At 57.1% G+C, this 115,343-nt stretch carries 72 protein-coding genes and 1 tRNA gene (2 of these 73 only partly in view); 31 read left to right on the top strand and 42 right to left on the bottom strand.

Annotation, left to right across the window (positions count from 1 at the left end):
- From E9954_RS04630 to E9954_RS04615, 4 genes are all read right to left on the bottom strand, one after another.
- Positions 1 to 1,108, bottom strand: the 5' portion of a protein-coding gene (locus E9954_RS04630) for an alpha-L-fucosidase (protein ID WP_222847057.1). The gene continues 527 nt to the left of window position 1, outside the view; the window shows 1,108 of its 1,635 coding nt (coding positions 1-1,108); it begins with the start codon at positions 1,106 to 1,108; its stop codon lies off the left edge, out of view.
- Between the two features lie 27 nt (positions 1,109 to 1,135).
- Entirely contained in the window at positions 1,136 to 2,149 is a 1,014-nt protein-coding gene (locus E9954_RS04625; protein ID WP_136078050.1) for a glycoside hydrolase family protein, read from the bottom strand.
- Positions 2,150 to 2,337: 188 nt separating this feature from the next.
- Positions 2,338 to 4,740: a glycoside hydrolase family 2 protein gene (locus E9954_RS04620; RefSeq protein ID WP_136078049.1), complete on the bottom strand. Its 2,403-nt coding sequence runs from the start codon at positions 4,738 to 4,740 to the stop codon at positions 2,338 to 2,340.
- 11 nt (positions 4,741 to 4,751) lie between these two features.
- The gene (locus E9954_RS04615; protein WP_168441968.1) at positions 4,752 to 8,351 is read right to left on the bottom strand and encodes a glycoside hydrolase family 2 TIM barrel-domain containing protein; all 3,600 of its coding nucleotides are present in this window, start codon (positions 8,349 to 8,351) and stop codon (positions 4,752 to 4,754) included.
- 209 nt (positions 8,352 to 8,560) lie between these two features.
- On the opposite strand from E9954_RS04615, the gene E9954_RS04610 reads away from it, so the two are divergent.
- Both E9954_RS04610 and E9954_RS04605 read left to right on the top strand, forming a co-directional pair.
- Positions 8,561 to 8,821 carry a helix-turn-helix transcriptional regulator gene (locus tag E9954_RS04610; RefSeq protein ID WP_136078047.1) on the top strand — a complete coding sequence of 87 codons (261 nt, stop codon included), beginning with the start codon at positions 8,561 to 8,563 and terminating at the stop codon, positions 8,819 to 8,821.
- A gap of 136 nt (positions 8,822 to 8,957) precedes the next feature.
- Complete coding sequence (locus E9954_RS04605) at positions 8,958 to 10,544, top strand: sulfatase-like hydrolase/transferase (protein ID WP_136078046.1); 1,587 nt, start codon at positions 8,958 to 8,960, stop codon at positions 10,542 to 10,544.
- Between the two features lie 34 nt (positions 10,545 to 10,578).
- Here E9954_RS04605 and E9954_RS04600 read toward each other — a convergent pair whose 3' ends face one another.
- On the bottom strand, positions 10,579 to 12,375 hold the full coding sequence (locus tag E9954_RS04600; protein ID WP_246046719.1) for an alpha-L-fucosidase: 1,797 nt from the start codon (positions 12,373 to 12,375) through the stop codon (positions 10,579 to 10,581).
- Between the two features lie 211 nt (positions 12,376 to 12,586).
- Between E9954_RS04600 and E9954_RS04595 the strand changes: the two genes are divergently transcribed.
- The 7 genes from E9954_RS04595 to E9954_RS04565 all read left to right on the top strand — a co-directional run bounded on the left by E9954_RS04595 (position 12,587) and on the right by E9954_RS04565 (position 22,860).
- Positions 12,587 to 13,972, top strand: a complete 1,386-nt coding sequence (locus E9954_RS04595; protein ID WP_168441967.1) for a Gfo/Idh/MocA family protein — start codon at positions 12,587 to 12,589, stop codon at positions 13,970 to 13,972.
- A gap of 36 nt (positions 13,973 to 14,008) precedes the next feature.
- Positions 14,009 to 15,244 (top strand): DUF6786 family protein, encoded by a 1,236-nt coding sequence (locus E9954_RS04590; RefSeq protein ID WP_222847055.1) that lies wholly within the window; start codon positions 14,009 to 14,011, stop codon positions 15,242 to 15,244.
- Positions 15,241 to 16,203 carry a family 43 glycosylhydrolase gene (locus tag E9954_RS04585; protein WP_222847054.1) on the top strand — a complete coding sequence of 321 codons (963 nt, stop codon included), beginning with the start codon at positions 15,241 to 15,243 and terminating at the stop codon, positions 16,201 to 16,203. Before E9954_RS04590 ends, E9954_RS04585 begins: the two co-directional genes overlap by 4 nt.
- Positions 16,204 to 16,265: 62 nt before the next feature.
- Positions 16,266 to 18,620, top strand: a complete 2,355-nt coding sequence (locus tag E9954_RS32950) for a sulfatase-like hydrolase/transferase (RefSeq protein ID WP_222847053.1) — start codon at positions 16,266 to 16,268, stop codon at positions 18,618 to 18,620.
- Complete coding sequence (locus E9954_RS04575; protein ID WP_136078044.1) at positions 18,617 to 20,203, top strand: sulfatase family protein; 1,587 nt, start codon at positions 18,617 to 18,619, stop codon at positions 20,201 to 20,203. Before E9954_RS32950 ends, E9954_RS04575 begins: the two co-directional genes overlap by 4 nt.
- Positions 20,200 to 21,435, top strand: a complete 1,236-nt coding sequence (locus E9954_RS04570) for a glycoside hydrolase family 27 protein (protein WP_136078043.1) — start codon at positions 20,200 to 20,202, stop codon at positions 21,433 to 21,435. The genes E9954_RS04575 and E9954_RS04570 overlap by 4 nt, the downstream gene beginning before the upstream one ends.
- 18 nt (positions 21,436 to 21,453) lie before the next feature.
- Positions 21,454 to 22,860 carry a sulfatase family protein gene (locus E9954_RS04565; RefSeq protein ID WP_136078042.1) on the top strand — a complete coding sequence of 469 codons (1,407 nt, stop codon included), beginning with the start codon at positions 21,454 to 21,456 and terminating at the stop codon, positions 22,858 to 22,860.
- Between the two features lie 216 nt (positions 22,861 to 23,076).
- On the opposite strand, the gene E9954_RS33820 is transcribed toward E9954_RS04565, so the two are convergent.
- The gene (locus E9954_RS33820) at positions 23,077 to 23,361 is read right to left on the bottom strand and encodes a sulfatase-like hydrolase/transferase (protein ID WP_136078041.1); all 285 of its coding nucleotides are present in this window, start codon (positions 23,359 to 23,361) and stop codon (positions 23,077 to 23,079) included.
- A 296-nt stretch (positions 23,362 to 23,657) separates the two neighbouring features.
- Here E9954_RS33820 and E9954_RS04555 point away from each other — a divergent pair, with 296 nt between their 5' ends.
- The 5 genes from E9954_RS04555 to E9954_RS04535 all read left to right on the top strand — a co-directional run bounded on the left by E9954_RS04555 (position 23,658) and on the right by E9954_RS04535 (position 30,554).
- Positions 23,658 to 24,578, top strand: a complete 921-nt coding sequence (locus E9954_RS04555; protein ID WP_136078040.1) for a GNAT family N-acetyltransferase — start codon at positions 23,658 to 23,660, stop codon at positions 24,576 to 24,578.
- Between the two features lie 24 nt (positions 24,579 to 24,602).
- Positions 24,603 to 26,075, top strand: a complete 1,473-nt coding sequence (locus tag E9954_RS04550; RefSeq protein ID WP_136078039.1) for a sulfatase family protein — start codon at positions 24,603 to 24,605, stop codon at positions 26,073 to 26,075.
- 3 nt (positions 26,076 to 26,078) lie between these two features.
- The gene (locus E9954_RS04545; protein WP_136078038.1) at positions 26,079 to 27,482 is read left to right on the top strand and encodes a sulfatase family protein; all 1,404 of its coding nucleotides are present in this window, start codon (positions 26,079 to 26,081) and stop codon (positions 27,480 to 27,482) included.
- 3 nt (positions 27,483 to 27,485) lie between these two features.
- Positions 27,486 to 29,066 (top strand): sulfatase family protein, encoded by a 1,581-nt coding sequence (locus E9954_RS04540; protein ID WP_136078037.1) that lies wholly within the window; start codon positions 27,486 to 27,488, stop codon positions 29,064 to 29,066.
- Between the two features lie 126 nt (positions 29,067 to 29,192).
- Positions 29,193 to 30,554 carry a Gfo/Idh/MocA family protein gene (locus E9954_RS04535; RefSeq protein WP_136078036.1) on the top strand — a complete coding sequence of 454 codons (1,362 nt, stop codon included), beginning with the start codon at positions 29,193 to 29,195 and terminating at the stop codon, positions 30,552 to 30,554.
- A 103-nt stretch (positions 30,555 to 30,657) separates the two neighbouring features.
- Here E9954_RS04535 and E9954_RS04530 read toward each other — a convergent pair whose 3' ends face one another.
- From E9954_RS04530 to E9954_RS04485, 10 genes are read right to left on the bottom strand one after another with little or no spacing between them, the layout of a single operon-like run.
- Entirely contained in the window at positions 30,658 to 31,713 is a 1,056-nt protein-coding gene (locus E9954_RS04530; protein ID WP_168441966.1) for a glycoside hydrolase family protein, read from the bottom strand.
- Positions 31,714 to 31,754: 41 nt separating this feature from the next.
- Positions 31,755 to 34,727, bottom strand: coding sequence for a sulfatase-like hydrolase/transferase (locus E9954_RS04525; RefSeq protein WP_168441965.1), 2,973 nt, complete (start codon positions 34,725 to 34,727; stop codon positions 31,755 to 31,757).
- 57 nt (positions 34,728 to 34,784) lie between these two features.
- Entirely contained in the window at positions 34,785 to 36,536 is a 1,752-nt protein-coding gene (locus tag E9954_RS04520) for a DUF3604 domain-containing protein (RefSeq protein WP_136078033.1), read from the bottom strand.
- 2 nt (positions 36,537 to 36,538) lie between these two features.
- Positions 36,539 to 38,935, bottom strand: coding sequence for a right-handed parallel beta-helix repeat-containing protein (locus E9954_RS04515; RefSeq protein ID WP_168441964.1), 2,397 nt, complete (start codon positions 38,933 to 38,935; stop codon positions 36,539 to 36,541).
- 53 nt (positions 38,936 to 38,988) lie between these two features.
- Positions 38,989 to 39,999 carry a uroporphyrinogen decarboxylase family protein gene (locus E9954_RS04510; protein WP_168441963.1) on the bottom strand — a complete coding sequence of 337 codons (1,011 nt, stop codon included), beginning with the start codon at positions 39,997 to 39,999 and terminating at the stop codon, positions 38,989 to 38,991.
- A gap of 2 nt (positions 40,000 to 40,001) precedes the next feature.
- Positions 40,002 to 41,357 carry a Gfo/Idh/MocA family protein gene (locus E9954_RS04505; RefSeq protein WP_136078030.1) on the bottom strand — a complete coding sequence of 452 codons (1,356 nt, stop codon included), beginning with the start codon at positions 41,355 to 41,357 and terminating at the stop codon, positions 40,002 to 40,004.
- Positions 41,358 to 41,388: 31 nt separating this feature from the next.
- On the bottom strand, positions 41,389 to 43,272 hold the full coding sequence (locus E9954_RS04500) for a metallophosphoesterase family protein (protein WP_136078029.1): 1,884 nt from the start codon (positions 43,270 to 43,272) through the stop codon (positions 41,389 to 41,391).
- Positions 43,273 to 43,292: 20 nt separating this feature from the next.
- The gene (locus E9954_RS04495; protein ID WP_136078028.1) at positions 43,293 to 44,744 is read right to left on the bottom strand and encodes an arylsulfatase; all 1,452 of its coding nucleotides are present in this window, start codon (positions 44,742 to 44,744) and stop codon (positions 43,293 to 43,295) included.
- A gap of 9 nt (positions 44,745 to 44,753) precedes the next feature.
- Positions 44,754 to 46,136, bottom strand: coding sequence for a Gfo/Idh/MocA family protein (locus E9954_RS04490; protein ID WP_136078027.1), 1,383 nt, complete (start codon positions 46,134 to 46,136; stop codon positions 44,754 to 44,756).
- Positions 46,137 to 46,167: 31 nt separating this feature from the next.
- Positions 46,168 to 47,667, bottom strand: a complete 1,500-nt coding sequence (locus E9954_RS04485) for a sulfatase (protein WP_136078026.1) — start codon at positions 47,665 to 47,667, stop codon at positions 46,168 to 46,170.
- Between the two features lie 179 nt (positions 47,668 to 47,846).
- On the opposite strand from E9954_RS04485, the gene E9954_RS04480 reads away from it, so the two are divergent.
- Genes E9954_RS04480 through E9954_RS04470 form a run of 3 tightly spaced genes read left to right on the top strand, consistent with a single transcriptional unit; the run spans position 47,847 to position 51,616 of the window.
- Positions 47,847 to 48,557 carry a 3-keto-disaccharide hydrolase gene (locus E9954_RS04480; protein WP_136078025.1) on the top strand — a complete coding sequence of 237 codons (711 nt, stop codon included), beginning with the start codon at positions 47,847 to 47,849 and terminating at the stop codon, positions 48,555 to 48,557.
- 10 nt (positions 48,558 to 48,567) lie between these two features.
- Positions 48,568 to 50,103, top strand: a complete 1,536-nt coding sequence (locus E9954_RS04475) for a sulfatase family protein (protein ID WP_136078024.1) — start codon at positions 48,568 to 48,570, stop codon at positions 50,101 to 50,103.
- Between the two features lies 1 nt (position 50,104).
- Positions 50,105 to 51,616, top strand: coding sequence for a sulfatase family protein (locus E9954_RS04470; RefSeq protein ID WP_222847052.1), 1,512 nt, complete (start codon positions 50,105 to 50,107; stop codon positions 51,614 to 51,616).
- Between the two features lie 212 nt (positions 51,617 to 51,828).
- Here E9954_RS04470 and E9954_RS04465 read toward each other — a convergent pair whose 3' ends face one another.
- From E9954_RS04465 to E9954_RS04440, 6 genes are all read right to left on the bottom strand, one after another.
- Complete coding sequence (locus tag E9954_RS04465) at positions 51,829 to 53,283, bottom strand: arylsulfatase (RefSeq protein ID WP_136078023.1); 1,455 nt, start codon at positions 53,281 to 53,283, stop codon at positions 51,829 to 51,831.
- Between the two features lie 155 nt (positions 53,284 to 53,438).
- Entirely contained in the window at positions 53,439 to 54,917 is a 1,479-nt protein-coding gene (locus tag E9954_RS04460; RefSeq protein WP_136078022.1) for a sulfatase, read from the bottom strand.
- A 116-nt stretch (positions 54,918 to 55,033) separates the two neighbouring features.
- Positions 55,034 to 56,365, bottom strand: coding sequence for a sulfatase (locus E9954_RS04455; RefSeq protein ID WP_136078021.1), 1,332 nt, complete (start codon positions 56,363 to 56,365; stop codon positions 55,034 to 55,036).
- A gap of 29 nt (positions 56,366 to 56,394) precedes the next feature.
- On the bottom strand, positions 56,395 to 57,828 hold the full coding sequence (locus E9954_RS04450; protein WP_136078020.1) for a glycosyl hydrolase family 95 catalytic domain-containing protein: 1,434 nt from the start codon (positions 57,826 to 57,828) through the stop codon (positions 56,395 to 56,397).
- Complete coding sequence (locus E9954_RS04445; RefSeq protein WP_136078019.1) at positions 57,726 to 58,448, bottom strand: hypothetical protein; 723 nt, start codon at positions 58,446 to 58,448, stop codon at positions 57,726 to 57,728. Before E9954_RS04445 ends, E9954_RS04450 begins: the two co-directional genes overlap by 103 nt.
- A 116-nt stretch (positions 58,449 to 58,564) precedes the next feature.
- On the bottom strand, positions 58,565 to 60,055 hold the full coding sequence (locus E9954_RS04440) for an arylsulfatase (RefSeq protein WP_222847051.1): 1,491 nt from the start codon (positions 60,053 to 60,055) through the stop codon (positions 58,565 to 58,567).
- A gap of 514 nt (positions 60,056 to 60,569) precedes the next feature.
- Between E9954_RS04440 and ltrA the strand changes: the two genes are divergently transcribed.
- A complete protein-coding gene (ltrA, locus tag E9954_RS04435; protein ID WP_136078018.1) occupies positions 60,570 to 61,895 on the top strand; it encodes a group II intron reverse transcriptase/maturase in 1,326 nt (441 codons plus the stop codon).
- Between the two features lie 304 nt (positions 61,896 to 62,199).
- Here the strand turns inward: ltrA and E9954_RS04430 are convergent, their stop codons facing one another.
- From E9954_RS04430 to E9954_RS04410, 5 genes are all read right to left on the bottom strand, one after another.
- A complete protein-coding gene (locus E9954_RS04430) occupies positions 62,200 to 63,861 on the bottom strand; it encodes an alpha-L-fucosidase (RefSeq protein WP_168441962.1) in 1,662 nt (553 codons plus the stop codon).
- A 35-nt stretch (positions 63,862 to 63,896) separates the two neighbouring features.
- On the bottom strand, positions 63,897 to 65,375 hold the full coding sequence (locus E9954_RS04425; protein ID WP_136078016.1) for a sulfatase family protein: 1,479 nt from the start codon (positions 65,373 to 65,375) through the stop codon (positions 63,897 to 63,899).
- 163 nt (positions 65,376 to 65,538) lie between these two features.
- Positions 65,539 to 66,927: a sulfatase-like hydrolase/transferase gene (locus tag E9954_RS04420; protein ID WP_222847050.1), complete on the bottom strand. Its 1,389-nt coding sequence runs from the start codon at positions 66,925 to 66,927 to the stop codon at positions 65,539 to 65,541.
- A complete protein-coding gene (locus E9954_RS04415) occupies positions 66,924 to 68,384 on the bottom strand; it encodes a sulfatase (RefSeq protein ID WP_136078015.1) in 1,461 nt (486 codons plus the stop codon). Before E9954_RS04415 ends, E9954_RS04420 begins: the two co-directional genes overlap by 4 nt.
- Positions 68,384 to 69,433 (bottom strand): hypothetical protein, encoded by a 1,050-nt coding sequence (locus tag E9954_RS04410; protein WP_136078014.1) that lies wholly within the window; start codon positions 69,431 to 69,433, stop codon positions 68,384 to 68,386. The genes E9954_RS04415 and E9954_RS04410 overlap by 1 nt, the downstream gene beginning before the upstream one ends.
- 484 nt (positions 69,434 to 69,917) lie before the next feature.
- On the opposite strand from E9954_RS04410, the gene E9954_RS33440 reads away from it, so the two are divergent.
- The 3 genes from E9954_RS33440 to E9954_RS04395 all read left to right on the top strand — a co-directional run bounded on the left by E9954_RS33440 (position 69,918) and on the right by E9954_RS04395 (position 79,732).
- Complete coding sequence (locus E9954_RS33440; RefSeq protein WP_136078013.1) at positions 69,918 to 77,525, top strand: DUF2341 domain-containing protein; 7,608 nt, start codon at positions 69,918 to 69,920, stop codon at positions 77,523 to 77,525.
- Between the two features lie 176 nt (positions 77,526 to 77,701).
- Positions 77,702 to 79,297 (top strand): leucine-rich repeat domain-containing protein, encoded by a 1,596-nt coding sequence (locus E9954_RS04400; RefSeq protein ID WP_136078012.1) that lies wholly within the window; start codon positions 77,702 to 77,704, stop codon positions 79,295 to 79,297.
- Positions 79,298 to 79,345: 48 nt separating this feature from the next.
- Positions 79,346 to 79,732, top strand: coding sequence for a hypothetical protein (locus E9954_RS04395; RefSeq protein WP_136078011.1), 387 nt, complete (start codon positions 79,346 to 79,348; stop codon positions 79,730 to 79,732).
- Positions 79,733 to 79,846: 114 nt separating this feature from the next.
- Here the strand turns inward: E9954_RS04395 and E9954_RS04390 are convergent, their stop codons facing one another.
- From E9954_RS04390 to E9954_RS04370, 5 genes are all read right to left on the bottom strand, one after another.
- The gene (locus E9954_RS04390) at positions 79,847 to 82,789 is read right to left on the bottom strand and encodes an Ig-like domain-containing protein (protein ID WP_136078010.1); all 2,943 of its coding nucleotides are present in this window, start codon (positions 82,787 to 82,789) and stop codon (positions 79,847 to 79,849) included.
- Between the two features lie 36 nt (positions 82,790 to 82,825).
- Complete coding sequence (locus E9954_RS04385; protein ID WP_136078009.1) at positions 82,826 to 83,572, bottom strand: choice-of-anchor R domain-containing protein; 747 nt, start codon at positions 83,570 to 83,572, stop codon at positions 82,826 to 82,828.
- A gap of 22 nt (positions 83,573 to 83,594) precedes the next feature.
- Positions 83,595 to 86,381, bottom strand: a complete 2,787-nt coding sequence (locus E9954_RS04380) for a hypothetical protein (RefSeq protein WP_136078008.1) — start codon at positions 86,379 to 86,381, stop codon at positions 83,595 to 83,597.
- Positions 86,382 to 86,517: 136 nt separating this feature from the next.
- The gene (locus E9954_RS04375; RefSeq protein WP_136078007.1) at positions 86,518 to 87,789 is read right to left on the bottom strand and encodes a hypothetical protein; all 1,272 of its coding nucleotides are present in this window, start codon (positions 87,787 to 87,789) and stop codon (positions 86,518 to 86,520) included.
- 184 nt (positions 87,790 to 87,973) lie between these two features.
- On the bottom strand, positions 87,974 to 90,115 hold the full coding sequence (locus E9954_RS04370; RefSeq protein ID WP_136078006.1) for an autotransporter-associated beta strand repeat-containing protein: 2,142 nt from the start codon (positions 90,113 to 90,115) through the stop codon (positions 87,974 to 87,976).
- A 395-nt stretch (positions 90,116 to 90,510) separates the two neighbouring features.
- Between E9954_RS04370 and E9954_RS04365 the strand changes: the two genes are divergently transcribed.
- Positions 90,511 to 90,810, top strand: coding sequence for a hypothetical protein (locus E9954_RS04365; protein ID WP_136078005.1), 300 nt, complete (start codon positions 90,511 to 90,513; stop codon positions 90,808 to 90,810).
- Between the two features lie 117 nt (positions 90,811 to 90,927).
- Here the strand turns inward: E9954_RS04365 and E9954_RS32290 are convergent, their stop codons facing one another.
- A complete protein-coding gene (locus tag E9954_RS32290; protein ID WP_168441959.1) occupies positions 90,928 to 91,080 on the bottom strand; it encodes a hypothetical protein in 153 nt (50 codons plus the stop codon).
- 179 nt (positions 91,081 to 91,259) lie between these two features.
- Between E9954_RS32290 and E9954_RS04360 the strand changes: the two genes are divergently transcribed.
- The 5 genes from E9954_RS04360 (at position 91,260) to E9954_RS04340 (ending at position 104,650) form a co-directional block, all read left to right on the top strand.
- Positions 91,260 to 92,324 carry a hypothetical protein gene (locus E9954_RS04360; protein ID WP_136078004.1) on the top strand — a complete coding sequence of 355 codons (1,065 nt, stop codon included), beginning with the start codon at positions 91,260 to 91,262 and terminating at the stop codon, positions 92,322 to 92,324.
- 178 nt (positions 92,325 to 92,502) lie between these two features.
- Positions 92,503 to 97,137, top strand: coding sequence for an autotransporter-associated beta strand repeat-containing protein (locus E9954_RS04355; RefSeq protein ID WP_168441958.1), 4,635 nt, complete (start codon positions 92,503 to 92,505; stop codon positions 97,135 to 97,137).
- Between the two features lie 18 nt (positions 97,138 to 97,155).
- Positions 97,156 to 101,697 (top strand): autotransporter-associated beta strand repeat-containing protein, encoded by a 4,542-nt coding sequence (locus E9954_RS04350; protein ID WP_168441957.1) that lies wholly within the window; start codon positions 97,156 to 97,158, stop codon positions 101,695 to 101,697.
- A 13-nt stretch (positions 101,698 to 101,710) separates the two neighbouring features.
- The gene (locus E9954_RS04345) at positions 101,711 to 103,147 is read left to right on the top strand and encodes an alpha-L-fucosidase (RefSeq protein WP_168441956.1); all 1,437 of its coding nucleotides are present in this window, start codon (positions 101,711 to 101,713) and stop codon (positions 103,145 to 103,147) included.
- Positions 103,148 to 103,156: 9 nt separating this feature from the next.
- Positions 103,157 to 104,650, top strand: coding sequence for a sulfatase family protein (locus E9954_RS04340; protein WP_136078000.1), 1,494 nt, complete (start codon positions 103,157 to 103,159; stop codon positions 104,648 to 104,650).
- A gap of 35 nt (positions 104,651 to 104,685) precedes the next feature.
- Here E9954_RS04340 and E9954_RS04335 read toward each other — a convergent pair whose 3' ends face one another.
- From E9954_RS04335 to E9954_RS04305, 7 genes are all read right to left on the bottom strand, one after another.
- Positions 104,686 to 105,960, bottom strand: coding sequence for an ISL3 family transposase (locus tag E9954_RS04335; RefSeq protein WP_136077999.1), 1,275 nt, complete (start codon positions 105,958 to 105,960; stop codon positions 104,686 to 104,688).
- 498 nt (positions 105,961 to 106,458) lie between these two features.
- A tRNA-Leu gene (locus E9954_RS04330) sits at positions 106,459 to 106,543 on the bottom strand.
- Positions 106,544 to 106,669: 126 nt separating this feature from the next.
- The gene (locus tag E9954_RS04325) at positions 106,670 to 107,752 is read right to left on the bottom strand and encodes a mannose-1-phosphate guanylyltransferase (protein ID WP_136077998.1); all 1,083 of its coding nucleotides are present in this window, start codon (positions 107,750 to 107,752) and stop codon (positions 106,670 to 106,672) included.
- 61 nt (positions 107,753 to 107,813) lie between these two features.
- A complete protein-coding gene (trpA, locus tag E9954_RS04320; RefSeq protein ID WP_136077997.1) occupies positions 107,814 to 108,620 on the bottom strand; it encodes a tryptophan synthase subunit alpha in 807 nt (268 codons plus the stop codon).
- 161 nt (positions 108,621 to 108,781) lie between these two features.
- A complete protein-coding gene (locus E9954_RS04315) occupies positions 108,782 to 109,885 on the bottom strand; it encodes a sodium ion-translocating decarboxylase subunit beta (RefSeq protein WP_342793748.1) in 1,104 nt (367 codons plus the stop codon).
- 399 nt (positions 109,886 to 110,284) lie between these two features.
- Positions 110,285 to 112,075 carry a biotin/lipoyl-containing protein gene (locus E9954_RS04310; RefSeq protein WP_136080141.1) on the bottom strand — a complete coding sequence of 597 codons (1,791 nt, stop codon included), beginning with the start codon at positions 112,073 to 112,075 and terminating at the stop codon, positions 110,285 to 110,287.
- 54 nt (positions 112,076 to 112,129) lie between these two features.
- A complete protein-coding gene (locus tag E9954_RS04305) occupies positions 112,130 to 112,357 on the bottom strand; it encodes an OadG family protein (RefSeq protein WP_168441955.1) in 228 nt (75 codons plus the stop codon).
- A 133-nt stretch (positions 112,358 to 112,490) separates the two neighbouring features.
- Here E9954_RS04305 and E9954_RS04300 point away from each other — a divergent pair, with 133 nt between their 5' ends.
- Positions 112,491 to 113,216 (top strand): biotin--[acetyl-CoA-carboxylase] ligase, encoded by a 726-nt coding sequence (locus E9954_RS04300; RefSeq protein WP_136077995.1) that lies wholly within the window; start codon positions 112,491 to 112,493, stop codon positions 113,214 to 113,216.
- A gap of 110 nt (positions 113,217 to 113,326) precedes the next feature.
- The gene (locus tag E9954_RS04295) at positions 113,327 to 113,758 is read left to right on the top strand and encodes a 3D domain-containing protein (protein WP_246046718.1); all 432 of its coding nucleotides are present in this window, start codon (positions 113,327 to 113,329) and stop codon (positions 113,756 to 113,758) included.
- Here the strand turns inward: E9954_RS04295 and E9954_RS32285 are convergent.
- Both E9954_RS32285 and E9954_RS04290 read right to left on the bottom strand, forming a co-directional pair.
- Positions 113,755 to 113,931, bottom strand: coding sequence for a hypothetical protein (locus E9954_RS32285; RefSeq protein WP_168441954.1), 177 nt, complete (start codon positions 113,929 to 113,931; stop codon positions 113,755 to 113,757). The two genes, E9954_RS04295 and E9954_RS32285, sit on opposite strands and share 4 nt — an antisense overlap.
- Positions 113,924 to 114,403 (bottom strand): type II toxin-antitoxin system VapC family toxin, encoded by a 480-nt coding sequence (locus tag E9954_RS04290; RefSeq protein WP_136077994.1) that lies wholly within the window; start codon positions 114,401 to 114,403, stop codon positions 113,924 to 113,926. The genes E9954_RS32285 and E9954_RS04290 overlap by 8 nt, the downstream gene beginning before the upstream one ends.
- Before the next feature lie 149 nt (positions 114,404 to 114,552).
- Between E9954_RS04290 and rbfA the strand changes: the two genes are divergently transcribed.
- Together rbfA and truB are read left to right on the top strand one after the other, a co-directional pair.
- Entirely contained in the window at positions 114,553 to 114,924 is a 372-nt protein-coding gene (gene rbfA / locus E9954_RS04285; RefSeq protein WP_168441953.1) for a 30S ribosome-binding factor RbfA, read from the top strand.
- A protein-coding gene (gene truB, locus E9954_RS04280) for a tRNA pseudouridine(55) synthase TruB (protein WP_136077992.1) crosses the window boundary here: on the top strand, positions 114,911 to 115,343 show its 5' portion. Its footprint extends 299 nt past the window's final position; the window shows 433 of its 732 coding nt (coding positions 1-433); it begins with the start codon at positions 114,911 to 114,913; its stop codon lies beyond the right edge, outside the window. Before rbfA ends, truB begins: the two co-directional genes overlap by 14 nt.

Below are 115,343 nucleotides of genomic sequence, written 5' to 3'. Positions count from 1 at the left end.
TATGAACAACTTCCTTCACGGTTTTATTTTTTTTGTGGCCGGGCTCTTCCTCGGCGGCCAGATAGCCGTACGAAGATCCGAAGGTGGTGCAGCTTTCCCACTTGGGACCGATCACCGCCAGCTTTAGATTATCTTTTTCCAAACAGCCCACGCCGTCCGGCCAGTTGCAATTCGCCCCTTTGTTGTTCAGATAAACATCCTGGCCCCGCGCCGCGGCGTCGTTCATGTAGTCGGTGATCATCAGGCGCAGCTGGTCATAAAAATATTGAATCTCCGGCCTCAGCTCTCCCGCGGCCAGGTTGTTTCCGTCGCGGGTAAGAATCGGGACATCATCCGTCCACAACATATCCGGTTGATATTTAGTCTGAATCTCTTTCCAACGCGCCACGTAATCATCGACGAATGCTTTGTTGTAGGAAAACTCCGGACCATACAGCATCAATGCCTCGGGAACGCGGCGAATCTCTTCCGCGATATCCGGGCGGGGTTCGCTATGAACGGCGAATTTGGCTTTCGCGAAAAAGCCCGTGTGCCGCTCGCGGTGGTACGACGGCGCGTATCGCAACCCCTTCGCGCGAACCGCTTCGCCCAGGTCGCCGACCAAGTCGCGCTTCGGCCCTTTATCCACGGCGTTCCATGGCGTCAGGTCCGAATCCCAGTTGGCCCAGCCGTCGTGATGCTCGGCCGTCAGCACGACATATTTCGCCCCCACTTCCGCGAACAGTTCCGCCCAGTCCTCCGGATTCCAATTCTCCGCCTTGAATTCGGGAATGATGTCCTTGTAGCCAAAATCCGGCGGATGCGCCCCCCAGCGTTTTTCCATGTAGGGATAGTAATGCTTCGGATCCTCGTAGATTATTTTCGGCACATGCTCCGAGTAGCCGCGCGCGGCCTTGCGATAGCCCACCACGCTGTAGGGTCCCCAGTGGATGAAGATGCCGATCTTTCCTTCCTCGAACCAATCCGGAATCGGCATGGTCTGCAACGATTCCCAACTGCCGTCATAGTGCCTTGCTTCCGCACGCTTGGTTCCCGTGCTCTTGCAACTGCTGGCGGCAACAAGAACCAACCCCAGCACAACAACAGCTCCCACGTTTTTAATCTTCACAATCCAATCTCCTCATTAAACCATGATTTATTTTTCCGAAGATACCGCCTGGAGCGGAATATGCACGTTGAAATATTCATTGCCCTCTCGCGCAATCGCGGCAAAGAGCATGGCCGGCTTTCCGTCTTTCAGCCAGATCTGCGGGCGTTCGAGATGATGTGTTTTTTCGAGCGGCCCGCCTTCCCAGTCGATCTGGCACCGGCTGAGCACGAACGGATCGGATTTCCGCCAATCCAGGCCGTCCTCCGACTCAAACAGGATCAGCCCCTTTTCTCCGGAAAAGTCGCCGTGCTGGTCGTCTACCACAATACGGTATCGGCCATCCTCCCACCAGACGAAGGGATCCTCCACGGCAAATGCACTATCCGGATGCGAAAGAATCTTCGTTCCGGTCTTTTTGAACGGGCCGGTCGGGTGGTCGGAAAAAGCGACGGTCAGATAGATGCCGCCCCCGGTCTTCGGCGACCCATCCGAACACTTATAGACCATCAAAAAGCGGCCGTCCGAACCTTGGGTCACGCTGGGGTTGCAAACCATCTGGGAATCGAAGCCATCATCCGAAAGATCCACCAACGGTTCGTCCATCCGTTTCCATGGCCCAGCCGGATGGTCGGCCACCGCCACGCCGACGCGTTGCGCCAATGCGGTGCCGTTCGGGGAGGACTTGAACGATCCGTCTTCCCGGCGAATGCGGCGGTTCGCCCCGTTGCAGCCGGTGTAGTAGAGGTAGTATTTGTCGCCGAAACGCACAACGGTCGGATTGTAGGAGGAAAGGCCGTCCCACGCATCGGCGCCCTCCGGCCTCTTGGTCAGCACCACGCCCTGGGGCGTGTAGGGTCCTCCGGGCGATGGCGCCGTGGCATGCACGATCTCCGAGCGCATGTACCAATCCCTCACCAACCGCCCCTTCCATCGACAGTAGAAAAGGTGGCAGACGCCATCATCGTCCTGCACCATGCTCGCGCCCCAGACAATAAGTCCGGGTTCCGAGAGCACCGATGTGCGCGGCACGGGAAGCAGCTGGATTTCCGAAGAGGCCATGCTTGTACCGCAAACCGTGCAAAGCATGGCCAGTAGAATGCAACTCCATATACACCGGCTAGGCCAGCACTTCGAATTCCCCATTGCCATCCTCCAAACCTGACTTGCAGTCGGACGGACTGCACATGCTCTAGGGATACCAAATGGGAAACACGGCGTCTTGTAGAAAAAAAGCATATTGGTGTAGATCACATCCCAAGCCGGACATCGACGATCGATGACCATACCCCGCCGCCATGTCCGTTGCAGATGATCCGGACATGGCTCAGCTCGTAGGCGACGTCGAACGAATAGGTTTCGTATCCGTCCTGCTTGCCGCTCTTGCCGGCAAAGGCTGGGCGCCAAGTGTTTCCGTCGGTCGAGGTTTCAACCTTGAAGGAATAGTTTCGCTCGCCGCCCTTGTACCAACGGATGGAGATGGATCGGGTTTCAACCGGATTCTCGAATTCGCGCGCCAACCATGCGCCCTTTTTCGAGGTTGCCCAGCGCGTGGCGGCATTTCCATCGAACGCACCTTTGGGAGAATGCCCTTTTTCAGCATCAGAGGCGCTGAACAGCCCTTGGACAATCGATTCGGCGGCGGGACCGGGCGTAGGAGCGGTCGGATCGAAAATCCATACGGCTTCGTCGCGAAGATCTCCGGCGGCGACTACGATTTTATTTTTCCCTTCAACGAGCTCGATGTTTTCCCAGCGGGCGGCCTTGAGGCGGTCGGGCTTGGACGCGCCGATTTTCTTTCCGTTCACCGACAGCATCACTTCCGGTTGGTTGCTGTAGACCTTGACCGGAACGCGGCGGGTGTTGCGAATCCGGTAGCGCTTCGACGTCAGGTGCAGCACGGATTCCTTTGACCAATGCGCCTTGTAGAAATAGAACGCATCCTTGCGTATCGCGCGGTCGTGGGTCATGAGGCCTTTGTCGTTCACGCCGTCGCGATCCCCTTCCGAGCGGCCGTCGCTGGAAAAGTCGAACATGGCCCAGACGAAGCTGCCCCAGCAGGCTGGGGTGTTCATGATGGCGTTGTACTGCCGCTCGTGCAGATGGGCCTGCCACTGTTCCGGATGCCAATTGCCTTTGGGCGCGACGCGCTTAAGGGAAAGATCCTGATGGCGGATGGAGCCGCCCGCGCCATATTCGCTGACCCCGACGCCGCGGAGACCGCCTGCTTGGTTGTAGGCATCGAGCACGCCCTGCATGCCTTCGGGATTCGAGCCATACCAGCCCGGATAGTTGTTGAAGGCAACCAGGTCGGTGAGGTTGCACAGTTCCTTGCGCCGGTTGTTCGTGGCCAGCGACGTCGGACGGGCGGGATCCTCCGCCTTGCATATGGCCTGCAATTCCCGGAGCAGCTCCATCGGCTCCTCGGTTTTGCGGTGGAACATTTCGTTGGAGAGGCTCCAGGTAAAGATCGAGCAATGGTTGTTGTGCTGCCGAACCATTTCGAGCAATTGCTGCCTGGCGTTCGGCGCAAAGCCCGGATCGTGCGTGACCTGGTTGACCAGCGGGATTTCCGCCCAGGCCAGCAGGCCGGTCTCGTCGCATATTTCGTAGGACAGCGACGAATGCGGATAGTGCGCCAGGCGCAGGCAGTTGGCGCCGATTTCGCGGATATGCGCAAAGTCGCTCCGAATATCCTCGTCCGAAACCGCCGCGCCCTTGACCGCGCGGTCCTGATGCATGTTCACGCCGTGTAGCGGATAGGATTCCCCGTTCAAGAAGAACCCCTTTTCGGGATCGATATGAAAATAGCGCAACCCCACCCGCTTGGCATATCGGTCCACCTCCGTCTCGCCATCAAAAAGGGCGACGGTCAGCGTGTAGAGATAGGGATCTTCGATGCCGTGCCACAAGCGGGGGTTTGATAGTTCCAGCAGCAGTTCCGCGTTTTCCACCAAGCCAGCTTCAACCTGAACACTCTGGCTCTTATGCGCAACTTGCTTCCCCTCGGCATCGGTTAGCGTGACAAGCGTCCGGATGTTCTTTTCCTTCCGCTCCCCGTTGTCGATCAACGTCCGCACGCGCAAGCCCGCCTTTTCGCGGCTCACGTTTTCCTGAAAGATGAAAACACCTGGAGAGGCGTGGTCGAGCGGCGAGATGCACACCGCATTTTTAACGATCAGCTCCACCGGGCGGTGCATGCCGCCGCATACGGTGAAGTCGCCCGAAAGCGGCGCCGCGTCGGGGCGATGCGTATTGTCGGCCTTGACGCGCAAGTCGTGGGTTTTCCCGCTTTTCACCTGATCGGTAATCTCGAACGCGAATGCCGAGTAGCCGCCCAGATGCGAGCCAATGGATTGCCCGTCGAGAACAACCTCCGCCGCAGTGCCCACTGCGATGAAACGCAGGAAGACCCGTTGGCTTCCAACCTCTGGAATATTCAGGTCGGTTCGGTAGCACCCCGCCCCGCGATAGTAGGTGCCGCCGTTGTGGCCATCAGCGGCGTTCCAGGTGTGCGGCACGGTGACCGCTGTCCATTCATCGGTGTCGGCCTTGCTAAATCTCCAGTTTTCAAGTCGGCTTGTGGTAGGCGCTGAAAAGGCCCCTATGGCCGAGATCATTACCAACCCGATTATCACATTCCATTTTTTCAATGTTCGTCCCCCTAATCTATCACTTCGATTTCACGGATGCAGGCCCATCTTCCGAGCGGCGGCACATCGACGATAATACGGACAAACCGCGCCGAGGAGTTCACCGGGGCAAGCTTCGTCTGCAACTCGTCGCCGCCCTTGCTGAAATCCGCGGCGGTCTTCCATGTGTTCCCGTCGTTCGAGACCGCCACGCGGTATTTATAATCCGAGGCGTTCTCCCACACAATCTTGAGCGTTCCAATGGGCTTCTCTTCCCCGAAATCGACTTGAAGCCAATGGCCGTTTTGGTGGTCGGCCGCGCACCAGCGCGTTTCCGGATCGCCATCGAATGCGTTGGCCACCACATTGCCGTTCGCGGTTTCCTCGCTGTCGGCCGTAGCGGTCCATCCCTGCGCCGTCGTGCATTCCGCCACCTTGGCCTGGCCAATCAGCGGCCCTTCAAACTTGGGCAGGGAAACCTCGAACGAACGTTCGACACCGGTCAGCGAACGGCCGAGTGCGGGCAGTTCCTTTTCCTGCGCCTTGACAGGAAGCAGATGGAAGCGATAGCTAAAATCCTCTGCCGGCAGCAGATATTCGTGCAACGGCGTGGCGCCCCACGAATTGTTCCCGCCCACGCCTTGCTGCGCGAGGTCGATGTTCAGGATAGCTTCATCGCGACGCTGCAAATCGAAGGCATAGGCGGCATCCTCCATTTCGGCGGCGCGGAAGTGACCAGCGTTGATGCTCAGCGGCTGCGCGCCCTTCACCAACAGGCCAACGCCGTCCGCGTTCCGCAGCGCCGCCCAGCGCACATCCGTCTTGTTGCCGTTTTCCTGCGGATTGGAATAGTCGATCCATTGGCCGTCGATCGTGCCGTGGTAGACGCCGACCGGCGCGAAGCAGCGGTCTGAATAGGTCGCGTGCGACCCGCGCCCATGCCACGAAATATTTTCAAATCCGCCCGGCATCGCCATCCGCATTCCGTAGCGATATAGGATCTGCCCGCTGCGCCCGCCCTTTGAATAGGCTGCGCTCACCGCAATTTCACCGTTTCCATAGACCGTATAATCGGTATCGAACATTCCTAGGCCGTCCGGAAGCTCCGACTCGAACGATACCTTCACGGCGCCGGAAGCAAGGAGCCGCACATCGCATCCGGAGGTTATGGCCTCTTCGCCTGCCGTTTTCCATGTGGTGGAAATATAGTCGCGCCTGCTTGCGCCCATGTCGTTGTCTGTCCGGGCGCGCCAGAAGTCGGGGCGCAATCCCTCTTCCACCAGTTCCACGCCTTGGAAAACAAACGAGTCCATGCGGCCGGAAACCTTATTAAACTTCACGGAGAAGCCCTTGCCCCGAACGGAAACCAAATCCTTTTTTTCTTTCCATTTCAAGGCAGGAAGAGCGGCAGGATTCTGCAATGCGGCGGGTTCATGCATCAGCAGCTTGAACTGCTCTTCGGCAAGCACGTGCCCGGCCTTGGCATAGAAGGCGTCGGCCTTCGTTACAAATTCCAAATTAAGGAAATATTCCTTTCCAGGCTCTGGAATAATCGACGACAGGTCAACGGCGAATTCCTTTTCCGCGCCAGGCGGAATGTCCAGGGATTGGAAGATTCCGCCAGTGGCCTTGCCGGCGTCGGAAACCACGCTCCATCGCCCCTCGGCGATGTCGTCGAGGTTGACGAAGTCGAATCCGTTTTTGATCCGCACCTTGCCGGCGGCAAGATCGACCGGCGCTGCGTGAATGTTGCGGTAGACATGCTTGAGGGCCTTGAGGCCCGGATGCGGCTCCCAGTCGGCGCCCACCAGCCCGTTCATGCAAAACTGGCCAATCCAGTTGCCGAACTTCTTGTCGTAGGCGGCGTCGCGGTATTTCGCCCAGAAGCTTCCATAGGCCATGGCGGTTACGCGGCCGAACGGGTCGGTTTTGCCTTCGGGCACCGGAATGCGCAGCCCTTGGTCCATCCAGTCCCAGATGTAGCCGCCGTGATGGCGCGGAGAGGCGTGGATCGTATCCCAATATTCCTTGAGGTTGCCGGTGCTGTTGCCCATCGAGTGGGTGTATTCGCAAAGCAGATAGGGCTGCCCCAGACGGCCATCCACCGTTTCGGCGGCATACATGTTCGAACCCCAGTCGGAGTGGACGCCCCCGGAACGTGACGAGCCTTCGTAATGCACCGGGCGCGTCGGGTCGGTTGCGTGGATCCAGTCGAGGCAGGGCTTGAAGTTGGGACCGTCGCCCGCTTCGTTGCCCATCGACCACGTGATGATCGATGGGTGGTTCTTGTCGCGCATGACCATGCGGCGCTGGCGGTCGAGCATTTGCTCCTGCCACGCGGGCGTGTTGGCCACAACATTGCCAGGATCGTTCCCGGCAAAGTGGGTTTCGAGGTTGGCCTCGTCCATGACATAGATGCCGTACTGGTCGCACAGCGCATACCACAGCGGATCGTCGGGATAGTGCGAGGTGCGCACGGCGTTGATGTTGTGTTGCTTAAACAGCGCGATATCGCGCATCATTGTTTCGCGCGTCACGACGTGCCCCGTGTCGGGATCGTGCTCATGGCGGTTGACGCCCTTGAGCAGGATCTGCTTCCCATTCACCAAAAACGACTCGCCGCGAATCTCCACTTCGCGGAAGCCGACGGCCTGTGGGATCACTTCGATGGTTTTGCCAGCGGAATCCCTGAGCGTAATCAATGCGGTGTAGAGCGCCGGATTTTCGGCTGACCATTTGGCTGGCGCGGCTACCGGGATTTCCAATGCGACAGAAGGCGCGCTCGGAGAGCGAGCCCTACCCGCTTCGCCGCCGGAAGGATCAAGAAGGACGACTTCAACAGAACCGACTGGATTGAGCACTTCGGCATCCACTTTGAGGATCGCGTCTTTGTACTGTTCATCAAGGTCGGTGACGACGGTGAAGTCGCGGATGTGCGGCGCTGCCGTGCTCCAGAGGTAGACATCGCGGAAGATGCCGCTGAGCCGCCACATATCCTGGTCTTCAAGATAGGAGCCGTCGCAAAAACGGTAGACCTCCACGGCCAGCTGGTTTTTTCCGGGTTGGATATAGTCGGTGATATCGAACTCCGCTGGCGTTCGGCTGCCTTGGCTATAGCCGACCTTGCGGCCGTTGACCCACACAAAAAACGCCGCATCCACGCCGTCGAAATGCAGATACACCTTGCGGCTGCTCCAATCCTTGGAAATCTTGAATTCGGTTCGATAGGATCCCACGGGATTGGCTTCGTGCGGCGCGTTCGGAAGGTCGAGCGGAAAGACCAAGCCGTCGTCCTTGTACACGGGAACGCCATGCCCCTGAATCTGCCAGTTGGACGGAACCTTGATTTCGCCCCACCTCGAATCATCGAACTCAGTTTCGAAAAAAGCCTCCGGGCGATTTTCGGGATTTTCCGACCATTGGAATTTCCACTGGCCATTGAGCAGCCTGAACCAAGAAGAATCTTCGCGGACGCCGGCCAGCGCCGCGGCCGCATCCGGATACACCATCATCGTCGCATGCGGCGGCTCGCAGTTTTCCTGGATCACTTCAATGTTGTCCCAGTTCGGCGCGGCCGCCAACGGGCTTGCAAGCACTAGGCCGCCGATAGCGGCCAAACCTTCTTTTTTCATATTCTCACCCTCCATCTCAAACAATCTCCACAAAACAACACGAGAACCTATATCGAACGAAACAGTCTGGCTTGTAGTTTTCAAGCATGCTTGTGTAGATCCATGTTTCTTAAACCCTGCGCAAACCGCGGCCGTTACTTGTCTTTTATATTGCCATTGACTTTTTGTAAGTTTCATCATTCTACCCTTAACCAAGCTCGAGGGAACTGATGATGAACGAATTAGCGACAAATCTAATGCGGCTGCGAAAGATGAACAGCTTGACCCAGCAAGACGTGGCCGATGCCGCCGGCATCAGCCGCGTCGCCTACCGCAACCTGAAAAAGGGCGCTGCCCAGCCGCGCCAGAAAACCTTGCAGGCATTGGCCGATGCCCTGAACGCATCTGTATTCGACCTGCTTGCCCCCCTGGAGGAACTCCAGAACCAAATGCTGTCCATCGTAACCACGGCCATCTCCTCGGCGGTGTAGAAACAGGAACCCCTGCGGACTTTGTTTTGGATTGAATGAGCCGTTTCCTACACCGGCATGCCTGTTTTCTACAAGACACCCAGCCGTTTCTTGATATGTTGAATATTGCGTGACGTACAAAACAGAAGGAAGCCCTATGCAACAACCCATTCATATCTTGAGAAACAGTGCAATGATGATTGTTGGCGCATGGCTCATGGCGGGACATGCCTCCGCCCGAACGAACCGGCCCAATGTGGTCGTCATACTTGCCGACGATCAACGTGCCGACTATCTGGGATGCGCCGGGCATCTGGTTGTAAAAACGCCGAACATCGACCGCCTTGCCGCCAAAGGGATTCGCTTCGAAAATGCGTTTGCCACAACGGCGGCATGCACGCCGAACCGCACCAGCATCCTGACAGGGCAGTACGAGCGCAAACATGGCGTTACCTTCGGTTCGGAAAGCAGCTTGAGCCTGGAGGCTTTCGCGGAAACATATCCCATGGTGCTGCGGAAGGCCGGATATTATGTTGGCTACGTCGGCAAGAACCATTCGCCGATCGGGCTGTCTCCGCAAGGTTCCGGCTACTCCAGCGGCGTCATGGAAAAGCAATTCGACTATTGGTACGGCAACCATAAACACTCCATGTTCTACCCCAAAGGGAAGCATCCGATCTACACGAATTCAACGGCGGAAACGCAGGTTGAAATCTTCCAGGAGGGCGCCCTGAATTTCCTGCAAAACAATCCATCGTTTTCCGGAGCAAGTGATTTCCTGAAAACAAAACCCGACAACCAGCCGTTTTGCCTGTTGGTCAACTTTAACGTTCCGCACGGCGCGGGAACCGGATCGATGGAGCAGCGCCCCACTGATCCCGAGTTGTACCGAAGCACCTATCGGGACAAGATCAACGCGATGCCGCGCCCCGAAACCTATGTCGCCAAAAAGTCCATCCGTGATCCCAAAATCCCGAAGCAGGTCTACAACGGGAAATATCTCAAGGGCTACAACTATGTCCAAACCCCCAAGGCGCTGCGCGAGCGCCAAGTGCTCACGTGCCAGACGGTTACCGGGATTGACCAGCTCACCGGAGCGGTCATCGCCGAACTGCAACATCAAGGTCTGCTAGACAACACCATCATTCTCTATACCTCCGACCACGGGCTGCAGCACGGGGAACATGGCCTGGGAGGCAAGGTGCTGCTCTACGACGAGTCCCTGCGGGTGCCATTGATCGTATACGACCCCCGCCTGCCGGATAGCCAATGCGGAAAAACAAAACAAGAACTGGCCCTGTCCATCGACATCGCCCCCACCCTGCTGGAACTGGCAGGCGTCCCTGTTCCTGCTGAAATGCAGGGAAAGAGCCTCGCGCCGCTCATGAACGACACCAGCGTTTCCTGGCGGAAGGATTTCTTTTGCGAAAACATGTTCATGGGGCAAAACTATCCGCGCATCGAAGGCGTGCGCGGCACGGACTTCAAATATGTCCGCTATTTCGACAAGGCGAAAGACCAACACCATATCCTCTCGCTCACGGCATCCATCGAAGGGGAGCAACCGGTCTATGAAGAACTGTACGACCTGCGGAACGACGCACTGGAAACAAAGAACCTCGCGCCTTCCAGCACTCACCGCAAGGTGCTCGAACACTATCGGGAACGATGCCGGGAACTGGTGGTTGAGGCCAAAGGCGGCCCCGGCTATCCGAAAACCCACATAGAAAACGATCCCCGATAAAAAACAGGCCGCCGATGCCCATTCCGACGGTCGCCTACTCCTGTCCGGGCGGTGCGGCGGCGGGCTTCAAGGTCATCGACCGGAAGTTCATGGCCGTCCACTTCTGCTTTTGCGGAAAGATTTTGATGGTGCGTTCCCCTTCCGTCAGCTTCATTCGGCCGACTTTGATGGTCTTGTAGTTTTCGAGTCCCCCGGTGGTTTTGCCCGCCATGGGCTTCCGAGCCTTGTCCACTAGGAGCATGAACCCAGTCGTCTCATCAACGCCCACCTCGGCGTAGACATCGAACATGCCCGGCTGGTCGATCTGAACGAGCCAGTCGATCCGGCAACGGTAGTCCGTCCATCCGTCGATGTAGTCGGTTCCGTTGGCATCCTGCTTGATTTTGATTTGGTCGCCATATGCCGGAACGTGGAGGTTGGCATCCTCCAGCTTCAGCGCCAGCACACCATCCTCATTTTGCTTCGGCATAATCCGCTCCACATCCAGTTTGCCATCCACCTTCACGACAATAACGGTGGTCACCGGATCAAGCGGTTTTTCCGGAAGGAGCAGCACCACGCCTTTGTCCGTCCGCTCTACCTTGGGGTGCTGCTGGAGATCGGCCATGAAGTAGGCATCCAACACCTCGTTGCGCAGGCCGTCGATCACCAGCCGTCCATCCTCCGGCCAGTCGAACACATGGAAATAGAGCTGCGACGAATTGATGTATTCCTTCTTGGTGCAGCGCCCCCACTTGAGCCGAATAAAGGGGCTGGCGGTGGTGCCGTAGATTGATGAAGAATTGACCTCCATCCAGTCGCCGATGTCCTTGAGGCGCTCGACGCTCTCCGGCGGAAACTCGCCGGTGGACATGGGGCCGACGTTCAAGAGATAGTTGCCGCCCTTGCTGGCCACATCGACCAAGTGCCGGATGAGCTGCTCGCTCGATTTCCAGTTATCGTCGTAGCTCTTGTAGCCCCAGGTCGTGTTCATGGTCATGCACGATTCCCAGTCGTAGTCGAGACCGGTGGCCGGGACATGCTGTTCCGGGGTTTTCATATCGCCGCTATGCCCGCGCAACAGGCGGTCGTTGGTGATAATTCCGGGCTGAAGCTCCACGAGGCCCTTGAATAGGTTGGCTCGTTCGGGGGTCATGCGCAGCGCCGTGTCCCACCAAAGAACGGCGACGTCGCCATAGTTCGTGAAGAGCTCCTTGATCTGGGGAATCGAGATGTTTTTGATGAACTCGTCCATATCGCCGTTTTGGGCGTCGTCCCAATATTCATTATCCCTCGAAGAGCCGCCGGGGTGCGTCCAATCCTGCGCCTGCGAATAGTAGAAGCCCAGCTTCATGCCGTGCTTCCGGCAAGCTTCGGCCAACGGCTTGAGCAGATCCTTCCCGTACGGCGAAGCCTGCACGACGTTCCAGTCGCTCGCCTTGGTGTCGAACAGCGCAAAGCCGTCGTGGTGCTTCGAGGTGATGACGATGTATTTCATGCCCGCATCCTTGGCCATGCGCACCCAGGCTTCGGGGTCGTACTTCACGGGATTGAACTGCTTGGCATATTCCTTGTATTCCGCAATCGGAATCTGGGCGCGATGCATGATCCACTCGCCGATGAAGCCGATCTGCTCGCCCTTGTAGGTTCCAGCCGGCACGGAATAGACGCCCCAGTGGATGAACATGCCGAAGCGCGCCTCGCGCCACCAGCCCATCCGGGCATTGCGCTGCTCCGCGGTTTCGTCCCGGTAAGACCACTCCACCTCTTCTTTCCCATGCGCCATCCCTCCAATAAGCGAAAGCACAAGAATTCCCGCCATCAGTTTGCCTACTCGATCCCCAATGCCCATATCCAATTTCCTTTCCTTTACTGAAACACCTTTATTCATGTTAAAACATGTTCCTCTGGCAACGCCCCCACTGTCTTGTAGAAAAACGGCGCATTGGTGTAGAGGAGAAAATCCTCTGGGATCTACACCGCTATGCTCTTTTTTTACAAGACCCCCACCCCTCTCGATGCTATCTTTCCAGAGTAGAATGACTCATCATGAGGAAGAACTTATGACCAACCAGATATGCCGGAGAAAGGTGTTGGCGGCAAGCGCCGCCGTTGCTGCGTTCAATATTGTTCCATCGTCCGTGCTGGCGCAAAGCGCCCGCAAGGACGGCAAGTCCCGAAATAACCAACTCCCACCGAGCGAACGCCTAAACCTTGGATTTGTCGGTATTGGCGGAAAAGGAAGGATAAACATTCAGGGTTGCGCCGCTCACAATATCCATTCGCTATGCGACGTCGATCAGGTGCGGAGCGCGCCATCCTTCAAAAAGCACCCACCCGCCAAGCGGTTCGAGGACTGGCGCGTGATGCTCGACAAGGAGGCGAAAAACCTCGACGCGGTCGTCATCACCACCCCCGACCACACCCATGCCGTGGTGGCCATGGCCGCCATGCAGCTGGGGCTGCCAATCTATTGCGAAAAGCCACTGACCCGCACCATCTCCGAAGCGCGCATCCTCACGGAATATGCCCGCGAAAACAAAATCGTCTGCCAGATGGGCAACCAGGGCCACGCCCGCGAAGGGGCGCGTTTGGTCAACGAATGGATCAAGGGCGGCCTGCTCGGAGACGTTGCCGAGGTGCACTGCTGGAGCGACCGGCCGATCTGGCCCCAGGGCATCGTCCGCCCGAAAGCGCAACCCGCACCATCCACTTTGAACTGGGATCTCTGGCTGGGGCCGGCTCCCGACGCCCCCTTCGGCGGAACGGACAAGGATTCGGTCGTCGCCCCGTTCAACTGGCGCGCGTATTATGACTATGGAGCCGGAGCGCTCGGCGACATGGGGGCGCATATCATGGACTATCCCGTCTGGGCGCTCGGACTCGGCGCACCGCTGAGCGTCGAGGCGGAATTCGAACGCACGAACCCCGCCAGCGCCAAGCACACCTACCCGTCGTCGGCAACCGTCACCTTCCAGTTCGCGGCGCGCGGCGCCCGGCCCCCGGTCACGTTGAAATGGTTCGACGGGAAAACGCTGCCACCACGCCCGGAAGCGCTGGAAAAGGAACGCACCCTGACCTCCAGTGGCATGATTTTCCACGGTAGCAAAAACAGCATGATGTGCACCCATAAAACAACGCCGCGCCTCTTCCCCGAAAGCGCCATGCAGGCCGTCGCCCGCGCCGGAGAAATTCCCCCGAAGACCATGCAACGCTCGCCCGGCCACTACGTGGAATGGTTCAACGCCATCAAGGCCAACGATCCTTCGATCGCAAAATCCAACTTCGACTATGCCGGGCCACTGACCGAAACCATCCTGCTCGGCTGCGTCGCCGAGCGTGTCGGCGCCGGAACCAAATTAATGTGGGACAGCAAAAACATGAAAACCGACCACGAGCTGGCCAACCGCCTTATTCAGCATGAATATCGCGAAGGTTGGACTTTATAACCGCGCGACCTGATGGATGAAAATGGATGAAACGGCATGAATAAAAAACTAGTTGGCATAATGCATGGATTGTTTGTTTCCGCAGCATTGCTCTGTGCTGCACCCAAACCCCTCACGTTCGATGAGGATGTTGCATTTCTCAAAAAACATACCGATGTGGTTGTACTCAAGAAAGGGGAGCGGCAGGCTGCGGTGGTGCCGCAGTATCAGGGTCGCGTCATGACCAGCACAACCGGAGCCGGAGCCAGTTTTGGATGGCTGAATTATAAGGTCATTGAAAAAGGGCTGCTCTCGGAGCGGGAAGCCAAGGGGGCACTGGAGGAGCATATCTATGTCTTTGGCGGGGAAGAGCGTTTCTGGCTGGGGCCGGAGGGAGGACAGTTTGGAATCTTTTTCAAACCGGGCGATCCCTTCGAATTCGCCGTGTGGAAAACCCCGGCATCGCTCGACACCCTTCCCTATCGAATAACGAACCAAACCAAAGACAGCGTTGCATTTGCGCATGACTGCTCGCTCCAGAACCACAGCGGCACGGAATTTTCGGTGGGCATCGAACGGACGGTTCGGCTGCTGGACGACAACGGTGTAAAGGATGTGTTCGGCAGCAGCGTGCCGGATCATGTGAAGTATGTGGCCTATGAATCCGACAACGTGCTCAAAAACATCGGTGACCAGCCTTGGACGAAAGAAGGCGGCATGCTTTCGATCTGGTTGCTGGGCATGTACAAACCATCGCCCGGCACCACGGTTGTCATCCCTTTCAAGGATGGACCGGAAGCGCAGCTTGGCCCCGCGGTTAATGACGCATACTTCGGGAGGGTGCCGCCGGAATACATGGCGGTGTCGAAATCCACTGTTTTTTTCAAAGGCGATGGAACCCGTCGGGGGAAAATCGGCATCAGCCCGGCGCGCTCCAAAGGCATCGCCGGCAGCTATGATGCGGATGGCCGGGTGCTCACATTGGTCACCTATAACGCGCCGAAAAAAACCGACGGCTATGTCAACTCCATGTGGGAAATCCAAAAGCAGCCGTTCGGCGGCGACGTGATCAATTCATACAACGACGGATCGCCCAGCCCCGGCCTCGATCCACTGGGGCCGTTCTACGAACTGGAGACGTCATCGCCCGCTGCCGCGCTGAAACCCGGTGAAAGCATTCGGCACATCCAGCGCACCATTCATATTGCGGGGCCGGAATCGGAATTGGACGCCATCGCACAAAAAACGTTGGGCGTGCGGCTGCATGAAATCAAAGAGGTCTTCCGAAAATGATCCATATAAAAACCATTCTGATATTGTTGCTCTGTAGTGCAGGCGGGGTACCAGCTCAAACCCACACCACATCGCCGGCCAAGGGGCTGGGGATCGAGGACGGTGCCATGCGCCGCGACCCCAGCGATATCATCAAGGTAAAAGACCAGTACTATGTCTGGTATACCCGGCACACCAATCCAGAGGATCCAAGCGGATACGATGCAACGGTCTGGTATGCCACCTCAACCAATGGCCATGCGTGGACGGAGCAGGGAGAAGCGCTTCCCCGCGGCGGCGAAGAACGCTTTGATGAACACAGCGTCTTTACCCCCAACATCCTGGTTGGCGAAGACAAATACTGGTTGTTCTACACCGCCGTTGCCGAACCCTTCATTAACCGGGGTGAGATGACTTCAAAAACAGTCATTGGCCTGGCCATGTCCGATTCTCCGGATGGCCCCTGGCAAAAGCTGGATAATCCAGTTCTCAAACCAAGCGATGATCACGAAGCATTCGATAGCCTGCGCATCGATGACACATGCCTGATCGTTCGCGACGGAAAATACTGGATGTATTACAAAGGGCGGCAATGGAACAACTCGCCGGGGAAGACCAAGATGGGCGTAGCCATCAGCGACAAGCCGGAAGGTCCCTATATCAAACACGAAGCCAACCCGATTATTCACGGCGGACATGCAGTCGTTGTGTGGCCTTATGGCGAGGGCGTCGCCGCCTTAATCGGAAAGGCGGGCCCGCCAGGAATCAAGAACTCACTCCAATATGCCCCGGATGGGATCACCTTTGAAAAAACAAAGGATGACCCGAATGGCATGCGAGCCGGAGGGACGTATCGGCCTGAAGCATTTACCGACAGCGGAAAAGGCCAGATGGTTGAATGGGGCCTCCATATCGCGTCTAAAGAAATCCGTCGCCTTCCCTTCCTTGAACGATTCAGCTTTTCGTGGGAGAACGAATAAACCTCGTACTTTACCTTCAGCTTTCAGGCTGTTCCGTACATAACATATAGCAAAGGAATCATATGCGTTGGATCATCCTAATCATGCTGCTGACATGCAGCGCAGACAGGGCCTGGACACAAACCCACACCACATCGCCGGCCAAGGGGCTGGGCATGCAGGAAGGCATCATGCGCCGCGACCCCAGCGATATCATCAAGGTAAACGACCAATACTATGTCTGGTATACGCGGCATACCGATCCGGAAGAAGTCAGTGGATATGATGCGACCATTTGGTACGCGACCTCAACCGATGGCCACGTTTGGACGGAAAAGAGCGAGTCCCTTCCCCGCGGCCCCAAAGGGAGTTGGGATGAGCACAGCGTTTTCACGCCCAACATTCTGGTCGCCAAAGGCAAATACTGGTTGTTCTACACGGCCGTGCCCGAACCCTTCGTCAACCAGGGCGAATCATCCACCAAAACGGCCATTGGACTAGCCGTGTCCGACTCCCCGGACGGCCCATGGAAAAAGCTGGGCGGCAATCCAATTCTCAAGGCCAGCGACGATCCGTCCCTATTCGACAGTCACAGGGTCGACGACGCGTGCCTGATCGTTCGCGACGGAAAATACTGGATGTATTACAAGGGGCGGCAATGGGGGAAATCCCCGGGGCAGACCAGGATGGGGGTGGCCATCAGCGACAAGCCGGAAGGCCCCTACATCAAACATGAGTCCAACCCGATCATTCAGGGTGGGCATGAGGTGGTCGTGTGGCCTGAAGGCGAGGGCGTGATGGCCCTGATCGGGAAAATTGGCCCCCGTGGAATCCGGAACACGCTTCAGTACGCCCCGGACGGCATCTCTTTTAGAAAGCAACGCGCGCTCTCCCACACCATCTATGCTGCGGGCACGTATCGCCCCGAAGCATTTACCGACAGCGGCAAAGGCCGCATGCCCGAATGGGGCCTGCATATCGGATCCAAAGAAATCCGGCGCCTCCCCTTTCTGGAGCGATTCGACTTTTTGAGGAAGGAAGAAAAAACAGCGTTGCGCCCCAACGTTGTTTTCATTCTGATGGACGACATGGGCTACTCGGATGTCAGCTGTTACGGCGCAAAGAAAGTCAAGACGCCGCATATCGACCGGCTGGCGGCCGAAGGGATCCGGTTTACCGATTTCCACACGGCGGCCTCCATCTGTTCGCCCTCGCGCGCGGCTTTCTTGACGGGGGGCTATCCGCAGCGGTGCGGCCTGTATATGGGGATTAACTCCAAGCGCGAAGCACATTGGTTCCTTGGCTTGAACCCGGATGAGATCACATTGGCTGAGCAGTTCAAGAAGCGGGGCTACACAACACTGATGGTGGGGAAATGGCATCTGGGTACGGAGGAAGAATTCTCCTGCTTCAATCAGGGATTCGACCAGTATTACGGTATCCCCAGCAACGTGTCCGCCGATCCGCATTTTTTTGACGGGAAGAAAGTCGTCTATAAAAAAGCCCCCTTACCCCGGCTCACCGAGCTCTACACCGCCCGTATCCTGCGCGACATTGGAACCCATAAAGACCGGCCGTTTTTTCTCTACTATGCCCACAACTATCCCCACACCCCCTACAAGCCCGGACCCGCATTCGCGGGTAGCTCCCAAGACGGCAAGCGCGGGGATGTGATCCAGGAACTCGACTGGAGCATCGGGCAAATCGTCAAGGCGTTGGAGCGGAATGGTATTCTGGAAAACACCCTGGTTGTTTTCACGTCCGACAACGGCCCGGTTAAAAACGAATATGCCCTTCCCTACCGCGGCACAAAGTATGTTTCACTCGAAGGCGGGCATCGCGTCCCCTTCATTCTGTATTGGAAAGGCCGGATCACGAAACCCGCCGTATCCAATGTCCCGGCAAACGCGATGGACCTTTTCCCAACCCTGAGCGAAATCATCGGCGAACCGCTCCCGGATGATCGGGCATATGACGGCACCAGCCTCGTGCCCCTATTCGACCAGCGCCCCATCGCACGCAAACCGGTAGAACCCTTTTATTACTACAACTGTGAAAACCTGCAGGCCGTCCGCGTGGACAACTGGAAGCTGCACCTCCCCCGCACGGAAGAGCAGATTCCGTTTTGGGAACACGGAAGGAACCCGGTCACCAAACCTCTCCTCTACAACCTTGAAGATAAAGGCGAAGATTCGGACCTTTCGGCGAAATACCCAGAGGTCGTCGCTCACCTGACGCGACTGGCAAACGACATGCGAGTAAAACTAGGCGAATACGGTCAACGAGGAACGGAACAGCGCCCCACCGGCTCGCTCTTTCCGGAAGTGCCGGTGATCGGCAACGACCGACTGCATTGGGATAAATTGTCCGACGCCGAAAAGGGACGGGCTAAAATAGAATTCAAGGCGCCTGCGCCCAAAAACAAGGTGAAGAAATGAAAATAGGACGATTGATTGGTTTGGTTTTATTCGCGCTTTCGATGACGGGGTTCAGCGAGGAGGCGCGAACGCCAAATGTTGTTTTCATTTTCGCCGACGATCTCGGCTATGGCGACCTTGGTTGCTACGGCGCGACCAAGGTGCAGTCACCGAACATCGACAAACTGGCCGCCGAGGGCAGGCGGTTTTCGGATGCGCATTCGGCCTCGGCCGTGTGCACGCCGTCGCGCTATGCCTTGCTGACCGGCGACTATCCGCTGCGTCACGGCGACCACGGAATATGGGGTCCCCTGAGCTACAAGACCGGCCTGCTGATTGGAACCGAACGCCAGACGCTGGGCAAGGTGTTCCAAGAGGCGGGCTATTCCACGGCCTGCATCGGAAAATGGCACCTTGGCTTTGGCGAAGACATGCACGGTTGGAACAAGCCACTGAAACCCGGTCCGCTAGAGGTCGGGTTCGACTATTATTTCGGGGTTCCTCAGGTAAACAGCGGCGTCCCCTTTGTCTATGTGGAAAACCACGAGATCGTTGGATTCGACCCGAACGACCCGCTGAAGATCGACAAGAAAAACGCGTCGCCGACCCCGACCTTCCCACCGGAGGCCGGACGAAAAAGCCCGAACATTTTTGCGGGGGCAAGGAAGGCGCACGAAATCTACGACGACGAACGTACCGCCTCGCTGCTGATTGAAAAGGCGAAAGGCTGGATCGGCAAAAACAAGGCGAAGCCGTTTTTCCTCTATCTGCCCACCACCAATATCCACCACCCCTTCACTCCCGCACCGCGCTTCAAGGGCACGAGCCAATGCGGGCTGTACGGCGACTTTATACACGAGCTGGACTGGATGGTCGGCGAAGTTATCCAATGCCTGGAAGAAAACGGCGTCGCGGACAATACGCTGATCATCTTCACCAGCGACAACGGCGGTATGTTCAACACGACCGGCCAGGATGCTTGGGACGCGGGACATCGCATCAACGGTGAGCTGCTCGGTTTCAAGTTCGGTGTGTGGGAAGGCGGGCATCGCATTCCGTTCATCGCCCGGTGGCCGGGCAACATCGAAGCGGGATCCGTCTCGAAGCAGCTGCTCTGCAATGTCGACATGGTGGCCACCATGGCCGCGCTGGCCGACGTCGAGATCAAACCCGGTCAAGCGCGCGACAGCGTAAACCTTTTGCCCGCGCTTACTGGAAACCCCCAAAATACAATCCGCGAACACTTGGTGCTCGCGCCCAACAAGCCGCAGTGCCTGGCCGTCCGCAAAGGAAAATGGATGTATATCGGCGGACAGGGAAGCGGCGGATTCCCCGGGGACAAACGAGGCGACCACAATTTTGGAGGGGCACCGGCGGTCGCCTATGCCGGCTACAAAAACAGCGATATTGAAAACGGCAAGATCAAGCCGGATGCCCCGCCCGCCCAGCTATACGACCTGGAAGCGGATCTTGCCCAGACCAGAAACCTGTACCGGGACTATCCCGAAGTGATTCAGGAACTCGATGCCTTGATCAAATCCTACGCGCCACCCGCGGCTCCGCCTAAGCAAAAGAAACGCAGGAAAAAACCAGCGGGAAAATGATTATGCACCGGACGCTCAGCCTGTTGGTTGGATCTTGTCTTCTGGCGAGCTTGCTGCAGGCGACGGATGCAGCTGGTGGAGAAACACCCCCCATGGGCTGGAATTCCTACAACAAATTCGGGTTGGGAGTGCATGGCTTCCTGGTGCGGGAAACCGTGGACGGGGCAAAGAGGTATAAGCTCGATGAGGCGGGCTACAAATACATCGTCATGGATGATGGATGGCCCGAGCGCGAACTGGCGGCCGATGGCCGGCTTGTTCCCGACCCGAACCGTTTTCCCGAAGGGATCAAGCCGCTGACCGACTATGTCAAGTCGCAGGGGTTCGAGTTGGGCATCTATTCCTCTCCGAACAAACGGACGTGCGGCGACTGGCCGGGTAGCTTGGGCAACGAGGAACTTCATGCGCAGCAGTTTGCCGAGTGGGGCGTGAAGTTTGTTAAATACGACTACTGCCCGACGCGCAACGATGAACAGGAAACCGGGCGCGAAGAAATCATCCGTCGCTACCGGGTCTTCACCGAGGCGTTGAACAAGGTCGACCCCGAGATGGTTCACGCCATTTGCGAAAAAGGATGGGCCGGGTCGTTGAGCAGGCGCCAGCGCAAGGCGACGAATGGAACGGTAACCGCCGAACAGCGCCACGCGGCCTTTGCATGGGCACCGGAGCTGGGCACGATGTGGCGCACCACCGGCGACATCAAGGCAAACTGGAAACGCATCATGCAAATCCTCGACATGCAGGAAGGGCTGGAGGAACTCGCCGGCCCCGGCGCCTTCAACAATCCCGACATGCTGGAGGTGGGCAACGGAAATCTTACACGGGCTGAAAACCGCGCCCATTTTTCGCTGTGGTGCATTCTGAACTCTCCATTGATTCTGGGCAACGACCTGCGCAATATTCCAGACGATGTCGTCGAAATCATCACCAACAAAGAAGTTATCGCCTTGAACCAGGATGTGCTGTGCAAGCAAGGCAAGATCGGATACAGCCGGGATGGCGTCCAGGTTTGGGTCAAGCCGTTGAAGAACGGCGACACGGGCGTCCTGATCCTGAACCGCAACGACGAGCCGGTGGACTTCACGTTTAACTTTGCCGATGCCAGCCTGGAAGTGAACGCCTATATCGTCCGAGACCTGTGGGCGAAAAAAACCCTGGGAACGATCAATCAATCGCTTAAACTGGAAATCGCCAGCCACGACGTAAAGGTCTATCGGCTGGGCATCCCTTGATTCATAAAGGAACATTATATGGGAAAATTAGGCCTAGTGATCAGATACAGCATTCTGGCGTGCTTGCTGCAGGCAACGGCGGCGGAAAAGCCCAACTTTGTGGTGATATTTAGCGATGACCAGGGGTATGCCGACCTCGGCTGTTTCGGGGGAACGCATGTCGATACGCCCCGGATCGACCAGATGGCGGCCGAAGGTGCGCGGCTGACGAGCTTCTACGTGGCGGCGCCCGTTTGCACGCCGTCCCGCGCCGCCCTGATGACCGGATGCTATCCCAAGCGGATCGACATGGCCTTCGGCTCCAATTTCGGCGTATTGCTCGCTGCTGAAGCGAAAGGACTCAACCCAGAAGAAATCACCATGGCCGAAGTGCTGAAACCGGCGGGATATAAAACCGGCATGTTCGGAAAGTGGCACCTTGGCGACCAGCCGGAATTCCTTCCCTCCCGGCAGGGATTCGACGAATTCTTTGGCATCCCCTACAGCCACGACATCCATCCATTTCATCCCAATCAGAAAAACTACAACTTTCCTTCCCTACCATTGCTCGAAGGCGAGACCGTCGTTGAAATGGATCCCGATGCGGACTACCTGACTCGGCGCATCACCGAGCGTGCGGTGGACTTCATCGGGAAAAACAACGACGTCCCGTTCCTCCTCTACATCCCCCACCCGATTCCCCACCGCCCGCTGCATGTCTCGCCGCCTTTCATGAAGGAGTTGCCGGAAGAAACCAAAGAGAAGCTGGCCAAGGAAAACAGCAACATCGACTATAAAACCCGGGACAAAATCTTCGAGCAGGCCATCAGCGAAATCGACTGGTCGGTCGGCCAGATTCTGGATGCCCTGAAAAAACACGGAATTGATGGCAGCACGCTGGTGGTCTTTACTTCCGACAATGGCCCGGCTGTCGGACGAGCCACGCCGTTGAAAGGAAAGAAAGGCTCCACGTTCGAGGGCGGCATGCGCGAGCCGGCCGTAATCCGCTGGCCCGGAAAAATCCCCGCCGCCACCGTGAACGATGAACTCATGACCGCCATGGATCTATTGCCAACCTTCGCGAAGCTGGCCGGGGCCGCCATTCCATCCGACCGCGTGATCGACGGCGAGGACATCTGGCCGGTGCTGTCCGGAAGCGCAAAAAGCCCGCACGAAGCCTTCTTCTTCCACAAAGGCAACGCCCTCGCGGCAGTACGTTCCGGCAAATGGAAATATCATCAGTCGCACGACAAAAAAGGAAAAAAAACCAAGCCCGCGCTTTATGACCTCGAACAGGATATCGGGGAAACCACGAATGTGTTGAAGAACCATCCGGAAGTCGCTGCCCGAATGCGGGTCCATATCGATCAGTTTGAGAAGGATCTGGCGCAAAACAGTCGACCGGCTGCTTTCGTGCATGACCCGAAACCGCTATCAATACATTGACTGTTTCAATCTTAACCGGATACCGAGGACATAAGCACAAAATGAAATTGTATGGTTAAGCGACCCTATCCTTCCGCGCCGAAACGAAAGAACAGAAAGCGGGAAATAAAATGAGACGAACTAAAAGAAAAATCGCTTCCCTGACGACTGAGATCCTGATCGTATCGATGTCAGCCCTAACCGGAATAGCAAAGGATCGGAAGCCCAATGTTCTGTTTATCGCGGTGGATGGCCTGAACGACTGGACGGGGTTTCTTGGGGGACATCCGCATTGGCATGATCGATCTTCCCGATCGATACGGTGGCATATCCCTCGTTTTTAAACAGCGGCAGGGAGGTCGCCTTCTTTGCCACTTTCGGGGGAAAGCGTCCTGAGCAACCGAAGCTTTCGGGGCGCAACCCGGAGAGGACGCTCCCCCTTGAAGGCATGCAGACAGCCGTCTGGCAGCAGGCATGCTCGAACAGCAGACCGCTCTTGTCCCGGCGCGGCTTCCGTGGCAAAAGTGCAAGCCGTCACCAAGGTAAATGAATCTCCCCGCAGCAAGCTGAGGGGTATCACTATGGAGGGGCAAGGGCCTCCGTGCCTTGCGCACGCTAGTCGTCGAGGCCGACGACCCCCCATCAATCGCAGCAAGCTGCGGGGCATTCGACCCAAGGCTTCACAATAAAAGCAGGCTGGTGTGGATCTTGCCGCGTGTTGGGGAATACACCACCATGCCTTTTTTTTACAAGACGGCGGTTTCCCTTCCTGATAGTTTGTCAGGACTATTCTAAGAACATTGAAACTAGGGGGACATATGGGCAGCTATACCATCCGAAGCGCGCAACCCGAAGACCGCGACGCATTGGCAACATTGATTCGCGATTCCACCAATGCCTACTACCAAAACAAATTTGGAACGGGCATCTTCCCGCCCACGGAAATGCACACGCGCGATTTTGTCGACCTGTACAACCAGCTCGACGGAAGCGAGGCGTTGCTGTGTGTCGATGAAGACGGCGCCATTGGCGGCTCCTGCTTTATGCATCGGCGCGAAACCCACTTCTCGCTCGGAATCATGAACGTGTCGTCCGACCATTTCGGCCAGGGCATCGCCCGGCAACTTTTGACGGAGATCATCTTTCAGGCTGAAGCCGCCGGACTCCCCTTGCGCCTTGTTTCCAGCTGCATGAATCTCGATTCCTATTCGCTCTACACCCGCGCCGGATTAAAGCCGTTCGAGTTCTATCAGGATCTGCTGGTCGACGTTCCGGAAGCGGGATTGCCCAATGCGGATGGCGGCATAGCCGTTCGTTCCGGCACGCTCGCCGATGTTGAAGCGATTGCAAAACTGGAGCTGGAGATTTCCGGCATCTCGCGGCGCACCGACTATACCCACTTCATCACCAACCCGGATGGTCTGTGGCATTTGTCGGTCGCCGAAGAGGATGGAAATATCACGGGCTATCTGGCCTCCGGCTCATCGCAGGCCTGCAACATGATCGGCCCCGGCGCCTCCCGTACCGAGGAGGCGGCCATCGCCCTGATCGATGCTGAGCTCGACCGCCACCGCGGCCGCACACCCGTCCTGCTGCTGCCCGGGCGCTTCAACCGTGCTGTGCAGCATGTCTACGGTCTTGGCGGGCGCAACTGCGAAACCCACGTGGCGCAATGCCTTGGCGAAGCCTTCCGCCCCAACGGAATCACCATGCCCACCTTCCTTCCGGAATCCGGCTAACTTTCAACCACCAGGAGAAACCTCATGAAACCATATCGTTGTCTCGCTATCGCCGTCGCGGCCGCCGCAACCATTTGCTCCGCGCAACAAAAGCGCCCCAACATTATTTGGATTGTCGCCGAAAACCTGAAGCTGGATCTAGGTTGCTACGGCGCCGAAAACGTCAAGACCCCCAATCTGGACAACTTGGCCGCCGGGGGCGTGCGCTACACCCATGCCTTCTCGACGGCGCCGGTTTGCGCAACCTCGCGCAGCGCCTTTTTTGTGGGCATGTATCAAAACACATCCGACACCCACAACATGCGCTCGCACCGCGAGGACGACTACCGGTTGCCCGAAGGCGTGCGGCCGATCACCCACCGGCTTAAGGATGTCGGCTACACCACCGCCAACATCAAAACGATGAACGGCGAGGAAGTCGGCTCCGGCAAGCTCGACCTCAACTTTGTCAACGAAGGCAAGCTCTACGACACCGGCGCATGGGAAGATCTGAAAGCCAACCAGCCCTTCTTCGCTCAGATCAACACGCTGGAGGCGGAATACGACATCTACGACCGCAACACCTGGCAACAGCCGCGCGTCGAATGGAAGGGCGAGCCGACCCACGAAAAGATCGCCACCCCGGAAAACGTCAGCCCGCCCCCCTACTATCCCGACCACCCGCTCGTCCGGCTAGAATGGGCACGCTACCTGAACTCGGTTTCCGGCATGGATCGCACCGTTGGCAAGATTCTCCGCCAGCTTGAAAAGGACGGCGTCGCCGACGACACCATCATTGTCTTCTTCGGCGACAACGGGCGCATCGAGCCGCGCGGCATCCACTGGTGCTACGACACCGGACTGCACGTGCCCATGATCATCCACTGGCCGAAAAACTTTCCCGCGCCGAAGAACTACCGCCCCGGCACCGTCAGCGATGAAGTGGTCAGCCTGATCGACATGACCCCAACCACCCTCGGATTCGCCGGCATCAAGCGTCCGCTCGGCATGCATGGCCGCATCTTTCTTGGCAACCGGGTCGGCCCGGAAAGACAGTATGCCTTTTCCAGCCGCGACCGGGTCGATGAAACCGTCAACCGCGTCCGCAGCGTGCGTGGCCAGCGCTATCACTACATTCGCAACTATTATCCCGACCGCCACTTCACCTCGCTCAACCGCTACAAGGAAAAGTGCTTCCCCATCAAGCCGCTGATGCGCCAGATGATGGCCGAAGGAAAGCTCACCGGAGCACCTGCAGAATTGATGGCGCCGACGGTCGCGCCGGAGCAACTGTTCGACACCGTGAACGATCCGCACGAAATCAACAACCTCGCCAACTCCGACAAACCGGAACACCGCGAAGCCTTGGTCGCCATGCGCGCCGCACTCGCCGTCTGGGAAGTCGAAATGCAGGACCAGGGCGTCTTCCCTGAACCCGATGAAATCGTCGCCCCGTTCGAAAAGGAGATGCACGACTGGTTCGGCACCCCCGAATGGCATCCATATAAAGGGAAATAATCCATGAAGATTGGTTTGCTGGCCCTGTTGACTGTAGTGGCCGTTGCACATGCGGAACGGCCGAATATTGTTTTGGTCATGGCGGACGACCAGGGTTGGGGCGATGTTGGCTACAACGGGCATCCGTTTGTGCAGACCCCGGAACTGGATGCCATGGCGGCGGACGGTTTTGTTTTTGATCGCTTCTATGCCGCAGCCCCGATCTGTTCGCCGACCCGCGCGAGCATCATGACCGGGCGCACGCCGATTCGTTCCAAGGTAACCAGCCATGGCCGCTACATGCGCCCGCAGGAACGGACGATTGCCGAAACGCTGAAAGCCGCTGGTTATGCGACCGGCATCTTCGGCAAGGTGCATCTGGGTTCGGGACAACCCGGCTCGCCATGCAACCCGTCCGGAATGGGTTTTGATGAATGGGCGGTCGGCCTCAACTTTTTCGACAACAACCCCTACCTCAGCCACAACGGGAAGGTGGAACGCCGAAAGGGCAAGGGTTCCGCAATCTTGATCGACGACACCATCGCATTTCTGGAAAAACACAAGGATGGCGAAAAACCGGTCTTCGCGGTAGCGTGGTTTCCCTCGCCCCACTCCCCCCACGAGGAAGTGCCCTCCGGCCCCGCACTTTACAAGGGCAAAGGAAAGATGGTGGCCTACTACCGGGAGATCACCCTGCTGGACCAACAGTTCGGCCGCCTGCGCCGTGCGCTTCGGGAACTTGAAATGGAGCAAAACACCATTCTTTGGTATTGCAGCGACAATGGTGGACTGAACGAAGAGACGTCCGGCGGACGCGCCAGGAAGGCCAGCATCTACGAAGGCGGACTGCGTATCCCCGGAATCGTCGAATGGCCGGCGAAAAAACTAAAGGGACGCTCGGCGGTTCCGGTCAACACCTTCGACATGCTTCCCACCCTGCTTTCCATGGCAGGCGTCGAAACGGACTTCCCCCACCCGCTCGACGGGGTCGACATGAGCGGCGTGTTCGACGGAACCACCGCACAACGCCCCCGCCCCATGGGTTTTTGGGGTGGATTCCAGTCTGGGCAGTCCACCAAAAGCGATGCGATCCTGAAGGCGATCATGGAAAAGCAACAGGCGGGCGAACCCACGCCCCACGATCCCCTCCGCATGAAAAAGGATGTCGATGATTTTCCGCAGTTCCCGGAAGACTCGGCAACCGGGCACGCCGCTTGGAACGACTGGCCGTGGAAACTGCACCGGATCAACAAAAAGCAAGACGAAGTTTTCGAACTGTACAACCTGGCCAACGATGCGATGGAAACCACAAATCTCGCCTCCAACCCTGAACACAAGGAACGTGTTGAACGCATGAAGAAGGAACTGGATATGTGGATGCGTTCAGTGGTGCGCAGCATCAACGGAGCGGATTATTCCGAGGAGTAGGTTTTGGCCAGACATAAAGGTACAGCACGAAGAGGTTTTATCGTTGCGGCTTTTGCGATATCTGCCTGCGCGAGCGTTCTGGCGGAATTGTCGGATGAAGCAAACAAACCGTTACCGCCCAACATCCTGCTGGCAATTTCCGATGACCAGTCCTGGCCGCATGCCAGCGCCTACGGCTGCAAGTTTGTCAATACGCCTGCGTTTGACCGCGTCGCAAACGAAGGCGTTCTTTTTCACAATGCTTTCGCGCCCGCTCCGCAGTGCAGTCCAACGCGGGCATCCATTTTGACAGGACGCAATCCTTGGAAAAATGGCGATGCCGCGGTACACGGGACATCAATACCCACCGATATTCCGCTCTATACCGATTTGCTGGAAAAAGTGGGCTACCATGTCGGCATGACGGGAAAAGGGTGGGCGCCCGGACTGTTCGAAGGCGACAACCCCGCCGGAAAGGACTATACCCTTCGCAAGGGCAAGGGCAAGGGCAACTACACCGGTGCATTCCAGTCCTTTCTCAAGGAGCGCAAATCCGGCCAGCCCTTCTGCTTCTGGTACGGGGCAAGGGAGCCCCACCGGGGATACAAGGTGGGTTCGGGGCTCAAGGCCGGCAAAACGCTTGAATCGGTTGCGGTTCCAAAATTCCTTGCCGATGACGTGAGCGTGCGCAGCGACATGCTTGACTATGCCCTTGAGATAGAACGATTCGACGCTCATCTGGGACGGATGCTTGAAATTCTTGAAGAGAGCGGCGAACTGGACAACACCCTGGTTGTTGTCACCTCAGACAATGGCATGCCATGGAGCCGCGCCAAAGCCAATATCTATGAGTACGGCGTGCATATGCCCTTGGCGATCCGCTGGGGAACCCCGGTTCCGCCAAAACGCAACGTAGACGACCTGGTCAGCCTGATCGATCTGGCCCCGACGTTTCTCCAGGCTTCCGGGCAGCCCGTTCCAAAAGGCGTTTCGGGCAGAAGCCTGCTGGAAATATTGAAGTCAGGAAAGTCCGGCCGGGTCGATGCGAGTCGCGATTGCGTTGTTGTCGGCCAGGAACGCCACACCCCCTATGTTCGTGAAAACGATGTAGGCTATCCCGGCCGCGCAATCCGCACGGATCGTTATCTGTTCATTCGGAACCTGAAACCCGGCCGGTGGCCGGAGGGGGATACGTTTTATGGTGCGGGGGGATCCACTTCGCGGACGCTCTATATCTATCAATGCGAGAATCCTGCTATTCAACCCTATCTCCGGTTGGCCTGGGCAAAACGCCCCGCCGAGGAATTGTACGACATTAAGGCGGATCCAGATTGCATCAACAATCTGGCCGGCAACCCCGAACATGCCCAAGAGCAGAACAGGCTCAGGGACAGGCTGAATAAAATACTCGCCGAGCAGAAAGATCCGAGAATTGCCGGCGACGATCGCTACGACGAGCAGCCATACTTCAAGGGCGACTTTTGGAAAGAAAAGCGGCTTGCCTACCTACAGGAAGCAGAGAAGGTTCATCAGGCGATGGAGACCGCCGGCTGGAAGCATGGCCGTATAGCAAGCCCGTTGACAAAACCCAAAACAGACAACTGAATAAGGAGCATGGTCGAGGGTCGGCTTCTCCTGTCAAAAACATCCCCCAAAACGGCGCATCTGTCATAAAATGCCAGGCGCGCACGTCTTTATAGAAACATTTTAAACGCAACCAAGGATCGCCATATGAACACGATTAACCGCAGATATTTTATTGGAAGCATGGGCGCACTGGCAACGCTGTCGGGCTGCGCAAACAACCAACGGACATTCTACATGCCGCCGGCCAATATCCGCCGACCGCGCTTGATTCCGGCGGGCGAAAAAATGAACGTGGCCTGCATCGGGGTTGGAGGAAAGGGCAGTAGCGACACCAAAGCGATGAAAGGCGAAAACGTCGTGGCGCTTTGCGATGTGGATGAAAACAATCTGCGGAAAATGGCAAAGGCCTTCCCGAACGCCAAGCTCTACAAGGACTACCGGAAAATGTTCGCGGAAATAGACGGGCAGATCGACGCCGTGACCGTCAGTACGCCCGACCACACCCACTATCCCGCCGCCATGGCCGCCATCAAGCTGGGCAAGCACGCCTTTGTTCAAAAACCGATCACCCGCACGCTATGGGAATGCCGGATGCTGACCGAAGCCGCGCGCCTGCATGGCGTATCCACCCAAATGGGCAATCAGGGTCATTCCAACGACGGCACCCGCCTGCTGGCGGAATGGACGCGCGCCGGCGCCATCGGCACCGTTCGCGAAATCCATCTCTGGACGGATCGTCCGACCAGTTGGGGAACCCCCTGCGGAACCGACCGGCCAACCGACACCCCGGTCGCTCCGGAACCCCTCGACTGGAACCTCTGGCTGGGCACCGCGCCCAAACGCCCCTACCACCCGAACTATGTGCCGAAAAAATGGCGCTCCTGGTACGACTTTGGTGCGGGAGCGCTCGGCGACATGGGCTGCCACCTTTTCGACGCCACCTTCTGGGCGCTGGATCTCGGCTGGCCGGAATGGGTCTCCGCCGAAACCTCAGAACGCAAGGCGGAAACCTTCCCGAAGTCCGCCGTCGTCACCTACCAATTCCCCGCCAATGGCAGCCGCCCGCCAGTGAAAGTGGTCTGGTACGACGGTGGCAACATGCCCGAACGCCCGGCCGAGCTGGAAGAAGGGCGTAGCATGGGGCCGTCCATCGGTGGACAGCTGATTGTCGGCGACACGGGCAAAATGCTGGCCAGCCACAACGCCTCCAGCGTTCGCCTGATTCCCGAAACCGCCATGCGCGAATTCGCCAAGGCGGGCGTCCCGCCCAAAACCCTGTCGCGCATCGAGGGCGGCCATGCGGCCGACTGGATCCAATCCTGCAAGGAAGGCGGACATCCCGCCTGCTCAAACTTCGACTATGCCGGCCCGCTCACCGAAATGGTGCTGCTCGGCGTGCTGGCCGTCCGGACCGGCGAAAAGATCGTGTGCGATAACCAAACGCTCACCGTCACCAGCCATCCAGAGTTCAACCAATACATCCGCGAGCCCTACCGGGAATTCTAGGAGATTGATCGATAGAATACAGTAGCGCCGGACTCCGATCCGACGTTCTTTCCTTCGCACAGGGAGCCCCGAATTGAGATTCGGTGCTACACATTGCGTTCGGCTATTCGTGTTCCTCAGGATTTAGCAGAAGCCCCCTGTTTAATGGAATATGAATATTGAAGGTGTTGCCGGGGGCGCGCTTCACATGGGTGGCCGCGCAAAACAGCACCATGGGTTCGCCGTCCGCGCCGAAGTAGATCTGGGGGCGTTCGAGGTCGGCCAGCTTTTCCTGCGTTCCATCTTCCCACGTAACCGTCCGGTCGGAAATAAGCGGGATTACCGCCGGCTCCCAATCGATTCCATTCTCTGAGGTAAACAGGCAAAGCGCCTGCTTGATTCCGGTGAAGACGGCATGGTCGGATAAAATAGCATGCAGCTTTCCATGATACGGAAAGATGAAGGGATCCTCCGCCGGGAATGGATGGGTTTCGTGGGTAAAGATCGGCTGCCCATGTTTCTTGAACGGCCCGGTGGGCGAATCGGAAAAGGCGACGCCATGGAACACCTTTTTGTTTTTCCCGAGGCATTTGTAGAGCATGACGTAGCGCCCGTTGTGCTCCACCACCGATGGATTCGTTGTGAACTGGCTGTCGAAGGAATCGGGACTGACATCGAGCAATGGCTTGTCGAGCCGCTTCCATGGACCATGGATGGATGGCGCGGTCGCCACGCCGATCCGTTGCGTCCTTCGCGTGGCCTCGAACTTAGGCTGCGCCGTCGCACCGATGTAGTAGAGATAATAGGTGCCGTCGAATTTATGGATATGGGGATTGTGAACCATGGTAGCATCGAAAAATCCATCCCCCCGCCCTTCCAGCACCTTGTGGCTGAATCGATACGGCCCCAGCGGATGGTCGGCAACGGCGCAGGCAATCTGCGAATGGGTGATCCATCCCTTCATCTGAACGTCATAGGGCCAACGCGAATAGCAGAGATAATATCGCCCGTCATCGCCTTGCACCATAGAGCCACCCCACGTGAACCACCCCTCGTCCTGGAAAACCGCCGCGCGAGGAACCGGCTGCATTCGAGCACCGAGATCCAACGGTTCCTCCGCGCGGACCACCAATGCGATCATAAACGCGAAACTCAACCCCCGCTCAAACAACCTGGCCATACCCATTCCTCCTTGAACCATTTTCCGCTCCCTTATCACCATTAGTTGTTTCCGCTATCGGTATCCGCGTCCATGAGGTCGAGCACCGCCTGCAACTCCGCTTTGAGCGCCGCGAGACGGGTTCCCGGTTCGGGTTCGGGCAGCGGCTCGGTTTCCATGGGATCGTTGACCACGTCGTAGAAGTTTCCTGAGCGATCAATGTTGTCCGCCCCCGAGTCGGCGGTCCCTCCGGCGTGATAGAGTGAGTAGTGGCGATTACGTGCCCATCGAATAACTTTAGAGTCCTCGCTGCCCTTCAGCTTCCAATGGCCGTAGGTCCAACGGCGCGGATCGCGGCTCTTGCCCATCAAGTGAGAACGAAAGCTGCGGCCGTCCTGGATGTAGTCCTGCGGGATGGGCACCCCGGCGCACTCCGTGATCGTGGCCATGATATCCGAGATATCCACGACATCGGTATTGATTTGGCCGACGGGAATCCCGCCGCCGTCGCCCCCCCACCAAGCCACGCAGGCCACATGGTTGCCGGCGTCGCGCGTTTCGCGTTTCGCCCCCTGGAAGTTTTCCCCATTGAATCTGGATGTGATGCTCCGGTGGGTTCCATTGTCGGCGGTAAAGATGACCAATGTATTCTTCGCGAGCGCGGGGTCGGAGCGGATCAGATCCAGCGTGTCGCCCACCAGTTGGTCGAGATAGCGGGTCATGAGGCGCGCCTTTTCATTGTTGTTATTAGCTGGCAATCCAAACGTTTCGGGCGGAACGATAAAGGGATTATGCGGCAGAATCATAGGGCAATAGATAAAGAACGGCTGGTTGGCCACCGCGGAATTCGTCGCGAAGCGGTTGATGAACTGGTTCACCATATCGGGGCCGAAATCCGAGGAGCTTAGGGGTTGCGGAGGGGAGGCAAAGTTATTCGTCACCATGATGAACGCGGGCGCGGGAAAGGTGGCTGGATCGGATTCCGCCTGATGCTGTGAGGCCATGCCCGAAGCATCGAGCGAAATAGTTAGGACGGGGTTGTAGTGCCGACTTCCGGCATTGGCCGACTCGAAATGCCAGAGCAGATATTCATCGAACCCGAGCCAGTGCGGCACGCGGGGATCCCGCCGCGGAATACCGTTGAGGTCGCCATCGTCAAGCTGCCATTTTCCGGCGACGCATGTGCGATAGCCCGCGTCCTGAAAAAAATTCCCGAAGCTTTTGGATTGGAGGTATTCTCCAAACTTTGTGTAGTTACGCTGAGCGTATTGGCCCGACATAATCTCCACGCGCGACGGGGTGCAAAGCGGCTGGGAATGGAATTGGGTGAATTGAATCCCTTCGCGGGCCATTTCGCTGATACGTGGCGTATCGTGGTTGGAATCGCCATGGATGTCGAACGCTTCGTAGCCGAGATCGTCCACCATGAAAACGATGATGTTCGGGCGCGCACCGCTTGATTTGGTTCGGGCGGAGGCGCCGCGCGAAGCTTCCGTTTCGCTTCCCGCCACGGGAATCCCATCGACCGTCGTTCGGCGAAGCCGCGCGCGATAGGCGTATTCGGCGCCGGGAACCAATCCCGTATCAACATACAGTCGGTCGCGGCGCCAACCGGAATCGTGTCCGCCTGGAGAGAGGGCCTCGAAATAGTATTCGACCAGATGAGTATCGAGAGCGGCCTGGCCAGCGGTCATGGAGACCGCCCCGGTGGTGACGCCGGACGGTTCGATGGCGAAGCGCGGAGCATAGAGCGCGTCATCGACGCGCAACCGAACGAACAACTCATTGGAATCCGCGAACGCGGGGTTCGCGATTTCCACCTCGACCGTTTCATTGGTTCCATCAGGTTGGATCACGCGGGAGAGCTCCGTGACGTGGGACTGATTGGTGGTCCAATCCACCAGGTTGGAAGAATAGGTGATGGTTGCATAGACGCCAGGTGAACTCCGACGTTCTTCATAGATGAACATGCTCGTACCTTCTGAAACCCCGATCCGCATGGCGTTGCCACCGAGGTGGGCATCGTCCTCGAAATTGGAACCCAACTTGAACTCCAACAGGTCGGCTTCGCCATCCCAATCTGTATCGCTTATCTTATCTGTGGGCAGCGCGGCGACATCCGGCACACCGATATAGTCCTCAAAATGCGTGCCGGACGCGTCGGCAAGGCTCTCGCTGCCGGGAACCCAGGGCGTGGCGGAAACCGCGGCGCACGGCGAGGAGAAATTGCCTGAACCATCCCTGGCGACAACCCGATAATAATACGCGCGCCCGTTGACCAGCCCCTTGTCGGACGCGGCGCTGGCGGTAAGCCCCGACATGATCCTCCGGTAGTCGCTGGCATCCGTGGCCCGATATAGCTGGTAGGAGGCGAAATCGGGTTCGACATTGTCGTCCCACTCCAACTCCACGATTCCATTGGTCGGCGCCGCGGAAAGACCGGAGGGCGCGGAGGGCGCCGTAAGGTCGGGCGGGACATCCGAAAACGCGTAATCGACGTAGCGCAGACGGGTCACGCCGATTGAAATCCCCTCCCAGACCATAACCGGTTCGGTGACCAAGATTCTGGTGGGACTTTGCGCGAGGTCAATATAGGGTTCGCCGTTCAAAAGCACGCCCTCTCCAGTACTATTCCCGCCTAGATCAAAAGAAACGAACCCATGAAAAAAAACATTTGAATTGCTGATATTGGAAATCTCTATCCGCGCGCCCATGCCATCGGAAAAATGCTCGGTCGAATTCAAACCGTCGGGAACCCCCAGCAAATCGTCCGCGCCCCCGCGGGTTCCAAGAAGAGCGTTGTCTCCATAAGCCGAAACGGTCACGTCGTAGGTAAAGGTTTCCGCGCCGACCGATCCGGAAATCCCCGTAACCGAAAACGAGGCCACGCCCGCCGCGCTCGCTCCCGCCTCCATCCATTTGGAAACATAGGTCTCCGCCACGCCCTCTTCATCCTTTTCAACCCCGATTCCATGGATCAGATCAGCGGCATGCGCATTGGCCGCCACTAAAATCGCTATACAAAAACTCTTCACTCCAACCTCCATGTTTAAAAACAAATTTTCATGCCGTTCCCATCCAACCCTTCCGCACTATCTCGCGGTCACGAATATCGGCGAGGCGTAAACCAGGGCACCGTTGGCCTGCCTGGCGCGCAGATAGAAAAAAGTGCTTTCTTCAACCATGCCCAAATCGACCGTTGTATCGATATCGAGCGCGCCGTCCGGAATCTCCGTCGCAATGGCGCGGCCGTTTTTGGTCACGATTTCAAGGACATCGAGCGGCGCTTCCGCCGACAGCTTGATACGGGCGGAAAGCTTCCGGGGTTTTTCCAGCTCCAACTCATCGCCCTGCATGGCCGAATCGATTTCGAACAGCACAATGGCGCGCGTATCCCAGCAGGCCCAGGTATGGCGGTCATGCAATGCGTTGTAGATTTCCTGGCGGTCGCGGCGTTTCGTCCACATGCCGGCATAGATGCGTCCGCTGTTCCGGGTCACGCAGGGCCAGCCCTTATGGTTGTCGGTGCCGCCGACGAAGCCGAGCTTGTGCCCCATCGCTAAAGCAACCAGGGCGCTTGAACCATTGTTATGGCCATCGGTTCGCCAGCTCTCCGGCGAATCCTCACGTTCGTAGTTCCCGCGCGTCTGCATGATTTCGATGCTGCGGAGATATTCATCCATCGGCTCGCCCCACGGATATGCGCTGAAGGCATGCTTTCCATTCTTGATCCGACCACGGGAATTGGTGTGGTGGGGAATGGCCACAAAATCCTTATACGGTATTTTTTCGATGTATGTCTCCGGCTCCTTGGGATACGGGAAGTTGTCCGGATTCAGCGGATGGTCCGGGTCGGTGAAGTAAAAGTTGACGTGCCCCTTGGCGCTGGAGCGTTCCCATCCATAGACCGTGGCAAAGCGACCGGGTTCGTTGAAACGGTCGCAGGCCTTCACCGTCTCCGCCCACTTGTCGTCTTCGGGCGCGTGGTCGGTTGGAATGGAAAAGTCGTTGTTGAAATAGTCGCGTGCGGCGGCCAGCCCCTCATCAATGCCCCGGGTGGCATCGCTGGAAAGATCCGTATGCCAGTGCATGTCGCCAAAAGCAGCGATTCGGCCGCGGGAGGCTTCCGGCCAGATTGGATTGGACACAACATTACCCATCGTGCTTTTTGCGGTGAGCCGCACGACGTTAAGGTCGGGAACGTCCAGACAGACCTGCTCCGCAGATTGAACCTCCCCTTCCCAGAGCTGCTCTTCACCCAAACACACAGCCACGGACAAGGGTGTGCTGAATTGAGCCGGATAGCCCAGCGCATCGACCGGCAGCAGCACCACGCGGACACGCCCGTCACTTTGCAGGCCGGGCCGCGCAATGATTTGCAATCCATTCGCCGGCCCCGGATGCATTGTGAGCCCCACCAGCCCCTGCTCTTCGTTGTTGGCAGCCAGCCCTAAAACAGTCGTTACGCCGCTAAAGCGCGACCCCATCGCCGTAATCGCGAAGCGGAATGCATCGCCAGCCTTGACATCCGTGCCGATTCGAAACGCCGCAAGGGTGTCCTCGCTGCCTTTCAACAAGCTCTTAACCAGCTCGGCCTTGCCGTCCGCCGATTCAACTTTCCGCCACCGCATATTGTAATGCACACGGCGAAGATCCAGTTCGACCGGAGCGGCATAGTATTTTGGAGCCGTCCACTGCACGACCCACCGGCTCGGAGCCTCATCCGTGATGCGTGCATGCGGATCTTCGACCACGCCCACGTTCGATGCACCGGCCAAGCCGGCAAAAGCCGCAACGAAAAACATCGGATTGAAAATCTTCTTCCCCGGTCTATTGAAATGCATCCCTACTCCTTGGCCTTCTCTTCCGACCAACCGATCCCCCCTGTCTTGGAGACATCAATGAATTCCACATTGAACCAGACTCTGGAAGCGGGGCGCGGATCGCCGCTGATGGTTTTCACGACGGGTTTTTCGCGGAAGCGTTTCAGATTGGGCTTGAGCGGCCAACTCGCACGCTCCGGACTTGGATAACACCCGATTTCATCCACCGGAATCGCCTTGAACCCAAGCGCCCACGCCGGGGAATCCTCCTTCAGTTCAAACCGCCGGTTGTTGATATCCACGAATCCGGGATCGCCGAAAACGGAACCATCCTCCATGCCGAAGTCCAGCCACTGCTCCCAGCTCAACGCCTTCTTGTCGGCCAACACCACGCCCATGGGCGCATCCGGTTTTTGCAGGTTGTAAAACAGGTTGTTTGAAAAGTAGGCCTTGCGCCTTCCCCAGAATTCAGGCCGGGCAAAGCGATAGGGAATGGTGGCGCCCTTCATGGAAGAGACCATGATATTGTTCCGGGTAATGTTGTTCCTGAAAATGGTCTTCTCTCCGGGACCTCTGGCCCTGGCCTTGGCTTTGGCGGCTTCGCTTTTTGGCGCAATGGGCGAAAATTCCGAAGGGAAGCCCATCGGGTTGTAGACAATGTTGTTTTCGAACAGGACATTGTTGCCGCCGTGAACCATAATCCCGCTGCGGCCGGCATTGACGATGATGTTGCCCTGCACTTTCACATTGGAGGTGTAGTCGTCGAGGTATACTCCATAGGTCATGAAGGTGTCCGGCCGGAGCTGGCCCGCCATGAAACCATAGCCCGGAACATCGAAAATGCGATTGAATCGAATGATGTCGCCGCCGAGATATCTATTGCGGTGCACCGAGCGGATGGCACCCATATCCTTGGTCTCCAGCACCACATTGTGGATGTCGTTGAATTCCATCACATTCTCCATGCCCTTGAAGAAGATCGCGCAGCGCGGCAGGTCGTGGATGGTGTTTTTCCGGGCCACGTTGCGCTCACCCAGCAGGTTGATGCCGGGGCAGTCCTTGGCGTAGAGGCCAATGTCATGGATGTGGTTGTTCTCGGCCAGGTTGTCCGAACCCAGCAGCACGATTCCTTCGCAGCCGGTCTCCCAGATATCGCAGCCCACCACCTGGCAGCTTTTTCCCGGATCATTGGACCAAAGCGACTGGCCACCCGCGCCCGCGCCAACCGTTGCATAGCCCGTTGCCTCTTTGACCCGGGGGGTCCCGACCTCTTCATAGGCCGACGTGATCCCTCCGATATTCACGCCCACGTTGCCCGCGTTGGTGATCCTGCAATTCACCACGCGGCAATGCCTTGCCCCGGTCATCCGGATCGCGTCCTGCCACGCACATTCGATCGTGAACCCCTTAAGCGTGATGAAGGAAACCGGCGCCATCGGCACATCGCTCCGCGGGCAATCCTCGAGCTGCCCCTGGTAGGTTATGCTTAGACCCTTGTGCGGATAAGGAATGGTTCCCTTCAACTCGATTACATGATCCATCACGGGCACGATCACCTGCCCGGCTTCAATCTGCCCGGCGGGCGGATAGAAATATAAATCGCCCTTTTTATAGTCCAGGAACCACTCGCCCGGCGCATCGAGGGCATCCAACACATTTTGAACAAAGAAGCGGTTCATTTTTTCGATGGGCTTGCGGATCGGGCGGAAGCCAACGGTGTTTTCCTCCCGGTTCACATTCCAGACCGGTGTGATGGCAAAATACCAGCCGCCATAGGGCGACACGATTTCGGCCTGCGAAACATCGCCCCAATCACCCCACGGAATATCGCCTTCGGTATAAAGCAGTTGGCGGCACCCCTCTTTCGCCTGCTCCGGCGTATAGAGATAGCCGCCCGTGCGCGGGTGCTTCGGGTCACGATTCGGATGCCGCGCAAGAACCTGGCGCTTTGCGGTCGCCTTTTTGGAGGTTGCGCTTTTATAGAACAGCTGATGGAACCGGAGCCTGCCCAGCCCCTGTTCCTTAAGGTTGGTTTTGTAAATCCCGTCTTTCCATTTTTCCCAGCCGGAAACCACCCTGCCCCCGCGAAGGACCACCTCCTCGTTGTCCGCGGCGCGATAGGTGATGGGATAGATGAAGCTGCCGCTGTCTTCCGGCGACAAAATCAGAGGCTTCTCCAGATAATAGACTCCGCCCCCGACAACCACTTCGAGCGGACTGGGCTGGTCGCTCGCCTGCCGTTCCCGCGCAAGCTCCTTCGCCTTGTGCAACGTTGCCACCGGCTGGGTTTCCGTGCCGGGATTTCCATCGTGGCCATCCACGGCCACATGGATCCGGTTTGGCACTGAACCCTCCGCCCAAACAGCACCACCCGCAAAGGCCAGTATGGCAGTTAAAACCACAAACCTACGATTCATCATTTTTTCTACGCCTTTCCAATCGTTACCCAAGGCAGGGATATCTTTCTTATACGTCATCGGATCACCCGGTCTGCCATTGCGCGAAAATGGCGCATGTTGGCGTTGGAGGTGCCCGGCGTGATTTCACAACCGGCCGAAACAATGCAGCGGCCCAGTGCCTGCGAGTGGCTTTCGCATGAGACCGCGGTAATCTGCTCCGGAGTGCCATCCTGAATATCGGCGACCGGATCGCTCTTCCCACAGAAAACCTGGCCGGGGGCAAGAAGCCTGGCGGCATCGGCCATCGTTGGCACCAGATGATCAATGTCGATGATATCCGCTCCAGTCCGGATCATGTCAGGCAGCAGCGCCGATGTGTTGCCGCAAATATGGAGCTTGGCCAGGGCACCCAGTGCATGGATATGATCCACCATCCGCTTTTCCCGTTCAAAGGCGAGGGATCGATAGAGGCCGGGGCCGATCTGGGAGCAGAAGGCGTCGCCGATGCCGATGCAGTGTGCGCCCGCGTTTACCTGTGCGGTGATGAAAGGCAGGGCGCTCTCGACAATCACATCGAAGGCCGCGGCGACTATGTCGGGATCATCCATCATATCCATTGCCGCGGGCGTCAATCCACGAATGTCCGCATATTCCGCAACAGGCCCCTCCACCCAACCCACGATAAAGAGACGATCGCCGACCTGTTCCTTGAAGGTCTCGATTTCTTTCACGCGACCCACCAGGCGGGCGTGGTCTTCCACCCGGTAGGGTTGCAGGCCAGGCACAGCTTCCTGACTGGCGAGGTGTCCACCCGTATCCTTGGGCAGGTCGTTCTCAGGATACTCGACTTCGATGCCAAAGGCCGATGCCTCTGCATAGGGATCGGACATGACCGTGACCCAGTCGAGGTCGAAATCATCCGCGCAGGCAATCATCGCGTGGCATTTTTCGCGGGGATCCAGGCAGAACGATTTGTACGGCACGGCGGCATACTGCGCGGCCCAGCGCATGATGATCGGATGAAACGGCGGACGATCCACGGGTTCGTTGCGGATAAATCGAAGGGTTCGTTCGAGACCATTCATCGTTAAAGGCTCCATCCTTGCCGATAGTCGGTTTCAACATACCGATTTGCTTCGTCGTTATTGGTGACCCGCATGTTTTCGGCATCCCACCGAATCAACCCGTTCACGCGCTTGGCAAGATTGCCAAGCAGGCAGATTTCGGTGATGCGTGCGCCATATTCAAAATCGGTTCCTGCCTTCTCCTGCCCCTTGCAGGCCTTGGTCCAGTTGAGCACGTGGTCGCCTTCCTCGATTCGTGGAATCGTCTTGGGCGGGCGGTTGGGCATGAACTCGCGCATTTTTTGTTCTGGAATCAACCGCGGGCTCGATGCCGTGTAGTCGGACATCAGCATGCCCTTGCTGCCCTTGAACAGAATTCCGCCCTGCTCGCCCCCGAACAGGCGCCCGTCTTCGAGCTCCGGAGGACGCGGCGGCCGAAGCCCTTCATACCAGGTCAACTTCACCGGTGGCCGCCCCTCGCGGGCGGGGAAACGAAAGGTCACGATCGAGGTCAGCGGATGCGTGTCCGGGTTCAACCCGGTCGAGGTTGCCTCGACGCTCTCGGGCATGCCGAGCTGTAGCGCCCACATGATCGGGTCGATCGTATGTACGCCGCGATCTCCCATCATGCCGGTGCCGAAATCCCACCATGCACGCCAGGAGGCGGGATGGTAAACGCTGTGGTAGGGGCGCATTGCCGCAGGGCCAATCCATGCATCCCAGTCCAGCCCATCCGGAACCGGCGGGGTTTCCGCCGGGCGACGCGGGAACGCGGGCGACCATTTTTTATGCCCGAAGGGATAGTAGGACAGGGTGCTCCAGGCTTCGACCTCGCGAACCTCGCCGATGGCGCCTGCGGCGATCCATTCGTTGAGCAGCCGCGGCCCCTCCATGGCATGCCGCTGGATACCCAGCTGGGTGGCGACGCCGGTCCCTTTGGCCACCTGGGCCACTCGCCGCGCTTCGTGGATCTCGCGCGTCAGCGGCTTTTCGCAATAGACATGTTTTCCGGCCTGCATGGCCGCAACGGAGATCACGGCATGCGTATGATCCGGAGTGCCGATCATGACCGCATCGATATCCTTCTGCTTGTCGAGCATCTCGCGGTAGTCCGCATAGCGCGCCGCCTTGGGGAATTTTTTGAGCAGGCGCGCCGCATAGGCATGATCCACATCGCACAACGCCACAATGTTGCTGTGCGATGCAGCCGACCGGATAATTCTTCCGCCCTGCCCGCCGACGCCGATTCCAGCGATATTGAGCCGGTCGCTGGGCGCGGTGTGGTTCGTCCCGCCCAGCACATGGCGCGGAACAATTTGGAAAAGACCCGTTGCGACCGATGCCGCCATAAACTTGCGCCTGCTATTTGGAAGTTTCATGAAACCACCCCTCTTTTTACCAACCTGCCGATTACATGGCCTTGTGGATCGGTTCAATCTCAACCACTTCCGGGTCGTTCAGTTGCCGGGCTTCCAAGCCCCGGAGGATCTTGCCATCGACCTCAACCGTGTAGGTTCCCTTCTTGAACACCTTGGGCTGGAACGTGTCGCCGTTGATGCGCAGGGCATAGACCCACTCGCCGGTGCCTTCATCAATGACTTTGACAACCGGATTCTTCGCCCCCTTGATTTTCAGGGTGGGCAAATGGGCGACCGCCTTGCGTCCATAGTTGTCGGTTTGGTCGATGGTGATGGGCCAACCGGGATAGGGCTTGTTCGCGGGATCGGAAATGTCGGTATTGCGCGGCCAGCATTCCATCGTGATTTTGCGGGTCTTCTTGTTGAAGCGCACCAGGCCAAAGCCGGCCGCGCGGGTCGTAAGCTTGTCGCCGCCGTTCGGTTCCTTGGACGGGTTGGCCACGGCGTGGCAGGTGACGTGGTTGCCAAACGTGTCGAGGTGCTCGCCGAAGATCGGATCCTGCCCCGGCTTGCGGTTTCCGCCGGGTTCCTCCGGCTCCCACCAGCGCAGGTAGAGGTTGGCGATGGAAGGCACGCAGAAGGAATAGTTGGCATCGCCGAATTCCTCGACGCCATGCTGGAATACGGTGGCCAGATGCTGATCCCCGGCATAGTGGAAGGCATGGGCCTTGCGCAGCGCCTTGACCGCATTGTTGCGCCCGGTCTGCGGCCAGCCATTGGAGTCGAGATCGCCATAGAGGCGCCCGCCCACCTTTCCATGGATATGCGCGCCGCCGCAGAAAATGGTTTGCGACAAGGCGACCTTGAAGTCCGCCCCGTCCCAGTCCTGCCCCCATGCATCGAGGAACTTCAGTTGGCGTTCGCCGAGCAGCGACAGACCGGGTTTGTCGATCTTCTTCACATCGAAGTCCGGCGTCTTGACATGGTCGGCTCGATCCTGCCGCGTTCCCACTCCGGCGCCGGCGCCCAGCGGCCCCGTCTTAAACTTGCGGTCTTCAAGAATCGCAAAGCTGATGCGCCCCCAGCTGAGGTCGGTGTAGTAGACGCCGATCCCCTGCCCGATCGGGGTGGGATCGTATGGATCCGGCAGGTTGGCCGTCTGCGCGCGTTCGACTTCAATGACATATTCAGCGGCCATCCGGTAGCCGCCATCTGCCGCGCCGAACGCGGTTGAAACCTTGCCGCCTTCGCCCCACATGTTCGGCTGGCCCACATCGTGGTCATCGGGGATGGAAACGGTTGGGCGGTCTTTCAGGATCTCGGAAAAATCGAGGCAGAATTTCAGCCAATACTCATAATGCTTGGTATGGTCGTAGACCTGGTCGCCGGAAAAAAACAGCAGGTCGGCATTGGCCTTCTTGACATTATCGACCAGATCCTGGCGGGAAATATCCCCGCCATGAATATCCTTGATCGAATTGCCGGTAAAGCCCGCCACGACGATCTCTTCCTTGTCGACCGGATTCCTGCGGATGGTTCCTTCGAAAAAGGCATCCTTTCCATGCGCAACGCGGTAGCGGACATCCCGGGTGTCGTCCCAGTCCACTACCCGGAAGAGCGCCGTCCAGCTCCGATCCTTGCTCGCGTTTCCATATTCGTTTTCGCAAACCTTGACCCGCTGGATTTCCTCCCAGCCCGTTGGCTCCTTTATTTCCAAACGCACATCGCGCGGTTCGCCCGGCTTGAGCGGAAAGAGCTGCGCGTTCAACTTGAGCGTATTACCATGAACCGTGTAGAGCGCCGCCGCGATCACCTGGTCGCGCGGAACATCGAGCTCGACCGCCCGTTTCGTTGCTTTGTTTTTCTTCGGCGCCGCCTGCGCCCCACACGCCATCCCGACAACCAATGCCATCATGGCCCAAACCATTCTTCTCATATCCATCCCCTATTCAATAACTAATCACGGTAGTTGCCAAACCGGAACCGTTCGAGCTCCGGCTGGTCGCGTTCCCGTAGGATGATCGACTCGATTTTTCCCACGATTTCCGGATGCTGGGCGGCCACATTGATGGCCTCCGAAAGATCGGCCTTCAGGTTGTACAGTTCCAGCGGGGCATCCGGGTTTTTCGCAACCCCTTTCCTGATGCCTTTCCAGTCGCCCATGCGCACGGCGATTTGACCTTTGTAGCCAGCGAAATCCCAGAGCAGGAAATCATGCTTCTTCTGCTTCCCGCCCTTGCCGAACAGTTCGGGGAGAATGCTGATGCCGTCGGTGTTTTCCGGCACTTCCGCCCCGGCCACTTCCGCCAGCGTGGCGAGCATGTCGTAGTGGATGCCGATGTGGTCGGAGACGGCATTCTTCGGGATCCGCCCCGGCCAGCGGGCGATGAACGGTTCGCGTACCCCGCCCTCGTAGACGGAGCCCTTCAATCCTCGCAGTTCGCCGACGCTGTCGAAGAATTCGTAGTCCACCTGATCAAGAAAGGTCGCGCCATTGTCGGAGGTGAATATGACGAGGGTGTTGTCATCGATCCCCAGCTCTTTCAGCTGCGCAAAGAGGCGCCCCACCTGCTTGTCCATGAAGGAAATCATGGCGGCATAGCAGGCGCGCGGCGTCGGATGCGGCAGATACCGCTTGCCCGTGTATGGCGTTTCCTCCCACTCCCCGAGATAGGCGTCGATGTCGGCCTGCGGCGCCTGGAGCGCGAGGTGCGGAAGAACCGTCGGATAATAGACGAAGAAGGGCTGCTCGTGGTTCTCTTCGACAAACTCCAGCATTTCATCGGCAATCCGTTGCGGGCCGTAGGTTTCGCCGGTGAGGCCGCGCGTGTTGCCTTCGAGGAACTCGGGCTTGCCGTCGTTGTCCAAATATTTTGGATAGAGGTTGTGCGCATGGCGCTGGCAGTTGAAGCCGTAGAAACGGTCGAAGCCTTTCTTGAGCGGATCGCCGGTGGTTCCCGCCGCGCCAAGCCCCCACTTGCCGAAGCAGCCGGTCTTGTATCCCCTGGCCTTAAGGATTTCCGCAATGGTGGTTTCCTCGGCGGCCAAGGGCGTCTGGCCGCCATAGATCGTCGCGCCGTTCAGTTGATACTCGTGCTCCTTGATTTCGCCGTTGTTGCGGATGTAGGCATGGCCGCCGTGCTTGCCGGTCATCAGGTTGCACCGGGCGGGGCCGCAGACCGGCGCGCCGGTGTAGAACTGCGTAAAGCGCATGCCTTCCTCCGCCATTTGGTCGAGATGCGGCGTGCGGATTTTTGTCTGCCCATAGCTGCCGAGCTCCTTCCAACCGAGGTCGTCGGCCATCACCAGGACAATGTTTGGAAGGCTCGGCCCCTTGGTGCCGGCAAGAGCCGGAGCCGCCGCGAGGGCGGCGGCCGCGGAAACGATAAAGTTGCGGCGGTTTTTCATCCAACCGCCCTAGCTTCCAACCACGGGCAGTTTGGACGGATCGACGTTCACGATGCCCAACGGCGCGTTGCTTTTCCAATTGCCGCGGGTAAAGTCCGGCACGTCGACTGTGCGGCCATTTTTGGCGACAGAATCGATGCTCAGCGGGAAAATGCTGCTCCATGCGGCGGCGTCGTAGACATCCTGGTCGAGCGACATGCCGTGCTTGAGGCAGTAGATCAAGCGGTAGTCCATGATGAAGTCCATGCCGCCGTGCCCGCCGACCTTGCGGGCGATTTCGCCCATGGTGCGGCAGAGCGGATGCTCGTACTTTTCCTCCAGCTCTTTCATTTGATCCTCGTTGAACCAGGGGTGCCGTTTCGCCTTCCCGCCCCGGTCAATGAAGATCCGGGGTTCTGGATATTTGCGCGCGACGCCTTTGCTGCCCTGCAGCAGATGGATGCGGCTGTAAGGGCGCGGCGTGCTGACATCGTGCTGCAGCATGATCGTCTCGCCCCGGGCGCATTTGATGGTGGTGGTGTTCATGTCGCCGCGATAGTGCTCGAGGTTGGCATATTTATCCTTGCCGTGCGCCCTCGACCATTCCGAGAAGGCCGCTTCCTGGCTGGACATCGAAACCAGATGCGAGAAGCGGTTGCCCCGGTTGATCTCCATGCACTGCGATATCGGCCCCAGCCCGTGGGTCGGATAGAGGTTTCCGTTTTTTGTGTTGTTCTGGTTGAAGCGCCATTGGCCCTGATATCCATTTTTTTCGTTCGTGATAAGATGGCACAAGGCATGAATGTACGCGCCTTCCGCATGGGTCAGCTCGCCAAAAAGCCCCTGCCGCACCATGTTGAGCGTCTGCATTTCGAAAAAGTCGTAGCAGGTGTTTTCGAGCATCATGCAGTGCTTGCCGGTTTTCTCGGAGGTTTCCACCAGCTCCCAGCATTCGTCCAATGTCGTGGCGGCGGGCACCTCGGTGGCGGCGTGCTTTCCGTTCTTCATGGCATGGACCGCCATCGGCGTGTGCCAGCGCCACGGCGTCGCGATGTAGACCAGATCGAGATCGAGCGCCACCAGTTCCTTCCAAATCTCCTCGGAACCAAAATAAGCCTTCGCCGCGGGACGTCCCGCTTTTTCCAGAGTTTGCTGTGAAAGATTCACCTCCGCCTCTCCCAAGTCGCACAGCGCAACGATTTCCACATCCTGGATGTTCGCGAGCCGCTTGACCGCGCCCTTGCCACGCGATCCCACGCCAATGATGCCCACGCGAACCTTTTCCAGCGGGAGTGCCCCGTAGCCGCACATGTTTCGGCGACCCTTGCCAAACAAACCTGCTGTTCCAACCATGGGGGCAGACATGGCCGCAACGGCGGATGAGATCATAAAATTCTTTCGGCTAGTATTCATTGTTCCATCTCCTTGTATCTCCAAGTTCCATTCAGGGTTGTTTCTTTTTTCGCTGTTGATTCTTCAGGAATTTCTGTTTGTCGAAAGCCGGAGGAACCTTCTCCAGATAGGCTTTCACATCGGTCTTCGCCACGCGCCGCCGTTGATCGAGCAACGCCCGCATTTCTTTTAGCTTGGCGGCATATTCCGGATTGTCGGCAAGGTTGGTGAATTCGCCGGGATCCTTTTCATGGTTGTAGAGTTCGGTACCGCTCTTTCCGTCGTGCCAGACGATTAGGCGGAAGCGATCGTTGCGCACGGTTTCCCCGCCCTTGCTGTTGAGGGTGTATGCCGCGGTTTTATTCCACGAACCCCGCTCCGGATCCTTGAGCAGGTTCTGCATCGACTCTCCCGGCAAGTCGGCAGGTGCCTCAATGCCGCAAAGATCGGTGAGGGTCGGAAACAAGTCGATATGCTCCGCAATGCGGTCGCAGCCCTTTCCGTGCGCATCCGCCAGCCATGGAACAGAAACGATGAAGGGAACGCGGGAGGAATTTTCGAACAGGGACTGCTTTTGCCACATGTGGTGCTCGCCCAGGTGGTAGCCGTGGTCGGAGGTGAAAACGACGATGGTGTCGTCGTGCAAACCCAACCGCTCCAGCTCGTCCAACAGGCGCCCGACCTGGGCATCCATGTAGGAAATGGAGGCATAGTAGGCGCGAAGCGCCTTGAGCTGCTGCTCTTCGGACATGCCATACTTGACTTCGTTGACATCGAACTGGTGCGCTTCGGGGATATCCGCGAGATCGTTTTCCGGAACCTGTTGCAGCTCGATGCCGTCCAGCAGGTAGGGTTCGAAAAATTCCGGCGGCGCGACCAACGGGACGTGCGGCCGCACAAAGCCCACCGCCAGAAAAAACGGCTTGTCCCCATGCTCCCTGAGTAGCCCAATGGCCTGGGTGGCCGCCTTGCCATCGGCCAGTTCCAACGCACCCGCTTCGGTCTCGACCACCTTGAACGCCATGCCGGAACTCTTCATCTTCGGGGTAAGGTGCTCGTATTTCCCCGGCTGGTTTTGTTCAAGATCCTTGATATTGACCGCCACATCCCACGATGCGGCATGATCCGCTCCGGCTCCGCCCCTGGCGATGTCGCCGGGAATGCCCATGTGATAAACCTTGCTGACCCGTGCGACAAACCAGCCCTCCCGACGGAACGGCTCGGTCATGCTGGTGACGGACGGGTCCTGAAACAGTGTTTTTGAATCGCGGTTGCTGTAGCAGTCCAGATCCCCCGGGTAGCGTCCTGTCATGAGCGACGCGCGGGAGGGGCCGCAGACCGGGTTCATGCAATACACGTTGTCGAAGCGCACGCCGCGCGCCGCGATCCGGTCAATGTTCGGGGTTTTGCATTGAGGATGTCCATAGCAACCCAGCGCCGCAGTCAGGTCGTCGGAAATAATGAACAGAATATTGGGTTTATCGACATCTGCCCCGCATACGGATAGCGCAACAAAAACCATGGCTGCTGCATAGCGAATGTTTCTTTTCATAGACTGTGCTCCCTTCCGGATGAAGCGACATGGAAATACTATATCCCACAATAATTCCACGAGACTACAGCAATCATGCACACAGCGTCTTGTACAGACCAAGCATGGTAGTGTAATATATTACGTTCAACCATGGCTTAGCCATTCCAAGAACATCAACCAAATAACGAAGGTGGAATATGAAAACAGTGTGGATTCTGGGAATAATGGCCGTTGCAACTGCTTCGGTGGCGGATATCGGGGAGTTGATGGAGCAGGCAGCAAACGACAAAGGCTACGCTCCCTTGTTCGCGAAGGATCTGTCCAACGCGCAACTGACCGAAAAGATGTGGCAGTTCAAAGGCGACATTCTCCAGCCGACACCGGAACGGGTCACCAAACCACTACCTCCGAAAACGGGGAAGAAAAAACCCCGGCACCCGCGCGATATCTGGAGCACAAAACGCTACTCGAATTTTATCATCGATCTCGAATTTAAAAATGCAAAGGACACAAATAGCGGAATATTTATCCGCTGTGGTGATATTGCAAACTGGCTCCAAACCACCATGGAAGTGCAGATTATGCAGGAGGATGGAAAAACGCCGCGTAATTCCATCGGTTCCATCTATGACTGCAAAGCCGCCGACGCTAAACCCAAACTCAACCCCGTTGGCGAATGGAACCACTATACCGTCATTGCCAATGATAACTGGATCCATGTGGTGCTGAACGGGAAACTGATTAACTCCATGGACCTGAACCTGTGGACGGAGGTCGGGAAAAATCCGGACGGCAGTACGAATAAATTTAAAACCGCCTACACGGATATGCCCCGCGAGGGCCACGTCGGGCTCCAGTACCACGGTCAGCCGGTCTGGTTCCGCAATGTTCGTATCAAAACATTGTAAGGGAAAAGACATGAGCAAGAAATCTAACGGAATCGCCATCATTTTGGTGATGGCATTCGCGACCGCGGCCATGGCCGCGGAAAAACCAAATATTCTTTTCATTTTTTCAGACGACCATGCAGTCAAGTCGATCAGCGCCTATGGCCTCAACGAGATCACCCAGCTCGCCCCCACCCCGAACATAGACCGGATTGCCGAAGGCGGAGCGCTATTTGAAAACAATTTTTGCGCCAACAGCATCTGTGCACCCAGCCGCGCCTGTGTGCTGACCGGAAAGCACAGCCACATCAACGGCCAGCGCGGCAATAGGGATACCTTCGACGGCACGCAGCAAACCTTCCCCAAGCTCCTGCAGCAGGCGGGATACTCCACCGCCATTTTCGGCAAGTGGCACCTAAAATCGGACCCGACCGGCTTCAACCAATGGAACGTTTTGGAAGGACAGGGAACCTACTATGCCCCCGATTTCCTGACCGCCAACGGCACCCAGGAAACCACCGGCTATTCCACTGAAATCGTCACGGATTTGGCCATGGACTACCTCAAGAAGAACAAGGATTCGGACAAACCGTTTATGGTGATGTGCCAATACAAAGCCCCGCATCGTAACTGGATGCCGGCACCAGCCTACCTGAATAAGTTCGACGATGTAACGTTCCCCGAGCCGGATACCCTGTTCGACGACTATACCGGTCGAACCCGCTCCGCTTCCGAACATAAAATGGGCATTGATGAACACATGAGCATGTTCTACGACCTCAAAGTGGCGGAGCAGCCTGGCCGGTATAATAAGGCGATGACTCTGTTCATGAAACGCATGACGCCTGAAGAACGCACGGCCTGGGATGCCGCGTATGATCCGAAGAACAAAAAGTTTATTGAATCCAACCTGAGCGGCAAGGCGTTGGTTCGCTGGAAATACCAACGCTACATCAAAGACTACCTCCGATGCGTCGCCGCGGTGGACGACAACATTGGGCGGCTGCTCGACTACCTGAAAAAAAACGGACTCGAAGAAAACACCATCGTGGTCTACAGCTCCGATCAGGGTTTCTATCTCGGTGAGCACGGCTGGTTCGATAAGCGATGGATGTACGAGGAGTCGCTCCGCCAGCCGCTGGCGATGCGCTGGCCGGGCGTAATCAACCCCGGAACCCGGATCCGTCAGCTGACCCAGAACATTGACATTGCTCCCACATTCATCGAAGCGGCAGGCCAGAAAATTCCTGAAGAGATCCAGGGAGAAAGCCTGCTTCCCTTGTTTCAGGAGTCCTCTCCACAATGGCGCGACGCCATCTACTACCAGTACTACGACGGCGGCGGTCACGGCGTGGCCCGACACTATGGGGTGCGCGACGACCGCTATAAACTGATCCACCTCTACGACACGGACGACTGGGAACTTTTCGACCTCCAGAACGATCCGAACGAAATGAACAGCGAATACAATAATCCCGAATACAGCATGACCGTGGAACGCATGAAGAAAAAACTCGCGGCATTGCAGACTCAATACAAAACGCCTCCCCCCGAAGAAGGAAAATAAAATGATGAAAAAGGCCATCCAACGCGCGACCATTCGTTTCCTGATCTTGTTTTCAGCAACCGTGATGGCCGCGCAACCCCCCAACATCATCGTCATCCTTGCGGACGACATGGGCATGGACTCGGTATCCGCCTTCAATGACCAGCTCGGTTTTAAAACGCCGCATATCGATGCCTTCGTAAAAGAAGGCATGGTATTTACCGACGGGCACTCCGGCTCGGCGGTATGCTCCCCGACGCGCTATGGCCTGCTTACGGGGCGCTACGCATGGCGTTCCCGGCTCAAGAAGACCATCGTGGTCAACTGGGAAGCGCTGCTCATCGAAAAAGATCGCCTCACCATCGCTTCGATGCTCAAGACCGAAGGCTACGATACCGCGGCCATCGGCAAATGGCACCTGGGCTGGAGCTGGCCGTTTAAACACGGCAAGGCCAACCACACGGCAAGAGCTAAAACCATGGCCCAGTGGGCCCGCGATGGAATCGACTGGAAAGCTCCGGTCGGCGGTGGCCCCACCAGTTGCGGCTTTGATTATTATTTTGGTGACGATGTCATCAACAAACCACCGCGAGTCTATATTGAAAACGACCGGGTGCTGGGCACCCCGGATCCCAAGAACGACTGGTATACCTCCGACAGCGACTGGAAGGTCGATGAGGTGCTCCCGACCATCACCGAAAAAGCGGTTGCCTACATCGAGGAAAAGGCCAAAATGGACGCACCGTTTTTTCTCTATTTCCCCATGACCTCCCCGCACGGCCCGATTGCCCCTTCCGATGCGTTTAAGGGCAAAAGCGGGATCTCCCCCTATATCGACTTTGTGATCGAAACCGACCATCGGATCGGCCAGGTGATCGACGCCGTGGATCGCAGCGGCATTACTGAAAACACCCTGATCCTCTTCAGCGCCGATAATGGCACCTCGCTCAAGTTTCCCCGCGAAGACGGCTCCTTGGAAAAAGGCATCAACTTCAACACCCATGTGCGTGGCGGGAAATCGGATATCTGGGAAGGTGGACACAAAGTTCCCTTCGTCGCTCGCTGGCCGAAAACAGTAGCCGCCGGCTCACAAAACAACACCCCGGTCTGCCTGACCGACCTCATGGCAACTGCCGCTGATCTCGTTGGATTCGATCTGCCGGACAGCGCGGCGGTAGACAGCGTTAGTCTATTGCCCGCTCTACAGGGAAAACCATTCGTTCGCGGCTCGATCATCAACCACTCGATCTCCGGAAAATTCGCCATTCGCGACGGCCGGTGGAAGCTGGCCTTCTGCCCGGGGTCCGGCGGTTGGTCGTCCCCCACCGACGATGAGGCCGTCGAACTCAACCTCCCCGCATTACAACTTTACGACATGGTCAATGATCCAATGGAAACCACCAATATTGCCAACAGACATCCCGAAACCGTCCAGCAACTAACCAAGGAATTGCATAAAATAATCAGTCAGGGGCGCTCTACCGAGGGAGCGCCACAGAAGAACGCCGGAAAAACATGGCTCCCTGAGATTTAACAAAAAAGGTGAATATATAAAGTCGCTGCGCCAAATGGATACTGATTAGAATTATTTAAACGAAAAACAGGAGCATGAAATGAACAGGGTTGATCGTAGATTTTTTATAGGAGCAGGGGCGCATTGGTAACCCTCTCAGGTTGCGCAAACCAACACCACAGAACATCGCGCATACCAAAATAAATTATTTCATATCTCTCATTCCATTTCGTTTATACATCATCTTCGGGGAACATCAGCGGGCGCACCTCCGCCCACCACGCGTCATAGGCTTTCGCCATGCGTTCAACCACCTCGGGATGTTGGCCGGCGAGGTTGCTGCTTTCTGAAACGTCGTGTTCCAGATCGTACAACCCCCAGCCCTGCTCCGGCGTCAATGCATAATGTTTGTCAGCATCTTCGGTATAGATCGACTTGTAGCTTCCATCAGCAACGCCTCTTGCCTGTTTGCACTTGGCATGCCGGCACTTCGCGTCAGCGCAGCAACGGTTATTCACCAAATGGTATTTGCCCATCCGGACTGCGGCAAAATTATGGGCATGGGTATCCGCGGCGACTTTTCCCCAGCGGCCGACATTGGTAAAGAGCATGCGATCTGCGGGCCACGGCGCGGCGGGGTTGTTCAGGAGCGGAAGCAGGCTAAGCCCGTCGAGTTGCGACCGGTGTTTTTCCGTTAGCGGCGCTTTGCTGATTTCCGCCAGCGTGGGCAACACATCGATATGCGCGGTCAACGATCCAACATCCCGGGGCTTGAAGACGCCCGGCCACCGCCAGAAAGACATCGCGCGGGTTCCTCCGATCCAAGGGGTGGCCTTGCAGCCGCGCATCCCGGCATTCCATGCATCGACTCCCTTAGTGCCGCCGTTGTCGCTGATCAGCACGATCAGTGTTTCTTGATCGATTTTCAACTCCACCAGCTTCGCGAGAAGCAGTCCAATGTTTTGGTCGACATTGGCGACCTGCCCGAAAAACGCGGCCTGGGGATGGTCTTTGTACGGTTCAACATATTCTTCTGGAGCAATGTTCGGCGTGTGCGGCGCATAGGTGGGGATATAGCAGAAAAACTTCCCGTCCTTGTTCTTCTCGATGAACGCCATCGCCTCGGCGAAGAGAATGTCCTCCCGATAACCTTTGTATTTTTTCTCAACCCCGTCGCGCGAAAGCACCGGATCAAAATGGCTTTTCTGGACATCCCCCTTGGCATGGAGCGCCTCGTCGAATCCGCGGTTATTGGGTCGGTACGCGTCATCAAGACCGAGGTGCCACTTCCCAAAAATACCCGTCGCGTATCCGGCCGTTTTCAATGTCTGGGCAACGGTGGTCGATCGGGGATTCATTTCCCGCCACGGCTTGATCGTATGCGTGACGCCAGACTTGAATTCGTGCATGCCCGTCAAAAGGGCGCACCTCGTCGGAGCGCAGCAGGGGCTTACCTGAAAATCGGTAAAGCGAACACTCTCGTCATGGAGCCGGTCAAAGTTCGGCGTTTTCAGGATTGGATTGCCATGCCGGCCGACGTCGCCGTATCCTTGGTCATCGGTCAAAATGACGATGATGTTGGGTCGGGCATCCCGCCGCGCCCCGGCAGCCATCGCAATCATAAACACGGCCACCAATACGCCAAAGGGCTTGCTTGCATGCATCTGCATTTTTTTCATCGCGCTCATACAAAATCTCCATCGTTCATGCCATTCTACTTTTCCACGGTTATGAATATCGGCGAAGTATAAATTAACGCACCGTCTTACTTAGACGACAGATTGTTTTCCTGCAGTCTGGATGTTCATCACTGCTTCTCGCTGATCCGTTTCTGGTTATTCCGTTATTTCTCTTTCGCGAAGGCGGGGCGGGCCTTTTTCAGGTAGGCGTTGACATCGGTTTTCGCCGCGCGGCGACGTTCATCAAGCAAGCCGCGCATGGTTTCGAGTTGGGTGGCATATTCGGGATTGAGCGCGTGGTTGGTGAATTCACCGGGATCCTTTTTGAGATCGTAGAGCTCGATGCCGCTTTTACCGTCGTGCCAGACCGTGAGACGGAAGTCTTCACCGCGCAGGGATTCACCGCCCCAACTATTCAGCGTGTAGGCCGCGTTTTTAGTCCAGCCCTCCTGCCGGGGATCTTTCAGGAGGGTCTTCAAGGATTGTCCCGGCAGGTCGGCAGGGGTTTCAATCCCGCAGAGATCGGTCAGGGTCGGAAACAGATCGATGTGCTCGGCGATACGGTCGCAGCCTTGACCCTGGGCGTCCGCGAGCCAAGGAACGGAAACGATGAACGGAACACGGGTGGTGTTTTCGAACAACGTCTGTTTTTCCCACATGTGGTGTTCGCCAAGGAGGTAACCGTGGTCGGAGGTGAAAACGACGATGGTGTTGTCGTCCAAGCCCAGTTTATCCAGCTCGTCCAACAGGCGGCCGACCTGGGCATCCATGTAGGAAACGGAGGCGTAGTAGCCGCGAATGGCCTTGCGTTGCTGCTCTTCGGACATGCCGTATTTGACTTCGTTGACATCAAAGTGATGCGCTTCGGGAATATCGTCGAGATCGTTGTCCGGCACCTTCAGAAGCTCGATGCTTTCCAGTGGATAGGGTTCGAAAAATTCCGGTGGCGCTACAAGCGGGACATGCGGACGCACAAGGCCCACCGCGAGGAAAAAGGGCTGATCTTTGTGCTCTCTGATCAAATCGATGGCTTGGGTTACCGCCTTGCCATCCGCGAGCTCCAATGCGCCCGCTTCGGTCTCGACCACCTTGAAGCCCATGCCGGAGCTCTTCATCCTCGGGGAGAGCAGCTCGTATTTCCCCGGCTGCTTTTGTTCCAGATCCTTGATATTGACCGCCACGTCCCACGACGCGGCATGATCCGCCCCGGCGGTGCCTCTCGTGATGTCGCCGGGAATACCCATATGGTAGACCTTGCTGACCCGTGCGGCAAACCAGCCTTGCTGCCGGAACGGTTCGGTCATACTGCCCAGTGAGGGGTCATCGAACACGCTTTTCGAGTCTTTGTTGCTATAGCAGTCCAGCTCTCCGGGATAGCGCCCCGTCATGATCGACACGCGGGAAGGTCCACACACCGGATTCATGCAGTGCATGTTGTCGAAGCGCACCCCGCGCTCCGCAATCCGATCGATGTTCGGAGTTTGGCAAACCTTGTTTTCATAACACGAAAGTGCCGACGCCGTAAGGTCGTCGGAGATGATAAACAGCACGTTGGGCTTTTCCGCGGACGCTCCCGACGCGAATAATACTCCACAGAATGCAACAACTAGAGCGCCTAAGCCCATGCGAGTGGTATTCTTCATAAACGATCCCCAGATTTTTCCAGCCTACCCTATTAGCCAAAGGTAGCAGGCGGGAGATGCCCCGTCTTGTATAAATAGATCGCACCGGTGTAGATTTCGCCATCTAACGTACGAAATCATCGGCGTTTTGGAATCACCGCGCCCATCTCTTGGAGCCAGCTTTCCAGCGCCTTCCGCATGATGGCAGTTCGTTCGGGTTGTTCCTTGGCTAGGTCGCTGGATTCGGCGAGATCTTCGTTCAGGTTGTAGAGTTCCCACGCATCGTTTTCATAAAGGTGGATCAGCTTGTAATCCCCGCGACGAATGACCGAACCGGGCTTGCCGCCGGAGTTTGCATAGTGCGGGTAGTGCCAAAAGAGGTCGCGTTCGGGAATCTTTCCGGCGCCTTCGAGGATGGGACGAAGGTCGACACCGTCGCCCGCTGGGGCTTCCAGTCCAGCGATACCGGCGAGAGTCGGCATGAAGTCGATGTGGTTAATCGGTATGTCGCTCACGCGTCCGCCTTTGACGCCCTTGCCGGCAAGGATGCAGGGCACCCGGATGCCGCCTTCGAAGACATGACCCTTCTTTTCCCGCAGCGCCTCACAGGTTTCATCAAAGACTCCGCCATTGTCGGAGGTGAAAACGATGAGGGTGTTTTGATCGATCTCCAGCTCTTTGAGTTTCGCGCGCACGGCCCCCACGAACTGATCCACGCCCTCGGTCATGGCGCAATAGTCCGCCTTCTTTTTGTCGTCAGGGAACCGTCGGTCATACTTGGCCTGCAACGCCTTGTTGCCACCAAAGGGCGTATGGACGGAATAGAACGGCATATAGAAGAAAAACGGCTCGTCCGCGTGTTGCTCGATAAAGGTCAAAGCGTTGCGTTGCAAGCAGTGCGTGATGTGTTCATCCGGATCGCCTTTCAACGCATCCGGATCTTTCAAATACGGAGGAAAGACCTTGCTGTGATGCCCCTCGTCCGTACCGCCGACCACCACGTCGAACCCTTGTTTTTCCGGAGAGTAATTTTCTCCTCCCAAATGCCATTTTCCCATGCTGGCGGTGGCATAGTCTCCAGCCTTAAAGACATCGGCGAGGGTGGTGAATTTTGGATCGAGCCCTGGCGGAAGATCGGCTTGCTCCATCGGCCTTTTCTTGTAGTTTTGCTTGGCCTTGTTACCGGGGAGATATTGCGTGATGCCATGTCGCGGCGGATAGAGCCCGGTCAGCATGCTTGCGCGGCTGGGGGAACAGTTGGGCGCCGGGGAATAGGCATTCGTGAAACGAACGCCGTCCGATGCCAGCCGGTCGATTTCGGGCGTATCGATAAAACCGCACCCATAGCTGCCAACGCCGGCCCAGCCCATGTCATCGACATAGAAAATAATCACGTTGGGTTTCCGCTCAACCGCCAAGACGGAACAGACAAAACCCGCACACAGAATAACACTCAACAATCTATTCATTTATTATTGGCCCTTACTTTTTTCGTCATCTAAAAATCAGCGAGAGATAACTCCGCGGATCCGCCGGGATCTACATGGACGATATGTTTTGCGTCGCCATAGGACACCGAGATTCTGCCCATCGAGTTTTTCCCGCCATGGATGATCGCGCGCTTGAGCTTTCCGCCGGCCCATTCGATATCCACGGTAAAGTCGCCCCTCGCCCGCACCCCCCGAACGCTACCGTCTTTCCAGTCCGCCGGAAGCGCAGGCAGTAGCTTGATCTCGTCGTTATGACTGTGCATCAGCATTTCGGCAATCGCGGCGGTCGAGCCAAAGTTACCATCGATCTGGAAGGGAGGATGCCGATCCCACAAGTTATCGAATGTTGACTTCCGCAGGATGGCCAACAGGTTTTCATAGGCGCGCTCCGCATCGGAAAAGCGAGCGAACATACCAATGGTCCACGCCCGGCTCCAGCCTGTTCCAGCTCCGCCGCTGGCAAGGCGAAACTCGATCGATTTCAGAACGGCGTCCCGCATCGCGGGATCACGATCGAGGTTGATCTGGTTTCCGGGATACGCGCCTATGACGTGCGACATATGCCGGTGACCAGGCTCAGGCTCACCGAATGGAAGACGCCATTCCTGCAGGCGCCCGTCCTCGCCGATTTGCGGGCGCTGAACCTTTGGTAGGGTCTCCTCAATCTTCTTCACAAACGGATCGGCCTCCTTCCCCAGCGCCTTCGCCGCTTCGAGATAATCGTTGAAGACCTGGAGGATCATATACTGGTCAAACGTATTTCCCGCCGAAAGCGCGGCTTTCCCCGTTGTCCCGTCTTCCTTACCATAGGAGAACCGGTTTTCCGGCGAGCAGCTGGGGCGCGATATAAGCTTCCCGGTCTCGGAGTCGGGAATGAGCCACGACTCGGCAAACGCGGTGGATGCGGTCAAGAGATCCCAGTTTTTTTCAAGGAACGCCTTGTCGCGGTTGAAGCGGTAATGCTCCAGAATATGGAAGGTCATCCATTGCCCGCCAAAGAAGGAACCGCCCCAATAGGCGCGCGGACTCATGATCCGGGCGTGGCCCCAGATATCGGTTGCGTGCCCCATGCACCAGCCCTTCATGCCCAACTTTTCGGCCATGGCCTTGCCGGTCGGCTGAAAGTAGCGGATGAGATCGAAAAACGGTTCGTGCATTTCGCCCAAGTGGGTTGTTTCGGCCGGCCAATAGTTCATTTGAATATTAATGTTCAAGTGATAGTCCGAACCCCAGGGCGCTTTTTCGTGCGGATTCCAAAGCCCCTGGAGGTTGGCCGGAAAGGTGCCGGGACGGGAGGAGGCCACCAGCAGGTAGCGCCCATACTGGAAATAGGTTTCGATCAGGTCGGGATCGTCGCGTTCGCCCTTCTTGATTCGCTTGAGCCGTTCCCGAGTGGGCAGCGCGAGCACGGCGTCCGGCGTTTTTCCGAAATCGACCGCCATGCGGCTGAAATAGTTTCGATGGTCTTCAATGGCAGACTTCTCGACCGCCAATCCACCGCGACATGTCCCGACTCGATGGCACGTTTCCAAACCGACTTTGTTGCCGCATAGGGCGAAGAACCATAAGACCAGATCAGCAGCGGAAGATCCCCCTTGATCCGTTGCGTTCCAAAGCTTCCCGCCTTGAGAAGGATCTTTCCTTGCTCGACAAAAAACTGGCAATAGACATCGCGAGATGCCATAGGAAGCAGCGCGATATATTTTGAGTCCTTGATCTTCAGCAGGATAAATTGCCCCTGTTGAATGAAATCATGATCTTTTCTGGTCAGGGATGGCTGATAGCTTTGCAGACTGCGGATCGAATCGAATGCCACCGCTTCCACTTTGTTCCCCTGCGATTTTCTGTCATCGACGTAAGGGCGATAATACGCTCCCTGCTCAAAAGTCGGCAGTTCTACTTCCCGCGACACAACAAATCCTTTTTCATCCGGCGCCGCATCAACGCCCTTTTCGACCACGAAATTTTCCAGCCGGTCCGTGATCGTGATGGGCTTCGCATGGACAGAAATCAGCCCGCCAAATGCAATAAACAGTACAACAGCTATCTTCTTCATCATCATCTTACCTTTCTCCTTCTTACGACTTATAGTCGTAGAATGCATATCGTGACCATACCCTGTTGCATAGCGCGAGATGACCGTTTCAACTTTTTACCTTTAGAGGAAAACTCTAACTGCTACTTCCCAACCGCATGATTGAAGTGCGGGAGGAGGCGAGAGACGAACTCGGGCATACTGCCAGCGCAGTTCTTCGTTTCGCCGGGATCCGCTGCTAGGTCGTAGAGCTCGTATTTGGGGCTCTTGTTCTTCGTAGGCCGAATCAATTTCCACTTACCGACACGAACAGCCTCTTTGCTACCCCATCGGTAATAGAGATACGGGGCGCGTGCCTGTTCTTTCCCGAGTAACTCCGAAAGGTAACTGATGCCGGTCGTAGTCGCCGAGGGGGTGGTGCCGGCTAATTCGCAGAGCGTCGGCATCACATCCGGGAACCCGCACTGGTGATCAGATATAGCGCCGGCCTTGATTTTGTCGGGCCAGCGGGCAATCAGGGGAACGCGCGTGCCACCTTCGTAGATACTGCGCTTATAACCGCGAAGGGCGCCCTGACTCTTGAAGAACTCAAGGCTCTGCCCGCCCTCGCCCGAGGGGCCGTTGTCACTGCTAAATATGACCAACGTGTTGTCATCGAGGTTCAGTTCCTTGATCAATGCCATGAGCCGACCGACGCTGCGGTCCATGCGACTGATCATGGCCGCGTAGGTTGCATGTGGATAGTCCTGAGCACAATAGCCTTTGTGATACTTGGTGCCGTAACCGGCGTCGCCCTTTCGACCGCCTCCGCCTTCAGGCTTCACCGTTTCAGTCCAGCCCAAGGACTTGTAGTAGGCGAGATCCGGATCATCGCTGGGCACGATCAATTCCGCGTGAGGAATGGCAAAAGGAATATAAAGGAAAAAGGGGCGATCTTTGTTATCACGAATGAACCATTCGGCTTCGGACGCAAAGAGATTGTGGGCGTGTTTGCCTTTTCCCTTTTTGTAGTAGCCGTTTTCGCGGACGTCGACGTTTTCCGGATACTCCACCTTTGTGGTGTTTCGCCAGAGAAACTCCGGATAGAAAAAATGCGCCATGCCTTGGGAATGAAAACCGAACCAATGATCAAAGCCCTTGTTGTTTGGACTTCCCGAATGATTCGGCGCACCGTCCAACCCCCATTTGCCGATCATACCTGTGCGATAACCCGCCCGCTGCATCAGTTGCGCGATGGTCGTATCGTTTTCTTTCAGCTGTTGTCCGCCGTTTCCTTTGATTCGACAGCGTCCCATGTGTTGCCCCAGCATTAGCGAGGCCCGTGACGGGGTACAGACCGTTTGCCCGGAATAATGATCCGTAAAGCGCATGCCTTCGGCGGCCAATTGATCGATATTCGGCGTCCGGATCTTCGTCTGGCCATAGCAACCCAAATCTCCATAACCTAAATCGTCCGCCAAAATGAACACGATATTGGGTTTTGCTTCAGCTAAGGGTACGGCTGCAGCAATGGCAAAAAAAACGCACAAGACAAGGCGTGGCATCTGTATAAAAACGCTCATTTGACTCAGCAGATCGCGTTCACATTCCGTTTTCGGGAATGGCGACAGTCTATTAGCATGTAATCGAATCATATAGTGTTACTCCGTAGAACATCGCCATCACGGGCGGCGGTACGCCGTGCCGTGCATGGGCTGGGTACGCCTGGCATGAACACAAACTAATGGGGTTCGAGTCCCCTGCGCGTTGCCCGGCTGTCCGCTGTTCCTTTCATTGGGAACGACGGTAGCCGAAGCGCTAGATGAAATCAACTGCGGTCTCGCGAGGGATCGTGGGGAGGAAGATGGAGATCAAAACTGTGAGCCGACGAACAGAAATCGCATATAAGGCTGAGGAGGTGGATGAGGTTGCCCAGCATGCCGAAGTCCGGGGCAATACCTCTACGGTAAATGCGGCGGTTGTGCAGCGGAAGTCTGTGTTCTTATCCGGGGAGGCCTGCGGGATATGCGTTCCGGCAACGGAAAGCGGCGGCGGCAGCAATGTCGTCGTTACTCCCGAAGGAGTCAGCAGAGGCCATAGTACCGTTGACCTGACGGGAAGGGCTGAACGCAAGGAGCGTGGACGCCCCCGTCGCGAAAGGAGCCTTCGATGAAGCCGTATGGCGGAGAAGTTGCACCCTGCGCGGCGGACCAAGCGACCCCGCATGATGAACTATTGGAACGGGTGCTCGACTTGGAGAACATGCGCAAGGCATGGAAGCGGGTTAAGGCAAACAAGGGCGCGGCGGGCGTGGACGGGTTGTCCATCGATGCCGCGTTCGGGTTTATCCGCCAGCACTGGGAGGGTATCCGTTCATCGTTGGCCAGCGGCAGGTACAAGCCTGCGGCGGTGCGCCGCGTCGAGATACCGAAACCGGACGGGAGTAAACGTCCGCTAGGGATTCCGACCGTGCTGGATCGTGTGATCCAGCAGGCCATCGCACAGGTTTTAACGCCGCTGTTCGATCCGCACTTTTCGGAATCGAGTTATGGCTTTAGACCCGGACGCTCCGCGCACGACGCGGTGCGGCAGGTAAAGAAGCTGTTCCGCTCATATTATCCGATCGCGGTCGATGCCGACCTCTCTAAGTTCTTCGACACCGTGAACCACGACCCGCTGATGCGGTGTGTGGCGAAGCGGGTGAAGGACGAACGAGTGCTGAAACTGATCAGGAAATATCTAAAGGCGGAGATAATCGCGGATGGGCTGTCCATACACCCGGGCAGAGGAGTCCCGCAGGGCGGCCCGCTCTCGCCGTTGCTCGCCAATATCCTGCTCGATGAGCTGGATAAGGAACTCGAAAGAAGGGGACTCAAGTTCGTGCGCTATGCCGACGACTTCATCATCATGGTGAAGACCAAGCAGGCGGGCGAACGGGTGTTTTCCAGTATTCGGAAATTTCTGGAGCGCGAACTTTTGCTGGAGGTCAATGAGACCAAGAGCAAGGTCGCACGCCTCGACGAATGCACCTTCCTCGGGTTTCACATCATACGCGGAAAGATCCGCTGGAGCCAAAAGTCCGAAAAGGAATTCAAACGGCGCATCAAGGAACTCACCGGTAGAAGCTGGGGCGTCTCCATGCAATACCGTTTGAGGAAGCTGCGCGAATACATGCGCGGCTGGATGGGCTACTTTGGCATCAGCGAATACTACAAACCCATTCCACCGCTCGACCAATGGATACGCCGGAGATTACGGCTGTGCTATTGGAAGATGTGGAAACGCCCGAAAATGCGTCGGCGACAACTGCGCAAGCTCGGCATTGACGAGCGGCAGATCAACATGGTGGTCAGTAGCCGCAAAGGCTATTGGAAACTATCGCGCACGCTGGCAACGAACATGGGCTTGGGCAACGCGTGGCTCAAGGAGCAAGGACTGGTCAGTCTGAAGGAACAATGGTCTCGGATGCACTACCCGGACTCGGTTCGCCGCTAGCACAGGGCGGAACGGAAACGGACGGTGCCTTGCGAACCGCCAAGTGCGGACCCGCATGCTTGGTGGTGTGGGGAGAGGGAGCTAGTCACTCCCTCTTACCCGATTTCGGTCATTTCTTCTTTTTCTTCTTCTTGTCCCAAGGCCAAGGTTTGACCATCGCGCGATTGGCCCAGTCTTCCCATTGCTCGGACAGTTGCGTGACAAGCTGAGGATTCTGGCCGGCAAGTGTTTTTCTTCTCCGCGAAAAGTCTGGTATGCATCTGTTTTCGGGTAAAAAACTACGGTGTGGTTTCAGCGTCTGTTTTTAAAGCCCTTCTTTATCGGCCAAGGCCTTTACCTTTCGCAAAATCTCGAAATTAATCTCCGGGATGCTGCCGTCGCCTCTAGGGCCTCCGATGGCCAGCAGGAAGTTCCCGCCTTTCCGCCGGACTTCTTTCAGCTCCTTGAAAATCTCTTCGGGGGAGCGGAACGGCTGAAACTGGTCGTAGCTGTAGGTATGTTTCTGCATGCCGGGCAGGCTCTCCCAATAGGTCTCGGCAATCTCTCCCTCGGGAATTTTATAATCGCCCATGGTGAGAAAATCCCGAAGCTCTTCCGACTGATGCAACCGAGATCCCGCCAGGCAATGGGGATTGTTCTTCCGAATAATCGCCAAAAGCTCCAACGCATCAATGATGTTGATTTCAGTGGGCACATCAAACCAGATCACTTCCGGGTCGTACTTTTCCATCAGTTCAAGCAACTGTGGTTTGCTTTTATTCTCTAAATAATTACGGGGCAGATCAAACGGAGCGATGTCCATTTCATACAGGCGCGCCTTACCCTTGATATCTTCCGGGTAGTCACCGAACGCATAATGATCCCTGGAGAATCCGCCGGGGGTATACCATTCCTGAGATTGGGAGTAATAAAAACCGTAATGGAGCCCCGCCTTTCGACAAGCGTCTTTCAACTCCATTAAAATATCCCGGTCAAAACCGCTGCAATCCTTGATGTTGAACTTGTCGCACTGGGTATCCCACATGGCGAAACCATCGTGATACTTCGCGGTAATCACGATGTGCCCCATGCCAGCCTCTTTGGCCAGGCGGACATACTCATCCGCGTCAAAGGCGTCAGGACGGAATACTTCGGCCAAAGCCTTGAGCTCGCCATGCGGGACTTGTTGCCGGAACGTCATCCATTCGGCATATTTGTTAGGTTCATACCTGCCCTTCCAAACCCCGCCGTGGATTGAATAAATCCCAAAGATAGGAAACATTCCGTAGCCCGATTCCTTCCACCACCCGATCCGCTCATCGCGTGCTTCCGGCGACTCGAACATGCGGAGGAAATCATTGGGGTTGTCGATTTTTCGCAACGATAGATCGTCAAAAAACACCGTTCCCTCATCCTCTTCCAAGCCGCAAGAGAGTTGGAGGGATTTTGTGTCCTTGTTTGTTTTCACCAAGCCCCTGAGCTGGATCCAGGAACCGTAGGTGGCGTGAGCCAGATCCAACTGGTTTTTTCCCACCAGCGCCTCGCCGCACCGGGTTCCATTTACGTCGAGGAGATCCCCTCTAAGGAAAGCCCCGAACATGGACATCTTGTCCGGCTTCAAGAAGGCCGACCTTTTCCTGTCCGGGGTCGTAATGATCTCAGGAATATGAACCCAGACTTCGAGTTTGTAGAGCTGCTCCGGTTCCACCGCGACGGGATCCAGCGTGGCGACACGGTTCTCTTTTTTCAGGATTTGCTCGTTTAAAAGGGACATCCGAAGAGCACTGGATCCGCTGCGGGCCATACTGGCGTCAACAAACTTCCCAACCTCTGGATTCGAAACATTTTCAAAAGAGGGATCGGTCAGCATATTCGATCCATACGTCAAATACCCGCCATTGCCCGGTTGATTCTTCGGGTTTGAAAAATCGTTTGTTGCACAGCCGGTGAGCAGCGCGGCCATAGTCATTGTAATGAATTTTTTCATTCCGGGTTTCCTTTCTGGATCCATGTGAATTAGTTTCATTTCTTATTCCCCCGGCCCTTCTTCTTGGCCATTTCCTTTTCATAGTAACCGGGGCGCTTCGAGTGTTCATACGCGTCGAACACGTCGCCTTGGCCGAGCACGCGGGGATCGCCCTGCTTTTTCAACTCCGCGAAAAGCTTGGCGCGCATCCGATTCTTGAGCGCATCGTATTCCGGCGAAAGCGCGAGGTTTTCGAGACATTCCGGATCCTTTTCCAAATCATAGAGTTCCTCGCCGGGGCGTTTTCCGTATGACTTGTCGTATTCAAGCGACCCCGCCTCTTGGGAGAGCGTATAGGTTTTCGTCGGACTGCTGTCGGTATCGCGGTAGCCGGTTTCGGGATTGCCGCAAGGCCAGCGGTCGGGTTTGAAATTACGCATGTAGACCAAGGTTCCTTCGTGGAGACTGCGTACGGGATAACTCTGGTCGTGGGGACGTCCGATATCATTGCGCTCGCGCCCGGTCAGCACGGAACCGCGGCCTTTCGGCGCGTCCGCAAACACATCAAACAGGCTCCGCCCCTGGATCGGCTGAAGCCCTGAGTCAGCCCGCGAAATACCTGCGGCTTTCAGAAAGGTCGGAGCGAGGTCAGTAAAACTGATAAAGTCACTGCTGACGCGCCCGGGGTTTTTGATGTGGCCCGGCCAGCGGACGACGAATGGGAGATGGGTGGAATGCTCATAGGGATGTCCCTTGAACCGCGGAAACGGCATGCCGTTGTCGGAGGTCGCGATAATGAGCGTATTCTCCAACTCACCGGCCGCTTCCAGCATTTGGAGAATTCGCCCCAGATGCATGTCGTAGTGTTCCACTTCGACGGCGTAGTCGAGAATATCGTGTTTCACCGCGTTGTCCGTTCCCCAGAACGTGGGCAGGAAATCCAGTTCCGCGAGTTTTTTTCCGCTTTTGACCCCGGACTTGAATGCATACTTCCGGTGCGGTTCCTTGCATCCATACCAGAAGAAAAAGGGTTCATCGGCGGGTTTGGCCTTCAGGAAGAGTTCGAAGTTTCCCGCATAATCGGTGGGATTAATCTGATTGGTTGGTCGGTTTTTATTTTGCGATTCCTGAAACGCGGTACCGGTCAGCTCTCGTCCTCCATCATCGCCCGGTCCCCAGCCCTTTCCCGTGAAACCAGTAAAGTAACCATGCTCGCCCAGCGCCTCGACGACGCTTTTGAACTTTTTCGGGAAATAGGGTTGGTGATTTGCGGCGTCTTCGAGTTGCCAGGGATTGCGCCCGGTAATGATCACGGAGCGAGACGGTGCGCATTTGCTGCTGGGCGTATAGGCGCGGTCGAAGCGGATACCCTCTTTTGCAATGCGGTCAAAGTTGGGCGTGTCGAGAAAGGCGTAGCCATAGCAGCTCGCGTGTGACATATCATCCGCGATCGCGAAAAGAATATTCGGGCGTTTGGCATCAGCCCGCGTACTCAGTCCCAAGACCATGAACAACATAATGAATAACCACTTCATTCTCGTCTCCATTCCCTACAGCCGGCTTTAAGCGCGTCAAACCACCATTTATAGCGCATTTCGTGCGCGGCTGCTTGTACATAACCCGCCAACGTACGTACAAAACCAACATGCCGCGCCCTCGGAGGAAACCGCGTGGAACAAATGGTTATAGGGTCTTCGCTCACTCCAAATGCCAGTCGGGACCGTCGGCCATGACGCTGGCGTTGATTTCGAGTAGTTTCTTTTTCATCCGCTCCAGCCGTTCAGGCTGAGCGGTCGACAGATCGTTTTCCTGCGCCGGATCGTCTTTCAGGTTGAAGAGCTGATAGTTGGTGTAGCCCCCCGTTTTGATGGCCGGGATCCACGCCTCCTGCAAGGTGTTGTTTCGCGACAGCTCATAGTCGGGTTCGGCGAGTAGAGAATAGTCGCCGTCGCGGATCGCGACGATCGGACGGGCTTTCTGAAGATGCCAGAACAATGGTTGGTGGCGATTGAACTCTTTCGGCTTGCCCGTCAGCAACCCCGTCAGATCGGAGCCGTCGAGATGGACGTCCGGTTTTTCAAGCCCCAACAATCCACACACCGTGGGCAGCACGTCCGTCAAACCCGCGGGCGCGGATTCGACGGCGCCCGCCTGAATGATTCCCGGCCAGCAGAAGATGCCGGGCACGCGGATTCCGCCCTCCCAGTTTTGCCCCTTCTTGCTACGCAGTCCGCCGGTTCGCTCGGGCATGTAGCACCCGTTGTCCGAGCCATAAATAATCAGGGTCTGTTCCGGAGGCGCGACCTCCCGCAACTTGGCGAGCAACCGGGCGATCGCCCGGTCGGTGTTGTCGATCGTCGCGGAATAGGTCGCCAGATCCAGACGCGCGTTCTTTTTCGCGGGCTTGAACCGGCTGTATTCCTCAACGATTCCCGCGGGCGCGGCAACCTTCATGTGCGGTTCGTGGAACCAGACGTTGAGGAAGAACGGCGCGGCAGGATCGCGATGCTCTTCCAACCATTGGATGGCCTCGTCGACGACGAGCTGGCAGGAATAGCCCTCCATTTTTCCGAGCGCCTTGCCGTTGCGATAGAAGTTCGTCGGGTTGTGATGCGTGGGCAGAGCGTTGTTGTCGGTCGCGAACCAGTAGTCGAAACCATGCTCGGCGGGCGTCGGTTTATCGAACGTCCCGTACGGAAGGCCGAGGTGCCATTTCCCGACGTGCGCGGTTTCATACCCCTCCTTCTTGAGAACTTCCGCGAGCGTGATCTCGCGCTCCAGCAGGTGCGTGCGATGCACCTCGTCGTTGATCCAATTATAAACCCCCGCGCGGATATGGTTCCGCCCCGTCAGCAGCGTCGCCCGCGAAGGCGAGCAGACCGCGCAACCGGAATAGAAATCGGTAAAACGAACGCCCCCCGCCGCGAGGCCGTCCAACGCCGGGGTTTTGACGGGCCCACCATAGCAGCCGAGATCGCCGTAGCCCAGATCGTCCGCGAGCAACATCACCACGTTGGGCGCGCGCGGCGCGGCTAAAGCGGCCAACGCGACGCCCGCGCAAAGAATCATCATCCATAGCTTTTTCATTTCTTCTTTCGCTTTTTCTTGCTGTTTTTTTCGATGTATCCCGCTTCAAGCCGTTTGGCGTCGAGCTGTTTCCGAAGTTGCTCCAACCGCTCCGCATATTCGGGATTCTCGGCCAAGTTGGTGAATTCGCCGGGGTCGTTCTTGAGGTCGTACAACTCCATGCCGCCCCGCCCGTAGTTCCACTGATTGAATCGCCAGTCATGGGTGCGAATGGATTCCCCGCCGCTGCGGCTGATGGTGAAGGCGACCTCCTTTTTCCAATCCTTGGAGGCGGGATCGTTGAGCAGCGGAAGCAGGCTTTCGCCGTGCAGGCCATCGGGCGCCTCCAGCCCGGCCAGCTCGGCCAGGGAGGGATAGAGATCGATCAGTTCGGTGATATGCCGGGAGGCTTCCCCATGGCGGTCTTTCATCCACGGAACGCTGACAATGAATGGAACGCGGGTGGACTCTTCGAAAAGATGCTGTTTTTGGAACTTGTTATGGTGGCCCAACAGATAGCCATGGTCGCTGGTAAAGACCACGATGGTGTTTTCCTTCAACCCCAGCTCTTCGAGGCAATCCAGCACGCGGCCGACCTGCGCATCCATGTAGGAGACGCTCGCGTAGTACGCTTCGAGCAGTCCTTTGTGCAGTTCCGGTGTCACGTCGTAGGTGCTGCTGTTTCTTTTATAGCCGCGGATGATCTGCGGCACATCCTCCAGGTCGCCCTCGGGAACCACCGGGGCAATCATCGCCGCCCGGTCGTAGCGGTCGAAATATTTGGCGGGCGCAACCAGCGGCACGTGCGGGCGAACGAAGCCGCAGGCCAGAAAGAAGGGCTGGTCTTGGTTGCGCTTCAGGAAATCGATCGCGTGGTCGGCGGCCATGCCATCGGCATGCACCAGGTCGTCGCCTTCGGCCTCAACCCCGACAAACGCCTGCGAGCCTTTGTCCTTGGGCGACCAGTTGGTTTTTATGCCCGGCGCGTTTTGCTCCGGCGCCTTAATGTTGACCACTTCGTCCCAGGAGTGCGGATCGTCGCGCTCCGCGGTTCCGGCGATGATTTCCCCGGGGATGCCCATGTGGTAGATCTTGCTGACGCGGCCGACATGGTAGCCGTTCTGGCGGAACAGCTGCGACATCGTGACGACGTCCGGCATGTTGCCCCGCAGCGTCCCCGCGTTCCCCAGCGTTCCGTTGGTGTAGGGATAAAGCCCCGACATGATGGACGAGCGTGAAGCGCCGCAGACCGGATATTGGCAATGCATGTTTTCAAAGCGCACTCCATCGGCGGCCAGCCGGTCGAGCATCGGCGTTTGGCACTGCGGATGTCCAAAGCCGCTCAGTGCGGTATTCAGGTCGTCCGACATGAAAAACAACACATTGGGTTTCCGCGCCCCCGCCATTCCGGTTAGCGAGACCGCCAGAACGAAGCAGGCCGTCAGCGCTCGGAAATTATTTGTTAAGCCATTCGTCATTATAAGCTCCACCCTTCGCGATACCCGGTGTTGATATATTGGTTCGCCTTCTCATTATTCGTGATCCGCATGTTCTCCGCGTCCCACCGTATCAAACCATTCACGCGTTTCGCTACATTTCCTAGCAGACAAATCTCGGTGAGGCGCGCGCCATAGTCGAAATCGGTTCCGGCTTTCTCCAGCCCCTTGCAGACGCGAACCCAGTTTTGGATGTGATCGAAACTCTGCAGGTCGATGACCGCGACGCCGTTGACGTCGAGCACCCCGAAATCGTTATCGTAACCGCCGGTTTTTAATGTTCCGTCGCCCATATTAAGTCTCGATTTGGTATTAAGAGCTTGGCTTACTCCAAGTTGGATGGTGCTACCGGCACCAATCTTTGTCTGGCCTGTCCATCCAGCCGTTCCGTTGAGTACCAGCAGGCCATCACCAGAAAGAAATACGTCTGCTGCAGATGCGCCGCCACTTAATTCTTCGGAATTAGAATTAATGGTTACTGTTCTCCCGGTGTCTGTCTCGATATAGAGATTAAGATTTTGTTCAAGCACAAATCTGGCAGTGCTAACGGTCAGGTCGCCGCTACCGGTGATAGCCCAGTAATGTGAGTTTGCATCGTTGTTGCGCTCAACCAACTTTCCCCCGCCTACGATGGTCAGGTTCTTACTCGCCGCTGACATGTCGATTGAACGCTTAGAGGATGCAGTAGTGCCACCAAGCCTATCAAGGTTTATTGCACCGCCGGTACCACCCGCTCCGTCATCAGCAGTAATCGTAACATCTTGTGCAGGATTAGTCACGCGAATCTGCTCGAGGACAGCTCCGTTATCCGCCTGCGTGCCAATAGCCGGCTGATGGGCGTCTAATATAAATTCGTCATCGAATTTTGCAACAAAATCTCCGTCCGGCATATCTCCATTCCAGTTTTGTCCATTCACCCAGCTTGTACTTACATCACCTTGCCATTTACTTGTCGAAGCTGCTGTTGCAACCATGGTGGATAGCGTGACTGCTACCAAGACCAGCCCGAACATTTTCATCATTTTTTTCATATCCCGATTCCCTTTTCTTTTGACTGCCGAATGGTGCTGGCCGCGGGAACATCCGCGAAGTACAGCTCTCCCAAGTACGAGTTTAAGGTAGCAAGAGCGGTTTGTCGGGTCTTGTAGAATAAAAGCATTGTGGTGTATATAAGCACGCCAATGCCTAATCGCAGGAACGAGACGCCGTGGGGCGGATATCCGATCCGCCGTCCCCGGCACACGGGCCGTTCCTCCGCCAACTCGCATCGGATATGCGAGCTACCCCGTGGGGCGGATATCCGATCCGCTGTCCCCCGCACGCGAGCTGTTCCACCGCATACTCGCATCGGATATGCGAGCTACGTTGCTTGCACACCCTATGCGGATCTACACCATGATGCTTTTATTCTACAAGACGTGAATGCGCTCGGATGGTACCCTTTTCGTCCTTAATTTAGAGAAGCGTCGTACCCGTTGATCAACGTGGCTCGTCCGCGAACAGGAAGTGGAATAGATGAAAACAAGCACCCGTTTAGTTCAAACCGGAATGATCGCGGCGATCTGCGTCCTCATGGCATGGCCGAGCATCGGCCACGCGGCGAAGAGCAAGGGCACCATCAAAGTGCTGGGGGTTCGTGTCGTTTTCAAGGATGCGGGGGGCCCCAGTGAGAAAACGATCGAGCAAAGGCTCAATTCGGCAAGACTCAACTACGGAAGGTTTTCCTACGGGAAACTCGATATTATCGTCAGAACAGCAACCGTTAAATTGCCCAACAACCGGACAAGCTACAGCGGCACTGCGATGAAAGCCGCAGCCAGAGCCAAGCTCAAAGCCCAAGGGATCCTGATCGGCGGCGTCGAGATTTTTGGCTTCTATCCCGGCGGAACACATTTCGGCAGCCACGCCACCGTCGGTGGCAACGAATTTATCTCCAGTAGTACCGGTGGCTCCACCATGCACGAGATGGGCCACAACTTTGGCTGGGGACACCAAAGCCGATGGGCATCCAATAACTCCGACCCGATCGGGTCAGGTAAACTCGTTACTCCCGATGTTTTCCACTTCATGAAAACCGCCTCCATGGATCCGGAACCCTCCGAAAAATGGGGGCATGGCTGGATCACCGATCGCCATACCGTCTACAACAATGGAAGCTACACCAAACGCCTCTATACCTTCGACCAGAAGAATATCGCCTCGGCCAACCGAGAACGCACCATTCGCGTAACCCGAAACACGTTGACCAAGAAAGCTTTCTGGCTCGGTTATCGTTCCAGATTGCTCAACAACGTCAGTGGAGCAGGAAAAAACACCGAACTGCGTCAGGGTCTCTGTTTCTGGTGGGAACGCAGTTCCGCGGCATCCACCACGTGGCTGGACATGCACACCGGCGGCGGGCTCGACAATCACTCCATCCAACCCGGCGAAACCTATTCCGATACGGCTGGCGATGTGTATATCACCAACCTCGGTCGCGGCGGAAGCGAGCCCAATGAATATCTGGATGTCCGCATCAACCGGGGAACCTTTGCCGGAAACGGTGCTCCCGTGCCGACCTGGGATGCGCCCGCCATGTGGAAAAAGGGCGCAAAGCTCACCATCACCATCGAAGGCAACGATCCGGACGGCGACGAAGTCGCCTGCATGTGGACCACGCCCGAACGCGACATCGTATACAATACCAGTGCGCCCACCTTGACGGTGACCCCCTCAAAACTAGGCAACTGGCAGGTCAAGGCCGTGGTCTCGGACATGAAGGGCAAAACCAAAACCATCAGCAAAACCATTACCATTGTCAGCGCATGGCCGGTTTCAGACTGGGATGGATCGGACAGCGCCGGATGGAACACCGCCGCAAACTGGACTCCGGAAGAAATTCCGAACGACCGCTCGGAAAGCGCCCGTTGGAACAGCAACTTTACCGGGGCCTTCCAGCTCGCCACTACGGCGGCCAAGACCTTGCGCGGACTAGAACTGGAAGAAAGCCTGACTAGGGATGTGACCGTTGATATGACGGACTCCGAAAGCGATCTCTTCCTGTGGGAAAACGGCATTAAAATGCTTGCCTCGGACCACGACCTGACCATCACCGGTTCAGGAAGTGTCATTCCCGCAGTCAACCAGACCTGGTTCATCGGCACCGGCGGCGGCGCCGGCGAACTTAATGTGCTCACAGAGATCGACCTCGAAGACCGGAATCTTACAATCAACACGGTGACGGATGCGGAAGTATCATCGATTGCCGGCGAAGGAACGTTCACCAAGAAGGGTGTCGGCGCCCTGACCCTCAGCGGAACCAGTAGTCATTCCGGCAGTACACAAGTTACAGGAACGGGAAGCCTGCTGATTGATGGCACTCTTGCCGGTGGGGGCACCGTCGGTGCCATTTCTGCTGCGACCCTGGGCGGAACAGGAACCATCGCGAACAATGTGACGGTAGAATCTGAAGCCACCCTCTCTCCGGGACCCGGCTACGGTTCGCTGGCCATCAGTGGCGGCCTGACGCTTAATGGCGATCTGCTCATGGATGTGGATCGCAGTGGGCCGACCAACGATCAGCTGAATCTGACCGGCACCCTGACCTTGGCCGGCTCGGCCCGTCTACGGATTAACAATCAGGGAGAAGCCCTGCAAAACGGCGATACGTTCCAGCTTTCCGATACGGCTGTAGCCGGTGCCGAACTGCTGGATATTACCCCGACTCCGGGCTACCCCCTTGCATGGGGAAACCATCTGGCTTCGAATGGAACCGTCGAGGTGTATTTACCGGGCACCCTGCTCAGCAACTCCAACGGAGCATCGAACGTAGCCTACGATTCTGCCACGTTGACCGGGGAGCTCAACACCAACGATGCGCCGACCGAAGTGCGCGTCTATTGGGGCACGAGCGATGGCGGGATCAATACCAACGCCTGGGACCATATGGCCTCATTTGGTTCGGTTTCCTCTGCGCAGTCCTTTAGCACAAACGTAACCGGCTTAAGCGAGCTGACCCCTTATTACTATCGCTTCTATGGAGTGAACTCCAACCGCACCGCATGGGCCGAAACCGAGGCAGAATTCCGGACCCCGGCAGCCCCGCTTGTTCCTGCGAATTTCCAGTACAGCATGGAAATCACCTTCCCGAATGCAACTGGAAGTCTGACCAACTTCCCGGCATTGGTCATTCTGGATGAAGCAAAAAGTCTCTTCCGTTATGCGCAGATGGCATCCAGTGCAGGCGACGACCTGCGCTTTACGGCCATCGACGGCACCACGATTCTTAACTATGAAATCGAAAACTGGAATACCGAGAGCAACTCGCAGGTCTGGGTACAGGTACCGTTGCTCACCAATAACACCACCATCGTGGCTCACTGGGGCAACACCAACGGGGTAGCCTCTCCTGCGTATACCACCGACGGCTCCACTTGGACCGAAGGGTTTGAAGGCGTCTGGCACATGACCGGAGATGAGGCCACCGATTCATCGCCCAATGCGCGCGATACCATCGCCCTCAACGACGTGGATTCCACCGACGGCGTCATCGCCGACGCCCGAACCTTCGATGGAACGGACGACAGCCTGGTGACCTCCGAATATCCCGGCGTAACCGACGGCGGCCGCACCGTCACCGCCTGGATCAAATCCACCGCCACCAACGCGGCGATCACCGGCTGGGGCAACGAAGCGCCCGGCGAACATCTTGAAGTCGGCCTTCGAGACGGCGTTCTATACGCCGACGTCAACAGCGGCCACATCGCGCACGGCGCGGTCGCCAACGACGACCAGTGGCATCACGCCGCGGTCGTGATCCCCGACGATGGAACCCCCAATATCGACGAAGGCCTGCTCTATCTCGATGGCGCGGTCGGCCAAAGCGCCGTGCTTAGCCAACCCATTCAAACCGCCTCTGGGCCCAACCTGCGTCTGGGCGAAACCGAAACCGGAAACCTCGACTGGAACGGCGAACTCGACGAAGTCCGCGTTTCCAGCATCGCCCGCTCCGCGAACTGGGTCGGCGCCGCCTATCTCAACATGGCGTCGAACGATGCCTTCAACAGCTTATACGACGTTGCGGGAATCGAAGTTCCGATGATCAGCGATGCCGGCAGTGTTTCGGCCCTGATGCCTTATACGGTTACGCTGAACGCCGAGCTGCTCACGACCGGTGCCGCATCGACCACCGTGTTCGTCTGCTACGGACAGGAAGACGGCGGTACCGTGGCCAGCACCAGTGCATGGGAGGTGGTTGAAAACCTGGGAATCGCATCTGCGGGTCCGATCAGTTTCGATGCCACCAACCTGTATGCAAACACGGAATATTTCTTCCGCTTTGCCGCAACCAATTCCTTCGCCGAAGCCTGGACGAAGATGGGCGCTTTCCAGACCCCCGAAGATATTCCGGTGATCGAAAACAACGGAATCTCCGGTATTCAGGAAACGTCGGTTTCCCTGGGAGGAAACCTTACCTCGACCGGTTTTGCCGCCACGACCGTGCATGTTTACTGGGGCGACGAAGATGCTGCCGAAGAGCTTGATGAGTGGGATCTCAGTGCAAATCTAGGCACCCAGTCCACAGGAACTCTCAGCACCAACATCACCGGACTCACAGCGGATACGACCTACTATTACCGGTACTATGCCACCAACGCGTATGGCGATGCATGGGCTTCGGAAACAACGGCGTTTACTACGCCGAGCTCCACGCTGGACACCAACCGCTACGGCTTCAAAATGAAGATCGAATTTCCCGGCTACGACGGCACGGAAACCCTGACCAATTTCCCGGCTCTGGTGGTATTCAACGAAGCGCTGTCAAACTTCCACTACGGGGCCTTCGCCTCGCTGGACGGCGGCGACCTTCGCTTTACGGCGGAGGACGGCACCACCGTCCTCAACTATGAGACCGAAAACTGGAGCACCAATGGCGATTCGGCCGTATGGGTCCAAATCCCCGCGCTCTCCAGCAACACCTTCGTCTGGGCCTACGGAGGCAACCCCGGCGCGGTGGTCGCGCCGCCCTACACCACCGACGGCTCCACCTGGAGCGAGGGCTTCGAAGGCGTATGGCATCTCAGCGACGCGCTGGGCCTGGATTCCACCGCGAACGGGCACGATGCCACCGTGCTCGGCGGCCCCACGAATATCGCGGGCCAAGCGGGCGACGCCCTGTTCTTTGATGGCGTGGACGACACGCTACAGGTCCCCTACTCCGCGGATCTGAATCCGAGCAACCTGACGGTCTCCCTCTGGGGCCGGGTCGATGGAAAACAGAATGACCTTCGCGCGCCGTTCAGCAACAGAAGAGATGGGCCTAATGAAGGATTTATCTGCTTCGCCAATAGCGCCAACAACTGGCAATTCCAGATGGGAAATGGATCTACATGGGCTTATACGGTCGGACCGGCCGTATCGGTTGGATCGTGGACCCACCTCACAGGCACCTATGATCAACGTTCAAGCAACCAAACCCTCTACGTCGACGGATCCAATACCGCGGAGAGTGTCACATCCGGGTATATTCCAAACCCCGATACCCCATTGAATATCGGCAGTGGTTCACCTGATGGCTCCGACCATTATTTCAAGGGACCGCTCGACGAAATGCGGATTTCCAGCGTGGTCCGCAGCGCAGACTGGGTCGATGCCGTGCATTTCAACATGGGTTCAAACAGCGCGTTCAACAGCTATGGAGCAGCAGCGCACGAGGTGCCGGTTGTCTCAAATGACGGTGGCCCGACCAACCTCACACCGACTTCGGCCACCTTGCAAGGCGCATTGCTGGACTCCGGCTCGGACCCTGCGGAAGTGATCGTGTTCCACGGCGAATTCGACGGCGGGAAAAACATCAATGCATGGGATGCCGCCGTGCCGCTCGGAGTGGTCTCCGAAGGTCCATTAAGCATCAACGTGACGAACCTTTCCCCGGAAACGGAACACTACTACCGCTTCTATGCCAGCAATGCCAGCGGTGCAAACTGGGCTCTCGCGACCACGGAAGTGGTTCCTCCATCCGGACGACCTGTGCTCGACGAGCTTCCTGAATCCACGAATGTGACCGGCGTTTCGGCCACCATCATAAGCGATCTGGTATCCACCGGAAATGCTCCCACCACGGTATGGGCATACTGGGGAACCACCGATGCAGGAATCACGAACACGGCCTGGCAAAACTCGGAAAACCTTGGCGTGCATTCAGCATCATTTATAAGCAATACCGTGGCCGGACTCATTCCCGGAGAAACCTATTACTACCGCTTCCAGGCCACCAACCACTGGGGCGAAAGCTGGACCGAGGCATCGTATTTCACGACGGAGGCAATGACGCCCAACCTCGTCGCGACCCATGCGGGATCCACTCTGGATATCAATACCGATGCCAAGACGTTGACCTACGATGCCGATGGCGCCGGCCCCATCGCGGCGGTCGTACACACGGCGTCTATCGAAGCAAACACCGCCACCTGGACCTTTGGCGAGATTCATATCGGAGCCGATACAACGTTAACTTTCGGCGGAAACGATTCCCGCGCCATCCGCTTGATCGCCGACGGAACGGGTTATCTGTCCGAAGGTAATATCATCATCGAAAAGGACTTTAATCTGAATGGCGACAATGGTGGACAGAACGGCGCGAACGGAGGAAGCCGCACCTTTGGCAGCGGCGCGGGCGGCGATGATAAAACCGGCGCAGACGTCCGCGGAGGCGAAAGCGCTGCGTCCGATGCCTATACCACCGTGGGCGGAAAAGGCGGCGGACGGAACACCGACAGCTCAACTGCAAGCAAAGGCGGCGGGGGCGGTGCCTTTGGTGGCGACGGGGGCGACAGCAACACGGGAACTCCCGCTGGCGGCAGCTGGTATGGACGCCTTGACCTCGCCAAGCTTGGAACCTCGGGCGGCCCGCGTGCCGGAAGCGGCGGTGGGGCCGGAAACCGCGGGGCCGGCGGAGCCGGCGGCGGGGCCATACAACTATTGGCCATCAACGACATCACTATTTCCGCAGGAACCAGCATCACGGCCAAGGGCGGCAGAGGCAATTCGTCCGGAACGACCACCGCGGACAAACGGCGCACAGGCGGCGGCGGATCCGGAGGCGGCATCCGTATCGTGGCCGATTCCGACGGTGACGGCTTTGGCACCCTCGATTGTTCCGGCGCGACCCTTAGCGCGCCCGGCGGAGTTTCCGACAGCGGAACCACAAGCAATGAATACGGCGGTGACGGCGGAGGAGGACGCGTTGTCCTTCGTGGCGCCACCGTTATTCAGGGCGTGATTGACGTGGCGGGGGGAGATCATGTTGGAAGCAACGGCAAACCCGGCGAGGACGGCAGCATTTTCCGGGACGGGAAAAACGGCGAGCTCTATCTTTCAGGAAACGGGCGGGCGGCCAATACCTATTCCTCCTACACCAACCTGAATGTCACGGAAAAATCGACATGGGAATTTGGCGGCGACGAAAACGTCATGAGCGTCGTGATCAGCAACAGCACGCCCGCCATCATCGACGGAAAACTCGAGCTGGAGATCGATGGAACCAATTCGGTCAGCGACCAGTTGATCGTGACTTCGGATCTGGATATCACCGGCGCCACACTCCAACTCAACGAGTTGAGTTCCCTGATCAACGAGGTCTATGTCCTTGCGGAATACGGCGCGATAACCGGCGCATTTGCCAGTGTAACGGGACTGCCGGCCGACTACACGCTCCAGTACAACTACGGCACCAACGGCAACCAGATTGCCCTGGTCACGACCAGTATCGACGGGGACGGGGACGGAATCATCGACGCATGGGAGATCGACCAGCTTGGCAGCACCACCCTCTCGGACGGAACCGGCAACCAGGATGGCGACGCATTCACGGACTTACAGGAATACATTGCCGACACGGATCCCGACGATACCAATTCCTTCCTCTGGATCGCCATCGCGCAATCCACGAATACGGGAATCCACGAACTCTCCTTCCCATCTTCGGCGGAGCGCGAATACTGGATTGAAAGCACGACCAACCTGGTTATCCCCTTCTCTCCGACCTCGCCTGCCTTCCCCGGAGAAGGAGGAATCATGTTGCGGGACACAACCAACTCGCTCAGCCCGAACCGGCATTACCGCGTCCGCGTCACCCTGCCATGACAGATGGATTGAGGAAGAAAAGCCGATTTGCAGGCAAGAGGACGTGGCCTCTTATGGTCTCTATCGGATTCCTATGCATGGTTTCATGCGTAGCTTCCGGGACAAATAAACGAGGCCGGCCTTCAGGCCGGACGCTGAATTTCCCAAACAACACCTCCCTTGGTGTTCTGGTGGATATGGATCAACCAGCCAACAGCGAGCCCTCGCACTGGTGGTGGGGAGGGATTGCGGGGAAATGGGTGCAGGTCGGCGAAGCCAAGGGAGACGTTGCCGTTCCCCTAAACATGAGATTGGGCTTTGCCGTCGAACCCGAAGGTTGGATCGATCTCTCGACCTTGGCCAACCTTGCGCCCGACGCCATCGAGGCCTTGGAGTTCCATGGCAGCCCGAAAGACGAGTACATCGACGACATCGGCACCCTGACGGAGCTCAAAACGCTGGTGCTCGGCAGCGGCGCAGCCACCCATAAGGGACTCGCTTCGCTGAAGAAACTTGAATCATTGGAGCGACTGCATATCGACCCGATCGACGAGGACGGCATGGCCATCGTTGGCGAATTAACATCGCTGAAAGGCCTTCGCCTATCCTCGGAATCCGTGATTACCTGCAAGGGGTTTTCCCACCTTGCACGGCTGTCGGCATTGGAGGAGTTAATGATTGGATGGAAAGGCTATGAAGGGAACGGCCTGGTTCATCTCTCACAGCTGCCATCGCTTGAGTATCTATATCTGAGCGGTTTCGAAACCGGATCTGAAGGATTGGTTTACCTCGGCAATATCCCATCGCTCCAGCGGTTGGAATTTAGCGATATCAGAGGCGAGGCCATCGCAGCCTTGCCCGACATGCCTTCGTTAAAGACATTGGCGATAAAAAGTAAAAACCCGGAATTCATCCCAACGTCCCAACTGGTGAATTTTACGGGTCTCGAATCCCTGTCGTTGAGTGGCTGCTTCACGGACGATGGGCTTGCCCCGTTGAAGGAACTTCCCGCTCTTCAGGATATCTCCTTGTTGCACAAGCTTTTCTCAGGCAGGAATGTCATCACCGACGAAGGGCTGGCCCACCTCGGAAAGATTCAATCCCTTGAGTCTGTTAGGATCTATACCGGGCACTTTACAGATAAAGGACTCGAACACCTTTCCGGGCTGAAAAAACTCAAGAAACTGCAAATGCCCAACGCCCGGCACGTTACGGATTCAGGCATGCAGTCTGTAGCCAGTATCGGCCATCTGGAAACCCTTTACCTAAACGGCTCCTTACTGACCCATGAAGGTATGCGCCAGCTTGCCAAGCTAACCAACCTGAAATCACTTCGATTTCTTTCACCGAGCCAGTTAACCAACCAAGCGCTTGCCGAACTCGCGCCCTTGCAGAAGCTGGAACAGCTTGAACTCGGCTATGCGCCCAACGTAACCGTTTCCGGACTGAATGGACTCAATAGGCTTGCCCATTTGAGAGCACTGACCGTCCGAGGGATTTCGAACAACGACGCCGTGCTGGATCTTTCGGGACTGCCCCGGCTCGAACAGCTTGAGCTTCCAGGCATTGGCGACGACGACCTCGCCTGCCTTGCACAATTGAAGCATTTGAAGAAATTGACTATCCGCAGCGGGAACACCATCACCGATGCAGGTCTGGCGCATCTTGAGGGAATTTCATCGCTTAGGGAGCTTGAGATCCGGCTCCGAAAGGATGAGGAATCAAGGATTAGCCAGGAGGCCATAACCCGTCTCAAAAAGAACCTCCCCAACTTGGTGTATTATTCAAGATGATCAAGTGATATGCTCACATCCATCAAAAAAACCAATCGAGGAAAACCAATGATTAAAAGACTACTCGCCCTACTCCTGCTCACAAGTTTTGGATGCCAAACACCGGTGCCACCTGCCGAGCCCACCGAAGAAATGGCCAGCCTCCCCGAAACTCCCGTGGCGGCAGACGACTGGCGGCTCAAGGGCAAGGAGGACCTCGACGAATACCTGATGGGCGTGACGCTCATCCACCGCAGCTACCGCCCCCATCCGGAAGAGGAATGGGATCACGACCACTGCAAATTCTGCGATGCGCCGTTCTCCCAGGCGGAAGCACATGAGAATCCCTTACGGGTCGGCTACGTGACCGAGAACCACTACCACTGGGTCTGTGAAAGATGCTTCGGCGATTTCAAGGTCCGGTTCAAATGGACAGTCGCCGAAGCCCAGGACTAGTTTCCTAGACCGCTGCCGTTGAGCCCCGGCCCCGCCGCTCCTGCAGCTGAGAAGAGAGTCAACCCCGCACACATGCAATTTGTTTGATCCTAGATTCGGATCTAGGCTGATTCCTCACAGCTCCTGTACTTCAAGAATCTCAACAATGGCTCCCCATGCATGAATGCATACTGCGCCCAAGGGGCGGCGCGCCTGGAACATCACCCTAATGCCGTCGACCCTGAGTTCCGGCGGCAACGAACTGTGCGGATCATACCTAATCCCGTCATCCCCCAGGATGCCGTAGAACCCGCCCGCGAGCCCACTGACATGCGAGACGGTTCCCCTCGTGAACTGGGCACCATTGTTGAAGGGATTCCGGGGATCGGCACCACTGAGAAACTCTTTCACGTTCGTATCGCCGTCCCCGTCCACATCGCGCGTCGGGTCGGCATCGGGGCCGGTGAGCCCCAGCCCCGCGGCCCATGCGCCGTAATGCGGCAAGACCACCGCAGGCGACATGCGATCGAGCACCACGAGCCGCCCGAAGAGTTCCCCGCCCGGAGCAAGGCCGTCGCACAGGCAAACCGTAACGCGGTCGATCCCCGCGCCGAAGAAATCGTCATCGATCGTTTCAACAATGCCGTCCTGCCCATCGACGGCGAGAATCCAGTCGGTCAGGTTGGTGGTGTATTCGATGGCGGAATAGATCTGGTTGGTGGCTTCGTCCAGACGGCGGTAGGTCACGGAAAACGCGGCGTTGGTTCCGGGGTTATAATTCCATTGCGGCAGCAAGCCGGTTGAGTCGTTCATGGCCAGGGATGCACCGAGGAAATAGGCCATGCCGTTCTTGATGCCGTCGCCGTTCGGGTCGGCCTCGAATTTTGCACTAGGATCAAGCACACCTGAAACGACTTTTGTCCAGGCGTCGAATGTTCCGGCAGGCGGCGCGGAAACGGCGGCAATCGTTCCGTCAATCGCCAGCCGGTTGGCCCATACGAAGCCCGGCGCGGGAACCGTCGGCTCAATCGCTAGCAAGTTTCCATTCGGGAACGCTTTGTTAAACACCTGAAAGAGCTGGCCATTAGTAAAGGAACCACCGCCCTGAACAGAAACATGAAGCCTTCCGGTTCCGGCCAATTCGCCGGCCACATTAAAATGATCGCAGTTCACCGTTGCCGCCGGATCGGCATCGATCCGCAGGGTTCCGTCCACCCTCAGGTCGCCGGGCAGGGAGCATGATTTAATACTGGAGTTCCCCAGCGAAAGCGATCCTTCATCAACAACAATGCTTTCCGCTTCTACGAGCGAGCCGCCCAGTTCGAGCACCCCCTGCCCCCCCTTCACCAGAGCACCGCCCCCCGTGATTCCGCCGGATAGAACTACCGTTCCGTTGCCGTCGATGCGCAGCCCCTTGTTGTTCATGTTGAGTTCCGCCGCCACGGTCAATGCGGCACCGGTCGCCACCGTCCAGGACTGGAAGGCATTCAGGCGCACTTCGCCATCGCCGACCACATCAAGGGAGCGGGTGGTTGACGACATGTCGATGCCGCCGCCATAGATCCGCAGCAGACTGTTGGTATCGGAAAGCGTGATGGCGACATCCCGATTCAGAACGGGGTCGAGCCGCACCTGCTTGACCAAGCGTTGCACGACACCGGCTCCGTCGATCAACGGCTGGTTGACACCACTGAACAAACCGTTGAACGAAACGATGTCGAGCTTCGTGGAGGGCTCCGCGCCGGAAAGCCAGTTCGAGGTCGTGTTCCAAACGGCATCTTCCCCCTCGCCCGTCCATTGCGAAACGGGATAGGCGTCCACCACTTCGACATTGCGCGTCAGCGTGGCGGTCTTGCCCTTCATGTCGGAAACCACAACACTCACCTTTTTCGTTCCGGTGCTGTCCCACGACTTGGTGATGGAGTTGGAGCTGGTGTTCACCGGAATGGCCGACGACGCGGTCTTCCACATGCAGGCGACGGGATCACCGTCGGGATCGTTGGGTGTCACCACAAACGTGTAGGGTTCGCCTTTCAATACGGAATAGGGCGCGTTCCACGTTGGCACCGGCGCCTGGTTGCCGGGGAACTCGCCGCGCTTGACTTGGACATCGACATATTCGTTGGGCGACGTCCCCCCACGGCCCAAGTTGGTGATGTAGACATCGCCGACCTTGTCGGCATACGTCTCGCCGGGCTGGAGGGAATGGTCGTTGACCCCTCCCGTATTCGGATGCATGTCCAGCAGCACCGGACTGGCGTTGCTGCGCTCCCAATAGAAGACTACGCCTTGGCGGAGATGGTTGTTCTTTACATTCGAATCATAGTTGTTGAGTTGCGTGGCGCGGAAGCCGAGCCAGAAGAATTTTTTGGTTCCGGTGGTGCGCTGAACCCGTATGGTGCGCTTGCTGTTGGCCGGATCCATGTTTTTCTGGTCGAAGGCATAGAGCCGCACGGTTCGATCCAGATCTGCGGTGGCGGTAAAGTTGTAGCGGTCGGAGATCCATTTGGCACCCCACTTCCTAGCCGGGCCCGGATCGATCGTTCCGGTCTTCATAAACTGGTAGACATCATTGTCGAGCTTGCCGCCATCGCTGATCGGATTGGAGTTGCTCGACGTCCAACGGCTTTGGTGCCCCCATCCGAAGCAGTGCCCCATCTCGTGGATCAGCGAACCGCCATTGGTCGTCCATACCCGGCTTCCGCCGACAATAGCCTTGTTTCCCGACGCATGGCCGCCATGGAAAAATACGACAATGTCGTAGTTCCCACTGCCGGGCACCTTGTTTTCGGCGGCGGAGGCGAGCGCTCCCGCAGTATAGGTACCGCGGTTGTTGGGCAAGGTGACGGTCACCGTGTCGTAGGTGACATCCATCTTGCCGAAGGAAAACTTCTCGAACTGGGTTTCCGCACCCCGGATTCGGTTGGTTATGGTCGAAAGCGAGGGGGGATTCTTGTAGTCCTTGAACAAGACGCGGACGCAGAGCACCTTCACGTTCCCCGTCGTCTTGGCGGCCTTACTGACGCCCGCCAACAAAATGGCGGCACACAACAACATACTGCATACACAGTTTCTCATCTTGCCCCCTTTTTAGCCGCCGGGCTTGTTATTCGCCTAATACAACGCCGACTGGTCCAATGGCCGCTCCGTTTCCTCCTCAAGAAACGGACGCGTATATTCGGGCAGTTCGAATTCGCGGGAGCGACTCTTGCGGGTGCGGCGCCGACGAGCCAGAAGACTCCCGAAAAATCCGAGTCCCATCAGCGAAATGGTTCCGGGTTCCGGAACCGCATGGATCTCCATGGCCATGGATGAACCGCTGTAATTGGCCCAGGAGGTTCCATCGGTGCCGTTGGCATAAGCCAACGGCATTCCAGTCCCGGCAAAATCGGATTCAAACGCGGCGGAGTCCGTCTGGTTCCACTTATAGGTCGTGCTTCCCAACGTTTGGTCAACCGAGGCCACAAGCCAATAGGCGGTATTGGCGTCAAGCGCCAACGAGGCCCCGGGGGCCAGCACGTTCCCAATGGTTGCCGACGTCGCCGAAAAGAGGTTGAGTCCTCCAGCGACAAGACTACCCGGTTGACTGGTGCTGTCGGTGTATATCGAAAAACTGATTCCGCCCAAACCGCTCTCGTGGTATAGGTTTGCCCCGAAAAACAGTCCCGTCAAACTGCACGCCGCCCCGGTGGAGAAAGAGCGTGCCTGAAGGATCGGATAATCCGCCCCAAGCCCGAAATCTCCGATTGCGACAGGTGCCGTAATCGTGGTATTGGTCGTCGTTCCAACCAACAGTTCGGCCGGCACCTGCCCGGCTGCCATTCCAAAGAGCGCCACTGCAATAATCGTTTGCTTTTTCATTGATCCTGCTTTCCTCGTTCAGCTATTCGGCCGGACTGCTTCCGTCTAAAAACTCTTCCACATTGGTTCGTCCGTCCCCATCCACATCCTTTGATGGGTCGGCATCGGCACCGGTTAAGCCATGGCCAGCCGCCCAGGCATCATAATGCGGCATCACCACCTCGGGCGACATGCGGTCAAGCACCACCAAGCGGCCGTATAGCATTCCGCCGGGGGCGAGCTCTTCGTAGAGCGAAACGTTCACGCGATCAATACCGCGTCCATAATAATCGTCCTCAACGGTTTCAACAATCCCATCCTGGCCATCGACCGCAAGGATCCACTCCGTCAGGTTGGTGGTGTACTCAATGGCATGGTAGACTTGGTTCGTTGCTTCGTCCAGACGGCGGTAGTAGACACTGAACGCCACATTGGAACCGGGGTAAACCTCCCAGACCGGCATGTATCCCGAGGCCTCTTCCCGCGCAACGGGCGCCCCGAGGAAATAGGCCAGCCCGTTTTTCAGGCCATCGGAATTCGGGTCGGCCTCAAAAGCGGCGTTGGGCCCGAACATGCCCGACTCCATGGTCGCCCAATGGTCGAACGTTCCTTCCGAAGGTGCGGGAACAACGGCAATGCTGCCATCGATCGCCAAGCGGTTGACCCAAACCCAACCGGGGCCCGGCTGAGCCGGTTCGATCGCCATGGTTGCGCCGGCCGGATACGGCTGGTCGAAGACCTGAAAAATCTGCCCGGAAGAGAAGGTTGCGGCCCCCAGGTTGGAAACCTTCAGCGCCCCGCCGCCGGTTCCCCCCAAGGTTCCGAGCACCTGGAGCCGGTCGCAATTGGGGGTGGCTGCCGGATCGATATCGATCATCAACCCGCCGCCGTTCAGGATCAGGTTGTTGGTGATCGTGATGGCATCGATGGATGCGGCCGATCCGAGCGACAGGCCGCCGGCGTCGAGGATCATGTTTTGAACATCCAGGGAGCCGCCACGAAGGGCCAGCGTACCTGAACCGCTCTTCACCAACGTCCCGCCGCCCGAAACATCGCCGGACAGCTCGACGGCCCCATCTGATTCCACCGTCAATTGGTTGGCTTTCATGTTCAGGTCGGCTTCCAGCCTCAAGGAGGAATTGCTCGAAACGACCCAAGGCTGCCAGGCCTGTATCCACACCGATCCATCCCCCACGATGGACAACTTTTGGTCGGCCGCCGACATGTCGATGCCGCCATAGACCTTGAGTGCGTTGTTGGTCTCCTGCAACGTCAGGGTAACATCCTTGTCGAGGCTGGATTCCACACTCAATTGATACACCAAACGGCTCAGGACGTTGGAATTGAGCACCGGCTGGTTCGCGCCGGCAAAGGCTTCGCTCCAGGACGCAATATCGAGTTTGGTCGATGGTTCTGCGGCGGACACCCAGTTCGAAGCGGTGTTCCACACCGTGTTGGACCCCACGCCCTGCCACTGCGAAACCGGATAGGCATCCACCACCTCAATCGTGCGCGAGAGCTTGACAACCTCGCCCTTCATGTCCGACACCCAGACATATTGCTTTTTCGATCCTGTACTATTCCAGGACTTTCGAAGCACATTGGAGCTGGTATTGACCGAAACGCCTGCCGTCGTCGTCTTCCACATGCAGGAGACGGGATCGCCGTCGGGTTCGTGGGGATTCACGACAAAGTCGTACGACTCCCCCTTGAGCAGGGAATACGGCGCGTTCCAAGTGGGTTCCGGCGCCTGGTTTCCGGGGAAGCTCCCGGTGTTGACCTGAACATCGATGTATTCGTTGGGAGCGGAACCGCCGCGCCCAAGGTTGGTGATGTGCACATCGCCTGCCGAATCGGAAAAGGTTTCGCCCGGCTGGAGCGTTTGGTCGTTGGTGTTCTTGTCAGCGCCGTAATGCAAATCCAACGCCACGGGACTCGTCCCGGACATCCGCGCATCGGTGGCGTCATCCGCCCGCTCCCAGTGAAACACCAGCCCTTGGCGGAAATATTTGTTGTCCTTGTCCGTCGGATCTCCCCCCGAATCAACCTCTTTGAGCTGGCGAGCCCGATATCCCAGCCAAAAATATTTTTTATTGCCGGAAGAACGCTTCACGCGCATGGCACGCCTGAACCCTTCGGGCACGGTGGCATTGAATTCGTCATAGTTATAGAGGCGCACCGTGGCATTGGTGTTTTGCTTCAGGAAATAGTAGTTTGGAATCCATTTGGCCCGCACCTTTTCAGCCACCTCCGTATCCACGGTGCCGGTGGTCATGAACGACCAGACATCGATCACGTCGCTGTTGCCGTTGGAATGGATCGGGTCGTACGGTTCATCCGTCTCAGGTTTTGCAGCCCATCTTTTTTGATGCCCCCACCCGAACGCATGCCCCATTTCGTGGATCATGGCGCCACCGTTGCCGCTCAGCCAGATCTTTCCGCCACCGACCACCCCCTTGTTTCCCGAGGGGTGGGACCCGTGGAAGTAGGCAATGATATCAAAGTCGGCCAGCCGGTAGCCCTGCTTTACCAATTCATTATTGACCGCGTCGTCCAACGCACCGCCCAGATATTGATTGCGATCCAGCGGCAGTTGCACAAAACCGGTTTCGTAGGTCATGTTCATCGCGCCTAGTGAAAATTTCTCGTACTGGAGCTTTGCGCTTCGGAACTTGTTGCTCATGATCGAAGCGGGCGGCGCATCGTTGTAGTTGGCGAAAAAGACCTGAACGCCTATGCAATGGACATTCCCGGTGGTCTTGGCCGCGTGACAGGAAATCCCGCACACCAGTACGCCGCACATCAAAACAACAACCTTCATGATTTTCATACCATCCTCTTCCGCCCATAGGGCCAATCACTCGCGGAACACACCGACAAAACCGTTTCGTTTTAACCTGATTAAAAGATGATGTCCAGCGCACCGCTGCGGCATATCGCCGCAGCACCGTGCGTCGGGCATTGGTCTAATCCGAGATCACGCGATAATATTCATTGCCCTTATCCGCTGACACCGGGACGGTCATCATATTCGTCCCACCGATCCCGATCACATTCGTGTAAACCGTCCATGTCCCGGTAATCAAATCATCCCGGCATTCGATATCATAGCTTTGAAATTCCTGACACTCCCACGTCAACGCAATGCCCTCAACATTGACCGGCGCAACAGCCCCCACTTTTCCGATCGCCTGCGGGACAGGGTTGGTGGTTACCAGATAACCCTCGTAATTGAGCGCATAACCCGACATTCCATTTACCGTAATGTTTGTCACCTGCGCCTCCGTCAACCCGGCACGGTCGGTGCCGAAGCGAATGGAGTCGGCGCCCTCTGTAAAGTTGGCCAGGTTCAAGATGGTAGAGCTGCTCCATATCACCTCGTTCGTATCGGAACAGTCGGCAAATGTGAGTTGGCTCGTTCCCAGCCCCTCGAAATCGATCACAGCCGCGCCGGTCGTCGCGATGTCCAAGAGGCCGAAGTCGCCGTCGAATCCGCCCGTTTTCACGACTGCATCGCGGGTGATCATCAACAACGACGAACTGCTGATGGCATTGTTTGTCGCAAACTGCAAAATGCCGTCCTGAGCCCAGGTCTGTCCGGTCCATTGATTTTGCTCATGGAGGGTCAATGTACCGTCGCCCTCTTTCTTGACCCAAGCAGTAGTTGGTTCACAGGGGGTCTTGAAATGCCAGGTTTGGCCTTCACGGATTTCCACTTCCAGCTTGGTGCCGTCGCCGATTTCAAAAGCACCGGTATCAATGGTCAGGTCGGCGGCGGAACCGGCTAGGTTACCGACCCACCGCTTTCGGGTAATGACGTCACCCGAGGCATTGGTTGTGAAATTCTGCCGAAAAGTTCCGGGACCGGAGAGGTTCATGTTTTTGTCCCCTTGGAAGCGCATGGATATATTGCCGCTGGAGCTGCTTTCGCTGATCGTCATATCACCTTCGAGTGTGATCACAATATCCTGCAGCGCATCGGCTGAAACGCGCAACTCACCAAACACGGCATTGGTGCCGGCGGCAACCGTCGGAGCCGATCTTCCCACTTTGTAATTCGTGGCAAAATCAGCGATGTCATTGTTGCGAGGAACCCGGTTGTTATCGCCCGACCAGTTGGCGTTGGTATGCCAGGTCGTTCCCGCGGTACCATTCCAGTTTTCATTGGCCGCCAGGGCCGTTCCCGCAAATGTGAATACCACCAGTCCCGCTAAAATCCATCCTATTGCTTTCTTCATCGTTGTTTCTCCAGACTCGCTTTTGTTTTTCACCGCCCCTGTACGCCGAAAACCCGCATATGGGAACACTCCTGCTTCCAGATGATTAATAAAGTATCAGCCTCGGTAAGAGCCTGTCTTGTAAAAAAAAAGCACGCTGGTGTAGATCACCGCGTGCTTTTATGCTTTTAGCGATTGAAAGGAGCTACTCGGAAAATGCCGATTCAATCCGGTAGAACTCCGCGGCATTCACGACGGAGGAGGTGACCGACAGCTCCCCGCCGGTTCCCGCGAGGTTGGTGTATGACATCCAAACCGCATCCAGTAGATTGGTCTTGTACTGCACCTCATAACCCTGGCCAACCACGCTGCCCCACGCAAGGGATACGCCAACGCCGGAAACGGTTCCCAACGCAACATCCCCGACCGGCACCGGCCCAACCACCAGATAGCCGCTTTCATCCAGAACCAGGTTTCCTTCCCCGTTGAGGGTGATGTCCGCCAGCTGGGCTTCGGTTAGTGCCGTGCTGTTGGTGCCGAAGCGGATCGAATCCACGCCATCGGTATAGTTGGTGATAACCAGGGTCGAGCCCCATGCAACGCCGGAACTGTCGGCGAACGCAAGGGCATTGGTTCCGGCTCCATCCAGATCGAAGGTCACGCTTCCGTTGATTTCGAGCGTCGAGAAGGAACCGGATACCCCTTCGGCTTCAAGTGTGGTTCCATCGCTGAAAACAACCGCCGAATCTGAACTGAGGGCATTATCCGCTGTCAGCTGAAGCGTTCCCCCGCTGATCGTCGTGTCGCCGCTCCATCCATTGGAACCGCCGAGGATCAGGAGGCCTTCGCCCGTCTTGGTGACGCTGGCCGTGGAAACGTCGGCACTAGTCTGGATATCCACCGTGCGCAATGCATCCACATTGATCGTCAGGGCCACGCCGTTCGAGATTACGAACGAATCCGTATCGATGGCCAAATCGCCGCCATTGGTGCTGGCGACGTCCCAAAGCGGATCGGACTCGGTGCCGGGCAACTGCACGAATGCGCCTTCGCCGAAGATCGTCAGGTTGCTTGCAGCGTTTGCCATGTTAATGGATGCCTGGGCAACGCCAAGCGTGGCGCTGGAAGCCACCGTGATTTCCACATCCTGTTCGGGAGCGAGCACCCGCAGCTCATCGACAACCGCGTTCGATGTAACCGTGGGCTGAGAATTGCTCGAAGCAAAAGCGGCATCGAAGATGGCGACGCCGGCCGCACCCGGCACGCTGTTGCTTGCCCAGTTTGCTGCGATGTGCCAATCGGTATTCGTTCCGCCGACCCACTCCTGTTCGTCTGCCGGGACAGGCAACGCAAGATAGCCATCGCTATCGAGGGCATAGCCCGAAACACCGTTTACCGTGATGCCCGCCAGCTGGGTGGGTGTCAAACCGTTGGCATCGGTACCGAAGCGAACAGAATCGACTCCATCCGTAAAGTTGGTGATGTTCAGGGCTGGAGTGCCCCAGGCAACGGCTGAGCTGTCTTTAAACGAAATCTGGCTGGTTCCCACGTTTTCAAAATCGACTATCACGGTTCCGCTGACGTCCACTTTATCGAAATCGCCGTCGTAGCCACCTGTTTTCAGGGTGGTGCCATCGGCAAAAACCAGATCCGAATTTCCGCCAATGGGTTGGTTTGCCCCCAACTGAAGCGTTCCTTGGGAAATAGTCGTATAGCCGGTCAAAATACTCGATCCGCTGAGGGTCAGGGTGCCGGTTCCTATTTTTGTGATATCCCAACCTTTGGCAGTAGCGTAACCACTTATAGAGCTCCCGATCTCCATGGATGAGATTCCGTCAACGTCCAGCAAAAGATCGCACTCCAGCGTGATGCTGCCGGGAGTTACCTTAAGCACACTATTCGAACCAGCAGTCCGCCACGTTACCTCGGAAGCATTGACTGAAGTGCTGAAAATATCGTTGTCCTGCCGCAAACTCCCGCTAAAATCGATCCATAACAGCTGTCCACTGTTGTTTTCAATCGCAAGCCCACTTGTCGAGCGAAGGCGCAGATTATTAGAAGCACCGCCTTCCATGGTGATATCCTGAGCCAACGACGTTCTGGCCCGGAGAAGCTCCGTCAGAAAATCATCGTTCATATTCGGTTTGTTCCATCCAATCGATGCTGAGGTGAATGAAATATAATCTCCTGCGATCGGTCGCACACCGACCCAGTTCTGATTCCGGGTCATCAGTTTGTTATTCGTCGTATCTGTGCCCGTCCATTGCCGATCGAGTCCGTATGCCACCGTTTGCGCACATACGCATGCCAGCATGCCCAGCCCTATCATTCGCATTGTTTTTTTCATCTTCCTAATCCTCCGGTTCAATTTCGGTTTTGCTACGAAACTACGAACAAACACCCATCCCAGCAATGTCTCTGCTTTGGAGAGCTTGAGCTTGAGTTAATCTAGCAAAGAAGGGAATTTGGCGTCTTGTAGAAAAAAAGCATGCTGGTGTAGATAAATGCTAATTGCAACCATCCCCTTCCCGTTCGTTTGCCGATGAGAATGTACACCGACACGCTTTTTTTCTACAAGACAAGCCGGGTTGCACATTGCTACAAAACAACATTGCCTACAAGTAGACCAAACCATCTGGTTTGCGGAGTCTGCGGGCGGGGGCGAAAAGTTGCCCTGCACCGAGTGAAGGCTTTTTTGAAGAAACCAGCGGGAAAAACCCCGACAACCAAAGGAAAAAAGAAATGAAGAAATTATTCATCTTGGCACTGATCGCATGCATCGGCATCACCGTACAGGCTGGAGAAAAGAAAAAGGACGAAGGCAAAGGCAAGCCGAAGGTCACCACCAAGGAATCGTATGTGGCCTGGCGCAAGGCTGAAGCCGAGAAAGCCGGCAAGAAATTCGACCAAGCCGCGGCCGAAGCCCACTTCGACAAGCGCGACAAAAACAAAGACGGCAAGTTGACCGGCGACGAAAAAGGGAAACCCAAAGGCAAAAAGAAAAAGGGCGCTGAAAAAGAAGAAGTAGCCGAGAAGAAATAAGTCAAGAAGAAAAAAGCTAAAAAGAAAGAAGTCGAAAAGAAATAGGCGGATCGTCTATCTGCAATACGGAAACCGGGTCAAGCGCCCGGTTTTTTTGTGCCCCACGCGCCTCACGCGCTACAGCCCGTCCTGTTTAACGAACGTATCTACATACACCAGCACAAGATGCCACCCTCCACCTTCTGATAGGTTGTGATCCAGATCGGCGGACGGGCTCTGCGCATGGGCTTTGCGGACGCCCGCCATGCCGGGGACATGGCCTACACGCATTTTCCAAGGGCTGGACGCAATTCGCAAAAATGTACACCAGCATGCTTTTATACTACAAGACGCTCCCTCCCCCACCTGTTAGCTTATACCCTCAATAAAGCAGATAACTGTGTATTGAACTACGTCCGCTGGAGTCATCCAACGAGCAACGGGAAAAGAGAGAACAGGAGAAAAAGAACATGAAAAAAACAATGGGAATGATGGGATTGGCCCTGGTGGCGATTCTGGCCGTACAATCGGCCGTTTACGGTACCACCAGGTCCTGGAAGGGTACCGATAGCGTCAACAATAGACTTATGTCCCGTGACGGGAACTGGGTGGGTGTCAAACCGGGGTCGGGCGACATTATGCAATTCAATTCAAGCTCTACTGGTAGCGGTGCACCGAACATGAATGCCAACTTCCTTGTTGAGAAGATCAAGGTAGCGAGCAACCTGCCGAAAAACGTCAAAATGACCGGCAGTGCCGCCAACAGCCTGCGTGTTCGCTCGGTTAGTAGCGTCGGCCTCCAACAAGACAGCGCTTACGATTATTGGCTTAATATCGGTGGAGAATTCTGGCAGGACAACGCCGTTCACGCCGACAACGGCGGAGGCACTGTGTCTGAAGTGACATGGTCAGCCACCGGCGCCGGTGATCTTATCATCGAGAGCGGTTCAGTATTACTGGATCAGGATATGAACATGGAAGTCACAGGGGCCGGAGTTATTGATATCAGAACCGCTATGGCTGGTGGCACCCGGGATGTCAGAAAGACAGGCGCCGGCACCTTGATTTACGGTGCAGCGATGGCCATTGACGGCACCGTGACCGTCGAAGGCGGAACGTTACAATTGGGTGCGGCACAGGCCGTCAACAGTGCTTCAGCCATGGCCTTCAACGACGGAACCACACTGGTAACCGGCGGTTTCGGCGGCGACTTCAACACCCTCGAAGTCAACGGTACCGTGACCTTTGATTTAGGTGGACTGGGATCAAGTGTTCTCTCCTTCGATGACAGCTCAGCCGTCGCCTGGGGAACCACGCTGGATATCATCAACTACACCGCAGGCGATTCGATTCAGTTCGGCATCGATGGCAATGGATTGTCGGAAACCCAACTGGCCGGTATCACGATCAACGGCTCATCGGAAGGCATCGCCCTCGACAGCCAAGGCTACCTGATCCCGGAACCGGCCAGCGTCGGTCTGGCCCTCTTCAGCGGCCTGGGCATGCTCTTCATCCGCCGCCGTTTCATGATCTAGTTCGTTTAGCACTCTTTCGCAGCCCCGGCCCACCCGCCGGGGCTTTTTTTGTTCATGATCCGCGTACACCAGCGTGCTTAATTTCTACAAGACATGCCCTGCCCCTTTTCGTTAGCTTGGCCATGTTGCTACAAATATCCAGTCCATACAAAACCGCTGGAACCGGATGGTATTCTTTATGACTAGAAACTCCCTTATCCACTGGGCGAGGAGCGTGTGCAACCATGCGTTGTTCCTCCCAACCCTGCTCCTTGCGTTTGCTTGCTCCGGTGCGCATGCCGTCACGATTTCGACCACCAAATGGCAGGGCGACACCAGTGCCAATTGGTTCACCGGATCGAACTGGTCGGTGGGGGTGCCAAGCGAAGATGTCGTGGCCATTTTCACCACCGATTTCACTTCAGGAAACAGTCAACCGACCGTGACCGCCGCCGACATCATCGACGAAATTCGAATCATCCAGCCCGCCAAAGACGTGACCATCACCATTCCCGCCGGAACCTCGCTCAGCGTGGACAACAACACGGGACTGGATGGACGATCCATCTCCATGAACGCCGCGCGGAAAAACCTGACCATCATCGGCGACGGCACTTTCGTCCAGCGCAACGCCAATGGCGATTCGACCTGGCTGATTACCAGCGGGCAGCCCATTGGCGATCTAACCATTGAAACCGCCGCACTGGAGATCGAAAGCCAGACCCTCACCATCAGTGCCGGCTCGGCGCGCACCGTCAACATTGTCCCCGCCGTATCCCCCACCACCGCCGGCATCAAGAAGACCGGCTCCGGCCGGCTGATCCTGCACGGGCAGAATCAATGGAGCGGGCCAACCACCATTTCAAACGGCACGCTGGAATTCGGCACCAACCAGGCCGTCTCCAGCTCCTCCCCCGTGGTCTTCAACAACAATGCCGTGCTCGAACCCGGCGGGCACGACGGCCAGTTTTCCACCCTGGCGGTCAACAGCCACGTAGTCTTCGATTTTGAAAGCACCGGCGCAAGCCATCTCGCATTCGCCGACTCTTCCAGCATTGCCTGGACTACACCGAACCTGATCATTACCAACTTCACGCCCGGCACCGACTCCATCCGTTTCGGCACTACCGCCGGCGGACTTTCGCCCGCCCAATTGGCGGGCATCACCCTCAACGGCAGCTCCAACCTCGCCCTGCTCTCCAGCGGCTACCTTGCCTTCGCCCCGGACTTTGCAACGGTCGGCGAATACCACTGGGACGGCGATTCGGGCCATGCATGGGAGACCGCCTCGAACTGGATCAGCAACGCGGTGCCCCCCGACAATGCCGTTGCGCTGTTCGACACCCCCTTTTCGGCACCGAACGCACAGCCGACGATCCATGCAGGCACCGGCGTGGATGAGCTACGGGTGCTCGCTCCTGAAAAGGATGTCGTTCTCACAATCGTCTCCAACACCCTGTTCAACATCGGCCACAACACCGAAGGCAACCACCACGCCATCGAGATGGCATCCGCAACCCGGGCCCTCACTATTCTGGGACAAGGGCACCTGGCACAAGGTTGCGGTGAATATGCCGATCCCCTTTGGAACATTACCGGAGCGGGCGACCTGACCATCAGCCCCGCGCAGTTCAGCATTTCCAACAACGTTGCCCTCACCATCAACACGGGAGCAGAACGAACCGTCGGCATCAATACCGCCTGCAATCCCACCTTGGCCAGTGTCCGAAAAACCGGCGCCGGCCGGCTCATTCTGAGCGGACAAAACCAATGGCAGGGTAAGACCACCGTCGATGCCGGCACGCTCCGGTTCGCGACCCACCAACCGCTGGATGCCTCCTCCGCACTCATCCTCAATGCCGGTTCGATCCTTGAAACCGGCGGACATGGCGGCACTTTTTCCACACTGGAAGTCAACGGCCCGGCCACCCTCGACTTCGGCAACGCCGGCACCTCCCAACTGGCCTTCTTGGATAGCTCCGCCGAAACCTGGTCGCTCCCGACCCTGACCATCACCAACTTTACACAGGGCACCGATTCCATCCGCTTCGGCACCGACCAGCTCACCCTCGACGCCGACGGTTATCTTGTGGTGGAACAGCCCGAGCCCATTCAGGAATACTACATCGACCCCGCCCTCGGGGACGAGACCCATCCGGGCACCGAGACCGAACCCTTCCGCACCATTGAACAGGCGCGCGATGCCGTGCGTCTGATTAACGGCGCCATGACCAAGGATATTGTCGTCTACCTGCGCGGTGGCACCTATGCGGTTGAACAAACCATCGAACTGGACGAACGCGACTCCGGCACCAACGGGTTCAACATCATCTACCGCAACTATCCCAACGAAGCGCCGATTCTCGAAGGCGGAGTTCCAATCACTGGATGGACGCCGCTCAGCAACGGAATCTGGCAGGCCGGCGTCGGCGATTTCGAATTTCTCCAGCTCTATGTCAACAACAGGCTGGCCCAGCGCGCCCGCTTCCCGGAGTCTGGACAGGAAAACGAAATCCTCAATAACGACAAAATCAACAAGAAGGTCAAAATCAACAAGGGGCAAATCAGCAACTGGTCGAACCTCAACCGCGTCCAGATGGTTATCGGCCGTTCCTTCACCCTCGCCCGCCTGCGCATCGACTCCATCGAGGAATACGCCACCTTCGACAAGGTGATCCCCATGGAGCCCGAGCGCACCAACTTCTTCAACGCCGACGGCCCGCTCGACGGATCGCCCTCGTTCTACTACGAAAACCACTTCTCCTTCCTCGACACCCCCGGCGAGTGGTTCCTCGATGTCGACACCGGCACCGTCTACTACATGCCGCGCCCCGGCGAAGACCTTTCCGTAATGGAAGCGATTGCCCCGGCCACCGAACGGCTGCTCTCCATCGAGAATGCGGAAAACATCACCCTCTTCGGCCTCACCTTCCAGCACAGCGCCTGGAACGCCCCGGCGACCGAGGGCATGGCCCAGCGGCAGGCCGGCATGCGCATCACGCTAGCCAGCAAATTCACCGTCAACCCCTCGGCCGTCTACTTCAAGCGAATAAACGACGTGCGCGTCGAACGCTGCATCTTCCGCCAAATGGGCGTCAATGCCGTCAACTTCGATGTCGGCACCCGCGACAACGTGATGGTCGGCAATGTGTTTTCAGAAATCGCCGACACCGGCATCGTCTACGACATCGACAACAAGCGCGGCCAAAGCGGAGCGGATCTCAGCCTCGACGACACCTTCGACTCCAACTATTTCTTCCACATGGGCAACATCTACTATGGCGGCGGCGCCATGTTCACCTTCTGGCCGGACTCGATCAGCATCGTCCACAACGAAATCGCCTATACCGGCGGGCTGGGCCTCAACCTCGGCTGGGGCGCCACCCACGCAACCACCTGCTTCCAGGCGCCCTACGTGGCCTACAACCGCATCCACGATGCCGCCGTATGGTGCCGCGACAGCGGCGCCATCCACACCAAGAGCGACTCCAGCGGCGGCGTCATCTACAAAAACTGGATCTACAACGTCAACACCGTGGACTGGTGGAAGACCGGCCCAAGCCGCACCATCAACGGCATCCACCTCGACGACAACACCGAAAACTACACCATCCAGGACAATGTCTTCATGAACTGCGAGTCCTACGACATCCGCACGAAAGAGGGCGTCAACGACATCACCATGCTCAACAACGGCGGGCAGAGCCAGGCCACCAAGGACGAATCGGGGCTGCGCATGGGCTACCGCGACATCAAAAACTTCCACCAAGGCGGCGCCATCGGCCGCGACCTGATGCCCGGCGAACTCTACACTGGCGCACCATCCGCCCCGCTCTCCCTCCTTTTCGAGGATCTCTTCGACAGCGAGGCCACGGGCGCCGCACCGGCCGGATATTCCGTAGCAACGGCCTCCGGCTGCACCGCAAGCATCAGCGATGTTCCTGGCGGCGGAAACCGCAGCCTGCGCATGGACGATGGCAACAGCGGCGACGTCGGCGTTGATATATCCAAATCCTTCATTCCGCAAAGCGAGCGGGTTTCCTGCGAGTTTCGGGTCAAGCCGGGGCAGACCGGCAACAACCTTTTCTTCTCCTTCCGCGATGCCGAAGACCGCGAAGCCTGCCAAGTTGGCTTTAGTGCAAGCGCCCTGCTCCGCTACTACTACCGCACCGACAACTACGAAAACCTGGGAGGCTATTCCACCGACACCTGGTACACGATCCGGGTCGAGGCCGATGTGGAACAACAGCTCTACAGCGTCTGGGTCAACGGCAACCTCGCCATGGGCGACGCCCTTTTCATGAACGACCAGCGCACCGGAAACCTTGCCGAACGCGTTGAATCGATTGATGCCGTCAATCTGTACAACAGCTACGGCACCGGACATTTCGACATCGATTACATTCGGGTCGAAGGCGACGCCCCCTACGGCCTCTCCACGGAACAGGGCACGCCCCGGAGCTGGCTCGACACGCATCATGACACCTCCGGATGGACTGCCGCCGACTTTGAATTGTTCGACTTCGCCGACGTTGATGGCGATGGGAAGAAAGGCTGGGAAGAGTGGACCGCCGGCACCGACCCCAACAACAGCGGCAGCATTTTCAAGATCTCCGACACAGCGGCAAATTCGGGACTCAGCCTTTCCTGGAACTCCGTTGCCGGGCGTTACTACACGGTGCAATCCGCCGAAAACCCGGACGGTCCGTGGAACAATGTTGCCGATGCCGCATATGTCAACAAGCCGGGTACCGGCTCGACCATTCACTATTTCGAAGGCACCCTGCCCGACAACCACCGCTTCTTCCGGATTGTGGCTTCACCTACCGAGTAATCGACTATGAAATACACCATGAGATGGCTAGGCTTGGCCCTGATAGCATTCCTGCTTGCGGAACCAGCAGCCTACGGAGCCTACCGTTCATGGAAGGGCAACCAGATCAACGGCAACATGACCCAGGTTGCAAACTGGACCACCGGCCAGCCGCCCGGAGCGGGCGACGTTATGGTGTTCAATAAATATTTCACCGGCAACAAGCAGCCGCACATGAACAAAAGCTTCTTGGTCGAACAGGTCAAGGCCAGCGCAAACCTCTCCAAAAACATCACAATGAGCGGCGGAACCCAGTGGCAATTCCGCATCCGCTCGCTCGAAGGCATCGGCATTCTCCAACAAAGCGGGAAACGGCTCTGGCTCGGCAACGGCGGACAGCTATGGCAGGACAACGACATTAATCCCGGCACTTCCTCAAACACCGTAATGTGGAAAGTCACGGGTTCGAACAGCACCTTGATCGTCGATTCCGCAAGCATCCGGTTCGATCCCCACATGATCCTTCACGCCGATGCGGACAGCAACACCATCGATCTGCGGTGCGGAGTGATCCCAACAACCAAGAGCGTCACAAAAACCGGCGACGGCCTCTTGATCCTCAGGGCAGCGAACGAATGGGCCGGTGAAACCGTTATCGAAAAAGGCACCCTCCAGCTAGCAGTGGACCAGCCCGTTTCTTCGCTCTCTCCCATGGCTTTCAACCATGGAACCTCCCTCAAGACGGGCGGCTATGGCGGCGATTTCTCCACGCTGGAAATCGCGGGCGCGACGACCTTCGATTTCGAAAACCTTGGCACAAGCCAGCTCTCTTTTTCCGACTCCTCGGGCATCCTCTGGACCAACGCAAGCCTGGCCATCACCAACTTCACCGAGGGGAGCGACCTTATCCGGTTCGGCACCGACGGCAATGGACTGGCCGCCGCCCAGCTGGCGGCAATCTCCTTGAACGGCGCAACCAACGCCAGCCTCAACAGCAGCGGCTATCTGATTGCCGAAGCAAGCACCCCGACCGGCACAGAGCGCAGCTGGCAGGGCGATGCCGACCCCCTATGGTTCACCGCCGCAAACTGGGCAGGCAACACCGTTGCGGGCAGCAACGAGGTTGCGGCCTTCCAGTCCAGCTTCGCGTCGAACAACTTTCAACCAACGGTCACAGCAGATGCTTTCATCGCCGAGCTTCGGGTTGTGGATCCAGGGCAGGATGTCGCGGTTTCGGTGGACTCCAACGCAACCTTGAGCCTGGCCCACAATACGGAAGGTTCGCATGATTCAATCCAAATGGAGGCGGCTTCGCGAAACCTGGTCTTGGCTGGAGAAGGCGCATTCATGCAGCAATCCGGCCACGCCGCGGATCCCCGATGGAACATTACCGGCAGCGGCGACCTGACGATCGACACCGGCTGGTTCGGCTTGGCATCCAATATAAACCTCACCATCGATGTCGGCCCCTTGCGCACCGTCGACATTAAATCAGGCGCCGGCACCACTACCGCCAGCATCCGGAAAACCGGAGAGGGCCTATTGATCCTTGGCGGCGAAAATGGATGGCAAGGCGCCACGACCATCGATGCGGGAACCCTCCGGCTGGCAACCAACAATGCAATCGACGCCAACTCGCCTCTGGTTTTCAATGATGGAACGATCTTGGAGACCGGCGGATGTGACGGCGGTTTCCAATCGTTGGAAGTCAACGGCTCCGTCATCATTGATTTCCAAAACATGAGTTCAAGCCAGCTCTCCTTCCCCAACCTTTCCGGCACGGCGTGGACTGCGCCCAACTTGGCCATTGCCAACTTTACCGAAAGCAGCGACTCCATCCGGTTCGGCACCGATGAAAACGGACTGACGGAAGAGCAACTGGAAGGCATCACCCTCAACGGCAGCGGCGAGATCGCCCTCGACCGCGAAGGGTATCTCATCATACCAGGGCCCTACAACCCGCAGGCGGAATTCTTCATTGATCCTGCCGTCGGCGACGACGCCAATCCCGGCACCGAAGCCGCGCCCTTCCGTACCATCGAAGCGGCGCGCGACGCCGTGCGGCTGATCAACGGCGCCATGACCAACGACATCGTTGTCTACCTTCGCGGCGGCACCTATCCGATCGAGCAAACCATCGAATTCGACGAGCGCGATTCCGGAACCAACTATTTCAACGTGGTCTACCGCAACTATCCCAACGAAGCCCCGGTGCTCGAAGGCGGCGAACCCATCATCGGATGGACGCCGCTGAGCAACGGCATCTGGCAGGCCGGTGTCGGCGGCTTTGAATTCATCCAGCTCTACGTCAACAACAAGCCGGCCCAGCGCGCCCGCTATCCCGAAGCCGGGCAGGAAAACCGAATCGAGGCCAACAACAACACGACCGACAAGATCCAGATTGAACACGCCTATGTGGACGGCGTCCGCAACCTGTCCAACCTGAGCCGCGTCCAGTTGGTGCTGGCCCGTTCCTTCACCCTTTCGCGCGTCCGGATCGCCAGCATCAGCACCAGCGGCACCTATGCCAATGTGACGCCGATGGAGCCCGACCGCACCAACCATTTCGACGTTCAGGACAAGCCTTCAAGCTCCATCAGCGGCAAGCCGTCGTTCTACTTCGAAAACCACTTCTCGTTCCTCGACACCCCCGGCGAATGGTTCCTCGATGTGGATGCCGACACCGTGTACTACATGCCCCGCCCCGGCGAAGATCTTTCCGTAATGCAGGCCGTGGCGCCAAAAACCGAACGGCTGCTTTCCATGGTGAAGACCACCAACACGACCCTGTTCGGGCTTACCTTCCAGCATAGCTCATGGAACGCTCCGCAAACCGAAGGCATGGTGCAGCGGCAGGCGGGACTGCACATCACCCCCGCAGACAAAGACACGATCAATCCGGCGGCGCTCTACTTCAAGAAAATCCGCAACGTGCGGATCGAGCGCTGCATCTTCCGCCAGATGGGCGGCAACGGGATCAACTTCGACACCGGAACCCAGGACAACATGATCGTCGGAAATGTGTTTTCCGAGATCGCCGACACCGCCATCGGATACGACATCGACGAAGCCAGGAGCAAGACCCAAAACCCCAACAACCTCAGCAAGAACGACACCTTCGACTCCAACTATTTCTTCCACATGGGCGCCATCTATTCCGGCGGCGGAGCCATGTTCGCCTTCTGGCCGGATTCGATCCAAATCGTCCACAACGAAATTGCCTACACCGGCGGACTTGGAATAAACATCGGATGGGGAGCCGAGTCCGCGGCAACCGCCCTCAAGGCGCCCAACATCTCATACAACCGCATCCACGACGCGGCGGTGTGGTGCCGCGACAGCGGCGGCATCCATACCAAGAGCGACTCCAGCGGCGGCATCATCTACAAAAACTGGATCTACAACATGAACACCGTGAACTGGTGGGCAACAGGCCCCTCCCGCACGGTCAACGGCGCACACCTCGACGACAACACCGAAAACTACACCCTCCAAGACAACGTGTTCATGAACTGCGAGTCGCACGACATCCGCACCAAGTCCGGCGTCTACGTCGTGCAAATCGACAACGGCGGGCAGAGCCAAACCACCAAGGACGATTCCGGAATCCGCCCCGGCTACCGCGACATCAAAAACTTCCACCAAGGCGGCGCCATCGGCCGCGGCCTGATGCCCGGCGAACTCTACGAGGGCTCCGAAAGCCAGCCGCTGGCCGTGCTTTTCAACAACACGTCCGTCACCGGAAGCGTAGTGGAAGCGACCTTCGCACCCCAGGCAGGCAGCGTGGCGTGCGAGTTCCGGGTAAAACCGAACCAGGTCTCCAACAGCTTCTACATCCAACTCTTCGACGGCAACGGCCGCGACGCTTGCAAGGTCGGCTTCGCAGCGAACGGGAAGCTCCGCTACTACTACCGTTCGGACAACGCAGCCGACTTCAAAAACTACACGTCCAACACCTGGTGCACGATCCGCATCGAAGCAAACGTCGTCAAGCAGGTCTACAGCCTCTGGATCGACGGAAACCTCGCCATGGGCGACGCCCTCTTTATGCAAAACAAGATCGGCGGCTTGGCCAAGCGCGTTGGCTCCATCGAGCGAATCTTGCTCGACAGCGGTGCCGGCTCGTTCGACATCGACTATATCCAGGTTGAAGGCGACGCCCCCGCCGGCCTATCCACCAGCAGCGGCACGCCGCGCGCCTGGTTGGAAGAGCACCACGACACCACCGGCTGGACCGCCGCCGACTTCGAGCTGTTCGACCTCGCCGACCGCGACGGCGACGGCGAACCTGCCTGGAAGGAATGGATTGCCGGCACCGACCCGGCCGACTCCGCGAGCATCTTTAAAATCGCCGATACAGCTTCCGTTGCAGGCCTTAGCATTTCATGGAACTCCCTTGCCGGGCGCTGCTACACCGTGCAATCGGCGGAGTCGCCCGCCGGGCCATGGAGCGATGTCGGCGATTCCGAATTTGTGTCCAAACCCGGAACCGGATCAACCATCCACTATTTCGAGGGCACCCTGCCGGAAAGCCACCGGTTCTTCCGGATCATGGTTTCGAATATAGATTGGAATGAATAATGGAGAATCGAGCATGATGAACAAACACCTCATCCTAGGCCTGGCATTGGCCTGGTCGTCAGGTGCCTGCGGAAAAGTTACCGGCCACGGCCCCATGAGAGCCTCGCAACGGGTAGCGGAAAATGCCGAAAGCGAAGATGCCTACCACGCCCGCATGCAGTGGTGGGACGACGCCCGCTTCGGACTCTTCATCCACTGGGGACTCTACGCCGTCGCCGGGGGCGAGTGGCAGGGTGTCGACCACGGGAAGGAACATGGGAAAGCCAGTGCTGAGTGGGTGATGCTCCAGGCGAACCTTGACGCGGAAACATATGGGAGCGCCCTTGCCCCGCAGTTCAACCCCGTTGAGTTCGATGCCGCAAAATGGGTGTCCCACGCGCTTGGAGCGGGAATGAAGTATATGGTCATCACCGCCAAGCACCATGACGGATTCAGCATGTACGGCTCGGAGCACACGGAATACGACATCATCGACGCCACCCCGTTTACGCGCGATCCCATCAAGGAGCTTGCGCAGGAATGCAAAAAACAGGGACTGCGATTTGGGGTCTACTATTCCCACCGCATCGACTGGAAACGCCGGCCAACGACCTGGGAAACCCGCAGCAAGATGCCCAAGGCCTCGCCGGAATACATTGACTTCACCAAGAGACAACTGACCGAGCTGTTGACTAAATATCCGGAAATCGAAATCCTCTGGTTCGACCTTGGTAAAGACGAACCCCAGAATCGCGACTATGTCGAGATTGTGCGTCAACATGCGCCGGACTGCATCGTGGCCGGACGCATCGGCAAAGCCAACGGCGACATCCTTGGCGACTACCTGAGCCTGGGCGACCGCCGGATTCCGCCCCGCAGCCTCAAGGGCTATGCCGAAACCTGCATGACCATACGGCTGAACTGGGGCTATGACCGCAACGACGAAAACTGGAAATCCCCCAAGATGCTGCTCGACATGTTCGTCCTCACCGCGGCGCGCGGTGCCAACATGATTCTCAACGTGGGGCCCCGCCCGGACGGGGAATGGACCGACGAAGAGATCCATGGCCTGGAAAGCCTTGGCAAGTGGATGCGGCGCAATGGAGAAGCGTTCCATGGCACCAAGGCCTCCCCCTTCAACTGGGACTTCCACTGGGGAACCATCACTACGCGCGACAACACACTCTATCTCCACGTCATGAACAGACCCGCCAACGGACGTATCGAAGTGACGGGCTTGCAGAGCAAACCCTTGAAGGCATCGCTGGTGGGCGACGCGGCATTGAACCTCTGGATAGACACCGGAGAAAACAGCTTTGCCGTCGACATGGCACCGGTCAAGAAAGGACAGTTGATTGATGTGATCCGCGTGGAAATCGAAGAGCAGACTGCCACGGTCTCGCCCGGTGCGAACGGCAAATACCATTTCAAGCACTACGAAGAGCCGCTCATCCTCATACCCAGGAAATAGGAGACAACGATGAACCATAGAACTGTACTAGCCTGCATCGCCCTTGCGGCAACAACCCTTGCCAGCGCCTCCAACCCCAACATTATCTACATCCTCTGCGACGACCTCGGCTATGGTGACGTCGGCATCTGCAACCCCGACGGAAAGATTTCCACGCCGTACATGGATCGCCTTGGCCACGAAGGCATGGTCTTCACCGACGCCCACTCCGGCTCCGCGGTCTGCACGCCCACCCGCTACGGCGTGCTGACGGGTCGCTACTGCTGGCGCTCGCGCCTCAAGCGAAGCGTGCTAAAGGGCTACTCGAAGCACCTGATCGAGGAAGGCCGCACAACGGTCGCCTCCCTGCTCAAAGACCAAGGCTACCATACCGCCTTTATTGGCAAGTGGCACATGGGGTGGGACTGGAGCCTGCCCAAAGGATTCGACGTCCGCTCCATTAGCTACGAGACTAATCCGCCCGTCGATTATTCCAAGCCGGTCAAAAACGGCCCCAAGGAAAATGGATTCATCTATTCCTACGGCCACTGCGGCTCGCTCGACATGCCGCCTTACGTCTATGTTGAAAACGGCATGCCCACTGCCATTCCCGAAAAGGACACGGTGGTCACGCGGGAAGAATCGAAAAACGGCTGGTGGCGCAAAGGCCCTACCTCTCCCGACTTCGACCATTGGGACGTGCTGCCCAACTTTACCCGCCGCGCAGTCAAGTATGTCGAGGAGCAGGCAAAAACCGATGCGCCGTTTTTCCTCTACCTCCCTCTGCCCTCGCCGCACACCCCGGTTTTGCCCACAAAGGAATTCGTGGGGAAGAGCGGCATCGACAGCATCTATGCCGACTTCACCCTGATGACTGACAACTGCATCGGCCAAGTGATGAAAGCCGTTGAAAAGGCCGGGGTATCCGACAACACGCTGATCATCGTCACCAGCGATAACGGATGCTCGCCGCAGGCCGACTTTGAAGAGCTGCTCACGCAGGGGCACAACCCCAGCCACATCTACCGGGGCTCCAAGGCCGACATCTTCGAAGGCGGCCACCGCGTGCCCTTCATTGTCCGCTGGCCGGCCAAGGTGAAGGCCGGGTCGGTTTGCGCCGACACCACATGCCTGACCGACCTCATGGCCACCTGCGCCGAGATCGCCGGCACCAAGCTTCCCACCAACGCTGGCGAAGATTCTACCAGCATGCTACCCAACCTCCTGGGGACAGCGAAAAAACCGGTGCGAGAAGCCACCGTCCACCATTCCATCGACGGCACGTTCGCCATCCGTCAAGGCAAGTGGAAATTCATTGCCGCCCCACATTCCGGCGGATGGTCCAGCCCCCGCCAGAAGGAGAAGGAGTTATGGAAGGATCTGCCAAACGTCCAACTCTACAACCTCGAAGTCGACCCCGGGGAAACCACCAATTTACAAGATCAACATCCCGAAGTCGTCGAGCGATTGAAGGTGCTGATCAAGAAATACAAGAGCGAAGGCCGCAGCACACCCGCCCTTTAAAAGGAACCGATCAATGATTTGAATTAGGCTCTTCGCTACTTTGAATGGATAGGCTCATCCACAGCAGGTAGTTTCAGCTTACTGCCGACGAAGTAAATCATCATAATGAAGTTCTCATCGTTTCGATATCCGCGCGCACGGCGCTTGACCATCTGGAACATATTGTTGATCCCTTCCATATAAGCATTGGTAATTCGGTGTTCCCAGTGTTTCAGGATTCCCGCAAGATGCTTTTCAATGCACATAGCTACCTTGACCATAATCGATAAAAGACCGTAGCGGGCATGCTTCGCTTTCTGCCGAACCCATCGGCACCAGGCCAGAAGACGGCTTTCTGCGCGTTCTACACGGGGGAGCTGGTAGATGTCTTGCAGGCATAGACGCATTTGATAAGCCTGCGCCGTGATTAAGTTTTCCTGGTCGATCCGTTTCAGGCGATCGGCTTGTTGCTCGGTAAGGTTTTCCGGATTCTTCAGCCAGATCCAGCGGGTGAGCTTCAAATCGTTGTAGCAACCGCCCCGGCGGATCTCTGCGCGTCGAATATCCCCGACGGCCTTGTTCGTCTTGGCGATGAGATGATACTTGTCGAATACCACTTCGGCTTGTGGGCAGGTTTCGGCAACGCCTTTTTTGAATGCCACCGACATATCCATGCTCACACACTCTATTTGTTCTGCTTTTGCGGAGTGTTTCTCCAGCTCTTTGACGAAGGCCTTCCAGGTAGAGGAGTCCTTCCCCGGGACGGAATACAGCACCCGCTTGGCTACCAAATCGGCAAAGATGGTCACATAGTTATGGCCCTTGCGGCAGGCGAGTTCATCCACCCCGACACACGTCGTTTCGCTGAAGTCGAGTTGCCTGTAGGCCACCGCAACATGCCGAGCCAGGATGCGCCACAGCCGCGTGTCTGTTTCCTGGATAAACTCCGCCGCCTTTTTAACCGGCATTTCGCGCATCAGCAACAAGCTCATGGATTCGAATGCAGCCGTAAAGTGAAGGTTCAACCCTTCCCATGGGGCTTTCGCCTGAAAAATCTTCCCGCATGATTTACAGCGCATTCTCGGCAGCCGTGATTGGATGTAGCACTTGTGCTCAAAGACATTCAAATGCCGCCACTCCCGCTCGCGGCCATGGTCATACAGATCGGTTTCACCATCATCGTCAGGGCAACGTTGTTGCGGTAGAAGGCATGGGAGTTCATGGATCCGCAACCGTACTTCGCCAGAGTCTTTATCGAATTCGAGTTCGGTGATTTCCCAGTCATCACCAAGCCCCAACAGCGTATGGAACAGTTTCTCAGGAGTATTCATGCCTCAGAGGATAGCATGCCTATCCATTCAAAGTAGCGAAGAGCCTTGAATTATCATGGTACTGGCCGCGCTAGAGAGATTTAGAACAACAAAATTCCAGAGCATTGAAATCCATCTCCCACCACCCCACTCAACGCACAAGCCTCTTCTAGGGTGTGCCAATGGTGAGCTTATTATGGCCAATGACAATTCTTTCAGAAGTAAACTGTTTGCAACAGTTCGTTTCACGGCCTTCACCTGAAATATAGACAAAACCGCTATTTAACCGCAGTTTCTATGGGGTTTTCGCTAAATTCGTTTCGGCGAAATGGATATTGTAGAAGAGGTTTTCGATCTCTTGCACTACCAAAGCCGAACAGGACTTAGCGTCCTCGAAATATATTGATGTATTTCAGATGTACTTCAGGAGGTTTGACAGTTTGATCTGTTAGAAACAGAAGTGATCTATTTACAACATCGAATCAGGATACCACCCAACGATAACAGCACGAAAGGTAATGGTGCCGGAGGTGGGACTCGAACCCACACAGATTTCTCCGCGGGATTTTGAATCCCGTGCGTCTACCGATTTCGCCACTCCGGCATGGGGTGGAAAGCCAAGGAAGATACCAAAACCTTCAGGTTTAGCAATAGCTTTTGAAAGCAGAATTTATTTGCGAGTTGCCTCAAATTAAATGACACCAAGGCTGGAACCGTGGTCTTGTCGTTTCTATAGGAGTTCGTCGTAGGAGCCTTTTTCGCGAAGGGCGACGACCATCTTCTTGATATCCTGCGCGCGCTCCTTGGGGCAGACCAGCGTCACACCTTCAGCCTGCACCACAATGAGATCCCTGACGCCGATCACGGCGGTGAGGTGATCCTTGGAGAGAATAATGTTGCCGGAGGCATCGAGGGTTTCGACCTGTCCAATTGGCGTGTTGCCGCTTTCGTCCTGCTCGAAGTGGCTTTCGAGGGCCGGCCATGCACCAACGTCGTCCCAGTGGAAGGTGCCGCAGGCCATGACAATGTTGTCGGCCTTTTCCATGAGGGCATAGTCCACGGAAATCTTTCCGAGGTTTGGATAGGTGGCGTCCATGCCTTCGATGATTTTCCCGTCCTTGGCGTAGCCGGTCAGCGTGTCCATCAGTTCGAGCATTTCGGGGCAATGGGCGCCAAAGGCTTTTTCGAGCACGGCGACCGACCAGATAAACATGCCGGAGTTCCAATAAAACCTGCCGGTGGAGAGATATTCGGTTGCGGTGTCTTCGTCGGGTTTTTCGACAAAGCGCACGGCCTTGCGGAATTCGATGTTTTCAGCGTCTGCAAACTTGTCGCCGGATTCTATGTAGCCAAAGCCGGTTGAAGGAAAGGTGGGTTCGATGCCGATGGTCACGAGGATATCGTTTTGCCCGGCGAGCTCCATGCCGCCCCTGAGCGTGGCGGAAAAGACATCGAGGTCGCCCATCACCTGGTCGGCGGTCAGCACGGCGAATACGCCGTTTTCATCCTTGGCCTTAACCAAGGCCCCGCCGCAAGCAACGGCGGCGGCGGTATCGCGCCCGATCGGTTCGCCGACAATGTTTTCCGGCGGGAGCAGTGGCGCGGCTTCGCGCGTGGCTTCGACCAAGTCGGCGTTGGTGACCACGAAAACATTTTCCGGAGGAACGAGGCCTTCGAGGCGATCAACGGCCTGGGCAATGAGTGGCTTATCGCCAACGAGAGCGAGCAGCTGCTTGGGATGCTTTGAAGTGCTGAGCGGCCAGAAGCGCTCCCCTTTTCCACCCGCCATGATTACTGCGTAACGTCCTGCCATCAGATTCTCCTATTGCTTCGGTTTCAGGGACTGAATTATTCTGTCGCAAAAAATAGTGTGTCTAAACGGCCTTCACCGCATCCACCATCTGTTTCACGAACGCTGCGGCGGTGGCGCGGCCTTCGGCGGTGTGCGGATTGTTGTGGAACGCGTTTACAATGGCGCTGCCCACCACAACGGCGTCGGACAGCCCGGCGGCGTCGCGTGCCTGATCCGGCGTACCGATGCCGAAGCCAAGGGCCACGGTTTGGGCCGAATGATCCTTGATACGCTGAACGAGTGCCCCGGCTCCTTCGGCAATCTCGTCCTGAACCCCGGTCACCCCTTCGCGCGACACGCAATAGATAAACCCGTTGGCGCGCTTGACGATCTTTTCAATGCGCTCGTCGGGTGTTGTTGGAGTAATGAGTTTAATGGAGTTGAGTCCATTATCGCTGAGCGCCTTGCGATATGGAGCCTCTTCCTCCAACGGCAAATCCAGCAACAGGAAACCATCGATGCCCGCCTCGGCGGCCGCGCGAATCGATGCCTCATACCCGCGGGAGAGCAGCGGATTCATGTAGGCGTAGAAAATCATGGGGATTTCGGACTGCTCGCGGATCTTGGCAACACACGCCATCACACCGTCAAACGTAGACCCGGCATCAAGCGCCCGGGTGGCCGCTTCCTGGTTGACGCGGCCATCGGCCAGCGGATCGGAAAACGGCAGGCCGAGTTCAATCAGATCAACCCCGGCTTCTTCAAGGCGTAATACGATATCCACGGTATCTTCAAGGTTTGGATCCCCGGCGGAGAGATAGGCAATGAAGCCCTTCTTTCCCTGCTTTTTCAAATCGGCAAACTTGCGATCGATTCTGGTCTTTTTCATTGGCGTTCCCACGTTGAAATTAAGTCGCGAATTCTACGGATATTTCAGCCCATTGGAAGCACAACAACAAAAAAGGCCGCGCCCGGGGGCACGGCCTTGTCACGCGGGGCAGACATTCCTGTCAGCCCGGGCAGGCAGGAAAGCCTGCCCCACCTGTTTTCCTAGCCAACGAGTGCGAGGAGCACACCGGCCGCAACAGCGGAGCCGATCACGCCAGCCACGTTCGGGCCCATGGCATGCATGAGCAGGAAGTTCTGCGGGTTGGCTTCGAGACCGACCTTGTTGGAAACGCGGGCGGCCATCGGAACCGCGGAAACCCCGGCGGAACCGATCAACGGGTTGATCTGGTCCTTGCTCAGTTTGTTCATCAGCTTGGCCAGCAGCACGCCGGCAGCGGTACCGATCACGAAGGCGCCGAGGCCGAGAGCCAGAATCCCGAGCGTCTGGACGTTCAGGAATTTGTCGGCGGCCAGCTTGGAGCCAACGGCCAGGCCGAGCATGATGGTTACGATGTTGATGAGGGCGTTCTGCGCGGTGTCGGACAGGCGATCCACCACGGTGGATTCCTTCATCAGGTTACCGAGCATGAGCATACCGATCAGCGGGGTGGCCGAAGGCAGCAGCAGCAGGCAGAGCACGAGCACGAGCAACGGGAAGACAATCTTCTCGGTCTTGGAAACGTGGCGTAGCTGCTTCATTTCGATGGCGCGTTCTTCCTTGGTGGTCAGCAGACGCATGATCGGCGGCTGAATGATCGGAACCAACGCCATGTAGGAGTAGGCCGCAACGGCGATTGCCCCCAAGAGGTTTGGCGATAGCCGCGACGCCAGGAAGATGGCGGTCGGTCCGTCGGCCCCACCGATGATGCCGATGGCGGCGGCGTCTTCAAGCGTGAACAGGCCACCCATGAACGTTGCACCCAGCAGGGCGATGAAGATACCGAACTGGGCGGCGGCGCCGAGCAGTGCGGTCTTCGGGTTGGCCAGCAGCGGACCGAAGTCGGTCATGGCCCCCACACCCATGAAGATGAGCAACGGGAACACGCCCGACTCAACACCCACGGTGTAGAAATAATAGAGGAAACCGGCCGGCTGCCCCGGCATCGGCCCGGCGGAAATGCCCGCCATGGGGATGTTGGTCAGGATGGCGCCGAAACCGATCGGCAGCAGCAGCAAAGGCTCGAAGCCTTTCTTGATGGCCAGGAAGATCAGTAGCAGACCGACAAGGATCATCACGAACTGACCCAACCCCGGCGGCAGGGACAGCGGCGGCTCATAGCCAGCGGCCTCTGCTTCTTCCACCTGGTGCGTCAGCTGGTCCCGCAACGCCTGGTCGATGCCGTGCGCCTTGTGGATCTGATCCATTGCGCCGTGGAAATGACCGGCGGAAATTTCCGCCTCGACGGTCTTCACCAACGCGGCTTCATAGGCCGCGGCTTTTTCTTCCTGCGTCTGCGGGTTGAAGAAGCGGTAGATACCGGTTTCCTTGCCCAGCTTCTGGAAGCCCTTGGCAATGGAAATATGACTCTCGGCCTTCGCGCCATCCGCCGGGCAGCAGGCTTCTTCGGCCTGCACCTGGACGGCTCCGCCGATCACGGCGGCAGCGAGAAGTCCCATGGTTATGAATTTCTTCATTGTTTAAATTCTCCGTTCGCGATTGCGCTCTTAGTTGATGGATGCCATGGCTTCGCCGGCGGTAACCTGCGCGCCGGCTTCGGCCGCGATGGAGGAAATGGTTCCGCCTGCGGCGGCTTTCACTTCGACTTCCATCTTCATGGCTTCAACGATGAAGAGCACGTCGCCTTCGTTGACGTGGTCGCCCACATTGACGAGCACCTTGATGACCTTGGCGTTCATCGGGGCAGCCACTTCAACCGAGTCGGCGGACTCGTGGGCCACCGTTGCGGTGCCGGACGTCTCGATGCCGTCTTCAACGCCGATGTCGTAGGACTTGCCGTTGACGGTTGCCTTGTCGCCCTTGACGTCGATGGCGAACTTTTTGCCGTTAACGGTTACGGTGTAGCCACCGTCGCCACCGGCGGAAGCTGCGGCAGCCGGAGCGGCCGGAGTCAGCGCGCCCTTGCGAACACCGTTGATTTCCATCTTGCCGAGCAGGAAGTCGATGCCCTTCTGTTTGCAGGCACCGGCGATGAAGATGTTTTCTTCGGTTTCTTCAAGGTTGTTTTCCTTGAGCATGGCTTTCGCCGGCTCGATCCCCTTCTTGGGATCGGCATCGTTGAGGTCGACCGGATTCGCGGTGGTCGGCTCGAGCTCAAGCTTTTCGGCCGCGATCTTGACGATTTCGGGATCGGGGGCGACGGGGGTCTTGCCGAAGTAGCCGAGCACCATCTTGCCGTAACCTTCGGCAATCTTTTCCCACGGTCCGAAGATGACGTTGTTGAACGCCTGCTGGAAGTAGAACTGGGAAACGGGAGTCACGGACGTGCCGAAGCCGCCGCGGCGAACCACTTCGCCCATGGCGTGGATGCAGTCTTCGTATTTATCCATCATGTTGTTGTCGCGCATCATCTGCGTGTTGGCGGTCAGCGCGCCGCCGGGCATCGGCGACCACGGGATCATCGGCTCAACGGCCTTGGCTTCCGGAGGCAGCATGTAGTCGGCCATGCAGTCCTTGAAGACGGTCTCGGCGTGCATCATCTTGTCGATGTCGATGTCGAGTTCATAGTCTTCGCCGCGGAGCGCGTGCCAGAGGGTGGCGACGTCGGGCTGGCAGGTGCCGCCGGAGGCCGGAGCCATGGAGCAGTCGACCTGGTCGGCGCCGGCCTTGATGGCGGCGAGGTAGCCCACGGTGCCGACACCGGCGGTTTCATGGGAGTGGAAGACGATCTTGCAGTCGCCCGGCAGGAGCTTGCGCGCCATGGCGATGGTTTCGTATACCTTTTTCGGGGCGGACGTGCCGGAAGCATCCTTGAAGCAGACGCTGGTGAACGGGATGCCCGCGTCGAGAATGTCCTGCAGGGTCTTCTGGTAGAACTCGACGGTGTGTGCGCCTTCGCATCCGGGAGGAAGTTCCATCATGGTCACGCAGACTTCGTGGTTGAGGCCATGGTTGGTGATGGATTTGCCGGAGTCGATCAAGTTGTTGAAGTCGTTCAACGCATCGAAGTTACGAATGGTGGTGATGCCGTGCTTCTTGAACATCTTCGCGTGCAGGTCGATCATGTCGCGCGACTGGGAATCGAGGCCCACCACGTTGATGCCACGGGCGAGGGTCTGCAGGTCGGCGTCGGGGCCGGCCGCTTCGCGGAATTTGTCCATCATGTCGAATGCGGACTCGTTGCAGTAGAAGAAGGGAGCCTGGAAGCGTGCGCCGCCGCCGGCTTCGAAGTGGGTTTGGCCTGCTTCAACGCAAGCCTTGACGGCCGGCAGGAAATCTTCGGTCAATACGCGAGCGCCGTAAACGGACTGGAAGCCGTCGCGGAACGCGGTGTTCATGATATGGATTGTTTTTTTAGCCACGATTATTCTCCTAGTTAATTTATAAAATGATTATCCACGCTTGGCCTTGATGGCCGCCAATGCAACCGCGATATCCGCAACGGGGTCTGTTGCCTGAGCAGCTTTGGGAGCCGCTTTTTGCTCTTCCGGGAAGAGGTGCGCGAATTTACTGAAAAATGCCGCCGAGCCGTTCATGGCAAGGATCAGCAGAACGAGGAAGGCAAATACGGTAGCCATACCGATTACCATCAGAGTTACGCCTTGCATCAGAAGTTCCATCTTTTCCATCTCCTTGATTTTGGTAAAATGAGCGGCATGTATACGGAATTTGTTATGGCATGCCTAGCGTAAAAAGGCGTTTTTATTAGCGTTTTACTATTTGAATCGAGTCTAAACAGCAGGGAAAAATCGAATGCATTTCAACATTGAGTGGCATGATCGCCTCGGATCGACAAACGCCTACATGAAGGACTGTTTTTTCAGTGGAAGCCGAATAGAGAACGGAAACATTGTTGCGGCCCGCGAACAAACGGCGGGCCGGGGCCGCTCCGAGCGGAAATGGCTTTCGGGGCCGGATACCAACCTATGCTTTTCCCTCTATGTGGAGACGGACGCCGAATTGCTGGCCGTCCCCTCCCTCACCATGGCAACCGCCCTGGCGGTGACCGACCACCTCAACTCGTTAAGAATTCCCGCCGCGCCCAAATGGCCGAACGATGTGCTGGTCGGCGAAAAAAAGATTTGCGGCATCCTCTCCGAACGGGTCAACCGCCCGGACCGAACCGGAATAATTATCGGCATCGGGTTCAACATAAACATGTCGTCCGGGGAGGCCGGGGCGATCGACCGCCCCGCCACCTCGCTGCTCATCGAAAGCGGCCAGGCCCACAACCTGCAACAAACGCTCGAACAGCTCCTACCCCTGCTCCACCACTGGATCGGCGAATGGGAAAAAGGCGGATTCGCCGCCATCCGCGAAACCTGGACGCAAAAGGCCGGCCCCATTGGAAAACCGCTCTCCGTACACGATGGAGATGTTCGAAAGAGCGGCACCCTCGCCGGCTTCGGGGAATATGGCGAACTTTTACTCAACACTGAAAACGGACTGGAAACCATCTGGTCGGGAGATGTTTCATGAACTGCCTAATCCCATTTCTTCCTTGCAGAGGCGCAGAGGACGCAGAGCAAATCAACCTGATACTCCGCGTCCTCTGCGCCTCTGCGAGGATTTCCTTCCTGTTGTTGAGTGTGATCACTTTAAGTGGATGCGTGACGGGGAGCGGAAAACGCTACCGCTTGCCGCGCGACCAAAAGCCGGAGGTGGTCAGCATGGAAACCACCGGATACTGCAAATGCGGCAAGTGCTGCGGGTGGAAGAAAAACTGGAAATTCCAACCGGTCGTTGCCTACGGCCCCAACAAGGGCGCACCCAAGGCGGTCGGCGTCACCGCGGCCGGAACGCAGGCCGACTGGGGCACCATCGCCGCCGACACCCGCTACTATCCCTTCGGCACCATCATGTTTATCCCCGACTATGGATGGGGGCGCGTCGAGGATATCGGCGGCGCCATCAAGGGCATGCACATCGACCTCTATTTCCCCTCCCACCGCCAAGCGCTGAAATGGGGCCGCGAACAGAAACAGGTCAAGATCTGGACGCCGCAGAAGAACAGGCACTAGGCGGCCGGCAGCTTCCGTTGCGACGACCGACCTTTTGATAAATCAACCACTTGGCGCTTGTTCTCTTTCTGACGTGAGATCAAATCCTCAACAATCGCATCAAGATCATAATTGAACTTCCGCGCATGTTCATCGCGGTATTTTCGGACTTCCTCTACAATCGGATCATTCATTTTCGTCACCTAAGAATTCATCGGGCGAGCAAATCTCCGGGCACCCGTATCCATTCGCTTCCAGCACCCGCCTAATTTTCCCCCGCGTTTCCGGGTTGTTGATATGTTTGAAATTCCAAGTGGCAATCACATCAATGCCGTGTACAGCCGCCAAAGCGATATGCAATGCATCCTCAGGGAATGGATCGGGGATGGCTCCATCCAAAACGAGCTTTTTTGCAAGTTCCTTGCATTCAATTGTAATATCGAGGGAGGAAAATCCAGCCAAGGCATCAACCCTCTTCTTGGAAGCATCTTCGTCTCCGCTTGCTGCCTCAAGTAAAACAAGCTCAGACACATACACATCGTACCGCCCCAAAGCATCCCAAAAATCGCGGGTAGCCATCTGGTGACCGGCCACGATGATATTCTTGGCCGGACGGGCGGTCAAATAGCTAACAACGCTGGTCTCAATGTAAACCCTCTGTTTCATATATGTGACGTTACCCGCCCAACGCATGGATGACAACATTCATTCTCAAAGGGAAATTATATTCAATTTTTTGCGGAAATTATTGGAGGCTGGCCTATAGTAGCGCGTTTTCTGAGGAATTTCTTATGGGAACACCACGTTTAATTAGAGTGAACGAATTATTGAAGCGCGAGATTGCGGAAGACCTTTACCGCAACTTTGCCGGATCGGATTTCGATGCGGCGGCCATCACGGTTACGCGCGTCGAGTGCGCGCCGGACCTGCGCGATGCCAATGTCTTTGTCTCGATCTTCGGGCACGAGGACAACCGCGACGGCATGATTTCATACCTCAACCGCCACCGGCAGGAGATCATCCGCCTGATGGTGAAGCGCGTGAAACTGAAATACACGCCGCGCCTGCACTTCGTCCACGATGAATCGCTTGAAGGCGGCGACCACATCCTCTCCATGCTCGCCGAAATGGAACGCGAAAACCCCGAGGTGTTCAAGGACGATGGGAAGACCGATGAGAAATCGTAGACGCCGCGAACCCGACCCGTTCGACGGCATCCTGCTGGTTGATAAGCCCTCCGAATGGACGTCGCACGATGTGGTTGCAAAGATCCGCAACCATTTCAAACTCAGCAAGGTTGGCCATGGCGGCACGCTCGACCCGCTTGCGACCGGTCTCCTCGTGGTGCTCATCGGGAAAGGCACCAAGCTTTCCGACCGCATCATGGGTGGCGACAAGGTCTACGAGGGCACCATCCATCTGGGCATCACAACCAACTCGCAGGATGCCGACGGGGAAGTGCTGGAGGAAAAGGACGCCTCCCACATCACCCGCGAACAGGTCGAAGAGGCCATTGCCCAAAACCTGATGGGCGACATCGAGCAAATTCCCCCCATGGTTTCGGCCATCAAGAAGAATGGCGTGCCCCTTTACAAGATGGCTCGCA

It is taken from the genome of Pontiella desulfatans, from assembly GCF_900890425.1.
In the GTDB taxonomy this organism is placed as follows: Bacteria; Verrucomicrobiota; Kiritimatiellia; order Kiritimatiellales; family Pontiellaceae; genus Pontiella; species Pontiella desulfatans.
The sequence above is the reverse complement of the archived record's forward strand: the minus strand, read 5'-3'. Positions and strand labels throughout refer to the sequence as shown.

Excerpts from the sequence above, each read along its gene's own strand:
- E9954_RS04490 (WP_136078027.1), bottom strand. The coding sequence starts at position 46,136 with ATGAATACTAGCCGAAAGAATTTTATGATCTCATCCGCCGTTGCGGCC.
- E9954_RS32290 (WP_168441959.1), bottom strand. The coding sequence starts at position 91,080 with ATGCGTGTAGGCCATGTCCCCGGCATGGCGGGCGTCCGCAAAGCCCAT.
- E9954_RS04595 (WP_168441967.1), top strand. The coding sequence starts at position 12,587 with ATGACCAACCAGATATGCCGGAGAAAGGTGTTGGCGGCAAGCGCCGCC.
- E9954_RS04430 (WP_168441962.1), bottom strand. The coding sequence starts at position 63,861 with ATGAAAAAATTCATTACAATGACTATGGCCGCGCTGCTCACCGGCTGT.
- E9954_RS04305 (WP_168441955.1), bottom strand. The coding sequence starts at position 112,357 with ATGGAACTTCTGATGCAAGGCGTAACTCTGATGGTAATCGGTATGGCT.
- E9954_RS04460 (WP_136078022.1), bottom strand. The coding sequence starts at position 54,917 with ATGAAGAATACCACTCGCATGGGCTTAGGCGCTCTAGTTGTTGCATTC.
- E9954_RS04395 (WP_136078011.1), top strand. The coding sequence starts at position 79,346 with ATGATTAAAAGACTACTCGCCCTACTCCTGCTCACAAGTTTTGGATGC.
- E9954_RS04415 (WP_136078015.1), bottom strand. The coding sequence starts at position 68,384 with ATGACGAATGGCTTAACAAATAATTTCCGAGCGCTGACGGCCTGCTTC.
- E9954_RS04375 (WP_136078007.1), bottom strand. The coding sequence starts at position 87,789 with ATGAAGAAAGCAATAGGATGGATTTTAGCGGGACTGGTGGTATTCACA.
- E9954_RS04590 (WP_222847055.1), top strand. The coding sequence starts at position 14,009 with ATGAATAAAAAACTAGTTGGCATAATGCATGGATTGTTTGTTTCCGCA.
- E9954_RS04615 (WP_168441968.1), bottom strand. The coding sequence starts at position 8,351 with ATGAAAAAAGAAGGTTTGGCCGCTATCGGCGGCCTAGTGCTTGCAAGC.
- E9954_RS04600 (WP_246046719.1), bottom strand. The coding sequence starts at position 12,375 with ATGGGCATTGGGGATCGAGTAGGCAAACTGATGGCGGGAATTCTTGTG.
- E9954_RS04400 (WP_136078012.1), top strand. The coding sequence starts at position 77,702 with ATGGATCAACCAGCCAACAGCGAGCCCTCGCACTGGTGGTGGGGAGGG.
- E9954_RS04450 (WP_136078020.1), bottom strand. The coding sequence starts at position 57,828 with ATGGCGGTCGATTTCGGAAAAACGCCGGACGCCGTGCTCGCGCTGCCC.
- E9954_RS04530 (WP_168441966.1), bottom strand. The coding sequence starts at position 31,713 with ATGGCCAGGTTGTTTGAGCGGGGGTTGAGTTTCGCGTTTATGATCGCA.
- E9954_RS04555 (WP_136078040.1), top strand. The coding sequence starts at position 23,658 with ATGGGCAGCTATACCATCCGAAGCGCGCAACCCGAAGACCGCGACGCA.
- E9954_RS04535 (WP_136078036.1), top strand. The coding sequence starts at position 29,193 with ATGAACACGATTAACCGCAGATATTTTATTGGAAGCATGGGCGCACTG.
- E9954_RS04445 (WP_136078019.1), bottom strand. The coding sequence starts at position 58,448 with ATGATGATGAAGAAGATAGCTGTTGTACTGTTTATTGCATTTGGCGGG.
- E9954_RS04605 (WP_136078046.1), top strand. The coding sequence starts at position 8,958 with ATGCAACAACCCATTCATATCTTGAGAAACAGTGCAATGATGATTGTT.
- E9954_RS04510 (WP_168441963.1), bottom strand. The coding sequence starts at position 39,999 with ATGAATGGTCTCGAACGAACCCTTCGATTTATCCGCAACGAACCCGTG.
- E9954_RS04465 (WP_136078023.1), bottom strand. The coding sequence starts at position 53,283 with ATGAGCGCGATGAAAAAAATGCAGATGCATGCAAGCAAGCCCTTTGGC.
- E9954_RS32950 (WP_222847053.1), top strand. The coding sequence starts at position 16,266 with ATGCGTTGGATCATCCTAATCATGCTGCTGACATGCAGCGCAGACAGG.
- E9954_RS04340 (WP_136078000.1), top strand. The coding sequence starts at position 103,157 with ATGAACCATAGAACTGTACTAGCCTGCATCGCCCTTGCGGCAACAACC.
- trpA (WP_136077997.1), bottom strand. The coding sequence starts at position 108,620 with ATGAAAAAGACCAGAATCGATCGCAAGTTTGCCGATTTGAAAAAGCAG.
- ltrA (WP_136078018.1), top strand. The coding sequence starts at position 60,570 with ATGAAGCCGTATGGCGGAGAAGTTGCACCCTGCGCGGCGGACCAAGCG.
- E9954_RS04410 (WP_136078014.1), bottom strand. The coding sequence starts at position 69,433 with ATGAAAAAAATGATGAAAATGTTCGGGCTGGTCTTGGTAGCAGTCACG.
- E9954_RS04565 (WP_136078042.1), top strand. The coding sequence starts at position 21,454 with ATGGGAAAATTAGGCCTAGTGATCAGATACAGCATTCTGGCGTGCTTG.
- E9954_RS04355 (WP_168441958.1), top strand. The coding sequence starts at position 92,503 with ATGACTAGAAACTCCCTTATCCACTGGGCGAGGAGCGTGTGCAACCAT.
- E9954_RS04360 (WP_136078004.1), top strand. The coding sequence starts at position 91,260 with ATGAAAAAAACAATGGGAATGATGGGATTGGCCCTGGTGGCGATTCTG.
- E9954_RS04370 (WP_136078006.1), bottom strand. The coding sequence starts at position 90,115 with ATGAAAAAAACAATGCGAATGATAGGGCTGGGCATGCTGGCATGCGTA.
- E9954_RS04515 (WP_168441964.1), bottom strand. The coding sequence starts at position 38,935 with ATGATGAATCGTAGGTTTGTGGTTTTAACTGCCATACTGGCCTTTGCG.
- E9954_RS33440 (WP_136078013.1), top strand. The coding sequence starts at position 69,918 with ATGAAAACAAGCACCCGTTTAGTTCAAACCGGAATGATCGCGGCGATC.
- E9954_RS04585 (WP_222847054.1), top strand. The coding sequence starts at position 15,241 with ATGATCCATATAAAAACCATTCTGATATTGTTGCTCTGTAGTGCAGGC.
- E9954_RS04470 (WP_222847052.1), top strand. The coding sequence starts at position 50,105 with ATGATGAAAAAGGCCATCCAACGCGCGACCATTCGTTTCCTGATCTTG.
- E9954_RS04625 (WP_136078050.1), bottom strand. The coding sequence starts at position 2,149 with ATGGCCTCTTCGGAAATCCAGCTGCTTCCCGTGCCGCGCACATCGGTG.
- E9954_RS04365 (WP_136078005.1), top strand. The coding sequence starts at position 90,511 with ATGAAGAAATTATTCATCTTGGCACTGATCGCATGCATCGGCATCACC.
- E9954_RS04385 (WP_136078009.1), bottom strand. The coding sequence starts at position 83,572 with ATGAAAAAGCAAACGATTATTGCAGTGGCGCTCTTTGGAATGGCAGCC.
- E9954_RS04425 (WP_136078016.1), bottom strand. The coding sequence starts at position 65,375 with ATGAAGTGGTTATTCATTATGTTGTTCATGGTCTTGGGACTGAGTACG.
- E9954_RS04335 (WP_136077999.1), bottom strand. The coding sequence starts at position 105,960 with ATGAATACTCCTGAGAAACTGTTCCATACGCTGTTGGGGCTTGGTGAT.
- E9954_RS04575 (WP_136078044.1), top strand. The coding sequence starts at position 18,617 with ATGAAAATAGGACGATTGATTGGTTTGGTTTTATTCGCGCTTTCGATG.
- E9954_RS04380 (WP_136078008.1), bottom strand. The coding sequence starts at position 86,381 with ATGAAAATCATGAAGGTTGTTGTTTTGATGTGCGGCGTACTGGTGTGC.
- E9954_RS04500 (WP_136078029.1), bottom strand. The coding sequence starts at position 43,272 with ATGAGAAGAATGGTTTGGGCCATGATGGCATTGGTTGTCGGGATGGCG.
- E9954_RS04475 (WP_136078024.1), top strand. The coding sequence starts at position 48,568 with ATGAGCAAGAAATCTAACGGAATCGCCATCATTTTGGTGATGGCATTC.
- E9954_RS04290 (WP_136077994.1), bottom strand. The coding sequence starts at position 114,403 with ATGAAACAGAGGGTTTACATTGAGACCAGCGTTGTTAGCTATTTGACC.
- E9954_RS04505 (WP_136078030.1), bottom strand. The coding sequence starts at position 41,357 with ATGAAACTTCCAAATAGCAGGCGCAAGTTTATGGCGGCATCGGTCGCA.
- E9954_RS04570 (WP_136078043.1), top strand. The coding sequence starts at position 20,200 with ATGATTATGCACCGGACGCTCAGCCTGTTGGTTGGATCTTGTCTTCTG.
- E9954_RS04310 (WP_136080141.1), bottom strand. The coding sequence starts at position 112,075 with ATGAACACCGCGTTCCGCGACGGCTTCCAGTCCGTTTACGGCGCTCGC.
- E9954_RS04495 (WP_136078028.1), bottom strand. The coding sequence starts at position 44,744 with ATGAAAAACCGCCGCAACTTTATCGTTTCCGCGGCCGCCGCCCTCGCG.
- E9954_RS04420 (WP_222847050.1), bottom strand. The coding sequence starts at position 66,927 with ATGAAAAAGCTATGGATGATGATTCTTTGCGCGGGCGTCGCGTTGGCC.
- E9954_RS04545 (WP_136078038.1), top strand. The coding sequence starts at position 26,079 with ATGAAGATTGGTTTGCTGGCCCTGTTGACTGTAGTGGCCGTTGCACAT.
- E9954_RS04455 (WP_136078021.1), bottom strand. The coding sequence starts at position 56,365 with ATGAATAGATTGTTGAGTGTTATTCTGTGTGCGGGTTTTGTCTGTTCC.
- E9954_RS04610 (WP_136078047.1), top strand. The coding sequence starts at position 8,561 with ATGATGAACGAATTAGCGACAAATCTAATGCGGCTGCGAAAGATGAAC.
- E9954_RS32285 (WP_168441954.1), bottom strand. The coding sequence starts at position 113,931 with ATGAATGATCCGATTGTAGAGGAAGTCCGAAAATACCGCGATGAACAT.
- E9954_RS04550 (WP_136078039.1), top strand. The coding sequence starts at position 24,603 with ATGAAACCATATCGTTGTCTCGCTATCGCCGTCGCGGCCGCCGCAACC.
- E9954_RS04300 (WP_136077995.1), top strand. The coding sequence starts at position 112,491 with ATGCATTTCAACATTGAGTGGCATGATCGCCTCGGATCGACAAACGCC.
- E9954_RS04480 (WP_136078025.1), top strand. The coding sequence starts at position 47,847 with ATGAAAACAGTGTGGATTCTGGGAATAATGGCCGTTGCAACTGCTTCG.
- E9954_RS04440 (WP_222847051.1), bottom strand. The coding sequence starts at position 60,055 with ATGATTCGATTACATGCTAATAGACTGTCGCCATTCCCGAAAACGGAA.
- E9954_RS04325 (WP_136077998.1), bottom strand. The coding sequence starts at position 107,752 with ATGGCAGGACGTTACGCAGTAATCATGGCGGGTGGAAAAGGGGAGCGC.
- E9954_RS04350 (WP_168441957.1), top strand. The coding sequence starts at position 97,156 with ATGAGATGGCTAGGCTTGGCCCTGATAGCATTCCTGCTTGCGGAACCA.
- E9954_RS04345 (WP_168441956.1), top strand. The coding sequence starts at position 101,711 with ATGATGAACAAACACCTCATCCTAGGCCTGGCATTGGCCTGGTCGTCA.
- E9954_RS04390 (WP_136078010.1), bottom strand. The coding sequence starts at position 82,789 with ATGAGAAACTGTGTATGCAGTATGTTGTTGTGTGCCGCCATTTTGTTG.
- E9954_RS04520 (WP_136078033.1), bottom strand. The coding sequence starts at position 36,536 with ATGCATTTCAATAGACCGGGGAAGAAGATTTTCAATCCGATGTTTTTC.
- E9954_RS04485 (WP_136078026.1), bottom strand. The coding sequence starts at position 47,667 with ATGAAAAGAAACATTCGCTATGCAGCAGCCATGGTTTTTGTTGCGCTA.